General features: G+C 61.1%; 108 protein-coding genes (2 of these 108 only partly in view). 37 read left to right on the top strand and 71 right to left on the bottom strand.

What is annotated here, in order from left to right; all coding sequences use genetic code 11:
- Positions 1-19 carry the end of a hybrid sensor histidine kinase/response regulator gene (locus HY921_04660; protein ID MBI5630160.1) on the top strand. The gene continues 1,148 nt to the left of window position 1, outside the view, so only the last 19 of its 1,167 coding nucleotides appear in the window; the start codon falls outside the window, past its left edge; it ends in the stop codon at positions 17-19.
- On the opposite strand, the gene HY921_04655 is transcribed toward HY921_04660, so the two are convergent.
- Together HY921_04655 and HY921_04650 are read right to left on the bottom strand one after the other, a co-directional pair.
- Positions 4-1,485 carry a glycosyltransferase family 39 protein gene (locus HY921_04655; protein ID MBI5630159.1) on the bottom strand — a complete coding sequence of 494 codons (1,482 nt, stop codon included), beginning with the start codon at positions 1,483-1,485 and terminating at the stop codon, positions 4-6. The two genes, HY921_04660 and HY921_04655, sit on opposite strands and share 16 nt — an antisense overlap.
- Before the next feature lie 36 nt (positions 1,486-1,521).
- A complete protein-coding gene (locus HY921_04650) occupies positions 1,522-1,731 on the bottom strand; it encodes a hypothetical protein (protein MBI5630158.1) in 210 nt (69 codons plus the stop codon).
- A gap of 54 nt (positions 1,732-1,785) precedes the next feature.
- Between HY921_04650 and HY921_04645 the strand changes: the two genes are divergently transcribed.
- Entirely contained in the window at positions 1,786-1,956 is a 171-nt protein-coding gene (locus tag HY921_04645) for a hypothetical protein (protein ID MBI5630157.1), read from the top strand.
- A 119-nt stretch (positions 1,957-2,075) separates the two neighbouring features.
- Here HY921_04645 and HY921_04640 read toward each other — a convergent pair whose 3' ends face one another.
- Together HY921_04640 and HY921_04635 are read right to left on the bottom strand one after the other, a co-directional pair.
- The gene (locus HY921_04640; protein MBI5630156.1) at positions 2,076-2,738 is read right to left on the bottom strand and encodes an ABC transporter ATP-binding protein; all 663 of its coding nucleotides are present in this window, start codon (positions 2,736-2,738) and stop codon (positions 2,076-2,078) included.
- Positions 2,735-3,967, bottom strand: coding sequence for an ABC transporter permease (locus HY921_04635; GenBank protein ID MBI5630155.1), 1,233 nt, complete (start codon positions 3,965-3,967; stop codon positions 2,735-2,737). The genes HY921_04640 and HY921_04635 overlap by 4 nt, the downstream gene beginning before the upstream one ends.
- 138 nt (positions 3,968-4,105) lie before the next feature.
- Here HY921_04635 and HY921_04630 point away from each other — a divergent pair, with 138 nt between their 5' ends.
- The 5 genes from HY921_04630 to HY921_04610 all read left to right on the top strand — a co-directional run bounded on the left by HY921_04630 (position 4,106) and on the right by HY921_04610 (position 8,288).
- The gene (locus HY921_04630; GenBank protein MBI5630154.1) at positions 4,106-4,306 is read left to right on the top strand and encodes a hypothetical protein; all 201 of its coding nucleotides are present in this window, start codon (positions 4,106-4,108) and stop codon (positions 4,304-4,306) included.
- 26 nt (positions 4,307-4,332) lie between these two features.
- Positions 4,333-5,388 carry a polyprenyl synthetase family protein gene (locus tag HY921_04625; GenBank protein MBI5630153.1) on the top strand — a complete coding sequence of 352 codons (1,056 nt, stop codon included), beginning with the start codon at positions 4,333-4,335 and terminating at the stop codon, positions 5,386-5,388.
- A 157-nt stretch (positions 5,389-5,545) separates the two neighbouring features.
- Positions 5,546-5,755: a hypothetical protein gene (locus HY921_04620; GenBank protein ID MBI5630152.1), complete on the top strand. Its 210-nt coding sequence runs from the start codon at positions 5,546-5,548 to the stop codon at positions 5,753-5,755.
- A gap of 1 nt (position 5,756) precedes the next feature.
- Positions 5,757-7,649 (top strand): cyclic nucleotide-binding domain-containing protein, encoded by a 1,893-nt coding sequence (locus HY921_04615; GenBank protein ID MBI5630151.1) that lies wholly within the window; start codon positions 5,757-5,759, stop codon positions 7,647-7,649.
- Between the two features lie 114 nt (positions 7,650-7,763).
- Complete coding sequence (locus tag HY921_04610) at positions 7,764-8,288, top strand: glutathione peroxidase (GenBank protein ID MBI5630150.1); 525 nt, start codon at positions 7,764-7,766, stop codon at positions 8,286-8,288.
- On the opposite strand, the gene rsmA is transcribed toward HY921_04610, so the two are convergent.
- Genes rsmA through rdgB form a run of 3 tightly spaced genes read right to left on the bottom strand, consistent with a single transcriptional unit; the run spans position 8,234 to position 12,710 of the window.
- Positions 8,234-9,031, bottom strand: coding sequence for a ribosomal RNA small subunit methyltransferase A (rsmA, locus tag HY921_04605; protein MBI5630149.1), 798 nt, complete (start codon positions 9,029-9,031; stop codon positions 8,234-8,236). The genes HY921_04610 and rsmA overlap by 55 nt on opposite strands.
- Positions 9,032-9,042: 11 nt before the next feature.
- Positions 9,043-10,419 carry a UDP-N-acetylmuramate--L-alanine ligase gene (locus tag HY921_04600; GenBank protein MBI5630148.1) on the bottom strand — a complete coding sequence of 459 codons (1,377 nt, stop codon included), beginning with the start codon at positions 10,417-10,419 and terminating at the stop codon, positions 9,043-9,045.
- A gap of 14 nt (positions 10,420-10,433) precedes the next feature.
- The gene (gene rdgB / locus HY921_04595) at positions 10,434-12,710 is read right to left on the bottom strand and encodes an RdgB/HAM1 family non-canonical purine NTP pyrophosphatase (GenBank protein ID MBI5630147.1); all 2,277 of its coding nucleotides are present in this window, start codon (positions 12,708-12,710) and stop codon (positions 10,434-10,436) included.
- Positions 12,711-12,727: 17 nt separating this feature from the next.
- Here rdgB and HY921_04590 point away from each other — a divergent pair, with 17 nt between their 5' ends.
- On the top strand, positions 12,728-13,021 hold the full coding sequence (locus HY921_04590) for a BON domain-containing protein (GenBank protein ID MBI5630146.1): 294 nt from the start codon (positions 12,728-12,730) through the stop codon (positions 13,019-13,021).
- Between the two features lie 18 nt (positions 13,022-13,039).
- Positions 13,040-14,017, top strand: a complete 978-nt coding sequence (mutY, locus tag HY921_04585) for an A/G-specific adenine glycosylase (protein MBI5630145.1) — start codon at positions 13,040-13,042, stop codon at positions 14,015-14,017.
- Between the two features lies 1 nt (position 14,018).
- Here mutY and HY921_04580 read toward each other — a convergent pair whose 3' ends face one another.
- From HY921_04580 to HY921_04570, 3 genes are all read right to left on the bottom strand, one after another.
- Positions 14,019-14,948: an aminomethyl transferase family protein gene (locus HY921_04580; GenBank protein MBI5630144.1), complete on the bottom strand. Its 930-nt coding sequence runs from the start codon at positions 14,946-14,948 to the stop codon at positions 14,019-14,021.
- Positions 14,949-15,013: 65 nt separating this feature from the next.
- Positions 15,014-26,182 carry a methyltransferase domain-containing protein gene (locus tag HY921_04575; protein MBI5630143.1) on the bottom strand — a complete coding sequence of 3,723 codons (11,169 nt, stop codon included), beginning with the start codon at positions 26,180-26,182 and terminating at the stop codon, positions 15,014-15,016.
- Between the two features lie 67 nt (positions 26,183-26,249).
- Positions 26,250-27,284, bottom strand: coding sequence for a M23 family metallopeptidase (locus HY921_04570; GenBank protein MBI5630142.1), 1,035 nt, complete (start codon positions 27,282-27,284; stop codon positions 26,250-26,252).
- Positions 27,285-27,414: 130 nt separating this feature from the next.
- On the opposite strand from HY921_04570, the gene HY921_04565 reads away from it, so the two are divergent.
- From HY921_04565 to HY921_04540, 6 genes are all read left to right on the top strand, one after another.
- Entirely contained in the window at positions 27,415-28,488 is a 1,074-nt protein-coding gene (locus tag HY921_04565) for a fumarylacetoacetate hydrolase family protein (protein MBI5630141.1), read from the top strand.
- Entirely contained in the window at positions 28,485-29,714 is a 1,230-nt protein-coding gene (locus HY921_04560; protein ID MBI5630140.1) for a homogentisate 1,2-dioxygenase, read from the top strand. Before HY921_04565 ends, HY921_04560 begins: the two co-directional genes overlap by 4 nt.
- 1 nt (position 29,715) lies before the next feature.
- On the top strand, positions 29,716-30,321 hold the full coding sequence (locus HY921_04555; GenBank protein ID MBI5630139.1) for a flavin reductase family protein: 606 nt from the start codon (positions 29,716-29,718) through the stop codon (positions 30,319-30,321).
- Between the two features lie 6 nt (positions 30,322-30,327).
- On the top strand, positions 30,328-31,092 hold the full coding sequence (locus tag HY921_04550; GenBank protein MBI5630138.1) for a hypothetical protein: 765 nt from the start codon (positions 30,328-30,330) through the stop codon (positions 31,090-31,092).
- Between the two features lies 1 nt (position 31,093).
- The gene (locus tag HY921_04545; protein MBI5630137.1) at positions 31,094-32,347 is read left to right on the top strand and encodes a DUF1343 domain-containing protein; all 1,254 of its coding nucleotides are present in this window, start codon (positions 31,094-31,096) and stop codon (positions 32,345-32,347) included.
- Positions 32,348-32,434: 87 nt separating this feature from the next.
- Complete coding sequence (locus tag HY921_04540) at positions 32,435-33,100, top strand: hypothetical protein (protein ID MBI5630136.1); 666 nt, start codon at positions 32,435-32,437, stop codon at positions 33,098-33,100.
- 153 nt (positions 33,101-33,253) lie between these two features.
- Here the strand turns inward: HY921_04540 and HY921_04535 are convergent, their stop codons facing one another.
- The 4 genes from HY921_04535 to HY921_04520 are packed head-to-tail and all read right to left on the bottom strand — an operon-like array spanning position 33,254 to position 39,121.
- Entirely contained in the window at positions 33,254-35,914 is a 2,661-nt protein-coding gene (locus HY921_04535; protein MBI5630135.1) for a valine--tRNA ligase, read from the bottom strand.
- Positions 35,914-37,215 (bottom strand): PhoH family protein, encoded by a 1,302-nt coding sequence (locus HY921_04530; GenBank protein MBI5630134.1) that lies wholly within the window; start codon positions 37,213-37,215, stop codon positions 35,914-35,916. Before HY921_04530 ends, HY921_04535 begins: the two co-directional genes overlap by 1 nt.
- A 53-nt stretch (positions 37,216-37,268) precedes the next feature.
- Entirely contained in the window at positions 37,269-38,381 is a 1,113-nt protein-coding gene (gene hemW / locus HY921_04525) for a radical SAM family heme chaperone HemW (protein MBI5630133.1), read from the bottom strand.
- Between the two features lie 5 nt (positions 38,382-38,386).
- Positions 38,387-39,121 (bottom strand): slipin family protein, encoded by a 735-nt coding sequence (locus tag HY921_04520; GenBank protein MBI5630132.1) that lies wholly within the window; start codon positions 39,119-39,121, stop codon positions 38,387-38,389.
- A gap of 71 nt (positions 39,122-39,192) precedes the next feature.
- Here HY921_04520 and era point away from each other — a divergent pair, with 71 nt between their 5' ends.
- Together era and HY921_04510 are read left to right on the top strand one after the other, a co-directional pair.
- Positions 39,193-40,089, top strand: a complete 897-nt coding sequence (gene era, locus HY921_04515; GenBank protein ID MBI5630131.1) for a GTPase Era — start codon at positions 39,193-39,195, stop codon at positions 40,087-40,089.
- Between the two features lie 24 nt (positions 40,090-40,113).
- Positions 40,114-42,168 (top strand): S46 family peptidase, encoded by a 2,055-nt coding sequence (locus HY921_04510; protein ID MBI5630130.1) that lies wholly within the window; start codon positions 40,114-40,116, stop codon positions 42,166-42,168.
- Here HY921_04510 and HY921_04505 read toward each other — a convergent pair.
- From HY921_04505 to HY921_04470, 8 genes are all read right to left on the bottom strand, one after another.
- On the bottom strand, positions 42,165-43,502 hold the full coding sequence (locus HY921_04505) for a hypothetical protein (GenBank protein MBI5630129.1): 1,338 nt from the start codon (positions 43,500-43,502) through the stop codon (positions 42,165-42,167). The two genes, HY921_04510 and HY921_04505, sit on opposite strands and share 4 nt — an antisense overlap.
- Before the next feature lie 6 nt (positions 43,503-43,508).
- Entirely contained in the window at positions 43,509-44,783 is a 1,275-nt protein-coding gene (locus HY921_04500) for a hypothetical protein (GenBank protein ID MBI5630128.1), read from the bottom strand.
- 88 nt (positions 44,784-44,871) lie between these two features.
- The gene (gene speA, locus HY921_04495; GenBank protein MBI5630127.1) at positions 44,872-46,827 is read right to left on the bottom strand and encodes a biosynthetic arginine decarboxylase; all 1,956 of its coding nucleotides are present in this window, start codon (positions 46,825-46,827) and stop codon (positions 44,872-44,874) included.
- 116 nt (positions 46,828-46,943) lie between these two features.
- The gene (locus tag HY921_04490; GenBank protein MBI5630126.1) at positions 46,944-48,056 is read right to left on the bottom strand and encodes a hypothetical protein; all 1,113 of its coding nucleotides are present in this window, start codon (positions 48,054-48,056) and stop codon (positions 46,944-46,946) included.
- Positions 48,032-49,357: an FAD-dependent oxidoreductase gene (locus HY921_04485; protein MBI5630125.1), complete on the bottom strand. Its 1,326-nt coding sequence runs from the start codon at positions 49,355-49,357 to the stop codon at positions 48,032-48,034. The genes HY921_04490 and HY921_04485 overlap by 25 nt, the downstream gene beginning before the upstream one ends.
- Positions 49,354-50,376, bottom strand: a complete 1,023-nt coding sequence (locus HY921_04480) for a hypothetical protein (protein MBI5630124.1) — start codon at positions 50,374-50,376, stop codon at positions 49,354-49,356. The genes HY921_04485 and HY921_04480 overlap by 4 nt, the downstream gene beginning before the upstream one ends.
- Positions 50,373-50,897 carry a hypothetical protein gene (locus HY921_04475; protein MBI5630123.1) on the bottom strand — a complete coding sequence of 175 codons (525 nt, stop codon included), beginning with the start codon at positions 50,895-50,897 and terminating at the stop codon, positions 50,373-50,375. Before HY921_04475 ends, HY921_04480 begins: the two co-directional genes overlap by 4 nt.
- Positions 50,898-50,952: 55 nt before the next feature.
- Positions 50,953-52,215, bottom strand: a complete 1,263-nt coding sequence (locus HY921_04470; protein MBI5630122.1) for a HAMP domain-containing histidine kinase — start codon at positions 52,213-52,215, stop codon at positions 50,953-50,955.
- 80 nt (positions 52,216-52,295) lie between these two features.
- Here HY921_04470 and HY921_04465 point away from each other — a divergent pair, with 80 nt between their 5' ends.
- Genes HY921_04465 through purH form a run of 11 tightly spaced genes read left to right on the top strand, consistent with a single transcriptional unit; the run spans position 52,296 to position 62,279 of the window.
- Positions 52,296-53,306, top strand: a complete 1,011-nt coding sequence (locus HY921_04465) for an alcohol dehydrogenase catalytic domain-containing protein (protein MBI5630121.1) — start codon at positions 52,296-52,298, stop codon at positions 53,304-53,306.
- Positions 53,303-54,337, top strand: a complete 1,035-nt coding sequence (locus HY921_04460) for an alcohol dehydrogenase catalytic domain-containing protein (protein MBI5630120.1) — start codon at positions 53,303-53,305, stop codon at positions 54,335-54,337. Before HY921_04465 ends, HY921_04460 begins: the two co-directional genes overlap by 4 nt.
- Before the next feature lie 29 nt (positions 54,338-54,366).
- Entirely contained in the window at positions 54,367-55,398 is a 1,032-nt protein-coding gene (gene ribD, locus HY921_04455) for a bifunctional diaminohydroxyphosphoribosylaminopyrimidine deaminase/5-amino-6-(5-phosphoribosylamino)uracil reductase RibD (protein MBI5630119.1), read from the top strand.
- A gap of 21 nt (positions 55,399-55,419) precedes the next feature.
- Entirely contained in the window at positions 55,420-56,016 is a 597-nt protein-coding gene (locus HY921_04450) for a riboflavin synthase (GenBank protein MBI5630118.1), read from the top strand.
- The gene (locus HY921_04445; GenBank protein ID MBI5630117.1) at positions 56,013-57,239 is read left to right on the top strand and encodes a bifunctional 3,4-dihydroxy-2-butanone-4-phosphate synthase/GTP cyclohydrolase II; all 1,227 of its coding nucleotides are present in this window, start codon (positions 56,013-56,015) and stop codon (positions 57,237-57,239) included. The genes HY921_04450 and HY921_04445 overlap by 4 nt, the downstream gene beginning before the upstream one ends.
- Positions 57,236-57,742, top strand: coding sequence for a 6,7-dimethyl-8-ribityllumazine synthase (gene ribH, locus HY921_04440; GenBank protein MBI5630116.1), 507 nt, complete (start codon positions 57,236-57,238; stop codon positions 57,740-57,742). The genes HY921_04445 and ribH overlap by 4 nt, the downstream gene beginning before the upstream one ends.
- A 1-nt stretch (position 57,743) precedes the next feature.
- Entirely contained in the window at positions 57,744-58,178 is a 435-nt protein-coding gene (gene nusB / locus HY921_04435; GenBank protein MBI5630115.1) for a transcription antitermination factor NusB, read from the top strand.
- A complete protein-coding gene (gene ligA, locus HY921_04430) occupies positions 58,147-60,156 on the top strand; it encodes an NAD-dependent DNA ligase LigA (GenBank protein MBI5630114.1) in 2,010 nt (669 codons plus the stop codon). Before nusB ends, ligA begins: the two co-directional genes overlap by 32 nt.
- Positions 60,157-60,194: 38 nt before the next feature.
- On the top strand, positions 60,195-60,428 hold the full coding sequence (locus HY921_04425; GenBank protein ID MBI5630113.1) for a hypothetical protein: 234 nt from the start codon (positions 60,195-60,197) through the stop codon (positions 60,426-60,428).
- Positions 60,418-60,708 (top strand): type II toxin-antitoxin system RelE/ParE family toxin, encoded by a 291-nt coding sequence (locus HY921_04420; protein ID MBI5630112.1) that lies wholly within the window; start codon positions 60,418-60,420, stop codon positions 60,706-60,708. Before HY921_04425 ends, HY921_04420 begins: the two co-directional genes overlap by 11 nt.
- 17 nt (positions 60,709-60,725) lie before the next feature.
- On the top strand, positions 60,726-62,279 hold the full coding sequence (gene purH, locus HY921_04415) for a bifunctional phosphoribosylaminoimidazolecarboxamide formyltransferase/IMP cyclohydrolase (GenBank protein MBI5630111.1): 1,554 nt from the start codon (positions 60,726-60,728) through the stop codon (positions 62,277-62,279).
- A 14-nt stretch (positions 62,280-62,293) separates the two neighbouring features.
- Here purH and HY921_04410 read toward each other — a convergent pair whose 3' ends face one another.
- Genes HY921_04410 through HY921_04400 form a run of 3 tightly spaced genes read right to left on the bottom strand, consistent with a single transcriptional unit; the run spans position 62,294 to position 65,375 of the window.
- Positions 62,294-63,640 (bottom strand): hypothetical protein, encoded by a 1,347-nt coding sequence (locus HY921_04410; protein ID MBI5630110.1) that lies wholly within the window; start codon positions 63,638-63,640, stop codon positions 62,294-62,296.
- Positions 63,641-63,668: 28 nt separating this feature from the next.
- Complete coding sequence (locus HY921_04405) at positions 63,669-64,706, bottom strand: hypothetical protein (protein MBI5630109.1); 1,038 nt, start codon at positions 64,704-64,706, stop codon at positions 63,669-63,671.
- A 12-nt stretch (positions 64,707-64,718) separates the two neighbouring features.
- Positions 64,719-65,375 carry a hypothetical protein gene (locus HY921_04400; protein ID MBI5630108.1) on the bottom strand — a complete coding sequence of 219 codons (657 nt, stop codon included), beginning with the start codon at positions 65,373-65,375 and terminating at the stop codon, positions 64,719-64,721.
- 113 nt (positions 65,376-65,488) lie between these two features.
- Here HY921_04400 and HY921_04395 point away from each other — a divergent pair, with 113 nt between their 5' ends.
- On the top strand, positions 65,489-66,040 hold the full coding sequence (locus HY921_04395; GenBank protein MBI5630107.1) for a hypothetical protein: 552 nt from the start codon (positions 65,489-65,491) through the stop codon (positions 66,038-66,040).
- Positions 66,041-66,545: 505 nt separating this feature from the next.
- On the opposite strand, the gene HY921_04390 is transcribed toward HY921_04395, so the two are convergent.
- From HY921_04390 to HY921_04315, 16 genes are all read right to left on the bottom strand, one after another.
- Entirely contained in the window at positions 66,546-67,187 is a 642-nt protein-coding gene (locus HY921_04390; GenBank protein ID MBI5630106.1) for a hypothetical protein, read from the bottom strand.
- Position 67,188: 1 nt separating this feature from the next.
- Positions 67,189-69,060: a hypothetical protein gene (locus HY921_04385; GenBank protein ID MBI5630105.1), complete on the bottom strand. Its 1,872-nt coding sequence runs from the start codon at positions 69,058-69,060 to the stop codon at positions 67,189-67,191.
- A gap of 92 nt (positions 69,061-69,152) precedes the next feature.
- A complete protein-coding gene (locus HY921_04380; GenBank protein MBI5630104.1) occupies positions 69,153-69,929 on the bottom strand; it encodes a hypothetical protein in 777 nt (258 codons plus the stop codon).
- Positions 69,926-71,119, bottom strand: coding sequence for a glycine C-acetyltransferase (locus tag HY921_04375; GenBank protein ID MBI5630103.1), 1,194 nt, complete (start codon positions 71,117-71,119; stop codon positions 69,926-69,928). The genes HY921_04380 and HY921_04375 overlap by 4 nt, the downstream gene beginning before the upstream one ends.
- Positions 71,116-72,153 carry an alcohol dehydrogenase catalytic domain-containing protein gene (locus tag HY921_04370; GenBank protein MBI5630102.1) on the bottom strand — a complete coding sequence of 346 codons (1,038 nt, stop codon included), beginning with the start codon at positions 72,151-72,153 and terminating at the stop codon, positions 71,116-71,118. The genes HY921_04375 and HY921_04370 overlap by 4 nt, the downstream gene beginning before the upstream one ends.
- Positions 72,153-72,995 (bottom strand): proline dehydrogenase family protein, encoded by an 843-nt coding sequence (locus HY921_04365; GenBank protein MBI5630101.1) that lies wholly within the window; start codon positions 72,993-72,995, stop codon positions 72,153-72,155. Before HY921_04365 ends, HY921_04370 begins: the two co-directional genes overlap by 1 nt.
- Before the next feature lie 27 nt (positions 72,996-73,022).
- Positions 73,023-73,391, bottom strand: coding sequence for a helix-turn-helix transcriptional regulator (locus HY921_04360; GenBank protein ID MBI5630100.1), 369 nt, complete (start codon positions 73,389-73,391; stop codon positions 73,023-73,025).
- 97 nt (positions 73,392-73,488) lie between these two features.
- Complete coding sequence (locus tag HY921_04355; protein ID MBI5630099.1) at positions 73,489-73,857, bottom strand: DUF423 domain-containing protein; 369 nt, start codon at positions 73,855-73,857, stop codon at positions 73,489-73,491.
- A 3-nt stretch (positions 73,858-73,860) separates the two neighbouring features.
- The gene (locus HY921_04350) at positions 73,861-74,802 is read right to left on the bottom strand and encodes an RluA family pseudouridine synthase (protein MBI5630098.1); all 942 of its coding nucleotides are present in this window, start codon (positions 74,800-74,802) and stop codon (positions 73,861-73,863) included.
- Entirely contained in the window at positions 74,786-75,580 is a 795-nt protein-coding gene (locus tag HY921_04345) for a prolipoprotein diacylglyceryl transferase (GenBank protein MBI5630097.1), read from the bottom strand. The genes HY921_04350 and HY921_04345 overlap by 17 nt, the downstream gene beginning before the upstream one ends.
- Positions 75,580-75,888, bottom strand: a complete 309-nt coding sequence (locus HY921_04340) for a septum formation initiator family protein (GenBank protein MBI5630096.1) — start codon at positions 75,886-75,888, stop codon at positions 75,580-75,582. Before HY921_04340 ends, HY921_04345 begins: the two co-directional genes overlap by 1 nt.
- On the bottom strand, positions 75,885-77,183 hold the full coding sequence (gene eno, locus HY921_04335) for a phosphopyruvate hydratase (protein ID MBI5630095.1): 1,299 nt from the start codon (positions 77,181-77,183) through the stop codon (positions 75,885-75,887). The genes HY921_04340 and eno overlap by 4 nt, the downstream gene beginning before the upstream one ends.
- A complete protein-coding gene (locus HY921_04330) occupies positions 77,183-78,658 on the bottom strand; it encodes a phosphoglucomutase/phosphomannomutase family protein (GenBank protein MBI5630094.1) in 1,476 nt (491 codons plus the stop codon). The genes eno and HY921_04330 overlap by 1 nt, the downstream gene beginning before the upstream one ends.
- A gap of 76 nt (positions 78,659-78,734) precedes the next feature.
- Entirely contained in the window at positions 78,735-79,466 is a 732-nt protein-coding gene (locus tag HY921_04325; GenBank protein ID MBI5630093.1) for a hypothetical protein, read from the bottom strand.
- Positions 79,467-79,681: 215 nt separating this feature from the next.
- Positions 79,682-80,512 carry a hypothetical protein gene (locus HY921_04320; protein MBI5630092.1) on the bottom strand — a complete coding sequence of 277 codons (831 nt, stop codon included), beginning with the start codon at positions 80,510-80,512 and terminating at the stop codon, positions 79,682-79,684.
- A 3-nt stretch (positions 80,513-80,515) separates the two neighbouring features.
- Complete coding sequence (locus HY921_04315) at positions 80,516-81,253, bottom strand: hypothetical protein (protein MBI5630091.1); 738 nt, start codon at positions 81,251-81,253, stop codon at positions 80,516-80,518.
- A 154-nt stretch (positions 81,254-81,407) separates the two neighbouring features.
- Here HY921_04315 and HY921_04310 point away from each other — a divergent pair, with 154 nt between their 5' ends.
- The 3 genes from HY921_04310 to HY921_04300 all read left to right on the top strand — a co-directional run bounded on the left by HY921_04310 (position 81,408) and on the right by HY921_04300 (position 83,125).
- Complete coding sequence (locus HY921_04310; GenBank protein ID MBI5630090.1) at positions 81,408-81,926, top strand: hypothetical protein; 519 nt, start codon at positions 81,408-81,410, stop codon at positions 81,924-81,926.
- 104 nt (positions 81,927-82,030) lie between these two features.
- Entirely contained in the window at positions 82,031-82,402 is a 372-nt protein-coding gene (locus tag HY921_04305; protein ID MBI5630089.1) for a hypothetical protein, read from the top strand.
- A gap of 42 nt (positions 82,403-82,444) precedes the next feature.
- Positions 82,445-83,125, top strand: coding sequence for a hypothetical protein (locus HY921_04300; protein MBI5630088.1), 681 nt, complete (start codon positions 82,445-82,447; stop codon positions 83,123-83,125).
- Here the strand turns inward: HY921_04300 and HY921_04295 are convergent.
- From HY921_04295 to HY921_04230, 14 genes are all read right to left on the bottom strand, one after another.
- Positions 83,122-83,424, bottom strand: coding sequence for a hypothetical protein (locus tag HY921_04295; GenBank protein MBI5630087.1), 303 nt, complete (start codon positions 83,422-83,424; stop codon positions 83,122-83,124). The genes HY921_04300 and HY921_04295 overlap by 4 nt on opposite strands.
- Positions 83,425-83,426: 2 nt before the next feature.
- Positions 83,427-85,118 (bottom strand): sigma-70 family RNA polymerase sigma factor, encoded by a 1,692-nt coding sequence (locus HY921_04290; GenBank protein ID MBI5630086.1) that lies wholly within the window; start codon positions 85,116-85,118, stop codon positions 83,427-83,429.
- A 33-nt stretch (positions 85,119-85,151) separates the two neighbouring features.
- The gene (locus HY921_04285; protein MBI5630085.1) at positions 85,152-86,894 is read right to left on the bottom strand and encodes a DNA primase; all 1,743 of its coding nucleotides are present in this window, start codon (positions 86,892-86,894) and stop codon (positions 85,152-85,154) included.
- Between the two features lie 4 nt (positions 86,895-86,898).
- Positions 86,899-87,096 (bottom strand): 30S ribosomal protein S21, encoded by a 198-nt coding sequence (locus tag HY921_04280; GenBank protein ID MBI5630084.1) that lies wholly within the window; start codon positions 87,094-87,096, stop codon positions 86,899-86,901.
- 49 nt (positions 87,097-87,145) lie between these two features.
- A complete protein-coding gene (locus tag HY921_04275) occupies positions 87,146-87,487 on the bottom strand; it encodes a histidine triad nucleotide-binding protein (GenBank protein ID MBI5630083.1) in 342 nt (113 codons plus the stop codon).
- Positions 87,488-87,574: 87 nt separating this feature from the next.
- Positions 87,575-88,837 carry a MiaB/RimO family radical SAM methylthiotransferase gene (locus tag HY921_04270; GenBank protein MBI5630082.1) on the bottom strand — a complete coding sequence of 421 codons (1,263 nt, stop codon included), beginning with the start codon at positions 88,835-88,837 and terminating at the stop codon, positions 87,575-87,577.
- Between the two features lie 269 nt (positions 88,838-89,106).
- Complete coding sequence (locus HY921_04265) at positions 89,107-89,451, bottom strand: hypothetical protein (GenBank protein ID MBI5630081.1); 345 nt, start codon at positions 89,449-89,451, stop codon at positions 89,107-89,109.
- 366 nt (positions 89,452-89,817) lie between these two features.
- Complete coding sequence (locus HY921_04260) at positions 89,818-90,564, bottom strand: CPBP family intramembrane metalloprotease (protein MBI5630080.1); 747 nt, start codon at positions 90,562-90,564, stop codon at positions 89,818-89,820.
- Positions 90,565-90,659: 95 nt separating this feature from the next.
- The gene (locus HY921_04255; GenBank protein MBI5630079.1) at positions 90,660-91,265 is read right to left on the bottom strand and encodes a hypothetical protein; all 606 of its coding nucleotides are present in this window, start codon (positions 91,263-91,265) and stop codon (positions 90,660-90,662) included.
- A 10-nt stretch (positions 91,266-91,275) separates the two neighbouring features.
- Positions 91,276-91,887 (bottom strand): mobile mystery protein B, encoded by a 612-nt coding sequence (locus HY921_04250; protein MBI5630078.1) that lies wholly within the window; start codon positions 91,885-91,887, stop codon positions 91,276-91,278.
- A complete protein-coding gene (locus HY921_04245; GenBank protein MBI5630077.1) occupies positions 91,887-92,354 on the bottom strand; it encodes a helix-turn-helix domain-containing protein in 468 nt (155 codons plus the stop codon). Before HY921_04245 ends, HY921_04250 begins: the two co-directional genes overlap by 1 nt.
- 130 nt (positions 92,355-92,484) lie before the next feature.
- Complete coding sequence (locus HY921_04240; protein MBI5630076.1) at positions 92,485-92,700, bottom strand: hypothetical protein; 216 nt, start codon at positions 92,698-92,700, stop codon at positions 92,485-92,487.
- The gene (locus HY921_04235) at positions 92,700-92,915 is read right to left on the bottom strand and encodes a hypothetical protein (protein MBI5630075.1); all 216 of its coding nucleotides are present in this window, start codon (positions 92,913-92,915) and stop codon (positions 92,700-92,702) included. Before HY921_04235 ends, HY921_04240 begins: the two co-directional genes overlap by 1 nt.
- Positions 92,891-93,541: a hypothetical protein gene (locus HY921_04230; protein MBI5630074.1), complete on the bottom strand. Its 651-nt coding sequence runs from the start codon at positions 93,539-93,541 to the stop codon at positions 92,891-92,893. The genes HY921_04235 and HY921_04230 overlap by 25 nt, the downstream gene beginning before the upstream one ends.
- A 696-nt stretch (positions 93,542-94,237) precedes the next feature.
- On the opposite strand from HY921_04230, the gene HY921_04225 reads away from it, so the two are divergent.
- From HY921_04225 to HY921_04210, 4 genes are all read left to right on the top strand, one after another.
- Positions 94,238-94,510, top strand: a complete 273-nt coding sequence (locus HY921_04225) for a helix-turn-helix domain-containing protein (GenBank protein MBI5630073.1) — start codon at positions 94,238-94,240, stop codon at positions 94,508-94,510.
- A 120-nt stretch (positions 94,511-94,630) separates the two neighbouring features.
- Positions 94,631-96,127, top strand: coding sequence for a hypothetical protein (locus tag HY921_04220; GenBank protein MBI5630072.1), 1,497 nt, complete (start codon positions 94,631-94,633; stop codon positions 96,125-96,127).
- Positions 96,128-96,301: 174 nt separating this feature from the next.
- Complete coding sequence (locus HY921_04215) at positions 96,302-97,381, top strand: ImmA/IrrE family metallo-endopeptidase (GenBank protein ID MBI5630071.1); 1,080 nt, start codon at positions 96,302-96,304, stop codon at positions 97,379-97,381.
- Positions 97,378-97,881: a DUF4411 family protein gene (locus HY921_04210; GenBank protein MBI5630070.1), complete on the top strand. Its 504-nt coding sequence runs from the start codon at positions 97,378-97,380 to the stop codon at positions 97,879-97,881. The genes HY921_04215 and HY921_04210 overlap by 4 nt, the downstream gene beginning before the upstream one ends.
- 142 nt (positions 97,882-98,023) lie before the next feature.
- Here the strand turns inward: HY921_04210 and phoU are convergent, their stop codons facing one another.
- The 8 genes from phoU to HY921_04170 form a co-directional block, all read right to left on the bottom strand.
- Positions 98,024-98,713, bottom strand: coding sequence for a phosphate signaling complex protein PhoU (gene phoU / locus HY921_04205; protein ID MBI5630069.1), 690 nt, complete (start codon positions 98,711-98,713; stop codon positions 98,024-98,026).
- A gap of 3 nt (positions 98,714-98,716) precedes the next feature.
- Complete coding sequence (gene pstB, locus HY921_04200; protein MBI5630068.1) at positions 98,717-99,484, bottom strand: phosphate ABC transporter ATP-binding protein; 768 nt, start codon at positions 99,482-99,484, stop codon at positions 98,717-98,719.
- Between the two features lie 6 nt (positions 99,485-99,490).
- The gene (pstA, locus tag HY921_04195) at positions 99,491-100,345 is read right to left on the bottom strand and encodes a phosphate ABC transporter permease PstA (GenBank protein MBI5630067.1); all 855 of its coding nucleotides are present in this window, start codon (positions 100,343-100,345) and stop codon (positions 99,491-99,493) included.
- A complete protein-coding gene (gene pstC / locus HY921_04190; protein MBI5630066.1) occupies positions 100,345-101,298 on the bottom strand; it encodes a phosphate ABC transporter permease subunit PstC in 954 nt (317 codons plus the stop codon). The genes pstA and pstC overlap by 1 nt, the downstream gene beginning before the upstream one ends.
- Positions 101,282-102,295 (bottom strand): phosphate ABC transporter substrate-binding protein PstS, encoded by a 1,014-nt coding sequence (pstS, locus tag HY921_04185; protein MBI5630065.1) that lies wholly within the window; start codon positions 102,293-102,295, stop codon positions 101,282-101,284. The genes pstC and pstS overlap by 17 nt, the downstream gene beginning before the upstream one ends.
- A 36-nt stretch (positions 102,296-102,331) precedes the next feature.
- Positions 102,332-103,531 carry a putative porin gene (locus tag HY921_04180; protein ID MBI5630064.1) on the bottom strand — a complete coding sequence of 400 codons (1,200 nt, stop codon included), beginning with the start codon at positions 103,529-103,531 and terminating at the stop codon, positions 102,332-102,334.
- Positions 103,532-103,608: 77 nt separating this feature from the next.
- Positions 103,609-104,940, bottom strand: a complete 1,332-nt coding sequence (locus HY921_04175; protein MBI5630063.1) for a PAS domain-containing protein — start codon at positions 104,938-104,940, stop codon at positions 103,609-103,611.
- On the bottom strand, positions 104,941-105,624 hold the full coding sequence (locus HY921_04170) for a response regulator transcription factor (GenBank protein MBI5630062.1): 684 nt from the start codon (positions 105,622-105,624) through the stop codon (positions 104,941-104,943).
- A 90-nt stretch (positions 105,625-105,714) separates the two neighbouring features.
- Here HY921_04170 and mgtE point away from each other — a divergent pair, with 90 nt between their 5' ends.
- Positions 105,715-107,073: a magnesium transporter gene (mgtE, locus tag HY921_04165; protein ID MBI5630061.1), complete on the top strand. Its 1,359-nt coding sequence runs from the start codon at positions 105,715-105,717 to the stop codon at positions 107,071-107,073.
- On the opposite strand, the gene HY921_04160 is transcribed toward mgtE, so the two are convergent.
- The 8 genes from HY921_04160 to hrcA all read right to left on the bottom strand — a co-directional run.
- Positions 107,074-107,541, bottom strand: a complete 468-nt coding sequence (locus HY921_04160) for a hypothetical protein (protein MBI5630060.1) — start codon at positions 107,539-107,541, stop codon at positions 107,074-107,076.
- Between the two features lie 143 nt (positions 107,542-107,684).
- Complete coding sequence (locus tag HY921_04155; protein ID MBI5630059.1) at positions 107,685-108,560, bottom strand: GAF domain-containing protein; 876 nt, start codon at positions 108,558-108,560, stop codon at positions 107,685-107,687.
- A 56-nt stretch (positions 108,561-108,616) separates the two neighbouring features.
- Entirely contained in the window at positions 108,617-110,152 is a 1,536-nt protein-coding gene (locus HY921_04150; GenBank protein ID MBI5630058.1) for a hypothetical protein, read from the bottom strand.
- 69 nt (positions 110,153-110,221) lie between these two features.
- Entirely contained in the window at positions 110,222-110,989 is a 768-nt protein-coding gene (locus HY921_04145) for a 16S rRNA (uracil(1498)-N(3))-methyltransferase (protein ID MBI5630057.1), read from the bottom strand.
- A 7-nt stretch (positions 110,990-110,996) separates the two neighbouring features.
- Positions 110,997-112,142 carry a molecular chaperone DnaJ gene (gene dnaJ, locus HY921_04140; GenBank protein ID MBI5630056.1) on the bottom strand — a complete coding sequence of 382 codons (1,146 nt, stop codon included), beginning with the start codon at positions 112,140-112,142 and terminating at the stop codon, positions 110,997-110,999.
- 8 nt (positions 112,143-112,150) lie between these two features.
- On the bottom strand, positions 112,151-113,986 hold the full coding sequence (gene dnaK / locus HY921_04135; GenBank protein ID MBI5630055.1) for a molecular chaperone DnaK: 1,836 nt from the start codon (positions 113,984-113,986) through the stop codon (positions 112,151-112,153).
- 12 nt (positions 113,987-113,998) lie between these two features.
- Complete coding sequence (locus tag HY921_04130) at positions 113,999-114,469, bottom strand: nucleotide exchange factor GrpE (protein MBI5630054.1); 471 nt, start codon at positions 114,467-114,469, stop codon at positions 113,999-114,001.
- On the bottom strand, positions 114,462-115,343 hold the 3' portion of the coding sequence (gene hrcA, locus HY921_04125; protein MBI5630053.1) for a heat-inducible transcription repressor HrcA. Its footprint extends 222 nt past the window's final position; the window shows 882 of its 1,104 coding nt (coding positions 223-1,104); its start codon lies beyond the right edge, outside the window; its stop codon occupies positions 114,462-114,464. Before hrcA ends, HY921_04130 begins: the two co-directional genes overlap by 8 nt.

Here is a 115,343-nt window from a genome sequence, read left to right as displayed (position 1 = left end):
ACGTCACTTGACGCAGTAAATCGCGGTCCCCTCCCCGGCGTCCTCGAAGACCTTCTCGTAGCGGCTGGCGTCCGAGAACATCCTGTTCAAGTCCTCCAACGACATGGGATCGTGGGCGGTCCGGCCCGAGCGCGTGCGCATGATGAACTCGGCCGGGAAAACGGCCGCGTAGCGCGCGCCGTTCGATTTGAGCCAATAGTGCAAACTCCGGGAGTCCTCCAGCCGGGGCCAATGCAGGACTTGCCTTCCCGAGAGGAGATAAAAGCGCCCGTCAAGCTCGGCCGCGAAGATGTCGCCCGGAGCCGTGCGCCGGGCGATCCAATCCAAAGTCCTCTCCGGCGGGGTATTGACGGGACTGCGCTCCCATAATAAGGAGGCCGCGGCGATGCGCCGGGCCGGCGCCATAGCCAGGGCCAGGCTCACGATCGCGGCCGCAAACGCGGCCGCGCCTCCTCGGCCAAACCGGGCGCCGGTATCCCCGGCGCCCTTAATAAGAAAAACCGCGGCAAAGGGGATGACCGGGAACAGGTAGCGCCCCGCCTGCTTGCTCCAAAATAGATGCGCCGTAAAGAAGAAAAGGAGATAAAGCCCCGCGAATCTCCTCCATCCGGACTTCGCCCAGGCCTTGGCGCCCAAGGCCGCCAAGGCCGCGCCGGTCCCGATGGTCGCAGCCTCAAGCCAGCCCCAAACCCAGGGCCAGCGAAACATAGTGGTGACGAACAGGAATTTGCCGTAAAAGGCGAGATTCGCCTTGAAAATGGTCCAGAAAGAGGCCAGCCCCTCGGCCCCTCGGGCCGAGGCCGCGAACTCGGTGAAGTAGAGAAGCCCTCTTCCGGTAAGATGAGCGTTGCGCGCCAAGAACAAGAGGAAGGGCGCAAGGCCAAGGCAGAGACAGAAAAAACTCTCTCTGGCCCTGGCCTCGAGGGCCAGGGCTACTACCACGCCGGCCACCAAGGCCAGTCCCGTCGGCCTCACCAAGCAGGCGAAACCCATCAGCAGCGCGAACCAGGCCCAGAATCCAGGGGAGCGGGATTCCCACTTCCGGCGAGCAATGGAGAAGATCACGGCGGTAAGGAACAGGAAGGGGATTTCCGATAAGACCGTTCCGGACATGCTCAGAAATAGCGGGCTCAGGCCCGAGACGAAAGTCGCCGCGGCAAGCTCTCGCGGCTCAAGGAAGCCGGAAAAGCAATCCCAGAGCAGCCATAGGGAAGTCAAGACCAGCCCCATCGAAAAGAATTGAAAGGGCCAAAGCCGTCCTGGGAAAAGCCACGCCAAAGGGGCGAGCATCATGGAATAGCCGGGCATATAGCTCGCCAAGGGCGGGCTTCCCGGGGCGTTCAATTGGGAGTAGGAGCCGGAGAGCAGGGAGCGCGCCCCTATGATGTAGAACGCGTCGTCGTTGAAGAATCCGACGTAATAAGCCCTGCGGCAAAGGATGTACAGCGCGCCCAAGACCGCGAAAACCGCCGCCTTGCGTTTCAATGCGACAGTATACGTAATTCGGTGACAGGTCCTTAATTAAATGCGGTCTTTGAGCAGCCACGCGCCGGTCGCCCCAGCCAAGGCTCCGACGATGGCGCCCACGGGACCGAACGCGGCGCCGAGGCCCGCCATGAACATCGTGCCCCAGAACATAAGAAAACCTGTCTTTAGTATCTCGAACACGCCGTTCCCGCTCTTTTTGGGCGGACTCTTCAATGCCCGATCCGGCTCGTGAACAGGCACCACGATGGGTTCCGCCGTGGAGGGTACGTAAATTTTTGGGGGGTATTCTGGGAAATAGTGGGAACCCCGGCCCGGGATCGTCCCGGGGCCTCCCGCCAACCTGGAAGAATTATCCATGAGCAGGCCGGCGCCCTCTGGATCTCGGGCAAGGCCGTAGAGCTGTTCGACAGCGCCGCCCCGGAGCTGGTAAGCCCCGGCCGCGGCAGGAACGCCCGCGAGAAGACATAATAGGCCAAAGTATTTCCATTGCACAAGAAACCTCTCGCCAATTATTGTAGGCCTCCGTCCCTTTCTCGTCAGGGGCCTTTAGGCCTAGATCGCCCCTAGGCCTTGGGAGAGCCTTCCCGCTAAACGACCTGTCCGTCTTTGAAATGGACGACTCGCCTTGCGCGGCGCAGCACCTCCGGGTCATGGCTTGAGAACAGGAAGGTGATTCCCTGATCCCGATTGAGTTGCTCGAAAAGGGCCATCAGCTCCTGGGCCGTGGACGAATCGAGATTGGCGGTGGGCTCGTCGGCGATGACCAGGCGCGGCCCGCCGGCGATCGCCCGAGCCACGGCCACCCGCTGCTGCTGGCCCCCTGAAAGCTCGGCCGGGCGCCTCTCAGACATCGCGGCCAATCCCACTTTCTCTAAAACATCTCGGGCCCGGCGGCTTTCCTCTCCGGAGTTGATCCCCCTCAAAATCAGGCCGAACTCGACGTTCTCCCGGGCCGTCAGCACGGGAATCAAGTTGTAGCTCTGAAACACGAACCCCAGCTTCTCTCGGCGCAGGCGGCAGAGAGCCGCCGCGTCCAGCGCGCCCAATTCTACGCCGTCCAAAAGCAAACTCCCCGAACTCGGGCGGTCAAGACCGCCCACGATATTCAAGAAGGTGCTCTTTCCGGAACCGGAGGGCCCAGCTATGGCCAGGAATTCCCCGGCCTCGACCTCAAGGCTCACATCCTGGAGCGCGCGCACGGGCTGGACGCCGGAATCGTAGGTCTTGGAAAGGCCGCTCGCCCGGATCATGAGTGCCGCAGGGCCTTGACCGGAGAGAGTCGGGAGGCCTTGAACGCGGGATAAAGGCCCGAGACGATGGTCACGAGGAACACGCTCAGGCAGGACTTGAGAACCGAGTAGGCCCTGAGCTTCGGATAGAGGATCGGCTCAAGGAACGCGGTCGAAACCGAGACCCCTTCCGTCCAACGGCTCAGGTCGATGCCGTGGCGCCCAAAGTGCAGAGCCAAAATCACCCCCACACTAGTCCCGACCGCCAGGCTCAGGCTCGCCAGAATCGCGGCCTCGAAAGAAACCATGGCCACAACGGATTTGGGCTCCATGCCCATGGCCAAGAGCACCCCGAACTCGCGGGTGCGCTCGAAAACCGACATCAGCAAGGTGTTGACGATGCCCAAGGCCACGATCATGAACACCACCAAAAGAATGACGTGGTTGATCGCGTCGTCAAGCTCGGTCGTCTGCAGGAGGCTCGGGTCCAAATCCTTCCAGGACAAGGCCTCATAGGCCTTGGGCTCCAGGCGCAGGCCAAGCTCGCCCTTGATGCGGTCCACTTCCCCCAAATCGCCCGCGAACAGGAGCATGGAGGTGAGCCCCTGCCCCAAGCCCAGGAATTCCTTGGCCCGGCCCAAGGTGATGAAGGCCGTCCCCAAATCCACGGCCTCGGCCCCGGTCTTGTAAATCCCCCGCACCCGGAACAGGGCGTTGGCCATGGAGCCGTCCGCGGCCTGGGACAAGAGGACCATCTTGTCCCCCAACTCGAGCTTGAGCCGCTTGGCCAAGGCCTTGCCGATCAATATTTGCCCGACCGTACCCGAATCTCGCCCAAGATAAAGACCCTTGACCATGGTGTTGGAAATCCTCGTGGCCCGCTTCTCCAGCGCGGGATCCACACCAACCACCATGACCCCGACCGAGTTCGAAGCCGACGAGGCCAGGCCGTAGCTTTCCACGCGCGGCAAAACGAGGCTCAGCCCCCGGACTCCCGCGAGAGCCGCGCGCAGCTCCGCGGGCTTGGCGATCGCGCGCTCCAGGACCGGGTCGGCCCTGTAGCCCCGGCCGTACACCTGCAGGTGCCCTAGAGAGGTCCGGGTCGCGTTGGCGATCAGCTGCTCGTGCATCCCGTCGCTGAAGGCGAAAAGGAAGATGAAGAGGCCTAGCCCGAAACTCGAGGCCGCCAAGGTGAGCAAAGAACGCCTCTTGTTGCGCCAAACGTTGCGCCAGGCGATTTTGAGGAGCACGGCGAAAGTATAGGCCGAACGCCCGGAGCCGTCAAGCCTTCGATTTAAATCATGTGACCGGACAGACATTGACAGAAAATAGAGCCGGGGCTATACTCAGCCAGTGGCGGCGAACCAACGGCGGGAGCGGAGGTGCAAATGAGCCGAGAATCGGTGGAAAAGCTGGTGGACCGCTGGATGAACGACGAGAAGTTCCGGGCCGAGCTGCGCTCCGACCCGCAAGGGACCGTCAAAAAGGCGGGAGCAAGCTTAAGCCCCGAGGAATTGCAGGCTTTAAGCCGCATTGATTGGAGCCTTCCCGATGAACAGTTGAAAACCCGCGCAAACTTCGGCATGTGACCGGAGATATGCCACAAGCAGACTTAATGCAAGAGGTTTTCGCCCTCGCCAAGCGCTTCATAGCGGCGCGCGCGCAGAGCCAGGCCCAGAAAGAGCTGCTATCGGCGATGCTGCGCAGACTCGAGCGCCAGAGTGCCGATCCCGAGAGTCTTCCCTTTATAGTCATGCCTCGCCTGGTAGTCGGAGCAGTGCGCGGACTTGAGGAAGAGGCTTCTGGCCTTTGCCTTGCGACCACCTTGCTGTATGCCGGCATAGACCTCCTGGACGACTTGGCCGATGGCGATATTTCCGCCGCGTGGCGGGGTTTCCGCCCGCAGGAACTGCAATTGGCGGCGGCCACTTTCCTCTCGAGCCTTCCGCAATTGGCGCTCTCCGATATCAAGGCGCCCCCCGCGGTCCTCGCCGGAATGCATAAGGCCCTGGCCCAGGGGCTTTTGCGCATGAGCGCGGGCCAACAGGAGGACCTGTCCACGGCCGGCTCCAGTCATCCCGACAGTGCGGCCGTAGAGCTCTCGGTGTCGGGGAAATCCGGAGAAGAATTGGCGTTATTCTCAAGACTGGGCGCTCTGATGGCTCAAGCCCCGGAGTCCGCCGTTGATCTCTACGAGGACATGGGCCGCTCATTGGGAACCGCCATTCAGTTGGCTTCCGACTGCCATGACCTGTTCCAGGCCCGGCGCAGCCGCGATCTTGCCAATGGAACTCGAACCTACCCAATCGCCAAGCACCTGGAGCGCCTGCCCCGAGCCGAGCGCGGCAAGTTTCTTCGGGTATTGGAGCTGGCCAAGACAAGCTCCTCCGCGGCCAAGCGCGTGCGCCGGGAGTTGATCCAAGACGGAACTCTGCGCCTTTGCGCCATCGTGGTGGAAATACACTGCCAAAAGGCCGTTTCCTGCCTGGAGCGGGCCCAACCGAAGCTCCCGGCGGCCGCAGGCCTCAAGCGGCTGATCCTCAGCGCCTCTTTTTTCGCCGAACCGCGGGCGACTGCGCCAACGCCGCCGGGACAGGAGGTCTTCCATGAGCCGAGCTTCCGTAGAAAAACTGCTGGATCTTTGGATGAGCGATGCGCAGTTCAGGGCTAAGCTGAGAAGGGACCCGGAGAAGGTCGTCCGTGACTCCGGAGCGCAGCTTTCCGCCGAAGAATGGGAGGCCTTGCGCCGGGTGAACTGGAGCCTTCCAGATGAGGAATTGCGAGCTCGGGCCAACAAGCTCTGAAATAGAGGGTTAAATGGAGAAAACATGAGCCGCCAAGCCATAGAGCAGCTTCTGGACCGATGGATACACGACGACCACTTCCGGGCGGAACTGCGCAAGGACCCGGAAAGCACCATCCGCAAGACCGGAGCGGACTTAAGCTCCGAGGAGTGGAGCGCGGTCAAGCAAATAGATTGGAGCCTGCCCGATGAGGAGCTGAAAGCGCGCGCCAATAAAGCTGTCCCCACTCTTTAAGATGCCGGAATCCGCTCTCGCCCAGCGGGCGGCCTTGCTCGCCCGGATTCCGGCGTTTTCTGCATTGGACAAGGACTCATTGACGGCACTCGCCCCTCTTTGGAGGGAGGAGCATTTTCCCCCGAACGCCATAATTCTAAAGGAAGGCGCGGCCGCGGACCGCCTCTACCTGATTCTCGAGGGCAGGGCCGAAGCCGCCTCCCGCGGATCCCGCGGAGATATTCCCTTGGCCGTCTTGTCGCCTGGAGAAATATTCGGGGAACTGGCCTTGGTGGGATCGGGATTCCGGCAGAGCACGGTCAAGGCGCTGGGCGAGGTCAAGGCCCTAAGCCTCAAGGCGGCTGATTTCAAGGCTCTCCTCAAGGCCCATCCGGCCATGGCCGAGGCTTTCCAGAAAAGCGCCGATGAAATGCGGTTGGCGAAATTCTTGAAGCAAGCCACGCCCTTCACCCCCCTCGATGCCCGGCAGATCCGCAAGCTGGTCGCCAGTCTCAAGATCATCCTGCTCGACGCCAAGACCACGGTGGTGCGCCAGGGGGAGGGAGGGCGCTGCTGCTACTTGATCAAGTCCGGAAGCGTCGAAGCCCTCCAGGAGAGCCCCGAGGGCACGGCGCGAAAGCTCGCCACCCTCGGGACGGGCTCGATTTTTGGGGAAATGGCGCTTTTGAGCGAGTCCCCCCGCAGCGCAACCGTGAGAACGCTGGAGCCCTGCGAGCTCCTGATCCTGCACCGCGAGGACCTTCTCAAGGCCATGGGCGAGAGCGCCGACGTCGCCGTCCAGCTCATGGAGACGGTGAGCCTCAGGCAGCGCCCCAGGAAGGCCTCCCGCGTCCAAGTCTTCGAGCGGGCCTCGTCGGAAGGCGACGCCATCACGATCTTGAAGAATCCCGCGACCGGCTCCTATTTCCAACTTTCCCCCGCCGGCCGCTTCATTTGGGATCGCCTCGATGGCCGGCACACCTTGAGGGACCTCGCCTTGGAGCATTTCTCCCACTTTCAATCCTTCGCCCCCGGCTTCGTGGCCGGAGTGATGTCGGATCTGGCGGCCAAGGGATTCCTCGATGGGAGCGCGCTCCGCGCCGACGTGCTGAGCTTGGGCACGTCCGAGGGAAGTCTTGCGCGCCTCCTTGCCGCGGTCGCCAAGGCCCTGAACTGGAGAGTCTCCCTGAACCACCTCGATCCCCGACTGTCCAGGCTCTATCACCGCGGCCCCGTCCGATGGCTTTACACCAAGGCGGGGCAAGCCCTCCTCCTCATCGTGGCTCTGGCCGGGGCGGCCCTATTTTGGCGCCATATTCCAGATGTCCAGCAGGACCTCGTTGAGCTCAAGGGAGGCTGGTATCTGTGGCTTGCCCTCATCCCCGCCTATTTCCTCTCGGTGATCATCCACGAGGCGGGGCACGCCTTCACGGCAAAGGCCTTCGGGCGCGAAATCCCCCGAGCCGGGGTGGGCTGGTACTGGATCACACCCATCGCCTTCGTGGACACCTCGGACCTGTGGCTGGCACCCAAATGGCCGCGCATGGCGGTGAGCCTCTCGGGGCCTTACAGCGAGATCGTGCTGGCCGGCTTTTGCGCCCTCGCGGCAAGCCTGTCGCCGGGGACAGCACTTGCCCCCGGGCTGTGGATTTTCTCTTTGGGCCTCTACTCCACGGCCTTCTTGAACCTCAATCCCTTCCTGGAGTACGACGGCTATTACCTGCTCATGGACTACCTAGAATACCCCAACCTGAGGCACAAGGCCTGGTCCTGGCTCGGGCAGGGGCTGCCCAGCGCGCTAAGAGACGCCAAGAGGCGACGGGCAGAGATATGCTATCTTGCGAGTTCCGCCTTCTTCGCCCTCGGCACGGCCGCTCTTCTGTCCCGCATTTGGGCGCAAATCACATCGAATTAAATCGTAGAATAGGGCGTGGCCCGGCTGAAAGAAAGGGCGGCGTTGTTTTTCGCGTCTTTGGCGTTCGCCGCCCTGGAGAAAGCCCGGAGGCTGGGACGCAGAGGAGTTAAAAACATGACCGAGGATCCGCCCGGAACCATCTACGGCTTCGAGGTAAAAACCATCGGGGGACAGCCTAAGAGCCTCTCCCAGTACAAAGGTCAAGTGCTTCTGCTTGTCAACACCGCCTCCCTCTGCGGCTTCACACCGCAGTACGAGGAGCTCGAAGCCCTCTACCGGCGCTACCAGGCCCGAGGCCTGCGCGTTCTGGGTTTTCCCGCCAACGAGTTCGGCGCGCAGGAGCCCGGCTCGGACCCTGAAATCCAGGCCTTCTGCCGGACGCGCTATGCAGTGAGCTTCGACCTATTCTCGAAAATAACGGTCAAGGGCCCGGGCATCCACCCTCTCTACGAATTCTTGACCGCGCGCTCGGGGCATAACGGCGATATCCCATGGAATTTCACGAAATTCTTGGCGGGCCGCGACGGCCGCGTCGTCGCCCGCTTCGGACCGCAAGCCTCCCCCATCGGCCGGGCGGTGACGAGTCAGATCGAGTCTTTACTCGAAGCTCGGCTCAGCGCCTCCGAAAGCGCCCTGTAGGACTCCGGCGCGATCTCCTCGGCCCGGGCCGAGGAGCCTATCCCCAGCCCCCCCAACGCCGAAATCACTTGTTCGCGGGAAATCCCCAGCGCCCGGGCGATCGGCCCCGAGGCCATCTTGCGGCGCTGCTCGAAGGCGGCGCGGGCCGTCTTGAAGAAAGACTTCTGCTTATCAGCCGCGACCTCGGGCTCGGCGCGGCGCGTCAAGCGCAGGACGGCGGACTCAACCTTGGGCTTGGGGCTGAAGCACTCCCGCGGCACGTCCAGGACCATCTCGACCTCGGCGTAAACCCAGGCCGACAAGGTCAGGAGCCCGTATTTGCCGGAGCCCGGCCCGGCCGCCAGGCGCTCGCCCACCTCCTTTTGGAACATGAGGATGGCTTGGGTCCAGAGCGGCCAGGGCAGTATCTTCTGGAGTATGGGAGTGGCCACGGCATAGGGGAGATTGGCGACGATCTTGAAGGGGCCTTGTCCCAGCGACTGAAGGGGCAACTTCAAAAAATCTCTTTGGATAAGCCTCAATCTCGTCTCGGCGCCCAGCACCGAAACGAGATTCTCGCCCAGGCGTTCATCCATCTCGACCGCCGTCACCTCGGCCCCGGCCGAGAGAAGGCCCCTGGTCAGAATGCCGCGTCCGGGGCCGATCTCGAGCACCTTCTCCCCGGGCCGGAGCCCAGCGGCCGAGACGATGGCGTCGCGCACGTCCTCCCTGACCAGGAAATGCTGTCCCAGGCGCGCAGGCATCAGCGCTCTCTTTAGGCCGGACTGGCCAGGCGGAGTCGCCTACGGCGCAGCAGGTCCTCTCCGGCCTTCCAGACGTCTCCGGCCCCCAAGGTCAGCACCACGTCGCCGCGGCGAAGTTCCCGCGCCGCGTCCAAGGCCGAGGAGTAGGGCGCGCAGGCGACTCCGCTGCGCTTGAGCGAGTCCAAGATGAGCTTGGAGCTTACCCCCGCGATTGGATCCTCCCCGGCGGGATAGATGTCCATGACGTAGACAAAATCAGCGCGCTTGAAGGCCGGGCCGAACTCGCGCCACAAGAGCCTAGTGCGGCTGAAGCGATGGGGCTGAAAAATTACGACCGTCCGGCGCGCCCGCCACAACCCCGACACCGCCTCGAGAGCCGCCGCGACCTCGGTCGGGTGATGCCCGTAGTCATCCACGAACTCGACTCCCTCGGCCGCGCCCAGGACGTCCAAGCGCCGTCCCACGCCGCGGAACTTGGAAAGCCCGCGCGCGAGCTTCTCGGGATTAAAGCCCAGGAAGCACCCCGCGGCCAAGGCCCCCAAAGCGTTCTGAACGTTGTGCAGGCCGGGCACGCGAAGCTCTATAGAGGCCACGAGCCCGCCCCGATGGCGGGCCTCGAAGCGGGACCCTCCCTTGCTCATTTTGACCTGGACCGCGCGCCAATCGGCGGGGCTCTTGACACCGTACGTCACGACGGACCGACCCAGGCTTGGCGCCATGGCGCGCAGCCTGGGGTCATCGGCGCAAAGCACGGCCGCGCCGTAAAAGGGAAGCCGCTGCAGGTGCTCCAAGAACGCCCGCCTCAGGTTCGCCATGGATTTATGGAAGTCCAAATGGTCATTGTCTATGTTGGTCACGACCGCGGCCAAGGGCGAGAGGTGCTTGAAGGAGCCGTCCGACTCGTCGGCCTCGGCCACCAGGTACTCGCCCACACCGAGCTTCACGTTGGAGCGGATGTTCTTGAGCTGTCCCCCTATGATCATGGTTGGGCTCGCCCCGGCCTCGTTCAAGGCCATGGCCACCATGGAGGTGGTCGTGGTCTTGCCGTGGCTGCCCGCCACGGTCACGGTCTTTTTCATGCGCCCAAGCTCGGCCAGCATCTGGGCCCGCGCAATGACGGGAATGCCGGCCCGGCGGGCGTAGGCAAGCTCCGGGTTGTCAGGGGCGACCGCGGAGCTCGCCACCAGAACCTGGGCCCCGCGGACAAAGCGCGCGGCGTGGCCCTTGAAAATCTTGACGCCCGCGGCCGCCAGGCGCCGGGTGGTCTCGGACTCCTTCAAATCCGAGCCGGAGACCTCATAGCCGAGATTGCGCAGGACCTCGGCGATGCCGCTCATCCCCACCCCACCGACCCCGGTAAAATGGATGCGGCTCACAAACGAGCGCATGAGCCCCGCGTCCTTCATCCCTTTTTCGCCCTCGTGGAAGGCCTTTGCAGCCACTTGAGACCCTCCCCGGCCGCGCGGTTCTTGGGATTGATCTTGAGAGCCTCCTGCAGGGAAGCCGCGGCCTCTGCCTCGTCTCCGGTCATGACTCGGGCCACCCCCCGCCCCAGGAAGGCGGCCTCGTTCTTGGGGTCAAGCTGGCAGGCCCGCTCGAAGGCGCCCAAGGCCTGCTGGCTGTCGCCGATGGCGGCGTAGGCCAGGCCCGTGGCCACCCACCAGTCGCTTTGATCGGGATGATTCGGAATTTCCCCGGGCTCCGGGAGAGTTTCCTCGACCAGATACATCCAACCCGTCCCCATGACCCACAATCCCATGTCGTTTCCGACCTGTCTGGGCTGATAGGAAACCTTGGCGGAGTCCTCCGCCTGGCCGCCGGCCGGGCGCGCGGCCCCGAGCTTGGTGAAGGTGAGGTTCATTCCCAGGCGCACGTCCGAGCCTGCGGGGGCCTCCTTCATGACCGCGCGCAGGTCCTGCAGGACCTTGGCCACGGCCTCGGCCCGGGCCTGCGCGGCGGCCGCCGGGATTTTATACTCGCGGCGGACCGCCTTCGCGGCCGCGGTTCGCCCCGTCATCTCCCGCTCCAAGGCCTTCTTCAAGGCCGAGGCGCTTTCCGAGGCCTTGACCAGCTGGGGCCGCGCGGCCATGACCACGTCCACTTGGAGGATGGCCCCCTGGTCGAGGGGAATGCGCTCCAAATTCTTGGCGAAAACGTCTAACGGGTCGCTGTCGGCGCCGGGAGGAGGCTGAGTCTGCGGCTCTCTCCCCGCCGCCGGCGCCGAAGGCGCCGGGGCTTTTACGCCCGAGTAGGCCACGGAAAGCTGGAGGCCCGGCCCGCCCTCCTCGGGAGTGAGATGGAAGGCGTCGGCGAAAATCTCGCGCGCCTTCTTGGCCTCCCCGTTGAGAAGATAGAGCCGGCCGAGCCTCAAGCGCGCCACGGAGTCCCGGGCCTTGAGGTTGACCGCCTTGCGGAAGCTGTAGACGGCTGCCTTGCGCTGGCCCTGCCGTTCTTCTATCGCGCCCAGCTCGAGGAGGGCGTCCTCGTAGGCCGGGTAAAGCCTCAGAGCCCGGCGCAGGGACTCGGCCGCCTCCTGGTCCCGTCCGAGCTTGCGGTACAAGGTCCCCAGCTGGAAATGGTAGAGGGCCTGCCCCGGCTCGAGGCCGGCGGCCTTGCGGAAACGGTCCAGGGCCTCGAGGGAATGCCCCAGCCCATCCTCCACCGAGCCTAAATTCATCTGTATATCGGCGCGGTTGGGATCAAGGTTGGCGGATTTCTGGAACGCCGCGTAGGCGCTTTTGACGTCCCCCCTCCAGGCCATGGAGATCCCGACGAGCATGTAGGCCTGGGCGCTGTTGGGATCGAGCTCGAGGCTTTTGCGGTAGCTCTCCAGGGACTTGTCCACCTGCCCGGTCCAATAATAGGCCACGCCCAGCATCATGTGGGCGACGGGGTCCTTGGGATTGGCGGACACGGCTCGGCTGAACTCCTTCAAGGCGAGCTCGTATTGACTGTCGTCCAAGTAGCGCGAGCCCACGCGCAGGCCGCGGTTGGCCTGGGCCGCCATGATCTGGTCCCAAATCGTCTCGCTGCCCGGCTCGGTCTTGGTGGCCCGAGCCGGAGATGCCGCGAACAAAACCGCGACCACGGCCGCTAGGGCGAGCTTCTTAATGTGAGGAAGGATTTTCCTCAGAGCTGCTGCTCTATGGCTGAGCCTGTTCTTCTCGTCCAAGGACAGCTCGGCCAAGGTCTTGCCGGATGGGAGGAGGAAAATCGGGTCATAGCCGAAACCCGAGGCCCCCCGCGGCGCCGCCACGATCTCCCCCTCCAGGCGCCCTTCCTCGCAGACGACCCGGCCTTGAGGATCGCACAAAGCCGCGACGGTGCGAAACGCGGCCCGACGCGGCGCGGGCACTGCTTTGAGCGCCTCCAAGAGCTTTCTATTGTTGTCCGCGAAATCGCACCCGGGGCCGGCGTAGCGCGCCGAGTAGACTCCGGGGGCTCCTCCCAAGGCCTCCACCTCGAGGCCGGTGTCGTCGGCCAAAGCCCAGAGCCGGGCGGCCTGGGCGCACTCTTGGGCCTTCTTGCGCGCGTTGCCCTCCAAGGTAAGCTCGTCCTCCACGGTCGCGGGCAGGCCTGGAAAATCATCGAGCGAAGAAATCTCCAGGGGAAGCCCCGAGAGGAGTTCCCTTATTTCCTTTATCTTGTGCGCGTTATGACTGGCCAATACCAGCACCATCTTAAAATTGTATCATTATGGAAACTATGCGTTTCCTTCTGATTCTGGCTCTTTTTGGCCTCGGCGCTTGCGCCGCGGGCAAGACCGCAGGAGACGGCATCTCGGACTCCCGGATCAAGTTCCAGGTTCAAAGGGCCCTGCAGGCCCAGCAGGGCGCCAATTACAGGAACCTGGACGTGGACGTCTACAACCGCGCCGTCACGGTTTCGGGGCTGGTCAATACCCGGGAAGACAAGAGGGCCTTGGAAAGCCTGCTTCGAAAAATACCGGGCGTGGAGCAAGTCGTCGTGAACGTCCTCTTCGAGCCCTAGCGCTCCCACCGGCTCATAATGCCCCCCCCGGCCTTCCAGCGAGACCTCCTCAAGTGGTACGCCCGCGCGCGGAGGGATCTCCCCTGGAGAAAAGACATCTCGCCCTACCGCACCTGGGTGTCCGAGATCATGCTTCAGCAGACGACGGTGAAGACGGTGCTCTCCTATTACGACGACTTTTTAAGGGAGTTCCCGGATATACCCTCTCTGGCCTCGGCCCGCGAAGAACGGGTGTTGAAGGCCTGGGCGGGCCTCGGCTACTACAGCCGAGCCCGGCTTATGCGAATCGCGGCCAAGAAAATCATGGCCGAGCATAAGGGAGCTTTTCCATCTGCCTATGAGGACGTTCTGGCACTACCGGGGATCGGGCGCTACACGGCCGGGGCCATTCTCTCCATCGCCTTCGAGAAGCCCTATCCCGTTCTCGATGGGAACGTGGCCCGGGTTTTCGCGCGCCTTCGCGCCATTGAAGACGACGTCAAGGACGCCAAAACCGTCCAGAGATTATGGCGCTTGGCGGAAAGATTAGTCCCCTTAAAACACACCGGAGACTGGAACCAGGCCTTAATGGAGCTCGGGGCGGTGGTCTGCCTGCCGGAAAAGCCCAACTGCGGGTCCTGCCCCGTGAGCCGCCATTGCCAAGCTCTTCAGAGGGGACTGCAGGATGAGCTTCCCGTCGCCTCGAAGCGCAAGGCATTCATCGCTCTCAAATGGAATTGTCTCTGGATAGAACAGGAAGGCAAGGTCCTTCTTTGGAAAAGGAACCCTGAGGAGAGATTCCTCAAGAACCACTGGGGATTGCCGGAGGCAAGGCATATCCGGGCTCCCGCCGGAGCCTGGATTAAGACCGTGCGCCACGCCATCACCCATCACAGGATCACTCTCGAAGTCGTCCGGGGCAAGGCCCCGGAGATACTCCCCCCCGAAGCCGCCTGGGTGCCCAAGGCCAAGCTCAAGGACCACCTCGTCTCATCGCTGTGGCTGAAGTGCCTTTGATTTAGAGGACCTCCGCCGGCACGAGCCGATCCTTGATCGCGACATCAACGCGGGTTCCAGGTCGGCTCTCGCCGACACGGATCATGGCCAAGGTCAAAGGCGCCTGATGTCGGGGAGAAAAGACCGCGCTGGCGGTTCGGCCGATCTCCTTATCCGCGCTCAATACGGGACTTCCACCCGGAGGCAGGGAATTCTCGGACAGCTTGATTCTGACCAGGATCCGGTTGACATGCCCCATGTGATGGATGCGCGAGATGGTCTCCTGGCCCATGTAGCAGCCCTTGGTGAAGCTGATCGCCTCATCGAGCCGGGCCTCCAGGGGGATCGTGTCCTCATCCATGTCGAGTCCGAAGAGAGGCACCCCCCTCTCGACGCGCAGGACGTTCAAGGCCTCCCAACCCACGTCCTGGAAGCCGGCCCCAAGTAGGGCGGTGCTGAGCGGCGCCGCCTTGCCCGCTTCCGCCAAGACCAAAACGCCCTCCGGACTCAGAATGGGATAAGACAAAAGCAGGACTTTCTCTCCCCCCCATTGAACCGTCTGCGCCTGGTAAGGCTCGAAAGAAGAAATTCCCTTGAAGAGTTGAGCGCAAATCGAAAAAGCCCCGGGCCCGGCCAAATGGAGCAGACCGAATCGGGAGCCGGCGTCCTCGAGACAGGACTGGCTGAGCAGAATCATCTTGGAAAGGACGCCCTTGAAGTTCTCTCCGGCCTTGGGCCAGCAGAGAATCAGCAGCTCTTCTCCCAAGTCGTAAAGGGCAAAATCCGCCTGGAGTTTTCCCTTCGGGCTGAGCAGGCAGGAGCGCTGGCCCATCAAGGGCTTCAGCGCCAGGATATCGTTGGTCGTCAAGCCTTGAAGGAATTTCTTCCTGTCCGGCCCTTTGAGGACCAGCTTGCTTAGAAAGGAGAAATCCGTCAGCGCATGATTCGACATTGTTAAATGTTAGTTTAAAAAAGTAAAGGCTAGAATAAATATATATTTATTCTAGCCTTATCAACTCAACGGCTGGGGGCGTGGCGATATTCGCCGTCTTTGTAGCGATAGAAACCGTCCAGAGCTCCGAGATGCTCCTTGAGTCCCCGGCGCAAAGCGCTTGACTGCTGGGCCGGGTCGAGAACGTAGACGGCCCTGGATGTCTCAGCGATGGCCCAGCCGTGGCTGGGGCCGTGCACCTCAACAACCTTGGTCGAGGCTGGGAGCAGCATGCGCCACTGCAACTCCTCAACCAAATACGCCGCGAGTAGCCCCATCTCTCTGCAAACCCCTTTGCGGGGCCTGGCTACGAATTCTCCGAAATCGATAGGATCAAGATGGTTTGAACGCAGGGACTTGATGTAATCAAGATCGTATTCAATATTCTTCCCAATCCAGAGCACGACATCGCTGAGGATAGAGGCTTCCACGTAGGCCGGGCCTTTGTTGGCGGCCACGTGCTTCGTTCTGCGGTCAAGGACGTACTGCCAGACCTCATGGGCCAAATCTCGCAGCGCGGGGCTATTAGGGTCGATGATGTAGCTGACGTTTCCGACGGGAAAGTAAATAGATATCCGGCCGGTCACGCCATGGTCTTCGGTGATGGGGAGCGAGGGGTTGGACAGCGAATAGACTCGCTCGGAACTATCGCGGCGCTCCGCGGAAAGCGTATCGCGATCCACGCGTATCGTTAAAAGAAGCCCTCCCTTGTCAACGGCATCCCCTAACGTGATCTCCCCACCCCGGGCGATGGATAGGACGTTATCGCCGCGGTTGAGAGTGCGTGAGAAATCCTTGCCGACGACGCTGAATCTCCCCCCCGGCAAGGCGCTGACCTTCATGTGCTCGTCCCCGATCCAGAAGAAAACAGTTGAACCCTCGGGATAATCATAGAGGGCCGCGAGCTCAACCTCCCTCACGCGGTTTTCCCCGAGCGGCTCGGGCTTGGCGGAGCGCAGCCAGGAACGAACCAAGGCGCGAAACACGCTTCGCTGCCTCACGACCTCTTCGGAGGGTATGTCGTTGGTGAGCATAGGCTCGGTGCCATAGGCTTTCATCAGCGCGCGCGCCGCCTCCAGACCGATGTCGTACTGCTGAAAGAGTCGCTCAAAGTCACTGGCCTTTGGATAGTCCCCGATAACATCATGAAACATGGCCCGGATAATGCCTGGATTTAATGGGAGCGCTCTCTCCTCCGGCTTGGGCTTGTCATATTTCACGGGCTCTCCGCTCTCGGAAAATGGGCGATGCCGGGCTTGGCCCGGCTCCTGGACGCGCACGGGCAGCCCCAACGTATTGCGGATCGTTATCCGATTGGCCTCGCGGTCGAGGCCGACCACCACCAGCTCTCCGGAAACCCCGTCCACTTTCAAGGCCTCTATGCCTCCATTTTTCCCGACATACAGGCGCCGAACGCGCTTGCCGCGGATCTCGATGTAGCCAAGCGGCAGGCGCCGGATCACGATGCCTTGTGCCGAGGCGCCGGCTCCGACCGCAATCGTGATCGGCTTATTCGGCGGGAGAGTCAACGAACGGCTTTTCCGCGCGCCGTAGCGATCAAGCAGCTCCGTCCGGGCTGTGAATTCTCGAAGTGCGGGCACAAACTCCAGATCGAAAAGAAGCTGCGCTATCTTCTCATTGCCGAGGCGTTCTCTGTCGAAGAAGTCCATGATCTTGTCGAATGGCATCTCGCCGGCCGCGCGCGGCGGACTGGATCCGAATAACGCCAGAAATCGACGAGCCAACAGCAGGTCATCGACGCCCGCCCGATCCAACTGCAGCCCGCGGCGCTTGGCCGCCTCCTCGATGTCGCCGGCTGTCAGTAACTCGGAGCGGCCCCTGATGAATCTTTTAAAGGTGAATACAGAAAAGCCCTGGTATTCCTGCAAGAGAACATCGACCGTGTTTGGCTTTGACGTCTTGTAACGGTCAGCCTGGTAGCGGTCCTCTATCTGGGAACGCGCTTTGTAATCGGAGAACGCGGGCACATGAAGCCTGAGATCGAAGAGAAGGTAGCCGATCCTTTCCGGGGTCATGCGTTCTCGATCAAAGAAATCAAACAGCTTGTCGAAGGGTATCTCGCTTGTGTTGCGCGGCCGATGCGGCCCGAGCCATGACAACAAACGACGGGCCAATAGCATGTCCTCCATGTCATCTGGCGTTATGTCAATGCCGACGCGTTTGGCCAGTTGCGCGACGTCGTCGCTGGTCAGGGGCTCGGGGCGGCCCATGATGAATTCCTTGAACGAATAGAAAGAACGCGAGCGGGGATATTCCTTTTTCCACGCCTCCCCCAAAGCCTCAAGCGGAGACTTCTTCAAGGGAGCCGGCTCCCATGACACTACACGATCGCCTTCGCCCTTAGCCACTTCAGGCCCTTGGCTTTGGGCGAGTTGGGTCGCGGGCGGCGGCTGGGCCAGGACCTGGGGGGGTTGAAGAGGCGCGGGGCCGTCGGATCCGCGGGTGGTCTTTCCGAAAATAAAAACCAGAACTTTATCGGCTCCGCCATCGATCAAAAGTCTCGCGCAAGCCTGAATGGAGGCTCCGGTCGTGTAAACATCATCCACCAATATCACGGTTTTACCCTGAATGGGCGAACTTCCAGTTTTCGTGAGGATAAAACCCAGGCCGGCATTGCTCAGCCGTTCCATGAAGCTAAGATCTTTTTGCTTTTCGGCGTCTTTGCGCTTCGCGAGAACGGAACTATTTTCCTGCAAGCCGAGTCTTTGCGCCAAGGCCCGGGCCAGCAATGCGGAGGACCCCTCCCCATTTTTCGAGGGAACGGGAACAACAAGATAGTCCCCCTTCTCTCCAAGCCGTTGTGCGAATTCCCGGATGGGGCCTTCTATCATTTGAACCGTCCGGCCCGCTTGTTCGGCATCTTTGGCCTTCAAGGTCTGCGAATACTGGTCGGCGGCGTATCGAGGATCCGAAAATGGGTAATACGGCCGCGCGAAGAACAAAGAATCCTGGGCAGGCGTTATGGCCGCGATCCCTTGGTCCCAAGCCAATTGAATCCCGCGATCGGTGACGTCGACCGGCAGGTGGGTAAGTATTTTCTTTTGCTTGAGTCCGATTAACCTCCAGACGCTGTAATTTTTCGAGGACCAGGGGTGGATGCCCTGTAGAGACCCTGGCATGCCGGTAAAAGGCTGCGCATAGTTTTGTCTATTGGCGACTTTTTGGCCGGAAGCATATCCCGCGAGACGGTCCAATCCTTGCAGCACCCCAGTCCGGACGAGGTCTTCTCCCGTGGCCTGATAAATCGCGGCGACGATTCGCGCAAGTTTTTCGACGGCTTGAGCGCGAACCTTTTCCGAGTCCGATATTAAACCGATCTCTATATCATTACGGAGCAGGTCCCAGAGCTCCTGCTCACTGCCTAGAAGCCCCTTTCCCCGAAGGATGCGGTTGTATTTTTCGTATAAAGCCGCAGTCTTTGCCGCTCTTTTCTTGGGATCGGCCTGAACGGTACCGGCCCTGCTCTTAAGGGCCTCGTAAGCAAACAACAGGGGAAGATACTCCGGCCTTCCTATGTTGTCACTGAACCGTCTGGCCGCAAGAGAATCCACCGCCGGAGTGCCGCGCTTGGCCAACAGCACATTCTCGGGATTCTTCAGGATGACGGGATAACGCGACTGGGCATAGTAATCCTTGTACGCCAGTTCCTCCGCAGACACCTTCTCAATGATTATCATTCCCAGAGCAGGATGCAGATAGGCTTCTCCAGGCTTGGCGTCAAACAAATGGACGGAACCGCGGGGAGCGGGCTCCGCCGCAGTCGGTCCGGATTCTTCCGTGGGTCCGGCGCTTGGCTTGCGCGCCGCCGGCGCAGGAGTAGCGGACAGAGCTGGCCTTGCTCCCGCTACAACCCCTATGCCAAATTCCCCCATGAGCTGCCGAACATTGGACACGATGACCCTTGGGTCGGGCATATCGCCTTGGCGCACGTCGTAGTCCAAAGGCTTTACGATCAATCTCTTGTCTCGGAGCTCAGAGAAGGAGAGAACTCGCGGATTTTTCGCCTCCGAACCAGATCCTATTTCCAGATCGGCAATTGAATCGATCACGACGAATTTCCATTCGCCGTTCAGGAACATCGCGCCGCTAATGACAATGGCATGACCATAATCTCCTTCGCGGATGCTCGCTAGAACGCCCATCGTCTTTTTTATTTCCAGAATCAATTGCCGCTCGGTTTTAGGCGCCCAACTTTGGTCCCAGAATTTAAGCCCCATCTTTCTGAGCAACATCTGCTGCCGAGTCAGATCTAAACCTTTCTTCCTGGTATCAACTCCCGTAATTTTTTCCGCCAACGCCAGAAACTCGTGGTAGCTGACGCCTGAGCGGCCCAGAATACGCACAAGGGGATGACTCCAGATATGCCTTACCGCGCAATCGTTAAAATTCTGCTTAGCCAGAGATTCCATAAGGGGAAAGTCTCCAACCACCTTTGAGGGGTCCTCAAGCATAAGGCGGGCCATTTCCTGCAAAACTTCAGAATAGCTTCTAGGCGTTTTAGGCCGATCGACGCCTCCAATCCTTTCAGTCAGAATAGGTCGGATCCCCGGCAAACGCTTCTCGAGATAATTTAAGAGCTCGACCTTCGAACTAAAAATTCGTTCCAAGGGTTCTCCCGCCTCCCTTTCGAGCCTCTGATAAGCTTCATCCACGGTTTGAGACGTTAAACCATATTGATGGTATTTGCGCGCCAATTCGTCAAATACCTCTTGCTTGATGGTTTCCCACGGAGCTGAGGGCGTCCCGGCGGCCGGCGCTCGCCCCGCCGTTTCACCACCTGCGCCCAACGGTCCGCGAGGAATCCTGACCGGAGCTGTGATTTCCAGAAAATACGCGATCTTCACCAAATTCCGCAGGCGGCCCCATGAGTAATAGTCTATCCGGGCCGTATGGGAATCCTGGACCCCGAAAATCCAAGTTTTGAATCCTTGGTCGTAAAAGGCGGAGCGAACGAACACTTCGTGCATATCACCGGTCATCTCGCACCGCGTATCCAGGCAAGCCAAAATAGGCTGCTTTCTCCTCAAGTGGTCCAGGAACATGTCGGGAAGTTCCGGGACAGGCTGCCCTTCGGAGATTTTCCGGTAGGCGATGCGAATATCCTTCAACAGCAAGTCGAAATCTCCAGGAGTAATGCCGTTTTTCAACACCGCCTGCCGTCCCCGCGGCGATATTTCCATCAAAGCCTCCACTCCGCCGGGGCCGTCATAGCCTTGAGTGGCCTGAATTGCGTTGTCCAAGGCGCAAAAAGCGCAGGTTGGTCCTTTTTGGGCGGCAGTCTTTGCCGATGGAAATCCAAGAAAAGTTCCGCGGGATTCCTGCAGTTGGGCTTCCTTCTTCCAGTGGCCCTGCCTGGCTTGCTCCCCGCGATCGTAACTGGCGCCGCGCGCCTTGATCAGATTCTGTACTCGCTTCTGGAGCTCAGCCCCATTCGAGCCCGCGCTGATAAAACCCGTGTCCTCCTCCAGCCTGTTGAGTCTTTCAGACGCTTGGCGAAATTCTCCGGAGGCGATCAATCGGTCTATTTCGGCCAAGCGCGGGTCGACCTTGGGGCCGAACAACTGCTGGACAACGCGGCCGAGGGGAGACGGCGGCGACGCGGGAGGCCCGCCGCCTATCCCGGCAGGCCCCCCTGCTACCCGCAGTTGCACTGGAGCAGCGGCCGGTTGCTGCCTCAAGAATACGGGCTCGGGCAAAGACAGCCCCTGGAACTCGGCCCCCGCTCCGATACCCAAGGCCTCCAGATCCCTCTGGAACGCTTTGTTCGCCCTCAAGGATTGCATCTTTCGAGTCAACGCGCCGTCGAATGTCGCGAATTGAACCTGGCGGCCACGGCTTTGCAGGATCACTCCCGCGAGCATCGCGGAGTCCTTTCTGCTCACCTGGTGTTTATCTCGCAAAAACACCGCGACTCTTTCGCGCAGGGCCGCATACGCCTCGACTTTGTCCAGTGGCACCTGAACCACCGACTGCACCCTCACCCGGCCGGAATTTATGGACTCATCGTAAAGGCGCGAGAGCTGAGTCAGTATGCGCTCCGCTTCCTCGGGATTCTTGACCTTGCTCAGATTGAAGGCTTCGAACACATGCTGTCCCGTAATCAACACCACCGGGTGATCGGCCAAGAACTTAATGGCGTCGGGACTGTTGCCGCGAGCCGCGCGAATCAAGACGCTGCTGTCAATAAAAGGAGCGCTGGGTGGAATGGGGGGATGCTCTACCACCGGCACGCCCGGGGCCTTGACCAGCTCGAGAAACGGCCGCCCCAGCCACGGACGGCCCTTCCAATAGACCTGGTAGCGCATTCCCTTGAAGGGCCCGTTATCATAGACCGGGGAGGGACGAAGCTCCAGATCGGGACTCAAACTCAGTCCCAAGCCCGGTATTTCGCGTAGAATGGCCTCAAGGTTCTCCGCATGCACGGCCGCGATCCGAATTTTGCCTCCCGGCCGGACAACCCGGGCGGCCTCCCTTAAAAACGGCAGACAAGCCGATCCCTGGTATCTGTCCAGGAAAAAAACGCTCCAGTTCGAATAATAGATTCCAATCGAGTTGGAATCGAAAGGCAGATTCTCCCCCAAGCCGGGAACCACAAGGCCAGGCTTGTTCTTCACGTTGGGATCAAGCCCCACGGCGTCAACCCCGGCCTGCCTGAGCTCTTCCACGAAACGCCCTCTGCCCGAACCGACATCAAGCACCCTTTGACCGCGTAGGAGGCTAACGTCCAGGAGCTCACCCGGGAAAGAAGCCCTGGAAGGATCGAATTGGCCGTTTCGGTTTTCCCCGCGTAATTGAGATATTCCCCGATTGGAAGCGCGCACGGGGACAGCCGCTTGAGCCGCCATATTCCGCATCAAGGAAACCATGTTGATGGGATCTATGTTGACCAGCCTGCCGCCGGGCATGACCTTGAAGTTGGCGAAATCCTCCTCCTCGGACAGCGGTCCCTTGACGCGGCGGTCGGCCAGGCCACCGGTGAGCTGGTCGATGCGGTCGAGCATGGCGAAGGCGTCGTGCTGGAGCATTTGGGAGACGAGGTTGCTCAAGGAGTCGCGCGACTCCTTGAGGTCGAAAACGCCAGCACCCTTCACGAAGAGAATCCGCAAGGCCCAGCGCGCAGGCCCGTCATCCACGCTCGCCTCCACGAGCTCCATGCGGGGAATGTCAAGGCCAGCCTTGCGAAGCTTGTCCACCGCGCCGACCAGGGCCTCGAGGTGCCGCTTCTCGACCCGAACCATGGGGCCGCCGGACCCCAGGACGAAAGCGTCATTGAAAACCTTGATCACGGCTCCGTCCCGCGGGTCTCTGTAGACCGCCGCCTGGCTTCCGCGGTCGAATCTTTGGCCTTCGGAAAGCCGGACCGGGCCGGAGACGGCGGGAGACGCCAAGGCCAGGTCCCGAACAGGAGTCTCTGGGGCGTCACGGCGCACGTTCTCCACCGCAAGGCGGACCTTGCCCCCCTCTAGTTTTGCGGTAAAAACGAGGCTCCAATTGCGAGGAATATCCGCCAATTGGAACGGGCCGGGATGCGAAGCGTCGAAGATCAGCGTCTTGCCGGGTTCAATGGCTATGACTCGCGACGGGCCTTCTCCTTGCTGGACCAGGAGATACCCCTGGGAGCCGTTGGCCCGGAGCGAGAAAGTGTGGTTTCCCACCGGGACCTTGAAGTCCACGATCGCGGGGAGCGGAGCCGGAGCGCCGCCGGCCGGCGGCTGGGCCGGATTATTGCCCGCCGGCGGAGGCGCGGGAACGGGTGCCGGAACCGGCGCGGGAGTCTTTACGGGAGGAGGCGGCGAGCGGGCGGGAGCCGACCCGGGGCGGCGGGCCGGCGCGGGGGCGGACGGGCGAGCGGGCGCGGGTGCGCGGCCGGAAGGAACTATGGCCGTTGCGCCCGGAGGCGGGGGCGCTGCGGGGGGCGGCTGGTCCACGACCTTCCCGGTCGCCCTTATTTCCGGAAAGCCCCCGATGTCCGGGCCGTTGCCGTTGCGGATGCGCGCGCGCATGAGGTCCCAAAGATTGGCCCTCAACTCATACGGCACATCATGGCGCGTCAGCACCCGCAGATAGCCGATGATGACGGACTGCCACAGCTCTTTTTCGCCCTGCGGGGCCCCGGCCCTTCTCATCGTCATCTTCAGAAGGACGAGGATGTCCTCGTTGCGGCTCAGGAAATCCCGCTCCCAGCGCGCTTGGGCGCCCTTGGCGATTCCGGCGTGAACCCCGACCATGCCGGCGAATTGGACCACGTTCATCAGCGCCTCGACCGTCCTCTTTTTCTCCTCCGTCGTGTTGCCGGTTATGGCGAGGCTGGTTTGGATGAGCATGACGGCGTCCTGTCCTAGCTCGGGTATCATCTGAGCCAACATGACCCTAGATACGATCAGTTCGCCGTTGGCAAATACAAGGCCCCCGGCGGCGCTGATGAGCTTAAAGCCCAGGATCGTAGCCGCCAGGTCCGGCGCGTAGGCCGACGTCACGTCGCTGAGGTTGAGCCAGGTCCAGCTTCCATTCTCGCCGGCTATGGCCATCACGGCCCTATTTTTCACGGCCTCGACCCCGTAATTGGCCAGCAGATACTGCAGCCTCTCCTGGGGGGTGACCTTTTTCGGGTCGTAAAGCTTTGGATCGCAAACCAGGCGATAGAGCAATTGGTCCTCCGGTTTGGGAGGATTGGCCCCGCTTCGCAGGGCGGCCTGGCGCATCCCTTCCGCGTATTCCTTGCAGGTCGCCTCGCGCGCGAGGCGATTGAGCCGGTCCCTGGCGCGCGGGTATTGGGCCAATTGAGCGTCCATTCCCTTCATGGTTTTGGTGATGTCGGAGAAGGAAAGGCCCCAGTTGACCAGCATCAGCGGAGGCTTGATCGAGTCAGCCGCCTGGTTCAGAGCGTTGTCATCGGCCGCTTCAGTATCGCCGAGGAATTCATTGTAGGGCCGCTTGAAGAATTGCCAGGCCGCGTCGAAGGAGCTGCCGGCGGTCAGGCCGACGAAACCGATGGCGTTTCCAGCGGCCGATATCAACCGCGCGGCCCGGCCCGGATGCCCCGGATCGGCTTCCGGCTCCGGCACCTCCAAAGTTCCTATCAGTTCTCGTCCGGTCTCATGGCCTCGGGAGTCTAACGGAGGATGGAAAGGCTCATCGAGATAGCGTTGTTTGAGAATCCGGTAGAACCGAATGATGAGAGGCTTTTCTTTGTTGAACAGAGCCGGATAAAATACGTTTTGCTTGCCGTTCTGCAAATATTCAACCCATAGCTTCATCTGGAGGTCCTTGGCCGTTTTATCGTCCATGGTGTCTAGATGCAGCGCGGCCTGGTTCGCCTCGGCATCACTGCGCGTGGCCTTGCCGATATAAAACGCCGCGATGGGTTTATTCGTTCTGTACGTGATTTTAAGAGCCTTCTTACCAGCAAACCACTCCACGGAAACGGTGTCGCTCCTAACATAGTCCAGAAGGAACTGCGTGATCGCGGCCGTCATTTCCGGATGGCCTATATCCGTCCCGATCGCGGCGGCCAGCAAGCCGGCCCTTTGGACGCGCTTAAAGCCCTCGGGGTTCGGATGGGCTGTGAGCCAGGTTACGTTACCCCCTTGAGCCGGATGGCTCGCGTCCCAGAAAGCCGCGGATGACCCGTCGCCGCTGACCTTTGTTCCAACGAATGGGTCCTTATTGACCAAGGCGTTCCTGTTGGCGTCGAAGAGGCGCAGCAAATTCTCGGGCTTCTTCGGCAACGGCATCCTCACGCCCACATTGCCGGCGACATGGTCCATGAGAGAAGCGTTCTTCGTCCCGGCGTAGGAAGAGTGCAGCCGCGTCAATAGGGCTATAAAGATCTGATAATGCCCTCTAAGCTCGACCGAAAGGGCGTCTTTCTGACCGGAATCAGCCGCCCGCGAGCGGGCCACCCCAATTTTCCTCATCTCCTCGAATTCCCGACATAGCAAGTCGTAATCCCTTAAACGGTCCATGGATTTCTTGGGAGCGGGAACCGCGTCCGAATCCTCATCGCCCATGAACTGCCCCCGCTCCTTCCTCGCCGCGGCATTCCAGGTCCGGTATATGCCCAAGATGCGCCTCACCAGATTCAATGTCCCTTCGTCGCATTGCCCCTGAACCAGACGATCGTAAACCTGCCCCGCGACTCCCGTAATTTGAGCGCCCAGATCCTTGGGTTCTCCCGGCGCCGGCGGCCCGCCCTGCCCCACGGCTACAATCTTGCGTCCGACCTGGTTCTTCGACAGCTTCGCGTATCTGATGTTGCAGCGCTGCAGGACGCTCTGGTAATTGGCGCGATACTGGTTAGCCAAGACCACTATCCACGGATTCATCTCTCCCGGTTTTTTGAGGTTGTCCAGGATGTCGCAGAGATGGGCGTAGGCCTCGTACCTCTGCCTGAAAGACGAGTATTCACCTTGGAGCTTGTCATTGGCGGCCGCCCGCGAGCAGCGGTTGTAGACGCCGGATAGCTGGGTCCACTCTTCCTGCGAAGGGCAGCCGCAGACCTGGTCATTCCTAAAAAAGTTTTTTCGCACCAGCTCATCCGCGGGCGCGATCATTTTTCTGGCTTCTTCCAGCGCCGCGGTCTCTTCCGCTTGCCTTCGCTTGCGCTCCGCGCGGGTCCGGTAGGCGGAGACGGCATGGTTGATGTTTTCCTGGAGCTTGCCCCGATAAAACTTCTGGTAGAGTTTTGTCAGCCGCTCCACGCACGAGGGGTCTCCGTCATTCGAGCACGAGTATTGGTTTCCCCCGGGAATCGGCGGCTGGTCCCTGTAGAGAAATTTGAGATACAGGGCGAAATTGTCTTTGTCTCCGCGCAGCCTCACGAAGCTGTTGATCAAGTCTTTGACGCTTTCATCGACCTTTTGCAGCCACAGCGAAATAAAATCGGAATTGGTTCGTTCCGAAAACTGCTTGTACTCATCCTCCGTTAGAGCATTAAAATTCCTTGGATTTTTGAGAAGGAGCGAATTCTGCAGGACAGAACAGTATGGATAATGATAGGCCTTCGTGATATCCGGGCAAGAAAAGTCCTTGTCTCCGATCCGGCCTTTCTGGAATATCTCGAGGAGGTAGCGGTCCGAGGAAGCGTCGGCGAAGGCCGAGGCGGCGCTAAAGAGCGCCAAAAAGGCGGCAAGTGCGGCCCCGTTGCGATGCAAGAAACTGGATCGGTTGCTCATCCCTGGATGCCTTGAAATAGTGTAAACGGATCCTGGACAATTTCAAGGCCTAATTGCTGCAACAAGATTACTTCTTTACGGCAGGGACAACGGTCCAGCTTAGCTCTTGGGAAGCCGCGTTTCCGGCGAAATCCTCCACCGTCACCACGATGCGGTGCTCGCCCGGCTCCTGGGGAAAGCGCAGGGGCCCCATGGGGCTGAACCCCAGGTCCATGGCCGAGCGGCGGTTGGCGTAGCCTCCGGCGGAGTTCCAGTAAAGGCCGTGGACGCGCTTGGACTCCGAGGCCTTGCCGGGAAGGGTGTCGAATTGCCAGACCTTGTGGGGCCTGAGCCGTCCGTCGATGCGCCAGCTCACCCGGTACGGGGCCACGGGAAAGCGCGAGCCCATCAAGTCCGAGGCGTCGAGAATAATGGTGTAGGGGCCGGACACCGCGTTCTCGAAAACGCGCTTCCCCCCCTGGGCCAGGAAAATTCCCGAGATGAAGGGACGGTCGGGATCGGACATGGGGGCCAGCAAGCGCAAAGGATTGAGGTAAACCCCGGCCTTGTCCCTGATCTGAAGGTGGACATGGTCGTAAGTCCCCCAAAGGCTGCGCCACGGCCACGGATAGATGCGGCCGAGGATCGCCCTGGCGGCGACGACGTCTCCCACCTTGACCGTGATGGATTCCTTTTTTAGGTGCACGTATTCCCAGATGTAGCCGCGCCGGTCCCGGATGGAAACGTACCAATACTCGGGCTCGTTTTTGGCGCCCGTGCCCAGGCCCACCACCGTCCCGCCGAGGCAGGCTCTGACCACGGTCCCGGCCGGAGCCAGGATGTCGAGCCCAGGGTGGAAATAAGACTCGCCCTCGTTATATCTTTGATAAGCCCCGAAATTGAGCCCGATCGCGAATTTCTCGACCGGCCAGGGATAGCGTGCCTCTTGGGCCGGGCCGACCGGGCGGGAAAAGACGCTCCGTCCTTGGCCCGCCTCGGCCGAGGACCGCGCGCCCGAGAGAATCCCCCGTATATCCAGCCCCCGATCGAAGTCCAACGCGGGGCCGGAAGCCCAGGCCGGAAAACTCAAGCCCAGGAGCATCAGAAGGCACAGCGTTCTCATAAGGCTATTGTGCTTGAATTCATACTGCCCGTCGGGTGCCTTTGGACCCGGGAAGGCCTAGGTCGAAAGACCTAGACCAGTCGAGTGCCGTTTCCTTGAGAGCCGGGCGAAAAAATGAGATACTGAGACCGTGAAATTGGTCACCTTCGAGGCCCAGGCCGGCTTGAAGCCCTCCGAGAGACTGGGCGCGATTTTCGGCGGGAGGATCGTGGACTTAAACCGCGCCGCGGCCCTGCGTCTTGCCAAAGAAGGGGCCGAGGCCCCCCAAAGCCGGGCCGACGCCCTCATCCCTCCCGACATGCTGGCCTTCCTCGACTTGGGCGAGTCCGCGCTTTCCGAGGCGAGGAAAACATTGGATTTCATGCACGAAGGCTCGCGCAAATTCGGAGAGGACTTGGCGGGCCCTGGCGGGGAAAGGGTCGCCTTCAAGGAGAGCGACATCCGCTGGCTTTCCCCCCTCCCGCGGCCTCGGGCCCTGCGCGACTTCTTCGCCTTCGAGGATCATGCCCTTCAAGGGGCGGCCAGGCGCAAGGAGCCCTTGGCCCCGGAGTGGTACGACCAGCCGGTCTATTACAAGGGCAACCACCGCGAGATCTACGGCCCAGGCGAGACCGTGCCCTGGCCGAGCTACACCCGGCGCTTCGACTTCGAGCTCGAGATCGCCTGTGTGGTGGGGAGGAAAGGCCGCGATCTCTCCCCCGGGGAGGCGGCCCGCCACATCGCGGGCTACACCATCTTAAACGACTTCTCAGCGCGGGACATACAGAAAAACGAGATGATTTGCCGCATGGGGCCGGCTAAGGCCAAGGACTTCGCCAACGGCCTGGGCCCCTACCTTCTCACCGCCGATGAGCTCCCGGAGCCGGAGAACTTGAAGATGAGCGTCAAAGTCAACGGCGAGGTGTGGAGCTCGGGCAACTCCTCGGGGCGCTATTGGAGCTTTCCGGTGATGCTCTCTTATGTCTCCCAGGGGGAAACGGTTTATCCCGGAGACATACTGGGATCGGGCACCTACCACAAGGGCTGCGGCCTGGACTTGGACCGCTGGGTGAAGCCCGCTGATATAATTGAGTTGGAAGTGGAGAAGTTAGGCGTGCTGAGGAATGTCGTGGGAAAACCCGGGGGACAAATACATTTGAAGTACACCAAGGAGCAGGCAAAACCCTCTCTCCCTATCGCCTCCCAAACGGGGAGGCTCCCATGATCATACGCAGAGGCGAGGTTCCAAACACGCCCCACACGGAATTCTACGCCAAGCCCGGAGTGCTGGCCTTGGAGGAGATACACGGGACCTACGGCTTCTCCGGGCCCTACTCGCGCAAGATGCACGTGCGCCGCTATCCCACCGAGCAGGTCAAGGCCCCTCAAAAAACGGGCCTCAACCTGTCGCCTCAGCCTCTCGGCGAGGCTCCCCTGCAGCCCTTTCACATCCGCGCGGGCCGCATCCCTTACGGCAAGGACTTCCTTCGTTCGCGGAAGGTCCTGGTCTTCGGAAAATCCACCTGCGTCTCGGTGGCCAAGCCCCGGAGTTCCGCTCCTGAAAGGGAATTCTTCAGGAATGGAGAGTTCCACGAAGCCCTCTTTGTCCAGGAAGGAGAGGGAGAGCTTCTGAGCGAATACGGAAGGCTCCCTTTCCGCGCGGGGCAGTACCTGATCGTCCCGAAGGGAACCACCGTCCAATACCGCCTCAAGAGCCCGCGGGCCTTCTTCTTCATCATGGAATCGGCTTATCCGATCCAGTTCGCCCCGCACTACTTAAATCCCCACGGGCAGGCCACCTTGATGGCGCCGGTGGTCGAGACCGAGATCGGCGTCCCCGAGTTCGTCCCTCCCCGCGACGAGGTCGGAGAGTTCGCGATATTCGTCAAGCACCAAGGCGGGAAAGTGAGCAAAATCACCCTCGGGCACCACCCTTTCGACCTCTCAGGCTGGGAAGGGGCCTTGTTCCCGTTCTCCTTCGACAGCGCCGACCACCATTCCATCGCGCGAGAGATCCACACCGCACCCCCGACCCGGCAGACTTTTCAGTCCGGCAACGCCCCCTACAACGGCTTCTCCGTCTGCACTTTTCGGGCCCAGGTGGAGGGTTGGCACCCCAAGGACATCCCCGCCCCCTACGCCCACTACAACGTGGACTCCGACGAGCTGATGTTCTTCTCCAATACGAGCTACGGCGCCAGGCAAGGCGTGATCGAACCGGGGTCGCTTACCTTCCACCCCGGCTCGCTCCCCCACAGCCCTCAGGGCATGGCCGCGGCCAAGTCCATGGAGAGCCGGGGCAAAGTGTCCTCCTATCTCGCCGTGATGCTCGACACCTTCTTCGAGAGCCTTGAAGTCACCAAAACCGGGGCGGCCTACGCCGACAAGAAGTATACGCTGAGTTGGGCTCGAGTCGCCTCAAAGCACAGGGCGGACTCCTCATCGACTTGACATGGACATAGACCCGGAGACTCTACCCCCCAGGGACCGCTACCAACTCCTCATTGGAAGCATCCTGCCCCGCGCCATCGCCTGGGTCTCGACCGCGAGCCCGGATGGAAAAATGAACCTCGCTCCCTTCAGCTTCTTCACCGGGATCACGGCCAACCCCATGAGCCTGTGCTTCGCCCCGGTCAACGACCGCAAGGGCCGGGTCAAGGACACCTTGCTCAACGTGCGCCAGACCCGCCAGTTCGTGGTCAACCTCGCCAACGAGGACAACGCCGAGAAGATGAACCGAACCTCGGCCAACTACCCCTACGGCGTCAGCGAATTCGCGGAGGCGGGGCTGACTCCCGTGCCCAGCCTCAAGGTCAAGCCCCCGCGCGTCAAGGAATCTCCCGTCCACATGGAGTGCGAGCTTATCCAAATCGTGACCCTGAGCGAGGGGCCCCTGGGCGGGAATCTCGTGATCGGCAAGGTCGTGATGTTCCACGCCGACGATTCGGTGTGGAAGGACGGCAGGCTCAAGCACCAGGATTTAAAAGCCATCGGACGCATGGAGGGGGCGTGGTACGCCCGCACCCGGGACGCTTTCGAGCTTCCTAGACCGGAGTGAGTCCATATGAAAAAAGAATTCCTCAACCTAGTCGTCGATCACATGACCGTCCTGGTCGAGCCCCGCTTCTACAAGGTGACCTACGCCCTCTTCCGCGTGGTATTCGGCGTGGAGCCCGAGGACGTCATCTACGAGAAGCGCCGCCGCTGGCCGGCCGCAAGCGAGGAGAAATCCATGACCTTCGCGGCCCGCATCGGCAGGGGCGCAGGCGCGGAGGAGCTCAGCCAAACCATAGTGGCCGTGGTCCAGCCCACCGAACCCTCCTCGCAGTCCTCCCACGTTAGGCAGATATTGAAGAGCCGCGGGGGCTCCGCCCATTGGCAGCACATTGCCCTTCGCACCCCCGACCTTCTGGCGTTCCACAAGCACGCCTTGGAGCGCGGGGTGAACTTCATCACCCCCATCATGAAGGACGGAGAGGAGGACTTGATCCAGGTCTTCAGCGGGGAGTGGAACCTTCCCGGAGCTTCCCCGGCCGGGATATTCTTCGAGTTCGTGCAGAGAAACCCGAGCGAGCAGCTTCTTAAGAAGCTGCAGGAATCCAACCGCGAGGCTTGGTTCAGGGACAAGACCTTCCTCGGCCTCTACCAGGAGAAGGAGAGCGAGTACCAAAGCGGCCGGGTGACCCCCTTCATAGATGAGACTCTCTTCCTTGAAATCGAGACCTTGCTCAAGCCCAAGCCCCTCTGGGAGATAGGGGCCCAGGAGCTCTCCGCCGTCGAGACGGCGATGCTCGCGTATGGCCGGGCCCGCAAAGCGGGCGCGGCCTGAAGTGCTCCGGCTTCCAGAGGCCCCAGGCGTTGCGGCCGTTGCCGGCTGCCTGGTTTTGGCGCTCGGCGGCTGCGCGAGCCTCCCCGGCCTGGGCCGGTCCAAGGTCGAGACCGGTCTCGAGGTCCTGGAGAAAACCGGCTTTAAGGAGCTCCAGGGAAAGCGCGTAGGACTCATCACCAACCACACGGGAATGGACCGCCGGGGGCGAACCACGGTCGAGGTCCTGGCCAAGGCCAAAGGCGTCAGGCTAGAGGCTTTATTCTCTCCCGAGCACGGATTTACCGGCACGAACGAGGAAAACGCGGTCTCCTCCTCGACCTTGCGCCTAGGAGGCCGGGACATTCCCATCGTCAGCCTCTACTCCGGTGGAATTTCGGGAATGCGCCCCAGGCCGGAGGACTTGAAGAACCTGGACGCGCTGGTCTTTGACATTCAGGATATCGGAACCCGGGCCTACACGTATCTGGCCACCATGGGCATGGCCATGGAGGAGGTCGCAAAGGCCGGGCTTAAGTTCATCGTGCTCGACCGCCCCAATCCCATCAATGGCGTCACCATGGAAGGGCCTGTCCTGGATGATTTATCCTTGCGCCAAGTGACGGCAACCGCTTACTTCCCCGAGCCCGTGCGCCACGGGCTCACCCCCGGCGAGATCGCCCGGCTCTACGCCGCGGAGCTCGGATACGGCAAGCTGACGGTCGTCAAGATGCGGGGCTGGACCCGGGACCAGTGGTTCGATGAGACCGGCCTGCCCTGGATACCCCCCTCCCCCAACATGCCGGACCTCGAGGCCGCCGCTCTTTACCCGGGGATATCCATATTTGAGTCGAGCAACTTGGCCGTGGGGCGCGGTACGCCGCTCCCTTTCCGCTGGATAGGGGCTCCATGGATGAAAGGCGAGGAAGTCGTCCGGCGCCTGAACGAGGCGGGTCTCGAGGGAATCTCCTTCTCGGCGCAGGACTACACCCCCAGCAAAAGCGTTTTTCAAGGGGAGCTCTGCCACGGAGTGCGCATGAAAGTGACCGACAGGGAGAAGGTCCGCCCTTTGAAGGTATTCCTCAGGCTCAATGACGCCGTCATGTCCCTGCATCCCCAAGAAATGCAATGGCGATGGGACGAGGCCAAGCGCATGGTGGGCACGGACAAGTTCCGGGAAATGATCGAGCGAAAAGCCTCTCTGGCGGAGCTCGACGCCCTATTCGACCAAGGGGCACGGGATTTCGCGGAGCTGCGCCAGCCGCATCTTTTATACTGAAAACTATCGAATGGGATCGAGTATTGACAGGCTTACTGCCATCTGTTACCTTTGGTCGAGTGCCCGATTTTTAAGGAGGAATGGAACATGAAAAGATCCTTATTTGCCTTTATTCTCGCGAACTGTTTATATCGACCTTGTCTTCAGGCAGCGGATACCCTCAAGGGGATTTATGATTGCCGACCTCTGACGGGAACGTGGCAGAAGGATAAAAGACTCGGTGAAAGCGCGCAGAGCGCGCGGTTTGAATGCAAACAAATAGGAGACCGCCCTATCGGCGCTAGAATATTAGCCTGCGCTCACTCCACCGAGCCTGCTGAACTGAAATTGACTCTGGGGAATGAATCGCGGCAGGGGCTGGCGGCCGTGTTCTACGATGAGACTGGTGAAGCCGTCGGCCTTCACGATAAAGACGGTTTTTTCCTTTGCGATTCCAAACCCCTGAGACCGTTCCTAATGCGCAGGGACATCCTGAACTGCGAATTCTCAGAAAGATCCAACATCACCTGCCGCGACAAAAAAAATGGAATCCGTCATCTAAAATGCTCGGAGAAAAAGACCGTCGTAAGTTACGTTCAGTCGGATTCCAGCAAGGCGCAAAACTACTGCGTCTTGGTCACGGGAAGCTCGGGCCGAGTGGCGGGCATGGTATGCAAGCGTTTTGACCCTAAGACAAAACTGCTGAGCCCCGATGAATATTCCCAATGCTACCAGGTGAGGCTCGGACGCAAGATTCACCCTATTGGCCTATGATTCTCCGGGCCAGCTTGGGAACCTCGGACTCAAAATAGCCTATGGCCCAGGCGCAAGGCCAGGGTCAGGCGCTCGGCCGCGGCGATCTTAAGCAGTTGGGTCGGGTCATACTAAACGCAAGTGTATTATCGTTTAGTAATTATGGGCCAAGGGCTACTCCAGCGCGGCCAAGGTCTCCTTGAGCCGGGCTTGACGGGACAGCGCCGCCTCGCGCTGGGAGCGGGCAAGGCAGACCTCGGACTCGGGAGCCCGGGCGAGGAAATCCTTGTTCTCCATCTTCTGCGCGATTTTCTTGAGGTCGGCTTCGGCCTTCTGCAGCTCCTTCTGGAGGCGGGACTTCTCCTTATCGAAGTCAATGAGCCCGGAGAGAGGGATAAACAAGCTCATGCCCGCCGCCACGGCGGTAGCGCTTTGGGCCGGGCGCTTTCCCTCTTGGGCGGGCTCTAGGCTCTCCACCCGCGCCAAGGCCTTGATATAGCCGTCTCCCTTGGCGACAAGATCGCGGACCGCGTCCTCTCCTCCGGAGCAGAGGACGCGGATCTTAAGGCCCGGAGGGACGTTCAACTGGGCGCGGACCGAGCGAACGGCCGCGATGATCTCCATGAGAAGCCCCATCTCTTTCTCGGCCTCGGGGCTCAAGCAGTCGAACTCGGGCTCGGGAATGCCGGCCTGAAGGATGAACTCGGCCTTCTCGCCCGAGTAGGGCCTGAGAGCCGAGTACAGCTCCTCGGTGATGAAGGGCATGAAGGGATGGAGCAGCTTCAAGGTCCCGGAGAGGACTTGAACCAAAATGGTCCGCGCCGCCTCCTTCTCCTCTCCATCCATGCCCTGGAGCCGGATCTTGGCGAGCTCGACGTACCAATCGCAGAATGTGTCCCACAGGAACCCGTAAAGGATATCCGCGGCGGCGGCGGCCTCGTAGCGCTCCAAATGATCCCGGACAAGGGCGGCGGTCTTCTGATGCTCGGCCAAAATCCAGCGGTCCGAGAGCTCGATGCGGCCAAGGGAGAGCTTGGAAAGCGGATAGCCTCCCGCCGGAGGAGCCTCCGGCAGGTTCATGAGCACGAAGCGCGTCGAGTTCCAGAGCTTGTTGGCGAAGTTGCGCGGCCCGGTGAGGGAGTCCTCGGAGAAGGGGATATCCCGCCCCGGGTGGGCCTGGGCGGCCAAGGAGAACCTCAGGGCGTCGGTGCCGTATTTGGCCATCATATCGAGGGGATCTATGACGTTGCCGAGGGACTTGGACATCTTCTTTCCGCTCTTGTCGCGGACTATGCCGTGGATGAGGGCGTCCCGGAACGGGGGCTTCCCCATGAACTCCAGACCCATCATTTGCATGCGCGCCACCCATAGGTAGAGTATCTCGTAGCCCGTGACCAGAACCGCGGTTGGGTAATAATAGTTGAGCTCCTCTGATTTTTTCGGCCATTCGAAAACAGACATGGGCCAAAGAGCGGAAGAGAACCAAGTGTCCAAGACGTCCGGGTCCTGGACGAAGGATTCACCCCCGCAGGCAGGGCATGAGCTCGGCGCGTCCATGGAAACGACCTTCTCGTCATGGCAGGCCGAGCAATACCACACCGGGATGCGGTGGCCCCACCAGATCTGCCGGGAGACGCACCAGTCCCTGATGCTCAGAAGCCAGTCCCGGTAGGGCTTCTCCCAACTCTGCGGATGAATCCTAAATTTTCCTTGATCCAGGGCTTGGAGCGCGGGGCGGGAGAGTTCCGACATCTTGACGAACCACTGATCCGACAGGAGGGGCTCTACCACCGAGGAGCAGCGGTAGCAGACGCCCACGCAATGGCGGTGGTCCTTCACCTCGCGAAGAAGCCCCGAGGCCTTCAAATCCGCCACCACCTTGTCCCGGGCCTGCTCGCGGGAAAGCCCCGCGTAAGGCCCGCCCGCCTCCGTGATCCGGCCGTCGGGCCCGATCACCTTGAGAAGCGCCAGCCCGTGCCTGGCCCCTATCTCGAAGTCGTCGGGGTCGTGGGCCGGCGTCACCTTGACGGCACCTGTGCCGAACTCGGATTCCACGGCCTCGTCGGCGACGACGGGGATCTCTCGCCCCGTAAGCGGGAGCTTGAGCTTCTTGCCGACCAAATGGGAATAACGGCGATCACTCGGATGCACCGCGACCGCGGCATCGCCGAGCATGGTCTCGGGCCGCGTCGTGGCCACGTCGAGCCCCATTTCCCCCTCCGCCGCCGGGTAATGCACGTGCCAGAGCTGGCCCTTGCGCTCCTCGTGCTCGACCTCGATGTCGGAAAGTGCTGTGCCGCAGCGAACGCACCAGTTGACCAGGCGCTCCCCGCGGTAGATAAGCCCCTTTTCCCAAAGCGCCTTGAAGGCGGCGAAAACGGACCGGGCCCGGGCCTCGTCCATGGTGAAGGCCTCCCGCTCCCAGTCCAGGGCGCAGCCGAGCTTGTCGAGCTGGCCCGAGATCGTCCTCTTGCAGTCCTTGGTCCATGCCTGCATGCGTTCCAGGAATTTCCCGCGCCCGAGATCCCCCCGGCTGGACTTCTCGGCCTTGAGCTGCTTTTCCATCACGTTCTGCGTGGCGATGCCCCCGTGATCCGTGCCGGGAACCCAGCAGACCTCTGCGCCCCGCATCCGATTCCAACGAACCAGGACGTCCTGCAAGGTATTGTTCAAGGCATGGCCGAGGTGCAGGGCCCCGGTCACGTTGGGTGGAGGAATGACGATGGAGAACACCCGGACGCCGGGCTTCGGCTTTGAGGAAAAAAGACGGGCCCGGCGCCAAGCCTCCCCCCACTTGGCTTCGACGGGCTTGGGGTCGTAGGCTTTGTCGAGCATTAGAGAAGGTCCGAGGCCAAGGCCGCGAGGAGGCTCCTCTCGCTCTTGGCGAAGGTGACATGGCCGTAGAGGCTCTGGCGCTTGAAGCGCTCCACGAGGTTGGTGAGGCCGTTGGAGGATGCGTCGAGGTAATAGTTGTCTATCTGGTAGGGGTCGCCGGTGAGCACGATCTTGGCCCCCTGGCCCGCGCGCGAGATGATGGTCTTGATCTCGTGGGGCGTCAAGTTCTGGGCGTCGTCTATGATGATGAAGAGGTTGGGCAGGCTCCGGCCGCGCAGGTAGGTCACGGCCTCGATCTCGATGGTCCCCTCCTCGATGAGCATCTGGATGTCCATGTCCGTGGTCTCCAGGGACCCCTTGGGGCGCTCCAAGAGGAAGCTCAAATTGTCGTATATGGCGCCCATCCAATTGACGAGCTTCTCCTCCTTGGTGCCGGGAAGAAACCCAATGTCGTGTCCCACCGCGACGACGGGGCGGCCGATCAAGATGCGGCGGTAATGCTTCTCCTCCAAGGTCTGGTGCATGGCCGCGGCCAGGGCGAGCAAGGTCTTTCCTGAGCCAGCGACCCCCACCAAGGAGACGAGCTGGATGTCCTTGCTGAGGAGGAGCTCCAAAGCGAAGCGCTGCTCCGTGTTCAGGGGCTTGATCCCCCACGGGGCGAACTCCTTCTGGAGGGGGATCAAAGCCGCCGCCTTGGGGTCAAAGCGAGCCAGCGCGCTCTGGGACCCCCCGGACTGGTTTTTCAGGATCGCGAATTCGTTGGGGATGAATTCATGGTCGGGCAAGACCAGCTTCTTCTCCTTGTAGAATTTGTCTATCATGTCGGAGGTGACACCCACTTCCCGCCAGCCGCGGTAGAGTTCGGAGATGTCCACCTTCTCTTTTTCGTAGTCCTGTGTCTCCAGGCCCAAGGCCTCGGCCTTGATGCGCAGGTTGATGTCCTTGGAGATGAATACCACGTTCTCGCCCTGCTTCTTCATGTACTGGGCGCAGGAGAGGATCTCATTGTCCTTGGTGTGGGCCGAGAAGGCGCGGGGAAGGCCGTCGGAAACCTGTATCTCCACCCGGAGCTTACCGCCGTGGTCGAGATCGACCCAGTTGGAGAGCTTGCCCTTTTTTCTGAGATCATCGAGCTTGCGCGCCACCAGCCTCGCCGAGCGGCCGCGCTCGTCGTTATTGCGCTTGAAGGTGTCGAGCTCCTCGATCACGGTGAGCGGAATGACCACGCGCGAGCCCGCGAAGGCAAGCATCGCCATGGGATCATGGAGGATCACGTTAGTGTCTAGAACAAATGTTTTCATAATCTCCTACCCCTAAGGGCTCGCAATGAAATAATATGACCAACTGGCAGGCCCTAAACCCCCGAAAAGGGCGCTACGAAGCTCATGAAGGCCTGGTTGGCGAGGAAGACCCCCTCGCGGGTAAGCCGCGCGCGCCGCCCCCGGCGGCTGACCAGGCCCCGCTCCTGCAAATCCTTCCATTCGCCCGCGAACTGCGCTTCCATCTCGGGAACCAGCTCCAGCCCGTCCAGCAGCCTCAAGCCCAGGAGGATGCGCTCGCCCAGACCCTCCTTGCCCTCGAGGCTCTCCGACTCGGCCACGGGCCGGCGGCCGGACTCCACTTTCTCGCAGTAAGGGAGGAGCCGGTCCTCGTTCATGGACCGGACTCCATCCCAATAAGAAGCCGCGCCGCAGCCCAGTCCCACGTAGCGGCCCCCCCTCCAGTAGATCTGGTTGTGCAGGGACTCTTGGCCGGCTCTGGCGAAATTCGAGATCTCATAATGACGGTAACCGGCGGCTTCAATCCTATCGAGGCTCGCCTCGAACATCGCGCGGCCCATGTCCTCGTCCGGTTCCACTTGGCGCCTGGCGAACAAAGTTTGATCCTCCACCTGGAGCCCGTATAGGGAGAGATGCTCCGGACCCAAGTCAAGGACCAGGTCCAGGCTCTCAAGGCACGACGAGAGGGCCTGCCCGGGCAGGCCGTACATCAAATCCACGGAAATGGAGAAGCCCCCGGCGCGGCGCGCCTCGGCGTAAACCGCCAAGAAATCCTCGAAAGTGTGCCGCCGGCCGATGGCTTTAAGAAGGGCGGCATCGGTGGTCTGAAGGCCAAGGCTCAGCCTCGTGATCCCGCTGTCCTTGAGGATTCGGATCTTCTCCGGGCTCAGGCTCTCGGGGTTGGCCTCGAAGGTGGCCTCGCGGAACTCGGCGCCGGGATAGGCGGCGCGGATCAAGGCCAAAAGCGCCTTGATTTCCCCGGCCTCGAGCTCGGAAGGGGTGCCTCCCCCGATGTAGAGGGTGTCGGGCTTGAAGGCGGGGGCCAGCCCCGCCTCGGCCTCGAGCGCGCGCAGATAGCGCGGGACGGCCCGCTTCTGCCCGGAGAAGGCCGCGAAATCGCAGTAAAAGCACTTCACCGAGCAGAAGGGGACGTGAATGTAAAGGCCTGCGAGGCTGGTTGGCTCCAAACGGGTCAGTTCTTTTTGATGAACATCGAAATGACGTCCACGGGCACGGGAAAAATCGTGGTCGAGTTCTTCTCGGTCGAGATCTCGGCCAAGGTCTGGAGGTAGCGCAGTTGGATGGAAGCGGGATCGGCGGAGAGGATCTTGGCCGCCTGGCCCAGCTTCTCGGAGGCCTGCAGCTCGCCTTCCGCGTGAATGATCTTGGCGCGGCGCTCTCGCTCGGCCTCGGCCTGCTTGGCCATGGCGCGCAGCATCTCCTGCGGGAGATCCACGTTCTTGACCTCCACGTTGCTCACCTTCACTCCCCAAGGCTCGGTGTGGGAGTCGAGAATGTGCTGGAGCTCCAGGTTGATCTTCTCGCGGTTGGCCAGGAGGTCATCCATCTCCATCTTGCCCAGGACGCTGCGCAAAGTGGTTTGGGCGAGCTGGCTCGTGGCGTAGACGTAGTTCTCGACTTGGATGATCGCCTTCTCGGGGTCTATGACCCGGAAATAAACCACGGCGTTGACCTTCATCGAGATGTTGTCCTTGGTGATGACGTCCTGCGGAGGCACGTCCAGGACCACGGTGCGCAGGCTTACCTTCTGAGCCGCCATGACGCCGGGAACGACGATGATGGGCCCCGGGCCGCTCACACGCCACATCCGGCCCAGCACGAAGATCACCATGCGGTCGTATTCGTTGATGATGCGGATGGAAATGAAGACGAGGAAAACCAAGATGAGGATCGGCATCGCGTTCATGGGGCCTCCAAGCTGCGCCAACGGCTGAAAAGTCATTTTTATTCTACTAAATTGTTAAAATCTAAACACAAATGAGCGAACCTGCTTTCAAATCGGGCTTCGTGGCCATCGTGGGGCTTCCCAACGCCGGCAAGTCCACCTTGCTCAATTCCCTGCTCAAATTCAAGCTTTCCGCGGTTTCCCCCAAGCCTCAGACGACAAGGCACAAGATACTGGGCATATTGAACGGGGAGAGCTACCAGATATGCTTCATGGACACCCCGGGGTTCATAAGGGATCCCAAGGATTCCCTTCAGTCATCCCTAAGCATCGCCGCGCGCAGAGCCGCTCATGAGGACGCGGACCTGCTGCTCCTTGTGGTCGAACCCGGCGAAGTCTCTCCCGCCCGTTTGGAAGAGCTATCGTTCCTTAAGAACGCTTCCGCCCCGCTCATCGCTGCGGTAAATAAGGCGGATCGGGCCGAGCCAGGGGCGTTGGAAACCGCCCAAAAAAGCGTCTCGCAGGCCTTCAGCCCGGCCGCCTGCCTCAAAGTCTCGGCCCTGAAGGGGCAGGGCTTGGAGGAGCTTCTCCGGGAAATCCTATCGAGGCTGCCGGAGTCCTCCCCTTTCTACGAGAAGGACCAGTTCTCGGACCGCTGGGAGCGCTTTTTCGCGACCGAGATCATACGCGAGCAGATATTCTCCCTTTACGGGGAGGAGATTCCACACGCCAGCGCCGTGACCATCGGCGAGTTCCGGGAGAATCAAGGCGGCCGTGACGAGGTTTACGCCACCTTGTACGTGGAAAGGGAAAGCCAAAAGGGAATCATCCTGGGCCAAAAGGGAAAAAGCCTGCGCCTCCTGACCGACCGCTCCCAAGCGGCCCTCGAGTCGTTCTTGGGCCGCCCCGCCGCCCTCGAGATATGGGTCAAGGTGCGAAAGAACTGGCGCAAGGACCCCCGCTCTTTGCGCGAATTCGGCTACCTGTAACTGAAATTGCTATAATTCAGTATTATGAAAATACTGATAGCCGCCGCGCTCGCCTTGAATCCCCACCTCCTGCACGCAGACGAGGGCATGTGGACCCTGGACAACCTTCCGACCCAGCAGTTGAGGGAGCGCTACGGCTTTATCCCGACGCCGGAGTGGACGGAGCTCGTGCAGCTGGGCTCGGTGCGGTTCAACGACGGCGGCTCGGGAGCCTTCGTGTCGGAGACCGGCCTAGTCCTCACCAACCACCACGTGGCCCTGGGGCAGCTCCAGAAGGTGTCGAGCGAGAAGAAGGACTACGTCAAGGACGGCTTCTTCGCGCGCGCGGCCGATGAGGAGATGAAGTGCCCCGACCTCGAGCTCAACCAATTGATCTCCCTGGAAAACGTCACGGACCGGGTCCTGGGAGCCGTCGACTCCGAGGCCTCCGACAAAAAACAAAACGAGCAGCGCAAGGCGGAGATCTCGCGCGTCGAGAAGGAGTCCACGGACAAGACCGGACTGCGTTCAGACGTTGTCGAGCTCTACCAGGGCGGGGAGTACTGGCTCTACCGCTACAAGAAGTACACCGACATTCGCCTGGTCATGGCGCCGGAGCAGCAGGCCGCGTTCTACGGGGGGGACCCGGACAATTTCACCTATCCGCGCTTCGATTTGGACATGGCCTTCTTCAGGGTCTATGAGAACGGCGCTCCGGTGAGTCCCAAGAAATACTTCCGCCTGAACCCGGACGGCTTCAAGGAAGGAGACCTCGTGTTCGTCTCCGGGCACCCCGGCTCGACGGACCGCTTGAAGACCGCGCGCCAGCTCGAGTACCAGAGGGACTACTACGCCCCCACGCGCCTCAAGATATTCAAGCGCCGGATCAAGGCCCTCTACGCCTACTCCGCGCGGGGCCCGGAGCAGGCCCGCCGAGCCAAGGACCGGATATTCGGCTTTGAGAACGCGGTCAAGGCCATCAGCGGAGAGCTCGAGGGCTTGCAGGACCCCGTGTTCATGAAGCGCCTGGCCGCCCGCGAAAAGGAGACCCGGGCGCTCGTCGCCAAGGATCCCAAGCTCGCCAAGGCCTACGGCGGCGCCTGGGACCGCATCGCCAAGGCCCAAGACGCCCTCATCAAACGCCACAAGGAGGCCGCGTACCGGAAATTCGTGGGCGCGAAGCTCGCCGACTACGCCAACACCATAGTCCGCTACGTCGCCGAGGTGGAGAAGCCCAACGAGAAGCGCTTCGAGGAATTCCGCGACTCTGCCTTGGAGTCCCTGCGCTTCAGGCTTTTCTCCCCCGCCCCGGTCTACCGGGACTTCGAGGAGGCGATGCTGTCGGATTGCCTTCAGGAATCATTGGACGAGTTGGGCAAAAGTGACGCTCACGTGAAGGCCGCGCTCAAGGGCCGCTCGCCGCAGGAAGTCGCCCATGAGCTGGCGAGCCAAACCCAGCTTGACGACGCCGCTTTCCGTAAGAAGCTCGTCGAGGGCGGGCGCAAGGCCGTGGAGGAGTCCCAGGACCCCTTGATCGTCTGGGCACGCGGGCTAGACGCCCCGTACCGGGAGCTTCGCAAGTGGTACGAGGACGATATCCAGAGCGTGGAGGCCCTGCAGGGAAATCGCATCGCCAAGGCTCGCTTCGCCCTGTACGGCAAGACTACCTATCCTGACGCCACTTTCACGCTTAGGCTCAGCTACGGAAAGGCCGTCGGCTACGAGCTGGGCACGACCAAGGTTCCCTATAAGACCACGTTCTACGGCCTATACGACCGGGCCGCCTCCTTCGACAACCAGTTCCCCTTCAACTTGCCGGAGAAGGTGGCACAGGCGCGGGGAAAACTGGACCTGCCCATCCCCCTCAACTTCGTAACGACCAACGACATCATCGGGGGCAACTCGGGAAGCCCGGTGTTCAACCGCAAGGGCGAGTACGTCGGCCTCATCTTCGACGGCAACATCCAGAGCCTGGTCGGGCGTTATTCCTACACCGATGAGCAGGGCCGAGCCGTGGCCGTGCACTCGGGCGGGATACTGGCCGGGCTCCGGATCATCTACGACATGCCGGCTCTGGCCCGGGAGCTGGTGGGCGATTAGCCCGCGATGATCAGCTCGAAGATCATTTGAAGCCGCTCCACGCGATCTATCGAGTCCTGGCGAGAACTCGGGAAGTAATCGGTACGCGCGGACATCCAGCGCCGATGACGGCTGACGAGAACCCTTAAGCGCTCCAAAGCCGTCCCGTTCGGGCCCTCCCCGTAGCCCTCGAGAAGGGGCACCAAAGCGGCCCAGGCCTCCCGGTCCTCGGCCCTCAGGGCCGAGGTTTTCAGGTCGTGCTTGAGGACATGCAGGGCAGGGCTCGCCTTTCGCCGTACGAAGTCTTTTCCTCCAAGCTCCAGAACCAGCTTCAAAAGGCGGTTGCCGTCCTTGTGATAGATTCGAAAAGCCCGCCGGACCTCGGATTTTTCCCCCAATCCGGCCTCCAAGGCCTTGCGCAGGCGGACCTTGCCGTCGCGAAGAACGAGGCTGCCGAGATCGAAAAGCTTTTCCGCCTGCTTGTCGCCGAAACTCCCCGGCCTGCGCTGAGCCTCGCGCAGGAGAGCTTGGGTCTCCTCCCAGCGCGCGGCGATGAAAGCCGTGTTCTCCCCCAAATCTGGAAGACGGTCGACTTTGGCCCGCCCGTCCCTTTCGATCTTGCCCATCAAATCCTGCGCGGCCCAAAATAACGGCAGGCGAGCCCTCTCGGCCGCCAGAGCCTCCCTCGTCCGGCCCAGCAGGCTTTCCAGGGCGGCTGGCTCCAGAAGAACCTCCGAAGGATACTGCCACAGCTCCTTGGGGCCCGAGCGCAAGGCCTCGTTCATTCTCGCCTGTATCTTGACGAACCCTCCATAGACCGCGTTGAGCCGGATGAGCTCCGCAGAGCCGTCATCGAAAATAGGGCTCGCGTGAAAAAACAAGTCGCCGGCCTGCCTGGCATAGCGCTCGAGGCGCGCGGGCGCCGCCGGACGATCCTCCCACTCCCGCTCCAGGCGTTCCTGGCGGCGGCGCAGCCCTTCCGAGAGCCGGCCGGCGCTCTTTTTCCAGCGCCTCAAGGCCTCGGCCGCAAGGCCGGCCCGTTCCGCCTCGCCCAGGGACAGGAACTGCGCCTCGGACTCCACCTTGAGCCTGCGCACCTCGCGGGCCACCGGCAGGAGAGCGCTCCGGCCGTAAGAGCCGCTCGGGTCGTTGGCGGCAAGCCTGCGCGCGGCCGCGGAGACGTCGGGGTCGGGCACCAGCGGCAGGACCGCATGGATGGCGGGGATAAGGCTGGCAAGAGGCGCGTCAAAGGCGGGCTTGGCGGCTCCCCCTTCCTCGGGCGCGGCCAGGCAGCAGGCCAGAATCAATAGCCTGGCACCGGCTCCAATGCGCGAAAAGCCGGCGCCAGGCGTCATCTTCGCCTACTCGGCGAGAACTACCACAATCATCCGCAGTTGGTCAACGATAGCTATGGAGTACGCCGCATCGAATTTGGTTTGCGGCGCATATTCTTCGTGGCTCTCGACCAGTCGCGAGATCATCTTGGCCAACTCCTTTAGGCTTCCCTGCCTTTCGGTTTGAAACTTCTTGAGTCCCTGGTGCAACTCTATCCAGGCCGCCTTATCCTTGGGATTCACGCCTGCGCCGCCTCTGATGAAGTAGGGCTCGATCTTCGCAATCGCCTGGCCGAGCCTCTCAAAGAGATGCTCTTGAGGAATCAACCGCAGGAGGTCGCGCTGCAGCCTGTCTCCATCCTCTCGAAAGGATCGAAACGCGGCCTTCCCGGCCGCATCTTGTGCCTTATAGTAATAGACTTTTCCTGCGGAGATGACTCCGCTCAGATTCGACAGGATATCCTCGATATCGTCCGGTTTCGTGCCGAGAGGCATCACCTCAAGGGCGGCGAGCTTCCTGCATAAGGCTTCCCAGTTGTCCGTCAAGGAAGACTTGCTCTTTCCAGCCCCCTGCAGGTCGAGGATAAGAGGACCCAAAGCATTCTTATCGAGTTCTCGGGAAGAAGACATGGCGGCGGCGATGATGGCCTGGCGTTGCTGCCTCCTCATCAAGGCGTCCGGATCGGTTTGGAGCAGCTCCTCCGGATTCCAATGCGGACGCGAAAATATATCCGCCAGGCCCGCCTTGACCACCTGTTCGGCGCGTCCTTGAGCGCGTTCGCTCATCTGTGAAATGGAATCCACGGAAAGCTCCAGGCTCCGAACCCTGCCCGGCTCCACAAAGGGAGCGCCGTAATCCCTGTAATTCTTGGCCGCCTGGGCCAGGCGCTTGAGCCGCCGCTCGGTCTGGATGGGATCAAGGCCTTCGGCGGCGTTTCTAGCGGCCTTCTCGAGCCTCCCCGGCATCCGCTCGACGATTCCGGACCAGCGGCTTATGGCCCCGGATAATTTAAGGGCCTGCTCCTCGGCGGGCAAGGCCAGGAATTGCTCGGAGGACTCGACGCCGCCTTTTCTCAGCAGCGACTCGACCGGAGCGATGATCTTTCGGCCGAACTCCCCCTCCAGATTGGTTTTGGAAAGGCGGATGGCGGCCGGAGAATCGGCCAGTTGGGGCAGCGCCGCCTTGATGGCCGGCACCAGGTCGGGGCGGCCGGCGGGGACACGGAACGGATCGGCCCAGGCCTGGACCGCAAGAGGCAAAGACAGCGTCGCGGCGAGAACGGCTCCATGGGATGTCTTCATGGGCCCATCATAAATAAAAGGGTCTGGAAGCCAGGTAAGCCCTTGGACCCATGCGCTGATGTTCTTTGGGCCTACGTGCCTATAGGACTTAAGGGCAATTCGCGTCGAGAACGGCGGGAGAAGGGGCGGGAACGCCGTTGTGGTCTATGTAGGTGTACTCGGCCATGACGGCCTCGTATTGGTTGAGAAGGTCCACGCCTTCCCGGGGCTTGATATTTCCGGCCTTGACCTGGGCGTCGATGGAAGCCTTGATCATCTTGGCGAGCTCGAACTCGTTGTACTGGATGCTGGCCAGAACGTCGCGGACGGCCTGGCCTTGGATGATCTCCTCGACATAGTAGCCGCCCGGCTCCTCATCGTCCTGGAAGACATGGACCTCGTTGACCCTGCCGAAGAGGTTGTGGATGTCGCCCATGGTGGCCTGGTAGGCTCCCATGAGGAATATTCCGAGGTAATAGGGCTCCCCCGGCTTCAAGGAGTGCAGGGGCAAGGTCCCTCCCGCCTTGCGGTGGCAGGAGAACTGCGATATCTTCCCGTCCGAGTCGCATGTGATGTCCACGAGCGCGGTGCGGCGCAGGGGCTCCTCGTTCAAGCGGTGCAGCGGCATGATCGGGAAAAGCTGACCGATGGCCCAGCTGTCCGGCAGGGACTGGAAGAGCGAAAAATTGCAGAGATACTGGTCCCGGAGCATCTTCGTCATTTCCTGCAGCTCCTCGGGAACGTACTTGGCCTTGGACATCATCTTGCCGATCTCGAGGCACAAGGCCCAGAACAGGTTCTCGATCTTGGCCTTGTCCTCCAAGCTGAGATACCCCAGTTTAAAGAGCGAGAAGGCCTCATCCCGCCTCTGGACCCCGTCGTGGTAGCTTTCGTCCAGGTTCTTGGGGTCCAGGCCCTTGATGATCTCCCGCATCTGGGAGACGACTTCGTTCTCGCCGGGAGCCTCTTTGAAATCAATGGGGGTGTCCCCGGCCTCGATACTTCCAAAAACGTTGACCACCAGGAGCGAGTGGTGGGCCACCGCCGATCGGCCCGACTCGGTGACGATGTGGGGCTCTCGCACCTTCTCCTGCTTGCAGACCTCCTGGATCGTGTAGACCACGCCGTTGACATACTCGCGCAGATTGTAATTCATGGAGCTGTCAACCGCGGTATGGGTCCCGTCGTAGTCGACGCCAAGCCCTCCCCCGCAATCAAGATACTCGATCTTGAGCCCCATATTGGCGAGCTTGGCGTAAATCCGGGCGCCTTCCTTTACCGAATCCTTGATGGTCTGTATATCGGTAACCTGCGAGCCGATGTGAAAATGGAGGAGCTTAAAGCAGTCGCGCATGCCGGCGGCGTCTATCTGATGGACCGCATCGAGGATCTCTGGCGTGGTCAGCCCGAACTTCGCGGCAGACCCTGTCGAGTACTTCCACTTGCCGCTGCCCTGCGTCTGCAACTTGGCGCGAAGCCCGATGGCGGGGCGCACGCCCAGCTCCTTGCCGGCCTTGATGAGAAGCCCGAGCTCGCTCGGCTTTTCGATGACGACGATCACCTTCCTGCCGATCTTGGCCCCGAGCAGGGCCAGGCGCATCATAGACTCGTCCTTGTAGCCGTTGACTATCGTCAGTGCCTCGGGGCCGTTCATGGCGAGCACAGCCATGAGCTCCCCCTTACTCCCGGCCTCGAGCCCGAATTGATAAGGCTCGCCCGCGTCCACGATTTCCTCGACTACTTCCCTCAGCTGGTTGACCTTGATGGGGTAGACTCCCAGGTAGCGGCCCTGGTACTTGCTTTCGGAGATGACTTTTTGGAAGGTCTCGTTCAACTGGACCACGCGGTGGCGCAGGACGTCCTGGAAGCGGAAGAGAACCGGGAGCTTGATGCCGCGGGCGACCACGTCATCGATGATTTTCTTGATATCGATGGCCCCATCGGGGGAGCGCCGCGGATGGAGCGTGAGATCGCCCGCCTCGTTGACACCGAAGTATTTCAACCCCCAGCCCTTGAGATTATAAAGGTTGGCCGAATCCTCGATGGTCCATGGCTTACTTCCCATTTATCTTGGATACATTATATCACGCGGGAGGAGGGATGGGGCCGGGCGCGCGCCCTCGGAAAGGAACCGCGAGCCGCGCCTTGGCCGCGGAGTGCAGACTGCATAAGTTGCAAAAGTTAGTAGTCTGACACCAGTCGGACAATGAGGAAGGTGTCCTTGGCGGGGTCGGTGGGGGTTTCGTAGACGAGCCAGGAGCGACCGTTTCGGATCACGGCCATCCCCCAGCCTCCGGGCTGCATGTCCCAGAGCTTTCCGGAGAGGAAGGGGTTCATCCCGGCGACGGCCTTGGTCCGGCGGATCCTTGTCGCCAGCGAGTACTTGCGCCAAGCCTCCTTCTCCGTGATGACATGCTGGCCGGGATTGTCCTCGCTCTCCGGCTCGGTGCCCTCGATATAGCCGCGCCAGGGCTTGTCGAAGGCTGCAAGCCCGTACTCGCCGAAGCTGGGCTGGACCAGAATCTGCGAGTCGCCGAGGCGCTCGTACACCTCAGGGTACCACCCGTCGGCGCAGACCATGTCCCCCACCTTGCCGAAGGGAGTCCGTACCGCGCCCAGTTCCTCCGCAGGCGCGGGGCTTAGGAATTTTTGCTCGCTCGGCACCAGGTAAACCTTCCCGGACTGGTGTAGGACCCGGCCGTCCGGCCCGAAAATATATGAGACGTTGCGCAAGGCCGAGGCCGCCGAACCCAGGTCGGACAGGGCAGGCAAGGCCACGGACCCGGCCACTATGGTCGCCCCCTTGGCCTTGGCCAGCCTGCTGAAGGTCTCCTGGTAAATCTTCCAGACCACAGGGGACTTGTAGCGAAGGAGATGCCCAAACACGTAATGGGGCTCGTAGAAGCGCCAGCGCCGGTCTTTCCAAGCCTGCCGGAGAAGGTAGAAGAGAAATGGGGGATTTCCGAGGATGAGCCGGGTGATCGCCCCCTGCTTGCTCGCGGCCTCGTAAACCGATCCGGACTCCTCGGCCACCGCGAGCCACGTCCCGATGTGCTCGGGAAAGACGACAAGCTTGGGATCTCCAGGCTTGAGCCGCGGGTCCTTGAGAGCCCCCTCCAAGGCCTCCGACATCCTCTTCTTAAAGGACTCCTGGTCCCGGTAATCCTGGGCCGCGACCCTGGCCTGGACGCCGATGAGCCATTTCTGCGCCGGCCTCTGCGCGGAAGCGCTCGCCGAAATCAAAAGCGCGGCGAGGGCCGCCGTGTTCCTCATGCGGGGGTAGAGGCGCGCCATTCGTCGAACTTATCCTGCAGCTTGAGCCCGGAGATGATGCCGTTGATCACCGCCGCTCTCACCGGCTCCCACGGCACCCAGACCGTCCGGCGGTTGACGAAGAAAAGGCGCGAAAGCTCCGTGTCCCGCTCCAAGGCCAGGTCGCGCAGGATTTGCCCGGCCATGGTCATGAGGGAAACCCCGTGCCCGACGCAGCCCAGCGCGTAAATGACCTTCTTCTGTTCACCGGCGTAGCCGAAGGCCGGCGCCAAGTCCAAGGTGCCCGACACCGGACCGCCCCAGTGGTGAGTGATCTCGATTCCCCTCAAGACCGGGAACGCCTCGGCGATATGCGAGCGCACATGCTCAAGGTTCCCCTGGTGGGTGTCCCGGCCCAGGCCCCCGCCGCGGTAGTAGTGCGCCTGACCCCCACCCATGAGGAGGCGGTTGTCCGGGGTCAGCCGGTAGTAATGCACGAGGTTGCGCGCGTCCTCTATGCCCTGGCGGCGGCGCCAGCCGATGGCCGCAAGCTCCGCGGCCGTCAACGGCCGGGTGAGCGAGATATAGGTGTGCACCGGCGCGGCCTTGGAGCTCAACAGAGGAAATCCCTGGGAATAAGCGTTGGTGGCCAGCACGGCCTTCGCCGCCCGCACCGAGCCCTCGGGTGTCTCAAGGACCAGGTCCGTCCCGCAACGAAGGCTTGAGACCGGCGTGCCCTCGTAAAACTCGACGCCCAGCTTCATCGCGGCCTCTTTAAGGCCGCGCACGAGCCTGGCGGGATTGACGAGCACGCAGAAGGGGTCATACTTGGCCCCGAGATACGTCGGGGAATTTACCTCCCGGCGCACCTCGCCGGCTTCAAGCCAGCGCAGATCAGAGAGCCCCAGCTCGCGCGCCAGCGACATCTCGTGGCGCAGGCGTTTGACCTGTGCCAGGTTGGTGGCCACGACCAAGAGCCCGGTGCGCTCCGCCTGGGCATCGATGCCGAGCTCCCGGCACAGGTTCCAGACGTAATCCACGGCCCCGGCCATGAAGCGGTAGGCCGCGGCGGCGTTGGCCTTGCCGAAGCGCAGCGCAGTGATGGGGAGGGCCAGGCCGAAGAGAGTCATGGCAAATCCAGCGTTGCGGCCGCTGGCCCCGAAGCCCACATGCTCGCTCTCGAGCACGGCCACGCGCAGGCGCGGGGCCTCTTTCTTAAGGTGGTAAGCCGTGGAAACTCCGGCCAATCCCCCACCCACGACGGCCACGTCCGCTTCAATGGCTTTCTTTAGGGAAGGGCCCGGCTGGTACGGCGGCGCGGTCTCAAGCCAAAATGAGCTCATGGTTCCACTCCGTAGGATAATCGGGCATACACCCCGTAGTGATCGGAAAGATAGAGGGGCCCCTCGGAAGTGGCGTACGGTCTGTTGAATACGGCCTGGGCCTCCACCGGAGTCACTCCCGCCTTGGCGCCTCCCCGCGCCCACACGTAGTCTATGCGGATGTCCCGGTCCAAAGGCTGTGGCCCCATGCGGTTCAATGGGTTTTCCGGCGACATGCTGGGCGCCTCCCGGCCGGGGTAGAGCAGGCTCATGACGTCCGCAAGCCCCAGCCCCTCCGTTAAGGATTTGTAGTTCTCCTGGTCGTCCTGGAGATTGCAGTCGCAGAGAAGAACGAGGCTTTCGGCGCCTTTCCGGGCGTGCTCGCCAATAATCCTCCCGATTTGCCTGATCTGCCCCTTTTGCGCCGCGATGGAATCGTCGGCCCGCGGGTCGGGCACGGATTGAAGGTGGGCGCCTACGAGAACCATGGGCGGCGCATCCTCAAGGGGTTTGAGGGTCAACAATACCATTCCTTTATATACATTCCGCTCGTAATTGGCCCGGTCCTCGAAAAGGTAGTAATAAGCCTCCAGGATCGGTATCCACTCCTTGACCGCGACCATCATGCCGGAGCCCTGCAGGAAGGGAAAAGGCTTGCGGCTGGGCCGGATCACGGTGTAGCCGCGGCCCTCGAGCTCCGCGGCCAAGATTTTGGCGTGGCCCTCCTCCCAAAGTTCCTCAAAAACGAAAACGTCCACATCTTTCTCCAGGGAAAGCTCGCCCACGACTCGGGGCATGAGCCGGGCCCGGCGGTCCACGTAGGCCACGATGTCTCCGACGCCGGGAACGCGCAGAAGCCCCAAATTGATTTGGACGACGTTCAAAGGAACCGAGCCCGCCGCCGCTCTCGCCAGGGCTCGGAGCGAGGGCCGAGCAGGAATCGGAGGGACTTCCAGGCGAAAAGGAGGGAAAGCCGCTTCTACCCCGTACGCTGGCGGCGGCACCGCCGCCAGCGCCAAGGCGAGAAGCGCTCCATTCATAGAAGGAAAGTCAGAGTCAGCCCCAACAACCCGCCCAAAATGGCCCCAAGAATCAAGCCCGGGATGCCGAAGCCGAGGGCCACGGCCGCTGCCGCGCCCACGAGGATGCCGATGGAGGGTTGGTAAATTTTATGCCCGGCGTAAGCCCCGGCCGCGGCCCCCGCCAAAGCCCCGGCCACAGCGCCCAGCGGGCCCAGGAAGAAAAAGCCCGCCGCCGCCCCCAGGATCGCCCCGCCCCATGCGAAGCGCCTGACCCGGGCCGGCTCGACGTAATTGACCGGCAGGCCAGAGCGGCCCGCGCCGCCCTTCTTTCCCATCAATATCCGCATGATCTCCGGGCCATGGAAAGCGTCCCCGGATTGCGATTTCACTTCATCGAGGCTCGCCGTCAAGTCCATCGCGGCCGCGGCCGTGAGGCTGTCGGCCGCCGGGCCCTGTGTGAACCGGATGTTTTGGGCCAGGAGCCCCGAAGGGGCCCAGGCGAGGCCCGAAATGAGAATAAATCTCAATGCAACTCGCATGCCCCGATATTAAAAAATTAGCGGCCTCGACACAAGGATTATTAGAACTTTCGGACTATTGGACGGCAGGACTCTTGGGAAATTCCAGTCGGAAGGCGGCCCCGCTTTCTGAACCCGGCTCGACCCAGATGCGGCCGGAGTGATTCTCCACGATTTGCCGGCAAATGGGAAGGCCCAAACCCGTCCCAACGCCCGCGGGCTTGGTGGTAAAGAACGGCTCCCATATCTTATCGAGATTATTCTCCGGGATGCCCGGGCCGTTGTCCTCCACCGAAACCAGCACGCTCCGGGCCGCGTCTTGGGTGCGAATCCGGATAAGACCCCCGCCCTCGCGGTTGACCCGGACGGCCTGCTCCGCGTTGGTAAGGAGGTTGAAAATCACCTGCTGGAACTCCGCGGGGTTGACCGAGATATGGGGCAGATTCTCCGCGTACTCCTCATCGAGTTGGATCTCCGAGCCCTGGAGATCGGAGTTCTTCAAGCGCACGCACTCCTTGATGAGCGCGTTGAGATCGGCGACCTTGCGGTCGCCCTGCTGATGGCGCGCGAAGGAAAGCATATCGTCTATCACGGTCTTGCAGCGCCGGGCCGCCTTGTCTATGTAGCGCATGGACTCGCCCAGGCTGTCGCGGGTGGATGGGCCCTCCAAGGCCAAGTCCGTGAACCCGATGATGGAGGTGAGCGGCCCCTTGAGCTCATGGGTGAGGCTGGCGGCCAAGGTGCCCAAGGTGGCGAGGCGATCCATGTGCTGAATCTTCTCGCGAGCCGCCAAGTGCTCCTGCGCGGCCTTCTCGCGCTCGGCCATGAGCTTGCGGGCGAGCCTTCTCTCGTTGAAAGCCACGCGCACCATGACCCCGGCCGCGGTGAGCAAGGTCAGCACCTTGATCGCCCACTCCAGGATCTCGACCCAAAGCCCCATGCGGAACGAATCCCGGTAGAAGAAGCCCAGGAGCGCGAATATCCCGAATACCGTCGTGAAGATCCCCCCCCCTTCCAAGGCCAGGGCGGCCGTGAAGATGGGCAGAAGATACATCACCCAAAAATAGGAGTAGGGCCCGCCGGAATAATGGATCACCCCAGTGACCAGCGCGGTATTAGCCAGGACGGCAAGACGCGCCCGGGTGAACGCGGGAATGCGCTTGGAGAGCACGGTGAAATTGATCAGGTTGAAGCCCAGGAGAGCCACGAAGCTCCACAGTATCTCTGGATAAATGAAATCAGGATTTTCCCGGCCTAGGTAGGCCGCGATGGCCATCATGAGAGAGAACGCGGCGCTGTCCATGCTCAAGAGCCCCGTTCCCAGCCTTTCCCGTTTCACTGACTGAAGTATGGCCCGCCCGGCCATAAAAATCAAGGCCGGCCTCGCTGATTTTGTATAATCAAAAAAGACTAATTTGCGTGAAAGCCATCCTTTACGAACCCCGCCTAGGCGCGGCCCTGCAGGAAGTCCCGGTTCCCGGAATCTCCGAGAGCGAGGCCCTGCTCGAGGTCGAGGCCTGCGGGGTTTGCGGCACGGACCTCATGAAGCTCGAGACCCGGGCCGAGCGCGCCGTGCTCGGCCATGAGCTCTCCGGGCGCTTGGTCAAGGTGGGGGCCGCGGTCCTGGGGTTCCGGGAAGGCGACCGCGTGGCCCTGGCCCATCACGTGCCCTGCCTCAAATGCCGCTATTGCGCCGAGGGGCATGAGTCCATGTGCCGGGATTTCAAGGCGAGCAACATTGATCCCTGCGGCTTCGCCGAGTACGTGAGGATCCCCCAGGCCCACCTCGGTTCCACGGTGTTCAAGATCCCCGAGAGCCTCGACTTCCTTTCGGCCAGCCAAATGGAGCCCACGGCCTGCTGCCTGCGCAACGTGAGGCGCCTGGGAGTTGGCCCCGGCGCCGCGGTCGGAATCGTCGGTCTCGGCGCCATCGGCATCCTCATGGCTCAGCTCTTGAAGCGCGCCGGGGCCTCGGTCCTGGGACTCGACTTGGACGAGTCCCGGGCGCAAGCCCTTTCCCCCTGGGGAGAGGGCTTCGTCGCTCCCCCGGCCATGGAGGAGGCGATCAGCCGCAAGACGACTGGCCGCGGCCTCGATGCCCTCATTTTCTGCGCCGGCAGCGCGCGACTGGCGGCCGAGAGGCTTTCCTGGCTGCGCGACGGCGGCACTCTCAACATATTCGCGAGCGTCCACCCGCCCCAAGCCGAGCTCGACTTAAACCAGCTATACCACCGCGAGCTGACGGTCATGAGCAGCTACTCCCCCTCCTTGGCGGACCTGCGCCAAGCCTTGGAGCTCCTGGCGGATGGCTCGGTTAAGATCGCCCCCTTGAGGCCCAAGGCCTACCGCCTCGAGGATTTCCCCCAGGCCGCGCGCGACTTGCGCGCGCGGGCCGCCATGAAGGCCGTGCTCGTCCCGAGAGGACCATGAAAGAGACCATGCGCGCCGTGCTGTTCTACGCCCCGAAGGAAATCCGAATCGAGGAGGTTCCCCTCCCCAGGCCCGGTCCGGGGGAAGTCCTCATCAAGATCGGGGCGGCTCTTACCTGCGGCACGGACTTTAAGGCCTACCGTCAGGGGCACAAAGTGATGCTGGCCTCGACCCCCTCCCTCTTCGGGCACGAAATGTCCGGAACCATCATGGCGGCAGGCGCCGGCGTCGAGAATTTCCGGGCGGGCCAGCGCGTGGTGGCCGGCAATTCCGCTCCATGCGAGGCTTGCTACTTCTGCGCCCACGGGCAAAGCCAGCTCTGCGACAACTTAAAGCTCCACAACGGGGCCTACGCCGAGTACAACCTGATCCCGGCTCATATCGTGAGGAGGAACCTCTACGTCCTCGAAGGCCACGTGAACTTCACCGAGGCGGCCCTGGCCGAACCATTGGCCTGCGCCATCCACGCCGTGGAGATGCTGGGAGTCCGGGCTGGGGAGTCCGTGGCCATCCTGGGGGCGGGCTCAATGTCTCTGCTCCTCATCCAGGCCCTGGCCGCGCGGCGCGCCCAAGTCATCGTGGTCGGACGCAACCTCGAGCACTTGAAAAACGCCCAAGCCGCGGGCGCCCACTCGGTGGTGAGCGCGCTCGAGAGCGATCCGGTCGCGGAGGTCAGGCGCGTCACCGAGGGCCGGGGAGCGGACTGCGTCTTCGAGGCCGTGGGCAAGACCGAGACCTGGCAGATGAGCCTGGATCTCGTGCGCAAGGGCGGACGGGTCTGTCTGTTCGGAGGCTGCGCCTCGGGGACTATGGTTCCCCTGGACGCCCACCGCATCCATTACAGCCAAATTTCCCTGCACGGGGTCTTCCACCACACTCCCCGCTATTTCAAGGCCGCGGTGGAGCTGATCGCCTCGGGGCAGATCAAGGCCTCGCTCCTCGTCCCGGAAAGCATACGACTGGACGATTTGCCCTCCTACTTCGAGCTCAAGCACCGGCAGTCCAATCCCAAGGCCGCCGTGATCCCTTGACGCGCTTCACAGCCGAAGACCGCCGCTTCATGGCCCGGGCCCTGGCTCTGGCCCGGCGCGGCGGGGCCGCGGTCCGCCCCAATCCCAAAGTCGGCTGCGTGCTGGTCAAAGGCGGGAAAGTCGTGTCAGAGGGCTGGCACCGAACCTGCGGCGGGCCCCACGCCGAGGCCGCAGCCTTGTCGCGGGCCGGATCCCAAGCCAAGGGGGCCACGGCCTATGTCACGCTCGAGCCTTGCGTGGCCCACCAGGGCAAGAAAACACCGCCCTGCGCCCAAGCCCTGGCCAAGGCCGGGGTCGCCCGCGTGGTCGCGGCCAGCAAGGATCTTAATCCTAGTATGCGCGGCGCTGGATTTTTAGCCCTGCGCCACGCCGGGATTGAAGTCGAGGTGGGGCTTCTTGCCAGAGAGGCCCTAACTTTGAACAAGGAATTTTTCCGACATATGGGCGCAAAGCGCCCATATGTCATACTGAAAACCGCCCTAAGCCTCGACGGCCGCGCCTACTGCACGGGAGGGGCATCCCGCTGGATCACCGGGCCGCGCGCGCGCCGAGAGGCCCATCTCCTGCGCGCGCGCTGCGACGCGGTCTTGGTTGGCATCAAGACGGTGCTGGCCGACGACCCGGCTTTGACCGCGCACGGGGCTGGGCGCGACCCGGTCAAGGTGGTCCTCGACAGCCGCTTACGCACCCCGGCCAAGGCCCGTATCCTCGAAGGGAAAGCTCCGACCTTGATCTTCACCCGATCCCGAAAAATCCTGCGCTCGCCCCCCCGACTGGCCGAGGTTATCCGAGTTCCCGCCAAAGGCGGGGGACTCGATCTCGGCGCCGTCCTGCGCGAGCTTCTGGCGCGCGGGATCAGGACCGTGCTCGTGGAGGGAGGACCCACCGTGCACGCCTCGTTCTTGTCCGCGGGGGCCGTGGACGAGGCCCGGGTTTTCCTCGCCCCGAAGCTCATCTCCGGCGCCAGCGATCCCGGGCAGGCCCCGCGCCTCAAGGCGGTTCGGCTTAAAAAGATAGGCCCGGATTTTCTATTCTATGGGAGCGTCGATCCGCCTCGTTAGGCGGGCCGGGGCGAGTTCTTTATGTTTACTGGCATCATCCAAGAGATCGGCGTAGTCCGTTCCCTGATGGGCTCGACTCTCGAAATCACGAGCGGGCTCAAGGCCCGCTTGGGCGAAAGCGTGGCGGTCAACGGCGCCTGCCTCACCGTCGCCTCCGTCAGGCCTCGGAAGCTCAAGTTCGACGTAAGCCGCGAGACCTGGGGCAGGACCAGCCTTTCCGATCTCGAGCTCGGCGCGGCCGTGAACCTCGAGCCGGCCTTGAAGGCGGGCGACGCCTTGGGCGGGCACCTGGTGAGCGGCCACGTGGACGCCCGCGCCAGGATACTCGCCATAAAGCCATCGGATGACGGATTCTCCCTCTTGAGGGTAGAACTGCCGCCGGCCCTCAAAGGGCTGCTGGCGCTCAAAGGCTCGGTCGCCGTGGACGGGGTGAGCCTCACCGTGACCGCGGTGAAGGCGTCTCATTTCGAGACCGTCCTGGTCCCTCACACGTTAAAGAGCACCAACCTCGCAAGCCGCCGGCCGGGCGAGCGCGTCAACCTCGAGGCCGACCTCATCGCGCGCTACGTGCGCTCGGTCTTGGCCGGCGCTCGCGCCGGGGCGGGGAGCCCGCGATGAAGGGCTTCGACTCGATCGATGACGCAATCTCGGCCGTCCGGCGCGGCAGGATGATCGTCGTGATCGACGATCCGGCCCGGGAGAACGAGGGAGACCTCGTGATCGCGGCCGAGAAGTGCACGGAGAGGGCCGTCAATTTCATGGCCCAGCACGGGCGGGGGCTCATTTGCGTGCCGATGCTGGGCTCTCGCCTCGACGAACTCAAGCTCCATCCCATGGTGGATACTTCGAACGCGGCCGGGCCCGGACCCGGCCGCGACACGGCCTTCTCGGTGTCGGTTGACGCCAAGGAGGGGACCACCACCGGAATCTCGGCCCATGACCGCGCGCTTACGGTCAAGACTTTGCTCGACCCCAAGGCCGGGCCCCAGAACTTGATGCGGCCGGGACACGTGTTCCCACTGCGCTCCAAGGAGGGAGGCGTTTTGGTCAGGGCCGGGCATACCGAGGCCGCGGTGGACCTGGCGCGCCTGGCGGGGCTTTCCCCCGCCGGGGTCATCTGCGAGATTTTAAATCCCAACGGGAGCATGGCCCGCACCCCCCAGCTCCGGCGATTCGCCAGGCGCCACGGCCTGATTCTCATCACCATCAAGAATTTGATCGAGTACCGCAGGAGCAAGGAGAGGCTGGTCAAGAGGCTGGCCAGCGCGCGCCTGCCTACCCGGCACGGAGAATTTCTCATCCACCTCTACGAGGAAACGCTCACCGGCAAGCAGCATTTGGCCTTGGTCAAGGGCCTGGTCGAGGGCGTGAAGAACGTCCTGGTCCGAGTCCACAGCTCCTGCATCACCGGCGACACCCTTTTCTCGGCCCGCTGCGACTGCGGAGCCCAGCTCGAGGCCGCCCTAGGGCAGATCGCGCAGACCGGGCGCGGGGTCCTTCTCTACCTTTCCCAGGAAGGACGCGGGATCGGGCTCCTGAACAAGATCCGCGCCTACGGCCTGCAGGACAAGGGCCTGGACACGGTCCAGGCCAACATCGCCCTGGGGTTCAAGCCGGATCTCCGCGAGTACGGGATCGGGGCCCAAATCCTGTCGGACTTGGGGCTTTCCACGATCAGGATCCTCACCAACAACCCGCGAAAGATCGTGGGCATCGAAGGCTACGGGCTCAAGGTCACCGAGCGCATCCCCATCCAGATGACGCCCAACAAGCACAACGCCCGCTACCTCAAGGCCAAGAGGCTCAAGCTCGGGCATTGGCTGGAGGAATCTCTGCCATGAAGCCTCGCGTCGCCGTCGTAGTCTCGCGCTTCAATGAGAAAGTCACTTCGCGCCTGCTTGGGAGCTGCCTGACCACACTCAATAGTCATGGAGTCGCGCAATCGCGAATCGCCGTGGTTCGAGTGTCAGGAGGCTACGAGATCCCCTGGGCCGCCCAGGAGCTGGCTCTCTCCGGGAAATTCGATGCCGTTATCGCCTTGGGCTGCATCCTCAAGGGAAGCACGCCGCAAAACGAGCATATCTCGCGCTCGGTCATCGCGAGCCTTCACGAGGTTTCCCTCAAAACCAAAGTCCCATGCATCCTGGGGGTCATCACCCCGAACACGGAGGCCCAGGCCCTGGCCAGGACCAAGGGCAGCCTCGACCGCGGCAAGGAAGCGGCTTTGGCCGCGTTGGAGATGATCGTGGTGCGAAAACAATTGCGACAACACTCTCAGAAACGAATACAAGAACAGCCAAAGGAAAAACCTCAGAATCGGCCTCCTCGTCGAGGAGGCCGATAACATGGGTAAACGCCGCCAGGCGCGCGAGCTCGCTCTCCAGGCGCTCTACGTCATGGACACGGCCGGCACCTCCGAGTCCAAGGCCTTGGACTCGGTCAATTGCAAGGGCGAGGCCGACGAGAAGACCTTTCTCTTCGTCTGCGAGCTCGTGCGGGGTACCGCCGGGCACCGAGAGGCTCTCGACCGCCACATCGAGGAAACCGCCAAGAACTGGACCTTGATTCGCATGGCCGCGGTGGACCGCAACGTCCTACGCCTGGCCGCCTACGAGATACTGCATTCACCCCAGACCCCCGTCAACGTCGTGATAGACGAGGCCATCGAGATCGCGCGAAAGTTCTCGACCGAGGAGTCCACCAAGTTCATCAACGGCATCCTCGACAAGCTCAAGGCCCTGCGCCCCCATGATCCCCAAAAAGATCCTGACGGAGATTGAGCGCCTCCGCGCCGAGATCGCCGAGCACGACCGGCGCTACTACCTTGAAAACGCGCCGGTCGTCTCCGACGAGGAGTACGACCGCCTCATGCGGCGCTTGGCCGAACTCGAGAAGAAGCACCCCGAGGCCCGGAGCCCGAACTCTCCGACCCAGCGGGTCTCTGGAAGCGCGGCGGAGCAATTCAAGCCGGTAAAGCACGCGGCGCCGATGCTGTCGATCGGCAATGTCTATAATGAGGAGGAGCTCCGCGAGTGGCATGAGCGGGTTTTGAGGCTTCTCCCCCCTGGGGAAAAACCAGAATTCCTAATTGAGGCTAAGATCGATGGGCTTTCCTGCGCCCTTTCCTACGAGAAAGGGCGCTTGACGCGCGCGGCCACGCGCGGAGACGGCGAGGTGGGCGAGGACGTCACGGCCAACGTGCGCGCCCTGCGCTCTATCCCCCTGGCCCTGGCGGGCCCGGCCCCGGAACGCCTGGAGCTTCGCGGAGAGGTCTTCCTCACTTACTCCGATTTCGAGAGGATCAACGCCGCCGAGAGGGAAGCGGGACTCGAGGGCTTCGTCAACGCCAGGAACTGCGCGGCGGGATCCTTGAGGCAGAAGGACCCTCGTGTGACCGCGCGGCGCCGATTGCGCTTCTTCGCCCATTCCTTCGGGCTGTGGGAAGGCGGGACGAAGCTAGGCAGTCAATCAGAGTTCCTAGAAACCTGCCTAGCCTTGGGAATTCCTGTTTCGCCTTATAAACTAGTAGTCAAAGAGATTGAGGACGCCATCGCCTACTACCATAAATTTGGAGAAAAAGAGCTCCCCAAACTACCTTTTCCGGCCGACGGGCTCGTGGTTAAAATCAACTCCTTCGCCCTGCAGAGAAGACTGGGGGCCACGGCCAAGAGTCCCAGATGGGCGGCGGCCTTCAAGTACCCGGCCCAGCAGGCCTCGACCGAGGTCCTGGACATTCTCTTCTCGGTGGGCCGCACCGGAGCCATTACGCCGGTAGCCAAGCTCGCGCCCGTGTTCTGCGCCGGGGTCACCATCTCCTCGGCCACCTTGCACAACTTCTCGGAGATGGAGCGCCTGGGGGTGAAAGTCGGCGACCAGGTGCTCATCGAGCGCGCGGGAGAGGTCATCCCCAAGGTGGTCAAGGTGAATCTCGAGGCCCGCAAGGGCCGAGAGAAGGAGGTGTCCCCCCCCAAGAAATGCCCCTCCTGCGGCGGGCCCGTGGCCAAGGAGGAAGAGTACGTGGCCTACCGCTGCGATAACCCTTCCTGCCCGGCGCAGATCAAGAGGCGGCTTCTGCATTTCGCCTCGCGCCCGGCCCTCGACATCCAGGGCCTGGGCGAAGCCGCGGTCGAGCAGTTGGTAAGTTCCGGGCGCGTGGAGGACATCGCCCAGATATATACCCTCTCCAAGGAGTATCTCCTCGAACTTGAGCTTTTCGCCGACAAAAAGGCCCAGAATCTCATCGACCAGATCGCGGCCAGCAAATCCCGCCCGCTATCCAAGCTCCTCTTCGGTCTGGGCATCCGCCACGTGGGTGAGAAGACCGCCGAGACCCTGGCATATCTCTACGACCTGGAAGAGCTCATGAAGGCCCCGGTTTCGGAGCTCGAAAAAATCCGCGAGGTCGGCCCGGTGGTGGCGGAGGCGGTCGCGAAGTTCTTTTCCTCCGGCAAAATCCAGGAACTCCTTAACAAATTGGGGAGAGCCGGTCTTAACTTAAAAAAAATGGAACCAAGAACGAGCTCCTCCGCTTTAGACGGCAAGTCATTTGTCTTCACGGGCGAGCTTTCCTCCATGACGCGCGAGGAGGCCGAGGAGAAGGTGAAGAACTTAGGCGCTCAGACCTCCGCCTCGGTCTCCTCCAAGACCGGCTACGTGGTGGCGGGCCAGGCTCCGGGCTCCAAGCTCGACAAGGCCAGAAAGCTCGGGGTGCGGGTCCTCACGGAGGAGGAGTTTTTGAAGCTCATCCAATCAGAATAGGCCTTGACAGAGTTCACCACTTATGGTACACTTTGCTCATGCCCACCAAGAACCCGCGCCTTCAAGTAATGTTGGAAAAGCCTCTTTACGACGCCTTGGCGTTCCTGGCCGAGGAGGACAATGTCTCCCTGTCCACCAAGGCGAGGGACCTCATCCACGAGGCCCTGGAGCATCTGGAGGACCTCTCCCTGGCGCGCCTGGTTGAGGAGCGCTCCAAGCGCCCCGCCAAGCTCCTAAGCCTCAAGGAACTCGAGAGACGGCTTGGCCGCTGAGCCCTACCGCATCCTTTTCCGGGCCGAAATCGAGGATGACCTGCGCCCCATTCCCGGGAATCTGCGGGCCAGAATCCTGGACGGAATATCCAAGCGCCTGGCGGAGCATCCCGACCTTTACGGCAAGCCCCTGGGAGGGACTTTGAGCGGTCTTAGAAGAATACGCACGGGAGACTACAGAATCGTTTACCAGGTCAAGGGATATTCGGTGATCATTTGGGCCGTCAGGCACCGCAAGGACGTCTACAGGGAGATGGAGACCCGCCTGCGTTCGCATTAATATAAAATACTTTCCTCATGCCCGCTCCCGAGCGCTTCGCCCTTCTAAACGTCACGGACAAGACCGGGATCATCGAGTTCGCCTATGCGCTCTCGGCCCTGGGCTATAAAATCATCTCCTACGGCGGGACGGCCGCGGCCTTGCGGCAGTCGGAGCTTGCGATCATCGAGCTTAAGGATTTCCTGGCGAGCCCCGTGCTTCTCGAGGGGCCGCAGGGACTTCTCCATCCGAAGATACTGGCCGGCATATCGGCCGACCGCGACCAGACGGGGCAAATGCACGCCTTGGAGCGCCTGCGCGCCCAAGCCATAGATCTCGTGGCCGTGAACCTCTACCCCCTGGCCCAAATATTGGCCGAGCCCAACCTGAGCCAGGCCGAAATCATGGACTACCTGGATCTGGCGAGCTCGGCCCTTCTGCGCGCGGCGGCCAGGAATTTCCGGCATGTGATCGGCCTCTGCGATCCTGATGATTATCAGGGAATAATTGATTCCTTGAAGCAGTATGGGAAAATCAATCTTGAGCGCCGCCAGGCCTTGGCAGCCAAGGCCTTCCACTACTGCGCTTACTACGACAGCACGGTGGCCCAGTACCTGGGCGGCAAATGGGACCAGCTCCCCGACGAGCTCGTGATCGGACTCAAAAAAACCGCGGAGCTTCCCTACGGAGAAAACCCCCAGCAGCAGGGCGCCCTTTACGCTCTGAGCGGCTCACGGTCCTGGGGCATCAACGCGGCAAACCTCGTCTACGGCAAGCCCCTTTCCTACAACCATTACCTGGACTTGGAGGTGGCCTGGGATCTCGTGACCGATATAGGAGACCCGGCCTGCGCCATCGTCAAGCTCGCGGTCCCGGCCGGGGCCGCGGCCTCGGACAAGCTCTCCGAGGCGGCCAAGCTCGCCTACCGCGGCGACCCTCGGAGCTGCTTTCGCGGCACCGCGGCGATCAACCGGGAGCTCGACGAGGAGGCCGCGGCGTTCTTCGCCGCAGAGTACGTGAGCCTGATCGCGGCCCCCCAATTCTCCCCCAAGGCTTTGACCATATTAAAGACCAAGAAGGACATTCGCCTGGTAAGCCTGCCTTCCACTCTGATCTCGGCCCACGAGATGGACTTTAGGGCCGTGGCCGGCGGGGTCCTGGTGCAGGAGAAGGATCAGCAGCCGCTCTTGGGAGAGCTAAAGGTAGTCACCAGGAGGCCCCCAGCCGAGTTCGAGTTCAAGGCCCTGCGTCTTGCCTGGCACGTGGCCAAGCACGCCCGCACTTACGCCGCCGTCATCTGCCGGGGGCCCCACACCATAGGCATCGGAAGCGGCCAAACCTCCAGGCTCGATGCGGTCAGGCTCGCCCTCGTCAAAAGCCAGGAGCGCCACCCCATCATCCCGGCCGGACTTCCCATGGTGCTGGCCTCCGACGGCGCGCTATCGGCCGAGGTCGTCCTCGAATCGGCCGCCGCGGGCATTACCGCCGTCATCCAGCCCGGAGGATCGAGCGAGGACAAGGACTCAATAGAGGCCTGCGATCAGAAAGGTGTCGCGATGGTATTTACCGGCGTGCGGCATTTTAGGCATTGAAGCGGGGCTCAGCCTTACTGACAGCCCTTAAGTTTATACTCGACATCGGGGAATATCGTTGTTTGCGTAAGGTTGGAACCCACGGGTCGGTCCGGCCAGTTTCGCCCTGAATATCTCCCTTTCTCGGGCTTGCGCAGCCAGCCCTTCTGATCCTGACCCTCCCTGACGCTCAAGACGAAATCTCTGCCATATTGATCCGTAAATCCCAAGGTATCCGGACTCCATTTCTTATCGCAGCTGAATTCGGTCTTATAAATCTCCTCCAATTTAGGCGCTTCCGGTTTGTCCAACGGAGGCGGCGCCAGAAATAATGGCTCCCCCGCATTTTTGGGAGACAAAGCATACGACGGGAGTTCCTGTGCAAGCATGTCTTTCACCTTTGCTCGCTTGTCTTGAAAATCTCGAGCCAGTCCTTGAAGAGTTGCGTCCTTTTTTTGGGGAGCACTAAACGGGGAAAGCCCGCTCCTGTCAGAGACCTGATATTCACCATCGGCCTTTCCAGTCCGATAATACCCCACCATTTGAACCAGGATCCCATTCTCCTGTTCAAGCGCCTCAAAACGACCCCTCACCGCCTTGACCGCATCTAAATATGTCCTGCAGAATGAACCGATTTGGCCCAGCCTTGAGATATTGGCGGACAACATGTCCTTGCGCTTCGTCCATGCTTCCTTCTGTTTTGGAATTAGCTTCGAATCCATAAAAGAGGTCTTCCATCTCTTTGCCGCACGCTCGAAGATTCCCTCATTACCCGCAAGCCGACCCACATTCCATTCAGCATAACTGAAACTGAGCCTATTTTTAAGAGTCGGATCATAGAATGCGTTCCGGATGGCGACTATCGGCTTCAGAACGCTTGAGCCGTTTTGATTCTGGCAATATTCCGGCTCCTCAAATCCGCTCAATTCACCCCTAACCCTGCCGAGGCTGTTTCCAATAAGCACCAATGCCTTCTCGGCGAACATGACCTGCCGTGCCGCAGGCTGTTTGGAAGTAACGTCGTCATCGCAGACAATTTCGCCCAGGGGAGCATTATGCTTTCGGCTGACGCAATCAATTCGGTTAGCCGGCCTGTCTAACGCATCAAAAATCTTTTTTGCCATTTCCAGATGCTTATTAAGCATCTCAGTCCTTTCTTGGATATTTTGAAGCGCTGACTTTAGTTTATCTACTGACTGCTTAATATCGGTCATTTCAGGGAGAGGAGGCGCCGCATCAATTCCCTCTTTAGCCAACTTCAGGTTCCCAAGAGATACCTGATCCGTAGGAGGGTTTTCAGCAGCTTGTACAAAATTCACCATCAGGCTGAGCATTAAGACTGCGGCCACAACGAATTGATGCCTCAGCAATCTTGCGGCCATACCTTGCACCTCCTCGATAACCTGAAAACTAAGGAGCAGGAACAACGAGCCTCTCTTTACGATTTCCAAGGATATCGGCCGCCTGATCCGCCCAATGCTGAATGGTTTCAGCTTGGACTCTTAATAAGTAAGGAAAAGCTGCCTTTTGCTCTGGCTTGTTTAAAAGCGCAATCAGCCGATTTTCGCAGCTGTCTGGCTTGTATTTCTTAATGTAGTCATTTGCAGAAATAGGATTTCCTGACTGTTTCTTCTGTTTCGGCGCCAATTTATCAAATCTCTCCTTAACAAATAAAATGGCCTTTTCTGACAACTCCTTTTGTTTAACTTCCATTGTTTTCTTAGTATCATTGCATGTAATTTCAGCTTGCAGGTATATCTCTTCCAGCCTATTGAAAGCCTCCAAATCTTCCCGCACTCCAGCCTGATATTGGCTCAGGAATTTCAAAAATACTTCCTTCTTAAATTTAGCATCCCAAGTGTTGATATGTATATCTTCATTTTTTGCGCCTTTAATTTTCTCCGCGACTCGATTATAACGCTTGCCATCTTTGCTGTGCGGTTCCCATTTCCAGATCCATTCCAATTGTTTAGACGATCCTATTTGATTCCATTCTTTAGATAAACATTTATACCTTTCATTCTTGTTAGGACAAATATTCGCGCCTAACAAGTACGGGATTAAATAATAAGCATGCTCCCCATAAAATTGTTTTTTATATTTCTTTTGAATGTAATTAAGGAAGCGTTCTTTAATTATTGGTTCACAGATATCTAAAGAACTGGCTTTAGAAATTCGATCGGCCAAGGTAGTCGAATCGCCTCTGCATGATTCACTGATAGGAGTAATTTTAAAAAGGTTTTGTCTTCCGTTATGCATAGATTCAATCACTGCGAAATTTATTGGCCATTTTCGTTGCGCGTCATAAAGAGAACAATTTAAATTTCCAATCGCAGGCAGTCTTGCCTTTCCCCGCCCTGAAATATCGGCACGGCAAATTGAAACCAGCACTATATGGACAGAAAATATCGCCAAAGTTTTAAGGACAAATTTGTGGTTGATGTACATAACTCCTCCTCATCACTGTCTAAGCCTCGCTTTACCTGGTCCCGAATACTTCCGCCGGTAGCCTTGGTAGAAAACGGACGGTTCGCCCTCCGGGCGCCACGAGCCGCTGGCCAGGATGGGCTTGGACCACTGCTTCAAAGTCACCCGGCATAGGATGTGCTTCGCGTCGGCGCCCTTGCGGCAGAGGAAGTGGTGGCTGAGGGAGCGTCGATTGAAATTGGTGATAGGGATATGCCTGGAATACTCGTGCCCCGCGAAATTGGAGTCGTCCATGACCAAGGCGCCGACCTTGAGGAGGAAAGCAGAGCGGCACTCGCTTTCTTGGGTGTATTGGGACGCCGGCGGAGGCAGAAGGAATACGTGCTTTCTGACGACGAAGTCGAATTCCCGCTTGGTGTAGGGATCCTTCTTATGGTAGAACTCGAACGTCTGCGCCCAGGCGTCTATTTCCTCGCGGACGCCGGTCCCGTCGGTCTTGGTCTCGGCCTCGAGCTCCCACTCCCCCACCCCGTCGGCCGGGCCGAAAATCATGTCGCGGGTCACCGGCCCCGCCTTGGCAAAAGCCTCGCGCGCCTCGGAGGCGGGCCAATCGTGGACGGTCCTCGGGTCGGGGTAATCCTTGGCATGGGCCGAGGCGGCCAGAATGAAAATTGGGAAAATCCATTTCATGACAACCATTTAACAGGACTACTAACTCCTGTCAAGACCTATGCCACTTATTCGCCATTGACAGAATTGGAAAGAGGACTTAAACTGCAAATCGGCGACTAACGGAGGTTCCGATGAAATACCAGCTGATTTTCTTGGCGGCTGCCCTGTCCGCCCTTCCGTTGCGGGCTCAAACTTGGCCGTTCAACGACATTGAAATCGAGAAAGCGACGGAAGCCGGACAAGGAGCGAGGAAGACCGTAATCGCCCCGCCGAAGATATTGAAAGCCCGGTATAACGCCCAGACAAGCGGCCCGGAGCAGTACAAATGCCTGTCCCTTCAAACGGAGGGTATGGGGGCGGTCGGTCAACAGGCTGAAAAACTGTCCATCGAGCTAAGGTTGAGCGACCCCAAGGACCCGGAGAAAAATCCGAGGTTTCGACTGCGGGTTTGCCGAATGTCGCCGAGCGGGGCGTGCCCCATCAGCAATCCCTCAGGCCAGCCGGTAAACGTAGGCAACGACACGGACGAGGGGGCCTTAATGAACTGCCTCGATCGGTTGGCCCCGGACGCCTACACCATGCTTTTGGGTCATCTGGCCCCGTCCGCCGGGGGCAAGGTGAAGGCCGAACTGATGCAGAATTTGAACAGGGCCTACCAGCCGCTGACCCCGCAGGCAAATTAGCGGCAACCGGGGAACCGCATCCCCCCAAGAGGGGGCCCTTGACAGGAAACCGGCCTGGCCGCACACTTCAAATAATGAGGTCCTTAACAGTTTTAGCGTTGCTCTTAAACGAATTCCTCACGGCGGAAGCGCTTGGCGCGCAAGGCAACGTTCCCAGTCAAAAAGATTTAAAGGCTCAATATGAATCGTGCCTAGAACTCTCGGCGGCACCTTTCCCAATGGCGCAGGTGTCGCAATCCCCTCCGGCACATGTTTACTGCCTCGATTGGCCCGGAACGGGAGTGTGGCAAATTTACGGATCTTATGCCTCCTCTCCGGACAAGCGAGGACGCATGACCGTGAGCAATATCTGCCTCCTCAAGAAGGGTCAGCGCTATGAAGCGACTTGTTGGCGTCAGGTTCCACGGGTGGGTGAATATGCATGGCAAGTTGACTTTGAGCAGAACAACGCGACGGGCCGCATAGATGCGCGGCCAAGCTTCAATTTAAACGAGGTGAGATCATCTCAAGGAAGCGAAATCGTGCTCCGCGCAAGGTAAACCCAGACGTAGCGCCCGAAATACAGCGCCCTCCATGTGTTTTCCATCGTCCATTCCGCGCGCAGGACGATGCCTCCATAGAGCTCCACGTTGGGCGAATAGACGGTGACGTAGCCGAGCTCGGCGTTGTAGCCGTGCCAATAGCCTGGGCTTTTGGGGGCTCCCACTTGGACTTCGATGGCGTCCGGGACATAGAGGCAGGACTCGGGGACAGCGCCCGGCCGCTCATGGCGCACGCTGAGCCTGCCCTCGGAGTCCAGAGCGAAGGACGAGAGCCTCTCCAAGCGCCCGGACAGGTCGGCGATAGTCTGAAGAATCCTGGAGCCCGAGAACTCCACCTTCTCGCGGCATCTCCCGGCCTCGCAGGCGACCTCTCTCTCTCCTGGCTCGAGGGTAAATCCCGCGGACATACGGCCCCGGTAAAACTCGAGCCTCAACGCCGCGCCGCGCAGGAAGGCCGAGCCGATCACGCTCGAGTAAGGGTATGGGCAGGCGGAGTAGTCGTGCTCGTAAGACAGCCGCCAATGCCGGAAAAAATCGGACATCTCCCCAGCGGCAGCGGATTGCCCCAGGAGAAGCAAGCCGGACAATAAAATCGCTTTCCTCATATCAGCCCTCCGCCTCGAAGAAGCGCATCACCTTGCCCTCGTGCTTCTCGAACCTCAGGCGGATCTTGCCCTCCTTCTCATCAATCACGGAAATGACCATGACTCCCTTGCGCCCGCCAGCCCGGCTCTCGGCCTCGAAGCGATACGTAGCCTGCGAAGCCTCGACCAGGCGAAGAGCGCCAAGATTGAGCTCCCCCTTCAAGTAGCTGCCGTCGGGATTGAGGAATATAAATATCCCGCGCAAAACCCACAGTTTAAGGGAAATAAAATTTTTATCTTTGAATCCTGAAACCGCGCCTGCCTGCAAACCGTCGTAAGCGGCGTAAGAGGTGACGATGAGCCGCCTCGGGGTTTCCAATATCCTGGCCAGGGCCGGATGTGCCTTCATCGCCCTCTCAAGGTCAAGACCCTTCGGAGGAGCCCCTCCCCCCTCGGTGAAATTTTTGGCCTGACGCAAACCATAAGATACCGCATCGACATAGCCAAGCACCGGGCCGTTGACCGTCTCCCTGCCGGGCCTGAGCGCTTTTCGCAAAACCGGAAGGAGGTCGCGGCGCAAATCGCCTTCCAATCCCTTCTCCAAGGCGGCGTAAACCTCCTGGACCTGGGCATGGAGCTCGCGGGCCGAGTCCGAGGGGATGAAGCCGTCGCGGTCCATAGCGGCGTTGATGATTTTCTGAAAGCCTTGAATGATCTCAAGGGACCGCTCCAACGCGGAGCCCTCGGCGGGAACCGGAACCAGGGGCGTTGGGAAGGCGCCTTCTAGGCGGCTCCGGTAATCCTCAAGGGAGTCCGAGGATTCGATGATGCCCTGAATATGGTCCAAGCGCGAGTAAACCGCTGCATAGTAGGCGCCAAAACCTTTCAAAATCACGTCCTGCCCGGGATTCAAGGCCCTTCTCAAGACAGAGTACAACGCCGCCAAGGGGGCTGAGCCCCGCGGGGGTGCCGAACGCCGGAGCAAGGCCAGGGCCCTGCGATAAACGTCCCTAGCCGACCCCAGGTTCTTTGCCTTTATCAAGGCCTCCATCCGGAGATTCTCAACGGCCTCAAGAGAATCCTCGCGCAGGCGCTCGAAAGCGGATAAGGCCTTGAGCCGTTCTTTGTATTCCTTCGGACTCGCGGAGGCCTCCACCGCCCGGTGCACGCGCGCAAGGCGCGCCGCCACGGCCTGGACATAAGCCCCGAAGGGGCCGCCTATGATCTCCCGGCCGGGATCCAAGCCCTGCTTCAAGGCCGGCATGAAATATCTCAAAACCAGAAGGGCCATGTCCTTCTCCGGGCCGGCCGGCAAAAGCTTCACCTCGGAGCGAAGGGAGTCCACGGACATGCCGTAGAGCTCCATGACCTGCTCATGGAACTCGGGGACCGGCGAGTCCGGTGGCAAATCGCCGTTAGCGATCGGATAGGAGATCATCTGCTGGTAGGCCTCGACCCCCTCCAAGGAGGCTTTTCGCATCTCACGGAAATAGCGCTCCTCCTCGCCCCCATTATCGGGTCGGCCCTTTGCCTCCGGGGGAGGCGGGATATCCGCGCCTCCCGCGCCGGAGCCGCCGCGAATCGCGGACGGCTTGAGAATCTCCGGCAGGCCGGACCGCGCGGAGGTCCGGCCACCGTCGCCAAAGACCGAATCCAGTATCCGAGCCTCCTGGACGGGACTCTCCTTGAACTGGGCGTTCTGAAGGGAGATGGATGAGCGCTCAAGCCCGAGGAGGAGCGGCCGAATCCGCGGCAGGGCCACGCGGCCCATGGAAACAGCCGTCTCATGAATCACCACGCCGGGAATAATGGAGCGAGCAAGAGGCGGAGCCGCCGCCACGGCCGCATGGCCGGCATTGGCGCCAAGAAATAAAGCCAAAATAACCCGCATCACGAAGCCATTTTAATTTATGCGGCCTGGCGGAGCTCAGGGCCTTTGGTCCCGCCCGGGGCTGGTCTTAGGTCCTAGGGTTTTCTAGGCCCGGACTACCGACAGTCAAGGCGGTAGACGTGGTATTGGATGAGGAAGCGCCAGGCCCCCTGCGCGTCCTGGCAGATGGAGGTGGACGAAACGTGCTGATCGGGATCCCTGCCGCCGGCCACGCTGAAAAGACGGTAGCCCTCGCGCGCGTCCCATTGGCTCGAGTACACGCCGGAAAAATAATAGGGCACGCCGTCCGGGCTATGCACCCATTTCATCTCCTCGAAGCGGTGGGGCGACTGGCAGCGCCTATGAAAGGATTCGTCGTTGTAGGTGGGATCGAGGAGCGTCGGCGCGTAAAGCCGGCAGTCGCCTGTGAGAGCATCATTGACCGAGCAATTGAAAAGCCAGCTCTCCAATGATCCCCCCTTTTTATACTTCAAGATCAAGCGCCCGAACAGGGCCCTTGGCGCGTCGTCCGGAACCTCTTGCGAAACGTAGGGATTCTCCGGCTTCTTGAGCTCCATTTGGGCCGTCCCTAGCGAGTCCTGCCAGAAGCCGGTCCACCTCTTTTGCTTGGCGTCGTAACCGAAGATTCCCTCCTTAGGAAACCGTCCTTTCTCAGCCGCCTCATTGCGCGGCAGCATTTTCCGATAGGAAAGCCGGGCCTTCCCGGATCCCCGGAGTTCATGATTGAATGAAATCTGGGCGAAATCGAAATAGACGTTTGGAGGAGCTTTTCCCGGATCCCCCGGTCCCGTGTACAGGCATAAGATCGCATTCGCGGATCCAGCCGGAGCCGCGAATGCGCCGCTCAAGGCCAGGATGGCCAATAGCCTCATATGATTCCCAGCTCCAGCCCGACTTTCCGGAATTTCTCCAAGGCAAAATCCAAGTCCTGGGCCGTATGCCCCGCGCTCACGATAGTGCGCAGGCGCTCTTTTCCGCGCGCCACGGTGGGATAGCAGATGGCCAAGGCGAACACCCCCTCCTCGAAGAGACGCGCCGAGAAGGCCTGGGCCTTGGCGGTGTTCCCGACCATGACCGGGGTGATTGGGGTTTCGCTGGCTCCCGTGTCGAAGCCGAGTCCTTTCAAGCCTTCCTTAAAATGCCTGGCGTTGGACCACAGCCTCTCGATGCGCTGGGGCTCGGAGAGGAGAAGCTCCAAGGCCGCGCGGCAGGTGGCCACGACCGAGGGCGGGTGAGAGCTCGAGAAGCCGAAGGGCCGCCCCGTGCAGACGAGGTAGTCGCGCAGCTCCCGAGACCCGGCCACGTAGCCCCCGATCGCGGCGATGGCCTTGGACAAGGTCCCGATCTGTATCTGGACCCTTTGGGTCAGGCCGAAATGGTCGGGGGTGCCGCGCCCGTTTTTGCCGAGGACCCCCGAGGCGTGGGCGTCATCCACCATGACGAAGGCCCCGTGCCGGTCGGCCAGGTCCATGATCTCGGGCAGAGGCGCGATGTCCCCGTCCATGCTGAACACCCCGTCGGTCACGATCATTTTGCGCCGGGCCGCGCGGGACTCGGCAGACTCCAGAATCGCCTTCAAGGCGCCCATGTCCTTGTGAGGATATACCCTGCGCCGGGCTTTGGCAAGCCTGGCCCCGTCTATGATGGAGGCGTGGTTGAGCTCGTCGGAAACGAGAAGGTCGTTTTCGTCGGTCATAAGGCTCTGGCAGCAGGCCACGTTCACGGTGAATCCCGACTGGAACACGAGGGCCGCCTCGGTTCCCTTGAAGCGGGCGAGCTCCCTCTCCAGATCCCGGTGGATGTCCATGGTCCCGATGATGGTGCGCACCGCCGCCGTTCCCACCCCGTATTTCTCCACCGCCTCGCAGGCCGCCTTTTTCAAGGCCGGGTGGTTGGCGAGATCCAGGTAATTGTTGGAGGTAAGGTTCACCACGGTCTTGCCGTCAATCACGGACACCGGCCCTTGGGGCGATGAGAGGATGCGCAGTTTGGGAGAACGCCCCTCGGCCTTGATCTTGGAAAGCTCCTCGTCCAGAAATCCCATCAATTCATTTTTTATCATGGTATGAGCAGGACCTTGCCGCAATTCTTCTCTGGGGCGACCATGGCCGAGAAGGCATCAGCGAAATCCTTCATGGGATAGGAATGGGTCACGACCGGGGCGATGTCTATGGCCCCGGAGTCGAGGAGCTCCTGCATCTTCTCCCAGGTGCCGAATATCCGGCGCCCCACGATGCCGTAAACCCGCACGCCCTTGAAGATGAGGTCGTTGGCCCAGTCAAGCTCAACTTTCTTGGAGGGGATGCCGAAGGCCGTGATACGACCCCCCTTTCTCACGGCCTTGAAGGCAAGCGAGATGGCCTGGGGAGATCCGGACATCTCAAGAACCGCGTCGAAGCCCCCCGGGCATTTGCCGGCCTTGAGGAGCTTGCCGATAAGATCGGCGTCGCCTGGAGCGGCCACCTCCTTGGCCCCCATGCGCCGGGCAAGACCTGCCCGGAAGCTCGAGCTTTCCACCGCGACCACGGACGCGGCTCCGGACGCCGCGGCCACGGCCGTCGCGAAAAGCCCCTGCGGACCGCAGCCGAGGACAAGCACGGTCTTGCCGGCCACGTCCTCGACCAAGGCCGAGTACACGGCGTTGCCGAGCGGCTCCATGAGGGAGCCCAAATCCTTGAACTTATCCCCCCGGTGCTTCCAGGCGCATCTAGCCGGAATCGCCGCCCGCTCCGAGAAGCCTCCCGGGCCGTCCAAGCCGATGATTTTCATGCTCTGGCAGACATGGCTCTGCCCCTGGCGGCATTGGAGGCACCGCCTGCAGTAGATGTGGGACTCCACCGAAACGAAGTCTCCCTTGGCAAAGCCCGAGACCCCCGAACCCCAGGACTCTACCGTGCCGCAGAACTCGTGGCCGAAAACCATGGGAACCTTGATCCGCTCCGGCGCCCAGGAATTCCATTGGTAGATGGGAAGGTCCGAGCCGCAGATGGAGGCGCGGTGCACCTTGATGAGGAGTTCGTCTTCCTTGGGGGCCAGATCGGCGACCTCGCCGTAGAGGGCCCCTGGGGACGGGGAGGCCTTGAATATCGCCTTCATCAATTGAAGAGGTTCTTCACCACGAACATGAGGTTTTCCTTGCGCTCCCTCAGGCGACGGTAGAAATAAGGGAACCAATGGGTCCCGTAAGGGATGTAGACCCGCACCGCGTGCCCGGCGCTCACGAGCTTCCGCCAACGCTTGGCTCGAAGGCCGTAGAGCATCTGTATCTCGTACTCGCTTTTCTTGAGGCCCGCCTTCTCGGCGGCGGCGGCGGCCTTCTCGATGCGCTCATCGTCGTGGGTGGCGAAGGCCGGAAGCGGGGCCTTCACAAGGAGGCTTGCGAGCCTATCGTAGCTGGCGTTGACTTCCTCCTTGGTCGCGAATGCGATTTCAGGTGGCTCCTTGTAGGCGCCCTTGCAAAGGCGCACTTTGGCCCGGCGCCGCACCAGCTCCTCCACGTCCCGCTCGCTGCGCCTCAAATACGCCTGGATCACGACGCCGGTGTTCGGGAACTCGCCCTGCAGGGAATAGAAGATATCCAATGTTTTCTGGGTGTACGGCGAGCCCTCCATGTCTATGCGCACAAAATTGCCGAGCCTTTTGGCGGCCTCGGCCACTGTCATGAGGTTGTCGCGGGCCAGGCCCTCGTCCAAGCTCAAGCCGAATTGCGTGAGCTTGAGGGAGACGTTGCAGTCCGCCTCCGCCTCGGCCAAGCGCCGGAGCATGAGCAGGTACTCGTCGCGCGCCGCCTCGGCCTGCTCGCGGGAGCGGCACTCCTCGCCCAGGTTGTCCAAAGTGCATTTGATGCCTTCCCGGTTCAAGGCGAGCACCGCCGACACAGCCTCCGAAATGGTGTCTCCCGCCACAAAGCGCCGAGCCAGGAAAGTAAGGGCTTTCATGCCATGAAGCAGAGCTAGAGCCGTATTTTACCTTATTGCCTTGGAAGAATCCCACATGCGCCGAGTCGGAATCCCCAGCGTCTTCTCCGCGATAATGGCTGCGATCCGTTTTCGCGGAATCGGCAAAACGATCATGTCGCAGTAGATGGCGTCGAATACCTTGCGCAAGTGCGAAAGCCGCGGCTCGGAGCGGCCACTTTCGATAAGGGCAAGATGCGCCTGGGAAATTCCCGCGCGCGCGGCGAGCTGGCGCTGCGTCATATGAAGGGCCAGGCGCAAGGTGCGAACCCAAACCCCGGGTTCAAGGCGCAGGGCCGCCTCGGGCAGAGTTCCCGCGACTTGCAGCCGGTTGAGGGCTCGCCGGTGAGCGATGGGCACGCCGCTGAGCTTGGGCATGGATCCCCTGTATTTTTGATTAGAATATTCTAATCAAAAATACAGGGGATCGGCAAGGTGTACCGGGTCTCCTGACCCTCGTGCCCGCCAGCCGAAATCACTTGCGGCAAGCCCAGAAAAGGAAGAGCCAGCCGGCCAGGAAAGAAAGACCCCCCAAGGGCGTGAAGGCGCCGAACTTGCGCAGGCCGGTAAGACTTAGGGCGTAGAGGCTGCCCGAGAACAAGAGAATTCCGAGAATGAAGCACCAGCCGGCCCAACCCGCGGCCGACCTGCCGACCCGCTCCGCGGCCCAGGCCGCGGCGAAGAGGCCGAGGGCATGGTAGGCGTGGTAGCGCACCCCCGTCTCGAAGACCGCCTTCATCTCCGGAGAAAGCACGTCCTTGAGCCCGTGGGCGCCGAAGGCCCCCAGCCCCACGGCCATGAACATGAGGAGGGCCCCGGCGCGAGCCCAGAAAATCGCGTCCATGTCCTACCTCCCGCTTAAAGTCCGCCAGAAGTCCAGGAAATCCCTGGGCAGGGGTGCTGTGAAAACGGCGAGGCGGCCGGTGCCCGGATGCTCGAGCTCGATGCGGTAGGCGTGGAGCATGGTCCGAGCGGGAGCCGGCTCCCCAGCCGCGGGCGCGTCATGCTCCGGATCCCCCATAACGGGATGGCCGAGGAATGCCAAATGCGCCCTAATCTGGTGGGTTCGCCCGGTCAATGGCTTGGCCTCGACCAAGGAGGCTCCGGTAGCGGATTTCAGCACCGAAATCTCGGTCTGGGCGGCCTTGCCGAAGGGAGTCACGAGAATCCTCCTGTGCCCGGGCTTTCTTCCGATGGGCGCCGAGATCTTGGACTTGCGGGACTTGGGAGCGCCCCGGACTATGGCCCGGTAATATTTCCGGATGAGCCGCTCCTTGAAGCCGGAGAGGAGACCCTCCTGGGCCCGCGGACTCTTGGCGACCAGGAGGACACCGCTGGTCTGCCGGTCCAGGCGATGCACGATCCCGCACCGGGCCACTCCGGCCGCGAGAATTCCCGGGCGCTCCCGCTGGAGAATTCCGGCGAGGTTGGGCTCCCTTTCGGCGAGAGCCGCCTCGGGAGCCGAGAGCCAACTCGTGCCCAGGGGGTGCATGAGGAGCCCAGAGGGCTTATTGAGGACCAGTATGTCCCGATCCTCGGCGATCACCCAACTCTCGAAATTCTCGATCTCGGGCCAGCCCCCGGCCAAAACCAGGATCTCAATGGCCTCCCCTCCCTTCAAACGGTAGTCGGCCCGAGCCGGACCGCCGTTGACGCTGACCAGGCCCCGCTCGATGAAGTCCTTGAGATCGGAGCGGCTGTAGCCTGGCAGGCGCTCGACCAGGAACCGGTCCAGGCGCATCCCCGGGAGGTCCCCCTGGATGAGGACGGGCTCAGGGCCTGCGCTCATAGAGCCCCCGAACGGCGAGAAGAGCCGCGGCCGCGGCGAGAAGAGCCAAGGATATCCATTGGGAAATGAAGAGCGAGGCGAAGACCCCGCCCCTGTCGTCTCCGCGGAGAAACTCGACCCCGAAGCGCGTCGCGCTGTAGAGGACGAGGTAGGCAAGGAAAACCGTCCCGGGGCGAAGCCTGCCTTGCTTGACCTTGGGAAGGACCCCGTAGAGGAGTGCCCCCGCTATCGCCAAATCGCCGGCCGCCTCGTAGAGCTGTGTGGGATGAAGGGGAACGCCCCAAAGCCTCGGGGGAACGGCGCAAAAAGGGCTTCCGTGGAAGACGACGCCCCAGGGGGAAGTCGTCGGCTTGCCGTAGCAGCAGCCCACCCCGAAACAGCCCAGGCGTCCGATCCAATGGCCCAAGGGAATGGCCGCGCCGATATAGTCCGCCGCGATCCAATACGGCACGCGGATCCTCCGGAGGGCGAGGCTGGTGGCCAGCCACGACCCCAAGAAGCCCCCGAAATAAACGAAGCCATAGCGGAAATCCTTGAGCCAATGAAGCTGGCCCGAGGCGTACGAGCGCCAATTGAGGGCCACGAACATGAGTTTGCCGCCCAAAACGCCCCCGAAGAACATCGAGTAAATCATGATCCAGAATTTGTCCTCGGTCATGCCGGCTATCTCGGACATCCGGCCCTTCAGCCAAAAAACCACGGTGAGGTAGCCCAAAGCCACGAAGAACCCGTAGGTGGAGATGTGCCACGAGCCCCAGCCTATCAAAATAGGATGCATCAGTTGGCCTTCCGGGAAGGATCCGGAGGCGGGAAGCGGTATTCGATCTCGTCTTTCTTGATGAAGCCAAGCTCCCGGCGGGCCATGCGCTCCAGGGAAAGATCCCCCGCGCGCATGGCTTTCAAGCGGCCCTCGAGCTGGGACTGCTCCGCCTCAAGGGCGGAAAGCTCGCGGCGCAGGCGGCGCAGCTCAAGCCAGTTGCCTGCCAAGCTCCGGAAGCCCTGGTTGCCGAAAAAAACGGCGGCCACGCCTGCGGAGAAGAGGAGGCGAGGCCAATGTTCCTTCAGGAATCGCGGCCACTGGCTCATGAACGGCAGGTCGGAGCCTTGAAACAGGCAGCACCCGCGTAGGAAGCCTTGCCGGCGAGCTCCGCCTCGATGCGCAGGAGCTGGTTGTACTTGGCCAGGCGCTCGGAGCGGCAGGGAGCCCCGGTCTTGATGGCCCCGGCGTTCAAGGCTACGGCCAAGTCCGCTATATAAGGATCCTCCGTTTCCCCCGAACGGTGGGAGATGATGCAGGAGTACCCCGCCTTCTGGGCTTTCAAGACCGTCTCCACGGTCTCGGTGAGGGTTCCGATCTGGTTGAGCTTGATGAGGATCGAGTTCGCGGCCCCTTCCCGGATGCCGCGGTCCAAGCGTCTGGGATTGGTGACGAACAAGTCGTCTCCCACCAGGCGCGTGGAGGAGCCCAAGGCCGCGGTCAGGCTCTTCCAGCCTTGCCAGTCATCCTCGGCCAATGCGTCCTCGAGAGAGACCAGCCCGTAGTCCTTGACCCACCGGGAGTAAATCGCGGTCATCTGGGCAGCGCTCCGGGGGCCGCCCTCGAAACGGTAGCGGCCGTCCTTATAGAACTCGCTGGCGGCCGCGTCCAATGCCAGGCTCACCGAGCCGGCGTAGCCCGCGCGTTTCACGGCTTCTTTCAAAAACTCCAAGGCCTCGCCGTGATTCTTGAGCTTGGGCGCGAAGCCTCCCTCGTCGCCCACGGAGACAATCTCTCCCTTAACGGCGAGGGCTTTCTTCAAGCCTTGGTAAATCTCGGCCCCCGCGCGCAAGGCCTCCTTGAAGGAGGGCATGCCCAAGGGCACCACCATGAACTCCTGGATGTCGAGCCCGCTGTCGGCGTGCTTGCCCCCATTGATCACGTTGAACATAGGAGCGGGAAGGAGCCATGTCTCTTCCTTGATGCCGTAGGCCCGGCGCAGATACGCGTAAAGAGGCTCCTTGCTATGGGACGCAGCCGCGCGGGAGGCGGCCAGGGACACGGCCAGGATCGCGTTGGCGCCGTAGCGGCCCTTGTTGGCCGTGCCGTCGTGGGCGATCAAGGCCTTGTCGATATCCGCTTGGCCCAGGCAGTCCCGCCCGCTCAGGAGAGCGTCAAGCTCGCTCTCGATAAAGCCCACGGCCTTCGAGGTCCCCTTGCCGAAATAGCGCTTGGGATCCCCATCGCGCAGCTCCAGGGCCTCGTGCTCGCCCGTGGAGGCGCCGCTCGGCACCGCGGCCCGGCCCAAGCTTCCGTCCTCGAGAACGACCTCGGCCTCGACGGTCGGATAGCCCCTGGAGTCGAGGATTTCGCGGGCTTTCAGCTTCTTGACCCGGGCCGCCATCAGAATTTCCCCTGGAGGAGCTTTTTCCCCGCCGCCACGAGGGCCTGGAGCTTGGCCGGGTTGCCCGCCTCGGCATAGACCCTGAAGGCCGGCTCCGTCCCGGAGGGCCTCAGGCCCAGCCAAGAGCCGTCGCGCAGGATGAACTTGAAGCCGTCCGCCTCATCGATGCGCCAGACCGAGCCTCCGGCCAGATCCAGCGGGGGCTTGACCCGGAGGCGCTCCTCAAGCTCGATCATCTCGCGCAGGCGGTCCATCTTGTAGTTGAGCCTCACGTTGCAGAAAGTGCCCACCTTCTTGAAGAGGCGGGAGCGTATTTCGGCCAGGGGCTTTTTCTCCGCGGCCGCGATCTCGAGGGCGAGAAGGCAGGCCAAGACCCCGTCCTTGTCCGGGACATGGCCCAGGATGGTGAGCCCTCCCGACTCCTCGCCGCCCAGGATGTATTGCCCGGTGCGCATGAGCTCGCCTATGTACTTGAAGCCCACGGGGGTCTCGCGGGTCTCCAGGCCATGGAATTTGGCCACCGCGTCCACGAAGTGGGATGTCATGACGCTGCGTGCGACCTTCCCCTTGAAGCCTCGACGCGTGACCAGATGGTCGAGCACCAAGGCCAGGACCTCGTTGGGGGATATCCATTCCCCGCCCTCGTCCAGGATGCCGAAACGGTCCGCGTCGCCGTCACAGGCAAGCCCCAGGGAAAGTCTCTCCTTGCGCATGAGCTGGGCGAGCTCCGCCAGGCTTTCTGCGGTCGGCTCCGGGGCCCGGCCGCCGAAGAGAACGTCGCGCTCCTCGTGCAGGCCGCGAGCCTCGAGGCCCAGGCCCTCCAAGAAGGGCCTGAGATAGCCCCGCGCCGAGCCGTGCATGGAGTCAACCCCGACCTTGAGCCTCGACTTCTTGATGGTCTTGAGGTCGAGGATGGAGGAGAGGTGCTTGAAATAGCCGGGCTTGAAATTGACTGTCTGGGTCCAGGACTCGCGCAGGGAACGGTCCACGGGCATGGTCTTGACGACCTGGTGTCCCATGAGCTCGATGCGGCGCTCGACATCCCCGGTGATGGCGGGGATGGCGGCCCCCCCCCAAAAGGGCATCCATTTGAGGCCGTTGTAGGAAGCCGGGTTGTGGGAGGCCGTGATCATCACGCCACCGACGGCCTTGTGATGACCCACGGCCCAGCCCACCGCCGGGGTCGGCAGGTCCGCGGCCGAGATCATGGTCTTCACTCCGTCCAGGGCGAATACCGCGGCGGCCTCGTGGGCGAAATCCTCGGAGAAAAAGCGGGTGTCGTAGCCTATGATGACGACCGGCACGGGGCTTTTCTGCGAGTCGCCGAGGGCGGCGTGGTACTCGGGGCTTGCCACCCCATACTCGGGATTTTCCTTCACGTACCCGGAGAGGGCGTGGGCCACCTTGCGCACGTTCAGGAAGGTGAACTCGTCGGAGATGACTCCTCTCCAGCCGGCTGTTCCGAATCTGATCATGTGGTTATCCTTTAAACTGGCGGGCAATGATACAACAAAAATGGCTAATAAACAATGCAAACTGCGGGAGAAAACTCTACCGCGCGGCGGCTGGATTGAGATTCATAAGCCGCGGGGCGAGACCTTCGATGCAGGCGATCCACTCTGCAAAAGTCTTTCCTTCCGCGCATTTCTTTCTTTCGGGCGGAAGCACGACCCTCTTCGCGCCTCCGAGCTCGAAAACGCCGTTGCGGCCCAAGCGAGCCATCGAGAACCGGATAAAGTGCTTCTGAAAGTCGTCGTGGACGGTCGCGCCCGTCTGGTCGGCCTTCAAGCGAAGCCGCGCGGGGTCGTCGGGATCGGAGGATGTCCCGACGGGAGAATCCTGGTCATTGACGCTGTAACGGTCGAAGGCCCCCAGCGATCCCCCGACGCCGCTGAGCCACTTATAGCCCAAGAACTCCATGGCGCGCAGGCCCGTTCGCCCTTTTGTGAACTCGCAGCCCGCGAACACGATGCGCGCCTGATCGGCTAGACGCTGGGGATTGATGAAGTCTTCAAAGAATGGCGTTTCGATTCCCTCTCCGTTCATCTTGATCCTGCCCGGCCCCATGTGGGAGTAAACAATGAGCAGACGGATCTTTCCCAGTCTTTGAACCTGACGCAGGCCTCCGGCGAAGGTCTCGGGGTTTTGCGCTTCAATGAGGACTTTAAGTCCGCTGCTCGTTCCGGCCGGGAATTCTTCAGGACTTAAAATTCTTTTTTCAAATAAACCCAGATTCTCTACAAAGCCTTTATCCCCGGCCGTATCTAGGATGAAAACGGTCATTTCCTTGTCCGAGGATGGAAGTCCAGCAAAGACTTTTTCAGAGCGAACCTCTATAGATTCGCTGCCGCCGGCGATCAAAATGCGCTTTGGAAACTGCGACGAAAGCGACGTCGGCTCGGATGTTCCAGAATCGCCCTCTTGAATGCCCCCATATGCGGGCGCCTTGCCAAAGAGCGAGAACAGGCACATCGCGCAAAATACGCCCGTCCTTCGGGTCATAAGTCATCCAGAGCGACAGGGGCCATGCGACGCAGAGGCTGTCCGTCGTAGGAGTCGCCAGAATCGCGCTTGAAATGAACGCTCAGAATCGGCTCAATGGACAGCCCTTCGCTAGACGGCTCCGCCGCGAAGTTTTTGCCCTTATCCGAGGCCCAAACGGGGGCGACGAGCGCTTTCCCGCCGATAACGGCGACAAGGAATCTCTCTTTGAAGTCCTCGCAACTCTCCAGCCCCCAGCCGCCCCGCCAATAGCACTCCGCCTGATAGACGACCCTCGCCTTTTGACGGCTGACTTCGGTGACCAAAATCATGGTTCCTGAACCGTTGACGGCAGGTCCGGTCACGCCAAGGTAGGCGATCTTCTCCCTGAAATTGCTGTGCGCCATGATGCCGCGGATGAGCCGCTCAAGGCCCAATCCCTCCCGCATGGCAATTGCACCGGAACCGCCGAATAAAACGCCGTCCTGGTTCATCGCGACGCCGTCCTCGTTGTTCACTCTAATGGTTGGGACCAAAAAACCGACCCAAGGCCGCTCCTGGAGCTGGACAAGCATGCCGGGATTGCCCCAGGTAGCCTCGAAATTCATGTTGAGGGCCAACCCCTCCAACAGCGCATCGCCGCCATTATCCGGGACCAGCCTCAGATCCAAGTCGCCCTGAATCCCCAGCCAAGCCCGCAGGACGCGTTTCACCTGGACGCGTTCTTGATTAGAAATGGCCGTCCAGCGCCGCAACATTTCCACGGGAATCGGCGCCAGGATGCTTTCGGTGCCATTGACCAACGCCGGGGCGGTCAACACCGCGACAATCAGGAACCTGAAAGGCATCGGCTAATCACGCGGAGTGGGGCATGGCTCTCGAACCGGGATATCCCTTTTTTCCGATTTATCGGAAACGATAACGTCCATTAATTTCTCACGGCAAATGAATACAGTCGTGAGCCGCTTGCCTCCGGCGTCTTCCTCGCTTTGAATGATGATCCTGCTGGGCGACCCTCCAGGGATGGGAATTATGGCCAGCCGAACCACGCCCTTCGGATCAGGTTCGCCGTCCGGCGTCGGAATGGACGTCACGCTCGCCGTCTTTTGCTTGACTGTCTCGACCTTTCCCTTAACGCCAGTCGTCAGCTTGAAACGCACCTTCGGCTCCCCCGACTGGGTCGTGCCAAATGGATCCAATTCCTTGCCGCTTCCAGGTTCATCGGATAAATCTCCTTCCAAAGCCCTTTTAAGCTTGACGGGCTCGGGAAGATCCTCCGAGAGGTCAACAAGCCTGACGCCCCCCTTGGAAAACACGAACTCGGCCAGGTCGCTGCCTTGCACGGGGAAAGGGCTGCTTTGCTCTGAAGCCCGCCTCGACACGTCCCAAGTGTCGAGGTCTATAATAACGAAGTTTCCCGTTGAAGACAGGCGGAACATGTTGCCGTAAATCTTCTCCGAGCCGGCCGCCGTTATCTTCTGCAGTCGGTCGAGCACCGCCGCGCTCTGCGGGCTTATATTAATTTCAGACGACGCCGGCCGGCCGAGAAGCACGGCTCCCGCTATCAGGGCTCCTTTCAATCGCTTCATGCGTGTACCCCCCGCCGGGAGACTCGCCGCCCGGCCGCTTAGTATTGGAGATCATTAGGAATAAATCAAGGCCTATTGACATGCCTATTGACATAACAAGCCTATCAACCTATTGACAAACCTAGGCCCCGGGCTCATACTTCCAGAGTCCCCCATGAAGAGTCTTCGGAAAGCCTTACTTTCGGCCGCCGCCCTCGTGACGGCAGCAGCACCCGCGGCGGCCCTGGCGCCGGCCCAGCCCGAAGCGTGGAATTGCGGGCCGGACAACTGCCTGAGCATGGCGCTGGAAGCGCTGCCGGCCGTGGACCCCGCCATCAAGGCCTGCCTTTACCCGGGTCCAGACTGCGCCAAGCGCTTGGACCTGCCGGCTCCGGGGGGCAAGGGCGCCCGCGCCGGACAGCCATCCCGGGCCGAGAGCTCCCGGCGTGAGGCCGATCGCGCCGCCCAGGCCTTAATCGGCGTTCTGGGCTACAATTTCAGCCTATCCGCCCCGCAAACCCAGGGGGTCCAGCCCAGCCGCAAGCCAGAGATGGCGGCGCTGGAGCCCAAGGCCAAGCCCGCCGGACCCGACCCTTTCGACAAAGTGAAGCTCAAGCAAGGCCCGCTGCAGAACATTGACACGGAAAAAATCAAGGAAGTCTTCAAAGGCAGCAAGCAGATGTCTTCCAATTAAAACTCTCTATCGGAACGCTTCATCAAAATAGGCCTTTTGGCCTATTTTGATTTAGGTCTTCGGACCCTTCTAGTCTTTTCCCCATTTGCGTATAGTATGCGCCAATGGCGAGGAAAGCGCTCGCGGTTTTTCTGCTTCTGGCCGCCGGAGCCTCCTGGTCCTGGGCGGAAAGCGGCGTGAGCCTGCAGAACGGCGTGCTCACCATTCCCCTCGACTACGCGAGCAAGGGACAAGACGGGCTCACCCAAGCCATCCGGGAAAGCCAGATGAAATCCCCGGACGGCGGGGTCATCAGCTACATTTGGGTCGTGACCAAGGACGGGCGCAAAGTGCCCATCCAGCTGCCGGCCCTAAATCCCGCCCCCGGCTTGAATGCAGAAACGCCCAAGGCCGGCGCCAAGGGGAACTCTCCAAAAAAAGCCGCGGAGCAGCTCAGGAGAATCCACCGCGACCTCGGCCGCAGGTCCATTCAGTAAATAGCATAATCGGCGCCGGCGTCATTCTGATATAATGGCGCCATGACAAACACAGAGCTCGTCGCCGTCTTGACGGACCCGTTCGTGAGCGCCACCCAGCGTTTCGCCGCCCAAGTCCCCAGTCTGGTGGCCGCCCTCCTCCTGCTGCTCTTGGGCATGTTCCTGGCCCGGGGACTCAGGACCTTGGTGGAGCGCTTCATGCATAAGGCGCGCTTGGACGAGCACACGGCCCGCGTCGGGATCAACGAGATCCTGGCGCGCCTGGGTCTCGGGAAGTCCCCCTCCTACGTCTTGGGCTTTCTCGTCTACTGGTTCGTCCTGTTCATCTTCATCGTGGCCGCGGCCAACACGGTCAACATGACCGTGGTCTCGGAGCTCCTGGAGAGATTCGCGCTCTTCCTACCAGTGCTGGTGGCTTCGCTCCTCATCCTGTTCGGGGGGCTCCTGTTCGCGAGATTCCTCTCCGAGGTGGTCGAGAACGCGGCCACCGCCAACAACATCCGCGGCGGCAAAATCCTCTCCCGGGCGAGCTACGCCGTGGTCGTGCTCTTCTCGGCCATGACGGCCCTGGAGCAGCTCGGCATGAAGATGTCCTTCGTCTCGGCGGCCATACAGATATTGCTCGGCTCCATGGGGCTTGCCGCGGCCCTGGCCTTCGGCCTGGGCGGCAAAGAGGTGGCCGCGGAAATCATCCGCGACCTAACCAGGCGAAAGCAGCCTTAGTTCTTCTTTAGAGGCGCGGGCACTTCAGGAGGCCCCTTGCGCGGGGGAAGCTTGCGCGCGGGCGCAGGAAGCGTGCCCACCGCGCCTTGCGTGCGCGAGGCCGTCAAGGGGCTGGGCCGATCCGGAAGGAGAGGTTCGGTTAGCGGAGTTTTCCCGGAGAGGTCAGCGGGAGCCTCTGGCCTAGCCAACATCTCATTAATCCCGTAATAGCCGATGATCAAGAAGAGGATGAGGGCCAGCCCGAAGACCAATCCCTCGAAAATAGGGTGCCGCCCTCTCTCGCCCCGCCGTCTTCCCATGGCTAATCCAGGTAATCCCTCAGGGATTTGCTGCGCGAAGGGTGCCTAAGCTTGCGGATGGCCTTGGCCTCGATCTGGCGCACGCGCTCGCGCGTGACCCTGAAAATGCGGCCGACCTCCTCGAGAGTCCGCGGGTAGCCCGAGTCTATCCCGAAGCGGAGCTTGATGATCTTGGCCTCGCGGTCGGTGAGGGTGGAGAGGATCTTCTCGACCTCGTTGCGCCTGAGGAAGCTCACCGCGGAATTGGCCGGAACCTGGCCCGCCTTGTCCTCGATGAAATCCTCAAGGTAAGAGTCCTCGTCCTCGCCGATCGGCGTGGCCAAGGACACCGGCTCCTGCATGATCTTGAGAACGTTCTTGACCTTGTCCATGGAGATGTGCAGCGAGCGCGTGTACTCCTCTAGAGATGGATCGCGCCCGTATTCCTGGCGGTAGCGGCGGGTCACCTTGGTGAGCTTGGAGATGAGCTCCTTCATATGCACCGGGATGCGGATGGTGCGGGCCTGGTCGGCGATGGCTCGGTTGATGGACTGGCGGATCCACCAAGTGGCGTAGGTGGAGAACTTGAACCCGCGCTTGTACTCGAACTTCTCCACGGCCTTCATGAGGCCGAGGCCCCCCTCCTGGATGAGGTCGGAGAGCTCGAGGTTCGAATTGACGTGCTTCTTGGCGATGGAGACCACCAGGCGCAGGTTCGCCTTGATGAGCTTGAGCTTGTCGGTGAGGATGGTCTCCTCCAGGGCCACGATCTTCTCGTCGAGCTCGAGGAACTTCTCGAGGGGTATCGGGAGCTGGTTCTGAATGCGCTCCAAGCGATCCACGATCACCGCCATGTTCTCCAGGGCGGCCTCGACGGCCGACGGGGCGTAGCCGGTCTTGGCCCGGAAGGCTTCACCCGTCATCTTCCCCTTCTTGATCTGCCCGAAATAGTGCCTGAGTTCCTCGAAGGAGGCCCCGTAGCGCCTCTGATACCTGTCCATCTCGTCCTTGCACTCGTGAATCTTGGCCGCCACGTTCTTGATCTTGTTGGTCAGGCGCTTGATCTTGTCCTGATTCAAGTTCAAGCTCACGATCTTGGAGATCACGGCCTTGTTGCGCTTCTCCACGGCCTTGTTGAGCTTGATCCGGGCCATCGGAGAGAGCCTGGAGTCCTTGAGCTTCTTGCGCAGTCCGTCCATGACCTTCTCGGACTTGGCGATGAACTGAGCCACCGCCTTCATCCTGCGCCGCATGCCGGAGAGCTCGGAGGCGGTCTTGCGGCCGCGGGGCATGAGCTCCTTGGGAGTCATCTCCTGCTGGGCGATGAGAGTCTCCCAGTTTCGGATCTCGCGCATGGTGATGGGAGACTCGAGAACGAGCATCCGGAGCTCTTTTTCGCGCTCGCGGACATTGCGCGCCAAGGTGACCTCCTCCTCTCGGTTGAGCAGAGGCACCCGCCCCATCTCCGAGAGGTACATCCGGATGGAGTTAGAGATGTCCGAGGAGCTCGTCCACTCCTCGGTGAAGCGCTCCCTTTCGATCACGGGGACGACCGCGCTCTTCTTGCGGTCGACCACCTCGATGCCAAGATCCTCCAAGGTACTCATGAGCTCGTCGACTTCCTCGGCGCTCATGTTGGCCATGGACAGGGACCGGCTGATCTCCTCCAAGGTGAGGTAGCCGTGCTCCTTGCCGAGCTCGATCAAATTCTTCATCGCCTGACTTGCTTCCAATGCCATTGTCCTCTCCTATGAACGCCTGGAACCTTTCAATTCCAATAAAAGCCTGCGGTACTCATCCTGCAGGCCGGGGTCCATGGCCCGGCCGTAGCCCATCGCCAGCACCTGGGGCTCGATCTCCTTGAGACGGGCAAGCCCCCTTCTGCGCGAAAGGACCGCCTTCAAGACTCCCTCGGGGTCGGAGCTCTCCATCTCCGCCATCAAAATCATGAGCCGCGACGCCTCGGTTTTGACGGGCTGGGCAAGCCCCTCCAAGAGCCGCGCCGCCCAGTCCGAGGCAAGCGGATTCATCGCCGCCAAATCCTGCCAAATCCGGCGCGCGGCGGCCGAGGTGAAATCCTCGGCCCGGACCAGGCCCGCAAGCCTTGGTTCCTTGAAAATGAGGATCAGCATCTGCTGGTCGATTTCAGGGAGCACCGCCTCCGGGCGGGGCGATCGGGAAAGCATACCCGGCCGCCTGTTCGCAGGCTCGGTTTTCCCCATCTCCCGGCGCAAGGATTCCTCGCTGATGGAAAGTCTCTGGGCCAGCCGCGAAGCCCACTCGCCCTTCAATATCTCGTCGGGGCACTGCTCGATGGTCGCAAGCACCTGCTTGGCTATCCTGGATTTCGCCTCCGCCCTCAAAGGTGCTGCCTCTCCCGCCAACAGCCGCTCCGTCTTGAATTCCACGAGGTCCACGGCCGCGGCCAGGCATTTCTCAAAAGAGGAGACACCGAAGTTGTGCAAATGTTCATCCGGGTCCTTGCCCTGAGGAACCGTCGCGATGCGCACCGAAAGCCCGGCGGCTAGAAGCACCTCGGCCCCCCGGATGGCCGCGGCGAGGCCCGCGCTGTCCGAGTCGAAGACGATGGTCGCCTCCGAGGCATAGCGCTTGATCAGGCCCGACTGCTCCTGGGTCAAGGCCGTCCCCAAGGGAGCGCAGGCCAGATTCACCCCATGCTGATGGGCCGCTATCACATCCATGTATCCTTCCATCAAAATCGCCTTGCGGGCCTTGCGCACTGCGGCAAGCCCCTGAAACAGCCCGTACAGGACACGCCCCTTGGTAAACACCGGGGAATCCGGGGAGTTGAGGTACTTGGGCTGGGCATCGCCCATGGCCCTGGCCCCGAAGCCCACCACCGCTCCCTTCGCGTCCCAGATCGGAAACAGGATCCGATCGTAAAAATAGTCCCTGAGCCTTCCGGCCTCGCGGCTCGGGGCCGCCAGGCCCGCCTTGGCCAGTTCCTCTCGGGAATATCCCTTGCGCGCCGCGGCTTCCAAGAAGCCCGCCGACCTCGGTGCCAACCCCAAGCGGAAGGCATCGATCGAGGCCTCGGAAACATGCCTCCCTTTCAAATAGCCCAGGGCTTGGGCCCCCTGCGGCGACTTGAGCTTCTCGTGATAAAAGCGAGAAGCGAAGTCCAACAGCTCCTTAAGCCTCAGCCGCAGCTTCTCTTCCGGCCCCACCGGCCCTTCGGCCTCGGCCAGGGGCACTCCCACCCGTTCGGCTAGCTTCTGGGCCGCCTCATGAAAGCTTAAGTTCTCGATCTTCATGAGGAACGAGAACGCGTCGCCGCCCTCGCCGCAGCCGAAGCAATGGAAGGTCTGCCGCTCCGGGTTCACCACGAAGGATGGGGTCCGCTCCTGATGAAAAGGACAGCGCGCCTTCATGTTGCGTCCGGCGCGCTGCACTTGCGGCACGTACTGGGAGACCAGCTCGACTATGTCGAGCTTTCCACGGATCGTTTCAAGGACATGCCCCTGGATCACGCTCCTAGGGGACTCGCCGCCTCTTGGCCCGGCGCATCTTGCGGCGCGCTTCCGCGGCCTTCAATTTGCGCTTGATGCCGGGGGAAACGTAAAACTCCCGTCTCTTGATCTCTTTCAAGACGCCGTTGCGCTCGCATTCGCGCTTGAAACGGCGGAGGGCCTCCTCGACGCCCTCTCCTTCCCGCAATTTCACAAATACCATTAAGCTCGTTCACCACCTTTTTTCGCTATTTTGGTGACAGTTACCGAATTCATCCCGGCGGCCACTTCATGCCGCGGCCGCCCAGGAGATGGTAGTGCAGATGATCCACGCTCTGCCCGGCGCCACGGCCGTTGTTGACCACTACCCGGAAACCCGCTGTCAAATTCCCCTCTCGGGCCAGGCGCGCCGCCACCCTCTGGATATGACCCAGCAAAGCCGCGTCCTCGTCCGTGGAATCCGAAAGGCCGGCGATGTGCCTTTTGGGCACGATGAGGAGATGGGTCGGAGCCTGGGGATTGACATCCTTGAAGGCAACGGTCCGGTCATCCTCAAAAACCAGCTGAGCGGGAATTTCCTTTTGAATTATTCTACAAAACAGGCAATCGGGCATTGAAAGAGCTGACGACCGGCGTCAAGCCTGCCAACATTATATGGATATTGCCCGCGGCCGCGCAAGGGCCTTAAAGCCCGAAATCCGCTAGGACTTAAGTCCCTGGACGCAGGCGTAGGCCCTGGGACCGGAAGCGCTGGTCACGAGAACGTCATGAAACCCCGGGCCTGGACGGAAATCGAGCTTGAGCGCCAGGAAATCCTCGGCCAACCCCTCCTCGGACCCTTCCCCCTCCAAGAGCACCCGGCGCCGGGAGCCCACGGCTCGCTCGGCGAAGCGCGACCGAAGCTCCCGGTCGAGGCCACGCATCCTCTCGGCGCGCTCGAGGATGACTGGCTCCGGAACCTGATCCTTGAGCCGGGACGCCGGAGTCCCAGCGCGCCTGGAATAGCGGAAAACGTGAAGCCCGGCGTAGCCCATGGCGCGAACGAATGCCATGCTCTCCTCAAACTCTGCCTCCGTCTCCCCCGGAAACCCCGCCATCACGTCGGTGAAAAGCCCGACCCGGGGCAGGCGATCGCGCACCGCCGCCGCGCGCCGGGCGTAGAAGGCCGCAGAGTACCAGCGCCCCATCCTTTTCAAAACCGCCTCTGAGGCAGACTGAATCGGGACATGGAGGGAGGGGCAAAGCTTTCCTTGCGACTCGGCCATGAGGGCGATGAACCGGTCGGTAATATCCGTCACCTCGATGGAAGAGAGCCTTACGCGGAAATCGCCGGGAAAGGCCAGGAGCCTCTTCAACATCTCCACGAAGTCCACTCGCCTGCCCGACCGGTCCTGCACAAGGTAGCGGCCCAAACGGATGCCGCAGAGAACCAGCTCCCGGTAGCCGTTTCGGACTAGGGCCGCGGCCTCGGCCTCGAGGCTTTCCCATGGCTTGCAGGAAAGCTCGGACCGAACCGAGGGGATAATGCAATAGGCGCAGTGCATATTGCAGCCGTCTTGGATCTTGACAAAAGCCCGGCTGCGCCCGTGAAAGCCGCTCAGGCCGGCCAAGGCCGGGGCGCTCTGACAGCCGAGCATGGACGGGATCAAGTCCTTGTCCTTGTTTGCCACGACCTGGGCCGCGGGAGCCTCCCGAAGGATTAGCTCAGGATCGCGCGAGGCCAGGCACCCCGTCACCACCAGGCGCGCCCCGGGATTTCGCCGTGCGATCTGGCGGATAAGCCTCAAGGCGTCCCGGTCGGCCTCCCGGGTCACGGTGCAGGTGTTGATGAGACAGACGTCCGCCGCGCTCCAACGCTCGACCCCCTCGGAGGGGCCTCCCGCTAGAAGGCGCTCACGCAAGGCCTGGGTCTCGTACTGGTTGACCCGGCAGCCGAAGGTGTGAAAGAAATACTTGACTGTAATGTCCTCCCGTTGGGCGACTTATAAAAGGGGAAGCGTCCCAATAAAGCGCACATCCCCGCTGGCCCGAATCTCGACCCGGGAACCTAGGAGCTTGAGACACTCCTGGCGCTCCGCGGCGCTCATGCCGGGCGCCGTATTATACAAGTTCAGGACTCCTGGCCTGTCGCCGAAATCAGTGGAACGTTTTGGGACTCGTAGCGCATGATCCAGCGCGTCTCTGAGCACGGAACTTCAGGTCTACTCTTCTTGCATCATCAGCCCGTGATCTCCTATGTTCCTTGGGCGAATGCGATGAAAAGCAGTAGCTCGAGCACGCTTATAGCCGTGATCATTCCGTAGAAGCGGCTCCAAGTTTCCCACTCAAGCCACTCCCATTTTTGGACTGAGCCATAGACGGCCAAGCCGTCCACGATGGCGAAGCCTATGCCAGCGGGAAGGGCGAACCACGGGTTTCGAATGACAGCAAGCCATATGAGCCCCCTGGAGCCCGTATGACCTATAATTGCGCCGGCTCTCTCGATGAGGAAGGTCCATCGCACATGCCATGGCGGCTCTGCGTCGCTCTCGGGACCCTTGGCTCCTGAACGAATACTCAGGATAAGAAGCGCCACCACCTCAATCCACCCCGCCCCTGCGCCAAAGGCAGCGGCAGTCCATGCGCTTCCATCGGCAAGAAGCCATACGAAACATGCTGCCGCGCAGCCAAGCTCGCATGCCGCGGACAGAACGCCGTGCGCGGCGCCTCGCGTCTCGGGCGTCGCCGACTCTCCCAGTCCCCTATGGAGGAATCTGGCAAGGGGGATCTTGGCTGCCACCGACATAACCCAGACGATGGCTCCAGCGGCGAACCATAAGAACCCGCCATGGGTGGCGGCAGCGATCAGCAGAGGAACAAGAAGCAGGGCGCTGAGGACAAAAAGTCTTCCGAAACTTTCCCAGTCCACTCGTCTGGCCATTCCGGGATCAGGAGCTCGCATTTTTTATCGCGAGAAACAGGCAGGCCGAGAAGTCTTCCAAAGAGCAAATGAGAGCGCGGATAGAACAATGATCGTGGTCCAAGCGCCTTCGAATATTTGGACTCCACCGGATTTTGGAAGTTCCAGTGCTTTTACCCATGAGCCGCAAAGCGTGTTCCAAAGCCAATGACACCCGACCGCGGCAGTGATGCCAAATCGAAGATAGAGGAGAGAGAGGAGAAGTCCTGCCACGCTCACGCCGAGAGCGTGTTGAATCGTCGCCGGATTTCCAAAGAGCATCCCAAAGAAATGGATCACTCCAAAGGGAACACTCCCCGCAGCCAGGCCTAGGCTTGGGCTGAAGAAAGCAGAGACGAAGTGAACCACCCCCGCTCGAAAGGCAGTCTCCTCGACTGCAGCAGGAAAGATATTTCCCAAGGCCTTCAATCCAAAGTTATCCGAGAACTGCGAGTAATCGACGTGGTGACCGAGTGCCCAAGAGAATGCGAGTCCCGAGAGAAGACTCGCCAGCAATCCAAACGCTAGTCCGACCCCAAGTCCCCAGAAAGATCCCAGTCTTGGACGTGGAGTGGATGTCCGTTCAGCGAATCCCCGGAGCACCCTTAGAAACGAACCTGAGAGGAGCACGCCGAGGCAGGTCAGGATCAGGGTTGTCCCTATGTTTCTTCCAAGTCGTTTGACCAGAAGCTCGCCAAACACCGTGCAGGCCAGGAGAAAAATGATGGAGGAAACGAGGACTAGGAATTTCATTCGTAGGTGAGGAACGATTGTACAAAATCAACCTTCCTCTGTATGCTCCTCGGTCGAGACGCGCTCATACGCCGCCCAAATCATCGTGCTCATGGCTATTCCCCTTCTGGCTTCCCCGCCGATCCATTACTTCGCAGCATCGGCCCAAGAATTCTCTTGGCATGAAAATTCCCATACCGTTCGAGACAAGTCGAAAGCTTCTTGCGATTGAACCTGTTCATGTTCGAGGGCAGATTCTTGACCGCGCGCCCAGTATCGTCGGGCAGTTTCCTGACGTGGTTCAGGAGGTCCACCACGAGGTATTCGATGCTCAATTTCTTGGGATAAGCACGAATGACACGGAAGTGGTACCGCAGATTGCCGAGGACGAAGTAACCGCCTCGCTTGTGGTTGTAGACAAGGTCGCAGTTGTACATCTGCGTCAAGCCCAGCCCCAGGTTGGTGAACCAATTATACGAGGTGATGAGAAAATCGTCCGTCCGTAGAAAAACACGGATCACGTCACGATGTTTAGGGGGTGTCAGGCCGATAACGTTCTTTCTTGGCCGACAATAGATGCCTGGACCCACTCTCAGCAACTTCCGACTCTCGATGAGGCCCTTGAGGTCCCGGCTAAGGGATTTCGAGACGCCCTCAAGTTCCTCGCGTCGGTAGACGCACCCCAGCCGCATGAACTTCGTCAGACTCTCGATGCCTTTCACTTTTCCGCTCTCACTTTGCAGTTGGCAAGAACCTCTTGGTGTATTCAACAAGCGACCCGAAGTCGCCGCTGTCTGCCTTCCGCAAGGCGTCGAGATAAGCTGCACGGAGGTCGCCCGGCCCGCCCAGCGCCGAACTCGGCCAATCCGGAAGCTTATGGCGGTAGACGCGCAGATAGATATCGGACATGAGGCGCGCGTGGCGGCCGTTCCCGTTCGGGAACGGGTGTATCCAAGCGAGCCGGTGATGCAGCCGCACGGCGCGTTCCAAGACGGGCAAGGGATTCTCCTTCTGACCGTCCCAGAAGGCCACGTCCTGGCAAAGCTTGGCGATCTCCTCCCTGACGCGGGACGCCGCGACACCGATGTTCAACTCCGCGTCCCTGTAGCGGCCTGCCCATTCCCAAACTCGGTCGAACATGTCCCGATGCACGAGGCGGACATAATCCTCCGTCAGCCAGACATCCATGCGCCGTTTTCGGAGACGCAAATGCTCATCGACAGCCCTTATGATATTTTCGGTTTCCTTCTCGCTCAAGTCCGCGTAGGTGACAACCCCTTCGACGAGTAAGCCCGAAGCGTCTTCGATAGGCGTCGCTCCCTCCGGTGTGTCAAATCGAACCATCAATCCTCCCAGATATCGGTCGAAGCTTCACGGAGCAGCTTATCTTCCTCCGCCTTGATGAACTTGTTGATCATCGCGTCATCGGGAAGCTGCTTTTCCAGCGCCATGGACCCGGCAACGCGCATGATCTTTTTACGCGCGACCTCGCGAATTCGTTCCGAGACTAGGGTAGCGGGCTTCTTACGGAACCTGCCGACGACCATCAGGTTGCCGCCCAAAGCCGAATAGATCTTCCGCAGAGTCGTTAGTTTGAAGTCCCGCTTCCCGGTCTCGATCACGGCTAAATGCGATTGCGGAATGCCGGCTCGCTTGGCAAGCTGGGCCTGCGTCATCCGGAGCGCATGCCGTGCCATACGGATGAAAGCATGAACCGGCATGGCTTCCAGCCCCTCCGGGGCTCTCCGTCCGTAGGACATTATCTGATCCAGCTTGTGTTCGCTGGAAATGGGCAGTTGTTCTTTTCTCATGGCGCGCTTCGCTCCCGATCCGCACCATAAGTTTAATATACGAACATATATTTGTCAATGGTTAATTAATATGACTTTAAATATCTAAACTGACCATGGATATATGAGACTTGCTATAGCTTGATAGGGGTCAATTATCAAGTTCCTCCGTCGAGCTTAATACTGACTTGATAGGGGAATTATCATGTTCGGCATCCAAGCGCGTCCTGGCGCGGGCAAAGAGCGCCAGTAGCAGGGCAAGGTCCTCAAGGGACGCTTCCTTCTGGCCGTAGGTGTCGCCGACCTCAAGGCGCGCGGCGAATTGCCGCGCGTCCTCGATTCCGGCGTCCACGGGGCGCTGATCCATCAGACCCGCGGCACCTCCGAGGCGATGACCGGTACGCCAGCCGCCGGAGTGGCCGCCGCGGCCAGCCCCACGGGCAAGGGCTCTGAAGCCGGCGACGCCAAGCGAATGCTGCGAGGCCAATAGTACGACTGGTTGATGAACGCGCAGCGCCCAAGCGACTCGCGGAACGCCTTCAGGCTCGTCACGTAGATTAGCCAGCCCACGAGGTAGAGCACCTGACTGCCGTGAGGATACTTGTCGCGAAAACTGCCCAAAGCTCCTTGTAGCGAGCCTCAGCCTTCTGGCTCAGCTCGACCTCGATCGGCCTGGGATGCTCCTGGTCCGGGATCCAGAGATCGGAAACAGTCGCGCGGACCGGCTTGCCTTTGGCCTGCGGATCGGCCGACCGGACCTTGCGCTCGTGCTCCGGTCGCGCGAGCAGCCCCAGGAACTGTTCGATCATGAGACCGACTGCATTGACCGTCAGCTCATGCGTCAAGAGCGTCTCCGAGATGCCGCGTCGGAAGCCCAAGAGCTTGGCCCGGCCGCGTTCCAAGAGCAGCCGATGGCCGCGCTCCGCCAAGCCGTAAATCCTGGGGTGGTTGAGGTAGGAATGTGCCCGGATCAGGCCCGCGCGTTCCAGGCCCCGGAGCCTTTTGTAGCAGGCCAACGTGTACATCCGCCGGTCCATTCCGTTGAAAAATAGCCTGACCCTTTCCTCGGCCGGAGCGTCTTCCTTGAACGCCAGGCCGTCCAATTGAGCCAGCCCCAGGACGCCCCATTTCTCCAGCGCCGATAGGATTTCAAGGTCTCGTTCCCGAAGCTCCACCCTCGCCGATTTCCCGATTCCCAAGCTCAGCACCTCCCCACTCTATAATGCGATCCAGCCGTCCATTTCCGGGACAACCCTCCACTTACTAATCGTTTCACCCCGCCATTTCGCACCGCCTTTTCCGGTCATTTTTTTCCGATTTCTCATCGAGAAGCTTACGCTGCCTCATTTTTTAAGTCCCCTATCTAAACCAAGTTCCCCTCACTTATATATGTGCTCCAGCCCTCCCTTTTCCGACGTTCACTCCCGCCGTTTCGCCCGCCGTCCTCCCGACCCCGGTCCATCAACCCTCATGGTTGAGGGAGCGGGGTCGGGAGGCGAAGCCCGCGAAGCGGACTGAGAGGCGGGCGAATAAGGCTCAAAGTTTCCAACGCTTTTCATTTTCACCACTCCGATCGCCGGTGTTCTGACACGCCAGAGGCTTTGCCAGATGGTCGCCACCCGTTCGTTCGCAGCTCCCGCTACTAAGCTATCCGTTTGAATCACCCCTTTTCACAGGCCTATTTCCCCTCCAAGACAAGCCGTCACTTAGACATGTGCTTGGGCCGGGCAATTTCCCGCCAAGACATCGGCCTCCCCCACTTCCTATTCGACAAACCCCGCGAAAACGCCCCGATCAACTCGCACTCTCGAGACGGGAAGCATGGAAAAACCAATGGAACTCAGCCCCGCAAACTCCAAAAACCTGGAAAAGATTTGACCATTAGATGTAGAATTGAATACCTTATGCCCCGGCTCCCGTTGGTTCAGATCAAGCTCAGCATCCCAGAACGGCGAGAGCTTCGCCAAATCCGCGAGTATCATCCGAAAAGGCGCTACTGGCTACGCGCCGAGATCGTGCTCCGGGCCGACGCCGGACAGTCCAATCTCTACATCGCGCAACGGCTTGAGATCAGCCGCAACACGGTCAAGCAGTGGCGCTCCCGCTTCGCTCGCGAGGGCATCGACGGCTTGAAGGACCGGCCTATCCCCGGTCGGCCGAGATGGTCAGAACTTTGAGAGACAGCATTACGGCTGGCCAGCATAATCACTCGACGAGGCGGCGGTGGACAGCAGAGCGGAGCAGCGTTTAAGAATTTCTGGTCAATGCGAGGATTTGATTGAAGTAAGTTGGTTTCTATGCGGCGACTAACACCTGACGAATTTATCGAGAGAGCCAAGGCACGGCATGGGGATAAGTACAATTACTCCAAGGTAACTCATGTTTACGCCCAGGAGAAATTGCCGATTATTTGTCCCAATCACGGAGTCTTTCAACAGAGGCCTATCGCTCATCTGCGTGGGCAGGGATGCCCACGGTGTGCCGGGAGAATAATCGATACCGATACATTTATAAAACGCGCACGCCAAATTCATGGCGACAGGTATAAATACGACAAGGTTCAATACGTAAGTATTGAGAAGAACGTCGTCATTACCTGCACCGGGCATGGAGACTTTCCCCAAACTCCGCGCGACCACTTTTCAGGGTGTGGGTGCCCGCAATGTGCCAACAACGCGAAGCTGGGGAAGAAAGAAGATTTTATTGCCAGAGCAAAAATCGAGCATGGAGAAAAATATTCATATCGGAACGTCAACTACAGAGGGTTACGGGCAAAGGCATATATAACCTGCCAAAAGCACGGGGATTTCTTGCAGACCCCTAAATCACATCTTGGAGGAAGCGGTTGCCCGAAGTGTGCGGGTATTGTACGGCTAACCCAAATAGAATTTATCACGAGGGCAAGAGCCATACATGGGGAACTATACTCCTACCAGAATGCAGTCTATGTCAACCAGCGGACCGCTATCGCAATAACCTGCTCTCAGCATGGGGATTTTCAGCAGCGTCCCACCGATCACTTGCGAGGGCGGGGATGTGATAAATGTGCAAGAGAAAAACAGGCTGACAAAAAACGATCGACTCTCGACGAGTTTTTGAAAAAAGCGCGCGATAGGCATGGGCCAAAGTATTCTTACGAAAAAGTTAACTATGTGGATTCGAAAACAAAGGTCATAATAACCTGTCCCATCCATGGCGATTTTAACCAAGCTCCGGGAAATCATTGGCGTCTCGGAGCTGGTTGTCCACGGTGCGCTGGGAAATTAACCAATACCGAAACATTTGCAAGTCGTGCCAAAAGGGTCCACGGGAATAAATACTCCTATGAAAAAACCGTATTCACAACAATGCGCGACCGGGTCGTCATAACGTGCAAATTTCATGGAGATTTTCTGCAATCGGCGGGGCATCATCTCCAGGGACAGGGCTGCAAAAGGTGTCGTATGCCCCGTGGCGAGGGTGTCATTGAATCCCATTTGAAAGAGAACGGGATTGATTATGAATGGCAGTACTCCCCGGTCGGACTACCCGCGAAAAGAAAGCTGCATTACGATTTTTGCGTTAAGATCAATGGCCGTATTGGTCTAATCGAGTATCACGGGGTGCAGCATTATAAGCCCATTAGTTTTGGCGGGGATACCTCGGATTACAAAGGCGGTTTGGAAAGGGATCGGGTTAAGGCAGAATATGCGAAGGAAAACAATATCCCCTTCTTGATCATCGCGCACGAAAACTTTGACCAGATAAATGATTTGCTTGCTGATTTTATCGCCAAGATGCGCAAGGAGCGATAGGAATAAAGCCGTTCATGGAGACCGCGTCCCGAGCAGCACAACAGCACGATATCGCAAAAGCGATTCGATACAGCCACGGCCTGGCGGTCCCTTCACATGGCTAGGGCCCCCTCCTTTTCGGTACGTCTTTCCTCGGACATGCTCCGGTGGGCGCGAGAACAACAGGGTTGGACGGTGCCTGACGCGGCATCGAAGCTTGAGATCCCCGATAGCCACCTATACGCCCTGGAACAGGGTCAGGCCGACCTTACTTACAGCGACCTCATAAAGATCGCGGAAAAGTACCGGCAGCCGATATCGGCTTTCTTTCGCAGCAAGACTCCGCCAACAAAGAAGACCCCCCCTGACAGGAGGTCCTCGAAGCCGGCCGGGGACATCTCGCTGCTCGGCCGTGAGGCCATCGCCACCGCAAGGCGGCTGCAATATCTCTTGGGCGAGGCGCTCTCGGCCACCGGTGAGACCCCGCCCAAGTTCGGCCTTTCCGCTCATTTGAACGTGAACCCGGCTCGCGCCGCGGCCAGCGCACGGGAAGCGCTTGGCGTATCTGTAGCCGAACAGCTCGGCTGGGTGAACGAGAACGTTGCTCTGAAGCAGTGGAGAGCGAGGATTGAAGGGCTGGGGGCGGCTGTCTTTCAACTGAAGCTGCCCAATGATGAGTTTCGCGGGCTTTCTATTAGCGATCACCCGACGTGCATCGTTATCGGCACGGGCGACTCGGCAACTGGCAAGGCTTTCACCCTCTTCCACGAGGCCGCGCATCTGGCGCTGCACCAGTCAAGCTTGTGCAACCCGTTCCTAGAGGGCACAGACCAGCAACAGATTGAGGGCTGGTGTAACACGTTTGCGGGCGCCGTCCTCATGCCACCTGAGTTGCTGGCCGCTCAAGAAGCCACCTTAAAGCGGCTGCCTGCTAGCCCCAATGCTGCCGCTCCTGTCATTGAGAAGACCGCACGTTCCTTCAAGGTCAGCCGTTACGCTCTAATGACCAGGCTGCTCGTGCTCGGTTGGATTCAGCGGCAGCAATACTCCGACTTGGTTGAGTTCATGCAGTTGGCCAAGCCAGAAAAGAGTTTCGGTCGAAGTCCGGCGGAGGCAATCTCCGCGAAGCGGTGCCTGAACCGCTGTGGGAACCATTTTGTCAGCACGGTTCTGGGTGGGCTAAGAAAGGGTGTTCTCGACATCGGCTCAGCGTCGTCCTTTCTTGGAACGAAGCCCGAGCATCTCTCGACGCTTGGTAGGCTCTTAGCCCGGTGACCAAAACAATCTACTTCATCGACGCCTGCTCTTGGTCTGAGCTCATCAGGCGCTATTCCACGTCCAAGTATCCCGCAATCAGCAAAGCGATCGAGAGGCTTATCTCCGATGGCCGAATCATCAGCCCGCACGAAGTGTACAACGAATTGTGCCTGAACTTCGGGATGAAGGACTGGGCTCAGGACCACAAGGCGACATTTCGACACCCGAGCCTAAAAGAGGTAGACGCACTGACGCGCATTCTGACGAAGCTCCCCGACGCGGCGACAGTGAATAGACCCTACGATTCCGATCCGTGGCTGGGCGCCTTTGCCTTGAATCACGCCGAAGAGCAGCAGGGCCTCTTGGTAGCGTCCGAGAAGGCAATCGTCGTCAGCGAGGACAACAAGGCCGTCAAGCTCATCTGCGACTCGTTCCATCTACCCCAGATCTCAATCTTCGACCTCTTGGTCAAAGAAGGCATCGTGACCATCGGAGAGCCCTCCCACAGCAGGCCCTAGGCGAGCATCACGTTGTTGCCGCGCGTGGTCTTAACGCGGTCGAGCTTCAGGCGCAGCAGAAACTGACGTTCCCGCCGCAGTGGAGTGCGTCCCGCTCCCGAAGGTGTGAAAATAGTATTTGACCGTCATCGAGCTCGCATGGCTAGCCGATGGAAGCCCCTCCGCTTTCCTGCTCCTCGGCGTGGTGACGAATGTCCTTGCCCAGGACCATGAAGATCACGTCCTCGGCTATGTTGGTGGCGTGGTCGGCGATGCGCTCGAGGTTCCTGGCGATGAGGATCACGTCGAGGGCCCTTTGGATGGTGGAGGCGTCGGACTGCATGAGCGCGACGAGCTCGTTGAAGGTCTGACTCTTGAGGCGGTCCTCCTCGTCGTCGCGGCCGATGACCGACCGGGCCAGCTCCACGTCGCGGCGGGAGAAGGCGTCGAGGCTGTCCTTGAGCATCTCGACGGCTAGCTCCACCATGCGGGGAATGTCCCCCGGCTTGATCTTGGGAAGGCGGCAGAGATAGGCGGCGGTCTCCGAGATGTTGACGGCCTGGTCTCCGATGCGCTCGAGGTCCGAGTTGATCTTCAAGGCCGCGGCGATGAGGCGCAGGTCCCCGGCCGCGGGCTGGTGGAGCGCGATGAGCCGCAGGCAGAGCTCGTCTATCTCTATGTGGAGGCGGTTGACCTTCTCCTCGCCGCGGAGCACGTCCTGGGCGTAGGACTCCTGGCGCTCGGTGAGCTCCTTGACAGCATAATGGATCATCTCCTCGCAGAGCGATCCCATCTCGAGCAGGCTCGCCCGAAGCCCCTCCAAGTCCTCGTCGAAATGCCTTTTGAGCGTCATGATTTACCCGAAGCGGCCCGTGATGTAGTCCTCTGTCCTCTTGTCGGAGGGCTTGGTGAACAGCTGGTGCGTACGGTTCAATTCTATCAAATCGCCCATGAGCAGGAAGGCGGTGGAATCGGACACCCGGGCCGCCTGCTGCATGTTGTGGGTGACGATGACTATGGTCAAATGCGGCTTGAGCGCGAGCAGAAGCTCCTCGATGCGGGCGGTCGCGATGGGATCGAGGGCCGAGCAGGGCTCGTCTAGAAGAAGGACTTGGGGCTCGACAGCCAGGGCCCGGGCGATGCAAAGCCTCTGCTGTTGGCCTCCGGAGAGGCCCAGGCCCGGCTCGGAGAGCTTATCCTTCACCTCGTCCCAGAGAGCGGCCTTGCGCAAGCTATCCTCGACTTTCTCGGCGATCCTGCCGCGGTCCCCGATCCCGTTCAAGACCAAGCCCGCGGCCACGTTCTCGGAAATACTCATGGTGGGGAAAGGGTTGGGGCGCTGGAAGACCATTCCCACCTTGCGGCGCAAGACCGCGGGGTCGAGGGATAGGACGCTTCTCCCTTCAAGGAGTATCTTCCCCCCCATCGTGGCCCCGGGGACGTTCTCATGCATGCGGTTGAGGCACCGGATCAAGGTGGATTTGCCGCGGCCCGAGGGCCCGATAATGGCGGTCACCTGCTTGCCGTAAAACGAAAGGCTCACGTCCTTGATCACGGCGTGCGCGCCGTATCCGGCCCGAAGCGCCTTGACCTCCATGGAAACAGTTCTATCTTCTGGGATCATCGGCATTTAATGCGAAACTCCCGTGGAAGGCTTTAGAAAATAGCGGGCTCCGGCGTTGATAGCCAGGACCAAGCCCATGAGGATCAGGGCCGCGGCCCAGGCCTGGCGGTGCCAGTCCTCGTAAGGGGCTATGGCGTAGGTGAATATGGTGTGCGGGAGCGAAGCCATAGGTTCAAGCAAGCCGTTGTCCCAGAAGCGGTTGCCGAAGGCGGTGAAGATGAGGGGCGCTGTCTCGCCCGCGATGCGGGAAACAGCCAAGAGGGCTCCCGTGATGAGGCCCCGGCCGGCCGTGGGGATGACGATGAAGAGGATGACTCTCCAGCGCGGGATGCCCAGGGCCAATCCCGCCTCCCGGATGGACAGGGGCACCAGGCGCACGAACTCCTCGGTGTTGCGCAGAACGATCGGGATCATGATGGCGGCAAGAGCCGCGCTTGCCGACAAGGCGCTGAAGCGCTTCATGGGCATGACGATCAATGCGTAGGCGAAGATGCCTATGACTATCGAGGGAACGCCGCTCAAGACGTCCGCGGCGTAGCGGATACAGAAGCCCGCGAGGCCTCGGCCGTACTCGGCCAAGTAAACCCCGCCAAGGATCCCCACCGGAATTCCCAGGGCGCTCGCCAAGCCCACGATCTTGACCGAGCCCAGGATGGAGTTGGCGATGCCGCCTCCGGTCTCCCCCACGGGCTTGGGCAGGCGGGTAAAGAAGCTCCAACTGAGCGAGGAGAAGCCTTTATAAGCGATGTAGCCCAGGATACAGAACAGACTGAGTATGGAGACTCCGGCGCAAACGGCCGTGGCCGCGAACATGATCTTGTTGACTCTCTGGCGTTTTTTCAACGAGTCCCGGACGGGCATCAGGCCCTCTCCCCCTTTTTGACCGCCTGGTCAATGAGAAGCCGGGCCAAACCGTTCATGACGATCGTGATCGCCAGGAGCGCCAAGCCCATCGCGATGAGGGCCTCCAAATGAAGGTCCCCCACGGCCTCGGAGAGCTCGTTGGCGATCACCGAGGCCATGCTGTAGGCTGGATCCAAAAGCGAGGCGGAGACGCGGGGAACATTGCCGATCACCATGGTAACGGCCATGGTCTCCCCCAAGGCGCGGCCCAGGGACAAAAACACGGCCCCGGCGATGCCGGAGCGGGCGTAGGGCAGGCTCACGCGGCGCACGGTCTCCCAATGGGTGGCGCCAAGGGCCAGCATACCCTCCTTGAGAGGCCGGGGCACGCTCAAGAGGACTTCCCGGGTGATGCTCGTGATATAAGGCAGTATCATCAAGGCAAGTATGCCCCCGGCCGTCAGCAGTCCCACGCCGTAGGGCTCCCCGCGGAAGAATGGGAGAAAGCCCAGGAACCGGGTGAGCGTCGGCTCGATCGAACGCACCGCGGGCACCAGAATGAAGATGCCCATGAGCCCCAAGATCACGCTCGGCACGGCCGCCAGAAGCTCGATAAAAAAGCAGCATATGTCCGAGATTTTCCTCGGGGCCAGCTCCGCCAGAAAGATGGCCGAGCCGATGCCCAAGGGAGCGGCGATGGCCAGGGCCAAAGCCGAGGACATTAATGTTCCGTAAATGAAGGGGAGAGCCCCGAACTGCTCAGCGACCGGGTCCCAGACCGAGGTCCATAGGAAGGAGAAGCCGAACTCCTTCCATATCTTCAGGGACTTGGCGGCCAGCTCGCAGGCCAGGGCCAGCGCCAGGGCGACAACGAAAAGCCCGAAGCCCAGGAGCAGGAGCTTGAAAAGCCGATCGCCGGCCTGCTCGCGCGGGCCGGCGCCGCTTTCGAGACCGTCACTTGATGGTTTCAATAGTTCCCTCGACCATCTTTTTCACGGAATCCGGCAGGGGTGCGTAACCCAGGTTAGGCGCCATGCCCTGGCCGTCCTTGAGCATCCAGCGCAGGAAGTTTTTCAGAAGCTTCCCCTTGCCTGCCGAATTATTCTGATAGATGAGGAGCCAGGTGAAGGTCGAGATGGGGTACGCCCCATCGCCGGGGGCGTCCGTGATGGAGACGCGGTAATCCTTGGGCATGGTCTTGGCGGCTCCGGCCGCGGCCGCGCTCACCGAGGGAAGATCGGCCTTGACGAACTTCCCGGCCTTGTTGCGCATAGAAGCGTACTCCAAATCGTTTTGCTTGGCGTAGATGAGCTCCACGTAGCCGATGCTGTTGGGCGTCTGCTTGACCAGCCCCGCCACCCCCTCGTTGCCCTTGCCGCCCAAGCCCGCGGGCCAATTGACCGAGGTCCCGAGGCCCACTTTCTTTTTCCACTCCGGGCTGACCTTGGACAGATAGTCCACGAAGCAATAGGTCGTGCCCGAGCCGTCCGCGCGGCGCACCACGGCAATCGGCGCGTCGGGGAGCTCCAGGTCCGGGTTGAGCTTGGCCAGGGCGGGATCGTTCCAGCGCTTGATCTTGCCGAGGAAAACGTCGGCCAAAACGTCTCCGCCCAGCTTCAAGCCCGAGATTCCCTTTATGTTGTACACCGGCACCACAGCGCCCAGCACCGTGGGGATGTGCAGGAGTTTGCCGTCCACCTTGAAGAGCTGCTTGTCGGCCATGGGGCCGTCCGTGGCGCCGAAGTCCACGGTGCGTTCCGTGATCTGGCGGATGCCGCCCCCCGAGCCGATGGACTGGTAGTTGATCTGGAGGTCGGGCTTGAGCTTATGGTACTCGTCGAACCACTTGGAGTAGATGGGGTACGGGAAGGTCGCCCCGGCCCCGTTCAAGGTGGTGACGCTTTCGGCGGAGGCCATCGCGGCGCAGGACAAAACGGCCAGCCACAGGCCCGCTTTTTTTATCGTCATTCTTCTCATCGAATTTCTCCTAGATTATATATTCGCCTAGAATTTGACCGACATGTCTATCTGGAGTCGGTTGACGGCCTTGTCCCCGGGATTGAACTGGGTGTCTATGGTCTCGGTGACGAAATACTTGGCCTTGAGCTGCATCCAGTCGGTCGGCGCATAGGCGGCCCAGAAGATGTGCCCTCTGCGGTTGGTCCCGCCGTCGCCAAAGTCGGAATCGGCGATGTCGGCCATGGTCGCGTCGGTCTGCGCGTATTTCTTGAACCAAGCGGCCTCCCAGGTGCCTGCCGCCTTGGCTCTTCCGAGAACGGCTCCGATTTGATAGCCGTCGCGGGCTTGAGGGCAGGGGGTTCCCGCCGGGCAAACCGCGGCCACCGAGGACAAATCGCCCCGGGCCCTGAAGTTGCGGGCCACTGTGGCCTGGAAGCTTATCGGCATTCGGCCGATCCAACTCGAAAACTCTCCGGTGAGCTCCCCCACGCCGAAGCGGTTGGCCTGGAGGGTTCCCGCACGCCGGTTGCCGTCCTGCACCGCGGCAGCGCCCAGATTGCCGCGGTTCTCGTTGGACCACTTATGGTAGGTCCCGGCGAGCCTCATGCGGCTCTCCAAGGGCAGGCGCGTCTCGGCTCCCAATTGCTGGGAGAAAAGCCATGGGTTCTTGCTCGTGTTGCCGTTCTCGCTCACGGCCATTTGAAGGGCGTTGCCGAAGACCGTCACGCCCGCCTCGGCAAAGAGCCACTCCCCTCCCTCGGCAAATCCCTCGGGGCTCACGTCATCGTCCCAGATAAGATCCGATGAGTAAGTCCTCCAGAGCAGATTCTGCATCTTGCCCGAGGCCAGGTACGCGGAGCCCCGCTCCGAGACCGCCGGGGTCCAATGAAGGAAGGCCTGGTCTATGAAGATATTCTTCTGGCTCGACATCCCGGTGTAGGTCTGGTTGGTGGAGACCTGCTCGCCGGTGCCGGAGGCCAGGCGGAGCTTGGCCGAGAGATCATGGGGCAGTTGCATCTCAGCACCCAAGCGCAGGCGCAGGCGGTTGCGGTTGCGGTCCGTGGTGCCCAGGCCTCGCTTGTTGAAGTTCTCATGGCGCAGGCGCAGGTCGCCGCCGAACTTGATGGACTGGATATGCTCGCTCAGCTTGATCTTGTCCGCTTGAGCGTAAGCCCCGGTCGAGGCGGCCCAGAGGGCGAACCACGCCAGGAAAATCCCCGCCGGTCTTTTTTGCGTTTTATTCATGGCATACATGATACGCGAAGCGAACCTAAGGCATCCATATCAGGATAGTTATTTGCGCGTGACAGGAGCGTGACACGCTACAGAGGAAGGGTGAAGAAAAACGAGGAGCCCTCTCCCGGAGCGCTTTCCACCCCGGCCGAGCCGCCGTGGCTCTCTACGATGTGCTTGACGATGGCAAGGCCCAGGCCCGTCCCTCCCAATTCCCGGGAGCGCGCGTCGTCCGCTCGGTAGAAGCGCTCGAAGACGCGCGGGAGATGCTCGCGGGCCATGCCGGGGCCGGTATCCGAAACCACGACCTTGAGGAACTTCCCCTCCACGGCCGCGGAAATTTCAACCCGACCTCGCTCGCGGTTGAACTTGATGGCGTTGTCGATGAGGTTGGCAAGCACCTGCTTTATCTGGGAACGGTCCGCCCTGACCTCGATGGGAACCGCCTCGGCCTCCACATGCACTCGGATTTTTCTTCGCTCGGCCATGGGGGCCAGGCTCGCCGCGGCCTCGCAGGCCAGGACCAGGATCGAGACAGGCACCTTGACCGGCAAGCGGTGACCGGCTTCGATGGCGGACAAATCCAGCAGATCCTCCACCAAGGCCGAGAGGCGTTCCGCCTCCCTCTCGATGCCCTCCACGAACTCCGGCCCGTGCTCGGAGTCCTTAAGCCCCCCCTCGCGCAAAGTTTCGGCAAAGCCTCGGATCGCGGCAAGCGGAGTCCTGAGCTCGTGAGACACATTGGCCACGAATTCCCGGCGCATCCTCTCCAAACGACGCAAACGGGTAATATCATGAAGGACGATCAAGGCGCCGCGGCCTTGGCCCTCGAGTACCAAGGCCACGGCATGGGCCTCGAAAATCTTCTCCTCTGGTGTGAAAACCGTCACCTCCTCGCTTCTCCCGGTCCCTTCCTTCATAACCTCCGAGAGCAGCTCCTGCAAGCGGGCGTGGCGCAAAATCTCCACGAAGGGCCGCCCCAGAGCCGCTCCGCGATCCGCCGAGAAAAGCGCGGCGAGGGCGGGGTTCAGTGCGATGATGAGACCGTGGGAGTCCACCCCCACTATGGCCTCGGCTATATTGGAAAGCACAGCGGAAAGCTGGAGCCGCTCCTTGGAGAACTCGGACCAGGAAACCGAGATTTTCTCGGCCAGATTATTGATCAACTCCCCGAGCTCGGGGTCGCCGGCGGGCAGGCGCCTCACCCGAGCCGATCGGTCGCCGAGACCCAGGCGCTCGACCACCCCGAATATCTCGCGCAAAGAAGCGGCCAAGGAAGAACAGTGCCGCCATATCCCAAGCGCGCAGGCTCCCAGGAGGCCCAGCCAAAACAAAGGCAGGAACGCAGAGGCCGCGGCCAGGATGAGGCATAGAAGGATCCCGATCCGGGCCTTGAATCGGCCCAAGGTGGGCGCCGTCATTTAGTCGACGTCAAGCCGGTAGCCCACGCCCTTGACCGTGACGACCCTCTTGGCCTCGGGGCCCAGCTTATCGCGCAGGCGCGTGATATGCTGGTCCACGGTGCGGGTGTCTATCTCCATGGATTGGTCGTAGCTCCAAACCTTCTCCAGGAGCTGGTCCCTGGTCAGGACCTTGCCCCGGGCCTGGAAAAGGCAATGTAGAAACTCAAACTCCTTGAAGCGCAGGGCCAGGGGCCTGCCGCCCAGGCGGCACTCGCGCTTGCCCAAGTCGAGCTCGAGCTTACCCACCCTCAGGACGTCCGCGGGCAGATCCGCCACCGAGGCACGCCTGAGGATGGCCTTGACCCGGGCCAATAGCTCGCGGACGCTGAAAGGCTTGGTGACGTAGTCGTCGGCGCCCATCTCCAGGCCCAGTATCCGGTCCACCTCCTCCTTGCGGGCCGTGAGCATCAGGATGGGGGTCCGGGAGCCTTGCCGCGCGGCCTTGCAGAACTCAAAGCCGTTGAGTTTTGGAAGCATCAAGTCCAATATGGCGAGATCGGGATTCTCCTTGCGGAATGCCTCCAGGCCCGCCTCGCCGTCGAAACATGAAACGACCGCGTACCCCTCTTTCTCAAGATTGTAGCGCAGGACCTTGGCGATGTTCCTATCGTCCTCCACGACCAGGATTTTCGCCTTGGACATATTGAAAACTATATACCATTTAAATGACACGCCCATGACACGCCTCTCCAAGAGGCGGCGAGGCGCGTTAATTTCATATTATTACAGCCGATGAAGACGCTGCAGCTCTACCTCTCGGACTTAAAGGAGCTCCTTCAAAGCAATGAGTTCATCTCGGCGCGCACCTGCCTCAAGGAAATCAGCCCGATCGACCTCGCCGAGGGCTGGCAGCATTTCTCGCCGGATGAGCGGGTGGCCTTGTTCCGCCTCTGCACGCGCCAGAGGGCCATACAGCTCTTCGAGGAGCTCGACAAGGAGGAGCAGGTGGATCTTATCAACCACCTTCAAAAGGAGGACGCCGAAAAGCTCCTGCAGGAGCTAGACCCGAGCCAGACCAGCCGCATGGTCCGCGGCCTGCCCCCCCATCTTATCCGGCACTTGACCGGGATCATGCAGAAGGGAAGCCAGGAGCTCGTGCAGAAGTACCTCGAGTACCCCCCCAAGACCGTCGGGGCCCTCATGCGCGGGCGCTACATCGTGCTCGACCCCAAATGGAACTGCAAGCAGGCCCTGGAGCGCGTGCAGTTCTCCACGCGCCTGCGCCGCATCGAGGAGACTTACCTCGACACCTTGATGGTGGCCGACGCCGAGGGCCAGCTCCTGGGAACGGTGAGCCTCAAGTCCCTGGTCGTGGCCCCGCGGGATATGCCAGTGCGGGAGCTCATGGATCCCTCCCCGGCGACCTTGTCCCCGGAGATGGACCAGGAAGAGGCGGTCAAACTCTTCGGCAAGTACAAGCTCAAAAGCGCGCCGGTCACGACCTCGGAGGGCAAGCTCATGGGAGTCGTGGTCTACCGCGACATATTCGAGGTGGCCCGAGAGGAGGTGGAAGAGGACTTCGCCAAGATGGTCGGCTCCCAGGCCGGGCTCTTGTCGCACTCCGCCTTCGACATCGCCCGGGTGCGCCTGCCGTGGCTCGTGGCGACCTGCGTGGGCGAGCTTTTGGTCTCGGCCATCATCAAGCATTACGAGCTCACCCTCTCCAAAGTGGTGGCCTTGGCCACCTTCATCCCCTTGATCGCGGCCATGGGAGGAAACGTCGGGGCCCAAACCGCGACCGTGATGGTGCGGGGACTGGCCACGGGCGAGGTCAAGGAAGACGACGAGACGGGCACCATTCTAAAGGAGGTGGCCGTCGGAATGATGATCGGGGCGGTGTACGGCCTTCTCGTGGGAATGTCCGCCGAGATTTTTTACGGAGGCCGCTACGGCTGGAAATTCGCCTGGGTGGTGGGAATCGGGATGTTCGTGTCCATGACCTCGGCCGCCACGGCCGGGTCCATAGAGCCGCTCATCTTCCGCAGGCTCGGCATAGATCCGGCCACCGCCACGGGCCCCCTCATCACGACGTTCACGGATCTTTTGAGCACGATCGTCTACTTTTCGCTGGCGACCTACCTCTTAATGTGACTATTCTCCGGGAGCCTCGTCAGGCTCCTGGCCCTCATCTGCGCCGCCTTCGCCCTGGGTCGGCATTCGGCCCCGCGGCCCCATTCCCATGGGCATGCGCCCCTTGGGCCCGCGGGCCCGCTCCTTCATGCGCACCATCAGCTCGTCGAATTTCTCCTTCTGCCGAGGGTCCAGGGACTGTCGGATGCTTTCCCTGGTCTCGGCCATCATTCCCTTCATTTTCTGGCCCAAGGCCTTCATCTCGGAATGCAGCTTCTCCACCTCCGGCCGGGACTTGTCCAGGACCGCTTTGATCTTCTTCTGCTGGTCCTCGGAAAGCTCGAGCTTATCCGTGAGCTTCTTGAGAAATTCCTCCTTGAACATCTTATGCTTGCCCAGGTCCCGGGCCTCCTCCGGGCCCTCGGCCCAAGCCGCGCCGACCAAGCTCAACGCCAGAAAAGCTGCGACGAAATAGACCGCCTTTTTCATGGAATGCACCTCCTGGCAAGAGGTTAACAGACCTTGACGCCAACGGCAAGGCCTGTTAACGAGATGGCTGTGGGCAAATAGCCTTCCCCTCCGAGGAAGCCGTCTCCTCATCCGGGAAAGAAGCCTCAGGATAAAAGCGGCCGTCAACCCGCGGCTTTCGCGGTGATGTCCTGGAACAGCAGGACCGAACCCAGGCGCTTGTTCTGCTTGTCCCGGATGGGCATGCCGGAGAAGCCGATGACTACGTTCTGGCCATGGATGACAAGGCGCGCCTCCTGCCCGGCGATCGGCTCTTCGGAGCGCGCCACGCGCTCCACCGCCGCGGTCCATTGAGGCAGGTTCGGAAATATCCGAGAGACCGGGAAGAACTTCCCCATGGGCAAGGCGGCGTCCGGGCGGAGAATTCTCTCCGCCACCGGGTTCATCTCGACGAGGCTTCCCTGCGGGTCCACCACCATCACTCCCGCCGAGAGGCTTGAGATGATGGCTTCCTGGAAGGCGGCCTTGGCCTCGAGCTGGTCTATTAGGGATGCGTTCTCGAAAACGGTTCCCACCACCCGCCCGACCATGGTGACAAGATCAAGATCGGCGTCGCTGAATGCGCCGCCCCGGCGGTTCAAAAACTCGATGACGCCGATGCACTTGCCCCCCGAGAGGATGGGGGCGGCGACAAGACCCCGGGTCTTGAAGCCCGTCGCGACGTCCACCCTGCCCATGAACCTGGGGTCCTTCTGGGGATTTTCGACCCGGACCGCGCGGGAGAAAAGCGCGACCCAGCCGGCCACCCCCTCCCCCACCTTGAACTTGGCCTGGCGCAGGACCTCCACGGTAACACCGTAGGAGGCCAAGGGCTCCAAAGTCTCGTCCGGGCGGACCTTAAAAATGCTCCCGGCCTCGGCGTCGAAGGCCTTGGAGATGGTGCTTAAGACGACGTCGGCCAGCTCAGTCTCGGAGGAAAGGTGGTGGGTTTTCTCGATGACGTCGGTGAGCACTTGAAAATGAAAAATCCCCAACGCCATAGCTCATTTTTAGCATATTTCCCGGAGCGTGAAGAGGCTCCAACGCGGCCAACCCGTCATTGTTCCCCGTGCAGGACCCCTCGCCAAGCATTGCGAGAACCGCGCCGCTCGCCCAACTCTTGCTTGCGTGACTCGGCCCAAGCCATGGCGTCGCGCAAGCCTTCCTGGTTGGCGATCTCCCAGGAAAGATCCTCTCCGGGCACGATCTTGCCCAGGCGCTCGACCACCGGGCGCGCGCGCTCCATCCATCCGGAAGTCTTGGGGCCGTGATTAAGCACGATTTTCCAGGCCAGGCGCTGATCAAAGCCCTTCGCTTTTAGTTCCAGCACCGTGGAGTGCGAATTGTAAATCCACGTGTCGAAATCAGAGTGTTTGAGGAGGGATGGGACATGGGCGCGGGAAAGTCCGGTGTCACGCAGCATCTGGTCTAGAACCCGGGCCGGAACCAAGCGCTCGAGGGCGGCCTCAATCTGGGGTTTCGTAAACCGCCTCGTTTCATAGTTCCGGATGAGAATCCGGATGCGTTCGGCGATCCTCAACCTGACGTCCCTGCCGATGCGGCGATAATCCGTTTCATAGAGGAGCTTGATATCATCATGCTGCAGCACGCCCCAGGCCTCGATGCGATACAGAGAACCGGGTCTGAGCCTGGCCAGGGCGTGGGCCGCGATCGCCGCGTAATCGGGATCGATGCCGTAGGATTTAAAGGCTTCCTCGAATTCGGGGGTATAATTGTCGGTCCTCACGCTTTTCCCGGCCCTCTGACCCAATTCCGAGTCATCCTCCTTTTTCAAGTCGATGACGCCCCTTAAGACGGCCCTTAGGGAATACGTCTCGCCGAAAATCCGGCGCTGGAGCTCTATTCTCTCAACAGTGCCCATCTTTGGGTGTAAGGAGCCGTGGCCCTGGTTGAAGAGATATTGAGCCAAAACCTCGGACCTGCCCCGCAGGGACTTGAGTACCTCTCTGGCTAGGGCGATTTTTTCTGGAGCGGCGAAGCCCAGAAGAAAATCCTCGCTAAAACGGACCACGGCGGGAAAAACGCCAAAACCAGGCAAGCCCGAACTCATCATGTCAGCCAAACGGGACGCGACCAGAAAGACCGGTTCTTTGTCCTCATCGGACAAAGGACTCCGATCATCAAGCGCGAGGTATTCCAGATGATCCATGGCCGCCTTGAGGGGTTCTTCCAGCTCGGCAGGGACGGGCTTGAGCTCGATCTTTGGGATCAGGAGCATGGCGGAGCCCCGACCGATGGCGGAAACCGGCGCCGCCGGGGCTTGCATGCGCAAAGCCCGGCCGGAATACATTCTCTCCGCTGCGAGATCGGCCCCACCGGGATTTTCCTCCGCCAAGCCGCGCCGCATCGCGGCGGAGCCCGCGGCGAGGCTCCAGGTCGCGGCCTTAATCCGGGCTGCGGGGACCAGGCGCAGGGCCGATCCCAAGGGACCGGGAATGACGCCCACGGCAAGGGCGGCCGGAGCCTGGGCGGCGAACTCGGCTTGGCTTAAAACCCGGGCATGGAGATTGCCTCCGGCCCAGGCGTCCAGGCAGGGGCAGGATAGGAGGAAAACGGCGAGTACCGACCGCACCTATGTAGGATATCACGACTCAGCACCCCGGAGATGGGACCTTCGGGCAGGAAAGGGGGGCCAAGGGGCCTACCTGGCGCCGGACGAAAGGCCTACCAAAGCGCAGGCGGCCAAGGCCGCGGTCTCGGCGCGCAGGACGCGCGGCCCAAGTCCCACGAGAATGACGCCACGGCTCTGCGCCAGGCCAGCCTCATCCTGGGAGAAACCTCCCTCGGGGCCGATGAATAGATTGACGCGAAGTCGGCCGGGCGAGGCTTGTCTTGCCCGGGCAAGCTCCTCCCCTAGTTTGGGAGCGGCGGCCCCCGAGAGCCTTTCCCAAGCCAGGAAGCTCGCCCCTTGCCCGGCGCAATCCTCGAGCGCCCGGCTAAAATCGAGCGGCTCCCGAAGCTCCGGGAGCTCCGCCCTTTGGCATTGCTTGGCCGCGGCCATGAGGATGCGCCTCCAGCGCTCCATTTTGGACTCGATCCGCTTATTGTCCCGCAACAGGACGACGGAGCGCGGCGTCAGGATGGGAATGAAGCGGTCCACGCCGAGCTCGGTGCCCTTCTCCAGGATCCATTCCCAGGCCTCGGCCTTGAGAAGCCCCTGATGGAGCCAAAGCTCCGCGGCGCTCTCCGGTTCGGCGGCGGGCAGAAAAGAGAGGATCGCGCCCGATAGCGAACCATCGCCATTTATGCGCTCGATTCTTCCCTCGAAGCGCCGGCCCCGGCCGTCGAAAAGCTGAAGGACCTCTCCGACCTTGCGGCGCATCACGACCACTATGTGGCGGGCCTCCGGGCCTTCGATGCGGAATTTATCGCCCGAGAGGGATGTCGGAGGCACGAAAAACTGGGACATTAGGGCCTTAGTCCGTCCCGAAAATTTTCTTAAAAATCCCTTCCTGCCTACCATCGGAGGGGCTCGACTCGCCGTCCTCGCGCAGGCTCTTGGCGAAATCCTCGAGAAGCTGTTTTTGATGAGGAGTGAGATCCTTGGGCACGGAAACCTTGATCTTGACCAGGAGGTCGCCGTGGCCTCGGCCGTGGAGCTTGGGCATGCCCTTGTCTCGCACGCGGAGCATAGCCCCATGCTGCACCCCGGCGGGCACCTTGATCTTGGTGCGCTCCCCGTCCAATCCCATGATCTCGAAGGTCGTTCCCAAGGCCGCGTGGGCGATGTCCACCGAGGACTCGGTGACGAGGTCGTCCTCCTTGCGTTCAAAGCGCGGGTCTGGTTTTAAATGGACGAGGACATAGAGGTCCCCGGGCGGGCCGCCGCGGCCCCCCGCCTCGCCCTCCCCGGAGATGCGCAGCGTGGCGCCCTCGTAGATTCCGGGAGGAATCTTGACGGTGAGGCTCGCTTGCCGGCGCGCCCAGCCAGTCCCGCGGCAGTCCTTGCAGGGATTATCCACCACCTGGCCTTCCCCACCGCAGTGGCTGCAGGTCTGGGTCATGGTAAAGAACCCCTGGGAAAACTGCACGCGCCCGGTGCCGCGACAGTAAGGACAGCGCTTGGTCCCAGAAGCTCCCTTGGCCCCGCTTCCCCGGCAAGTGGCGCAGGCTTCTATGCGCTCGAACTTCAAGGGAACCTGGGCGCCGTGGTAGGCCTCCTCAAGGGACAGCTCTACCTCGTACTTGAGGTCCTTGCCGCGCCGCGGGCCGCCGCGCCGGCCTCCGCCCCCCTCGCCGAAAAAGCTCTCGAAAAGATCCCCGAAGACCTCGCCCACGTCCACGCCACCGGTCCCGAAGGGGTTGGCCCCGCCGAAGCCCTGCCCCGCCCCGGCCGCGCCGGAAACGCCGGCTTCTCCGTAATGGTCGTAGAGCTGTCTCTTCTTGGGGTCGGAGAGCGTCTCATAGGCCGAGTTGATTCTTCGGAAGCTCTCCTCCGCATCCTTGTTGCCGGGGTTGCGGTCCGGGTGGTACTTCATGGCGAGCTTTCGGTAGGCGGACTTGATTTCCGCCTCCGAGGCGTTGCGGGGAACGCCCAGCAAACTGTAGTAATCGTCAGGCATCTAGTGATTTAGTCCTTCTTCTCATCGTCCACCACTTCCGCGTCCACCACGCCCTCTCCCTTGCCCTTGGCCGCTCCCGCGGTCTGGGCCTTGGCCGCCTCGGACTTGTATATCTCCTCGGCGAGTTTGTGGGAGGCCTTCAAAAGCTCCTCCTTGGCCTTGTTGATGCGCTCGAGATCCTCTCCCTTGAGAGCCTCCTTGAGCTCTGAGATCCCGCGGTCGATGGAGGCCCGATCCTCCTGGGGCACCTTGTCGCCATGCTCCTTCAAGGCCTTTTCGGAGGTGAAAAGCACCGAGTCCGCCTCGTTCTTGGCCGCGACCTTCTCCTTGAACTTCTTATCCTCGTCGGAAAACTTCTCCGCCTCCTTGACGTACTTCTCGACATCCTCCTTGTTGAGCTTGTTGGGGGCCGTGATCGTGATATGCTGGGCCTTCTTGGTGCCCAAGTCCTCTGCCTTGACGCTCAGGATGCCGTTGGCATCTATGGAGAAGCTGACCTTGATCTGGGGCACGCCGCGGGGAGCCGGCGGAATCCCGTCCAAGTCGAACTTCCCGAGAGAGACGTTGTCCCCCGCCCGCGGGCGCTCGCCCTGCAGGACGTGGATGGTGACGGCCGGCTGATTGTCGGCCGCCGTCGAGAAGGTCTGGGATTTCTCGACCGGAATCGTGGTGTTGCGTTCGATGAGAGGCGTCATGACACCCCCCAAGGTTTCAATACCCAAAGTCAGCGGAGTCACATCTAGAAGGAGCACGTCCTTCACCTCTCCCGTGAGCACCGCCGCCTGGATGCCGGCTCCGGTGGCCACGCACTCCATGGGGTCGACGCCGCGCTCCACCTTCTTGCCCACGTAGTCCTCCACGAACTTCTGGACGATGGGCATGCGGGTGGGGCCTCCGACCAGGATGATCTTGGTGACGTCCGAGGTCCTGAGCTTGGCGTCGTTCAAGGCCTGGTCGATGGAGTGCTTGCAGCGCTTGACGATGGGCTCCACCAAGGACTCGAGCTTGGCCCGGGTCAGCTTCAGGGCCAGGTGCTTGGGAACATTGTCCACCGCGGTGAGATACGGCAGGTTCAAGTCCGTCTCAAAGGTCGAGGAAAGCTCGATCTTGGCCTTCTCGGAGGCCTCGCGCACGCGCTGCATGGCCATGGGGTCCTTGCGCACGTCCACGCCGGTCTCCTTCTTGAACTCCCCGGCGATGAAGTCGATCAAGGCATTGTCCATATCGGTGCCGCCGAGCTGGGTGTCGCCGGAGGTCGACACGACCTCGAAAACCCCGCCCCCGAAGTCCATGATGGTAACGTCAAGGGTGCCGCCGCCTAGATCGAAGACCATGATCTTCTCGTCCTTACCCTTCTTGTCCACGCCGTAGGCCAGGCACGCCGCGGTGGGCTCGTTGATGATGCGCACCACCTCCAGGCCCGCGATGGTCCCCGCGTCCTTTGTGGCCTGGCGCTGGTTGTCGTTGAAGTAGGCCGGGACGGTGATCACGGCCTTCTCGACCTTGTCTCCCAGGAAGGCCTCGGCGTCGCGCCTGACCTTCTGCAGGAGGAAGGCCGAGAGTTGCTGGGGCGTGTACTCCTTGCCCTGGAAGCGGTACTTGTGGTCGGTTCCCATCTTGCGCTTGAAGGCCATGAAGGTCCCTTCCGGGTTGGCCACGGCCTGGCGCCGAGCGGGCTCGCCCACCAAGAGCTGGCCGTCCTTGGCGAAAGCCACGTAGGACGGGAAGGCCTTGCCGCCGATGGAGGTCCCCTCCGCCGACGGGATGATGGTGGACTTTCCACCCTCCATCACGGCCGCGGCCGTGTTTGAAGTTCCCAAATCAATGCCTATGATCTTGCTCATTGTCTCCTCCTGCTACGTTGCGGGGGTCTCCTTATTCTTGGCGATGCGGACCTTGGCCGGACGGAGCACCTTGTCCTGGAGCATGAAGCCGGCCTGGAGAACGTCCACGACCGTGCCCTCCTCCAAGTCTTCCCGCTCCACCGCGCCCAGGACCTCGTGCTGATAGCTGTCGTAGGGCTTCCCGACCGGGTCCATGGCCGCCACGCCTTCTTCCTTAAAAATCTTCTCGAACTCCTTGAAAATCCCCTCCATCCCCTTGGCGAGTTCGGTTTGGGCCTGGACCTGTTCGTGCGCCCGTTGGAGGAGGTCGTAGATCGGGAGCAGCTTCAAGAGGACCTCGGCCCTGCCCAGGCGGTAGAACTCGGGCTTCTCCCGATCCACCCTCTTGCGGTAATTCTCGAATTCGGCCTTGAGCCTTATGAGCTGGTCGTAATAATCGGCCTTGGGCGCGGCCTCCGGCTTGGCCTGGGCTGGATCAGTCATCGCCGCTCTCCACGTCCCAGGACTGTATCTTGCGCGAGACGATGTCGCTCATATACTCGACAAGACTCATCATGCGCGAATACTCCATGCGCTTGGATCCGAGAATGCCTAACACCCCCATGATCCGGCCCTTATGCTCGTAGGTCGTGGTGACGAGGCTGAAGGGCCCGAGCTCGGGGATGCCGCTCTCTTGTCCGATGCGCACGCGCGACTGCAAGGGCTTTCCCAGCCCCTTCTCCTCCTTAAGGCGGTGGGAAAGCTCCTCCTCCATAAGCCCGGCCAGGGCCTCCTTTTCCGAGATCACCCTGAGCAAAGATTGCAAAGTATGGAAGTCCCCCAGATCCTCGGCTTGGCTCAGGATATTGTCGGCGCCTTCCACATAAAGAGCCTCTGGAACAATGACATGCCCGACTTCCTTCAGAAGCTCCCCGGCCAAGGCCGTGAGCTCCCGGAACTCCGTCTCCATTTGCGCGAGCTTGGCCATCACCGCGGCCTGGGCTTCCTGGACGCTGCAGCCCTTGATATTGTCGTTCAAGAAGCGGTTGAGCATGTTGATCTGCCGCGCCGAAGGGGCGAATGCCACCTGGATGGGCCAATGCCGGACCATGCCCGCCTCCGTCACGAGGATGCCGAGCACGTTGCGTCCGCCTAGATGGATAAGCTCCAGGCGCTTCAAGGCGTGGTTGCGCATCTTGGGCGAGAGCACCAGGCCCGCCCCGTGGGAGATCTTGGAGAGGAGTTTCGATGTCTCCGAAAACAAGGTGTCCATTTCCTCGATGCGATTGCGGTATTGCCTCTCGAGCTTCTCCTTCTCGTCGGAGGCCAGTCGCTGGACGTCGATCAAGTAATCCACGTAAAACCGGTACCCCTTGTC

This window comes from Elusimicrobiota bacterium, assembly GCA_016218575.1.
GTDB lineage: Bacteria > Elusimicrobiota > Elusimicrobia > UBA1565 > UBA9628 > JACRDN01.
The sequence above is the reverse complement of the archived record's forward strand: the minus strand, read 5'-3'. Positions and strand labels throughout refer to the sequence as shown.

Coding starts and splice junctions, on each gene's coding strand:
- HY921_04520 (MBI5630132.1), bottom strand. CDS start 39,121: ATGAACGCGATGCCGATCCTCATCTTGGTTTTCCTCGTCTTCATTTCC.
- HY921_04475 (MBI5630123.1), bottom strand. CDS start 50,897: ATGCGAGTTGCATTGAGATTTATTCTCATTTCGGGCCTCGCCTGGGCC.
- HY921_04275 (MBI5630083.1), bottom strand. CDS start 87,487: ATGCCCGATTGCCTGTTTTGTAGAATAATTCAAAAGGAAATTCCCGCT.
- dnaK (MBI5630055.1), bottom strand. CDS start 113,986: ATGAGCAAGATCATAGGCATTGATTTGGGAACTTCAAACACGGCCGCG.
- mutY (MBI5630145.1), top strand. CDS start 13,040: ATGCCCCCCCCGGCCTTCCAGCGAGACCTCCTCAAGTGGTACGCCCGC.
- HY921_04220 (MBI5630072.1), top strand. CDS start 94,631: ATGCGGCGACTAACACCTGACGAATTTATCGAGAGAGCCAAGGCACGG.
- HY921_04310 (MBI5630090.1), top strand. CDS start 81,408: ATGAAGAGTCTTCGGAAAGCCTTACTTTCGGCCGCCGCCCTCGTGACG.
- HY921_04390 (MBI5630106.1), bottom strand. CDS start 67,187: ATGAGGAAAGCGATTTTATTGTCCGGCTTGCTTCTCCTGGGGCAATCC.
- HY921_04615 (MBI5630151.1), top strand. CDS start 5,757: ATGCCGGAATCCGCTCTCGCCCAGCGGGCGGCCTTGCTCGCCCGGATT.
- HY921_04395 (MBI5630107.1), top strand. CDS start 65,489: ATGAAATACCAGCTGATTTTCTTGGCGGCTGCCCTGTCCGCCCTTCCG.
- HY921_04290 (MBI5630086.1), bottom strand. CDS start 85,118: ATGAAGAATTTGATCGAGCTCGGCAAGGAGCACGGCTACCTCACCTTG.
- purH (MBI5630111.1), top strand. CDS start 60,726: ATGCCCGCTCCCGAGCGCTTCGCCCTTCTAAACGTCACGGACAAGACC.
- HY921_04410 (MBI5630110.1), bottom strand. CDS start 63,640: ATGGCCGCAAGATTGCTGAGGCATCAATTCGTTGTGGCCGCAGTCTTA.
- HY921_04555 (MBI5630139.1), top strand. CDS start 29,716: ATGGACATAGACCCGGAGACTCTACCCCCCAGGGACCGCTACCAACTC.
- HY921_04620 (MBI5630152.1), top strand. CDS start 5,546: ATGAGCCGCCAAGCCATAGAGCAGCTTCTGGACCGATGGATACACGAC.
- HY921_04250 (MBI5630078.1), bottom strand. CDS start 91,887: ATGGTTCGATTTGACACACCGGAGGGAGCGACGCCTATCGAAGACGCT.
- HY921_04405 (MBI5630109.1), bottom strand. CDS start 64,706: ATGTACATCAACCACAAATTTGTCCTTAAAACTTTGGCGATATTTTCT.
- HY921_04450 (MBI5630118.1), top strand. CDS start 55,420: ATGTTTACTGGCATCATCCAAGAGATCGGCGTAGTCCGTTCCCTGATG.
- phoU (MBI5630069.1), bottom strand. CDS start 98,713: ATGACGCTCAAAAGGCATTTCGACGAGGACTTGGAGGGGCTTCGGGCG.
- HY921_04535 (MBI5630135.1), bottom strand. CDS start 35,914: ATGCTCGACAAAGCCTACGACCCCAAGCCCGTCGAAGCCAAGTGGGGG.
- rdgB (MBI5630147.1), bottom strand. CDS start 12,710: ATGGTGCTGGTATTGGCCAGTCATAACGCGCACAAGATAAAGGAAATA.
- HY921_04365 (MBI5630101.1), bottom strand. CDS start 72,995: ATGAAAGCCCTTACTTTCCTGGCTCGGCGCTTTGTGGCGGGAGACACC.
- nusB (MBI5630115.1), top strand. CDS start 57,744: ATGGGTAAACGCCGCCAGGCGCGCGAGCTCGCTCTCCAGGCGCTCTAC.
- HY921_04350 (MBI5630098.1), bottom strand. CDS start 74,802: ATGAGCGCAGGCCCTGAGCCCGTCCTCATCCAGGGGGACCTCCCGGGG.
- HY921_04625 (MBI5630153.1), top strand. CDS start 4,333: ATGCAAGAGGTTTTCGCCCTCGCCAAGCGCTTCATAGCGGCGCGCGCG.
- HY921_04500 (MBI5630128.1), bottom strand. CDS start 44,783: ATGAAGACATCCCATGGAGCCGTTCTCGCCGCGACGCTGTCTTTGCCT.
- HY921_04355 (MBI5630099.1), bottom strand. CDS start 73,857: ATGGACGCGATTTTCTGGGCTCGCGCCGGGGCCCTCCTCATGTTCATG.
- HY921_04130 (MBI5630054.1), bottom strand. CDS start 114,469: ATGACTGATCCAGCCCAGGCCAAGCCGGAGGCCGCGCCCAAGGCCGAT.
- HY921_04480 (MBI5630124.1), bottom strand. CDS start 50,376: ATGAATGGAGCGCTTCTCGCCTTGGCGCTGGCGGCGGTGCCGCCGCCA.
- ligA (MBI5630114.1), top strand. CDS start 58,147: ATGATCCCCAAAAAGATCCTGACGGAGATTGAGCGCCTCCGCGCCGAG.
- HY921_04315 (MBI5630091.1), bottom strand. CDS start 81,253: ATGAAGCGATTGAAAGGAGCCCTGATAGCGGGAGCCGTGCTTCTCGGC.
- pstS (MBI5630065.1), bottom strand. CDS start 102,295: ATGACGATAAAAAAAGCGGGCCTGTGGCTGGCCGTTTTGTCCTGCGCC.
- HY921_04175 (MBI5630063.1), bottom strand. CDS start 104,940: ATGACGGCGCCCACCTTGGGCCGATTCAAGGCCCGGATCGGGATCCTT.
- eno (MBI5630095.1), bottom strand. CDS start 77,183: ATGGCGGCCCGGGTCAAGAAGCTGAAAGCCCGCGAAATCCTCGACTCC.
- HY921_04375 (MBI5630103.1), bottom strand. CDS start 71,119: ATGATAAAAAATGAATTGATGGGATTTCTGGACGAGGAGCTTTCCAAG.
- HY921_04590 (MBI5630146.1), top strand. CDS start 12,728: ATGGAAACTATGCGTTTCCTTCTGATTCTGGCTCTTTTTGGCCTCGGC.
- speA (MBI5630127.1), bottom strand. CDS start 46,827: ATGGGAAGTAAGCCATGGACCATCGAGGATTCGGCCAACCTTTATAAT.
- HY921_04380 (MBI5630104.1), bottom strand. CDS start 69,929: ATGAGGCTATTGGCCATCCTGGCCTTGAGCGGCGCATTCGCGGCTCCG.
- HY921_04170 (MBI5630062.1), bottom strand. CDS start 105,624: ATGTCCAAGGCGAAAATCCTGGTCGTGGAGGACGATAGGAACATCGCC.
- rsmA (MBI5630149.1), bottom strand. CDS start 9,031: ATGCCTGCGCGCCTGGGACAGCATTTCCTGGTCAGGGAGGACGTGCGC.
- HY921_04325 (MBI5630093.1), bottom strand. CDS start 79,466: ATGACCGTTTTCATCCTAGATACGGCCGGGGATAAAGGCTTTGTAGAG.
- HY921_04295 (MBI5630087.1), bottom strand. CDS start 83,424: ATGGGAAGACGGCGGGGCGAGAGAGGGCGGCACCCTATTTTCGAGGGA.
- HY921_04300 (MBI5630088.1), top strand. CDS start 82,445: ATGACAAACACAGAGCTCGTCGCCGTCTTGACGGACCCGTTCGTGAGC.
- HY921_04370 (MBI5630102.1), bottom strand. CDS start 72,153: ATGAAGGCGATATTCAAGGCCTCCCCGTCCCCAGGGGCCCTCTACGGC.
- HY921_04540 (MBI5630136.1), top strand. CDS start 32,435: ATGAAAAGATCCTTATTTGCCTTTATTCTCGCGAACTGTTTATATCGA.
- pstA (MBI5630067.1), bottom strand. CDS start 100,345: ATGCCCGTCCGGGACTCGTTGAAAAAACGCCAGAGAGTCAACAAGATC.
- HY921_04340 (MBI5630096.1), bottom strand. CDS start 75,888: ATGAGCCAGTGGCCGCGATTCCTGAAGGAACATTGGCCTCGCCTCCTC.
- HY921_04360 (MBI5630100.1), bottom strand. CDS start 73,391: ATGCCCAAGCTCAGCGGCGTGCCCATCGCTCACCGGCGAGCCCTCAAC.
- pstB (MBI5630068.1), bottom strand. CDS start 99,484: ATGATCCCAGAAGATAGAACTGTTTCCATGGAGGTCAAGGCGCTTCGG.
- HY921_04400 (MBI5630108.1), bottom strand. CDS start 65,375: ATGAAATGGATTTTCCCAATTTTCATTCTGGCCGCCTCGGCCCATGCC.
- HY921_04490 (MBI5630126.1), bottom strand. CDS start 48,056: ATGGCGCGCCTCTACCCCCGCATGAGGAACACGGCGGCCCTCGCCGCG.
- HY921_04425 (MBI5630113.1), top strand. CDS start 60,195: ATGCCCACCAAGAACCCGCGCCTTCAAGTAATGTTGGAAAAGCCTCTT.
- HY921_04505 (MBI5630129.1), bottom strand. CDS start 43,502: ATGACGCCTGGCGCCGGCTTTTCGCGCATTGGAGCCGGTGCCAGGCTA.
- HY921_04460 (MBI5630120.1), top strand. CDS start 53,303: ATGAAAGAGACCATGCGCGCCGTGCTGTTCTACGCCCCGAAGGAAATC.
- HY921_04610 (MBI5630150.1), top strand. CDS start 7,764: ATGACCGAGGATCCGCCCGGAACCATCTACGGCTTCGAGGTAAAAACC.
- era (MBI5630131.1), top strand. CDS start 39,193: ATGAGCGAACCTGCTTTCAAATCGGGCTTCGTGGCCATCGTGGGGCTT.
- ribD (MBI5630119.1), top strand. CDS start 54,367: ATGGCCCGGGCCCTGGCTCTGGCCCGGCGCGGCGGGGCCGCGGTCCGC.
- HY921_04580 (MBI5630144.1), bottom strand. CDS start 14,948: ATGTCGAATCATGCGCTGACGGATTTCTCCTTTCTAAGCAAGCTGGTC.
- HY921_04510 (MBI5630130.1), top strand. CDS start 40,114: ATGAAAATACTGATAGCCGCCGCGCTCGCCTTGAATCCCCACCTCCTG.
- HY921_04640 (MBI5630156.1), bottom strand. CDS start 2,738: ATGATCCGGGCGAGCGGCCTTTCCAAGACCTACGATTCCGGCGTCCAG.
- HY921_04320 (MBI5630092.1), bottom strand. CDS start 80,512: ATGCCTTTCAGGTTCCTGATTGTCGCGGTGTTGACCGCCCCGGCGTTG.
- HY921_04305 (MBI5630089.1), top strand. CDS start 82,031: ATGGCGAGGAAAGCGCTCGCGGTTTTTCTGCTTCTGGCCGCCGGAGCC.
- HY921_04245 (MBI5630077.1), bottom strand. CDS start 92,354: ATGAGAAAAGAACAACTGCCCATTTCCAGCGAACACAAGCTGGATCAG.
- HY921_04630 (MBI5630154.1), top strand. CDS start 4,106: ATGAGCCGAGAATCGGTGGAAAAGCTGGTGGACCGCTGGATGAACGAC.
- HY921_04145 (MBI5630057.1), bottom strand. CDS start 110,989: ATGTCCCAGTTTTTCGTGCCTCCGACATCCCTCTCGGGCGATAAATTC.
- HY921_04160 (MBI5630060.1), bottom strand. CDS start 107,541: ATGAAAAAGGCGGTCTATTTCGTCGCAGCTTTTCTGGCGTTGAGCTTG.
- HY921_04530 (MBI5630134.1), bottom strand. CDS start 37,215: ATGAAAACATTTGTTCTAGACACTAACGTGATCCTCCATGATCCCATG.
- HY921_04260 (MBI5630080.1), bottom strand. CDS start 90,564: ATGAAATTCCTAGTCCTCGTTTCCTCCATCATTTTTCTCCTGGCCTGC.
- HY921_04155 (MBI5630059.1), bottom strand. CDS start 108,560: ATGGCGTTGGGGATTTTTCATTTTCAAGTGCTCACCGACGTCATCGAG.
- dnaJ (MBI5630056.1), bottom strand. CDS start 112,142: ATGCCTGACGATTACTACAGTTTGCTGGGCGTTCCCCGCAACGCCTCG.
- HY921_04445 (MBI5630117.1), top strand. CDS start 56,013: ATGAAGGGCTTCGACTCGATCGATGACGCAATCTCGGCCGTCCGGCGC.
- HY921_04485 (MBI5630125.1), bottom strand. CDS start 49,357: ATGAGCTCATTTTGGCTTGAGACCGCGCCGCCGTACCAGCCGGGCCCT.
- HY921_04180 (MBI5630064.1), bottom strand. CDS start 103,531: ATGAATAAAACGCAAAAAAGACCGGCGGGGATTTTCCTGGCGTGGTTC.
- HY921_04560 (MBI5630140.1), top strand. CDS start 28,485: ATGATCATACGCAGAGGCGAGGTTCCAAACACGCCCCACACGGAATTC.
- mgtE (MBI5630061.1), top strand. CDS start 105,715: ATGAAGACGCTGCAGCTCTACCTCTCGGACTTAAAGGAGCTCCTTCAA.
- HY921_04550 (MBI5630138.1), top strand. CDS start 30,328: ATGAAAAAAGAATTCCTCAACCTAGTCGTCGATCACATGACCGTCCTG.
- HY921_04575 (MBI5630143.1), bottom strand. CDS start 26,182: ATGAGCAACCGATCCAGTTTCTTGCATCGCAACGGGGCCGCACTTGCC.
- ribH (MBI5630116.1), top strand. CDS start 57,236: ATGAAGCCTCGCGTCGCCGTCGTAGTCTCGCGCTTCAATGAGAAAGTC.
- HY921_04240 (MBI5630076.1), bottom strand. CDS start 92,700: ATGGATCAGCGCCCCGTGGACGCCGGAATCGAGGACGCGCGGCAATTC.
- HY921_04345 (MBI5630097.1), bottom strand. CDS start 75,580: ATGCATCCTATTTTGATAGGCTGGGGCTCGTGGCACATCTCCACCTAC.
- HY921_04570 (MBI5630142.1), bottom strand. CDS start 27,284: ATGAGAACGCTGTGCCTTCTGATGCTCCTGGGCTTGAGTTTTCCGGCC.
- HY921_04330 (MBI5630094.1), bottom strand. CDS start 78,658: ATGATCAGATTCGGAACAGCCGGCTGGAGAGGAGTCATCTCCGACGAG.
- HY921_04225 (MBI5630073.1), top strand. CDS start 94,238: ATGCCCCGGCTCCCGTTGGTTCAGATCAAGCTCAGCATCCCAGAACGG.
- HY921_04600 (MBI5630148.1), bottom strand. CDS start 10,419: ATGCGCTCGTTTGTGAGCCGCATCCATTTTACCGGGGTCGGTGGGGTG.
- HY921_04280 (MBI5630084.1), bottom strand. CDS start 87,096: ATGGTATTTGTGAAATTGCGGGAAGGAGAGGGCGTCGAGGAGGCCCTC.